Raw genomic sequence first — 115065 nt, 5'->3', positions numbered from 1 at the left:
CCGCCGCGGTGCTGCGTGTGAGCGCAATGCCGGCGCGACGGCCGGTCCCACCAGGAATCCGTCGGTACTGCCCGCATCGAGGGCTCGCCGGTACATCTCGGCGGCGCCCCGCACCGCCTCGAGCGTCAATTCGATGTCGACGGACGTGTGTGCGGCGGAGATCACAAAGGATTGCCCCAGCACGCCGCGACGCAGAAGTTCTTGCAACAGCAGCGCCCGATACGCCTGTGAGGGCTGCCGGTCTGGGTCGAGGCTCGTGAAGGTGAGGCATGACGACCGTCCCGCGGTCTGAATATGTTCGTCCACACCAAGTTCTGCGGTGATCTCGGCCACGCCTGACGCAAGGCTGCGGCCCGCGGCCTCCATCGCGTGAACGGGGGCGTCATCACGATAGGACTGCACCACGGCACGAAACGCTGCCAGCCCCACAGCTTCTGGCCCATTGGTGGTGGACAGGAGAAACGTCCGGGGGTCATCGGTCCGCAGGCCGCCGCGTTCCATGTAGTCCCGCTTTCCGGCGAGTGCGGCAATCGCAAATCCATTGCCCATGGCCTTGCCCCAACATGACAGGTCGGGGGTTACCCCGTAGACCGCCTGGGCGCCCTGGCGCGACCACCGGAATCCGGTGATGATCTCGTCAAAGACCAGCAGTGCACCGTGGTCGGTGCACAATGACCGCACCGATTCCAGGAAACCGGGTGCGGGCTCGGCTGCCGCGGTGGCCGCTTCCATGATGACGCACGCGATTTCCCCCGGGAAACGGTTGAAAAGCGTGACCAAAGAATCGACATCGTTGTAGCTGAATCTGGCGATGTCGTCGGTCGCCGACTTGGGTATGCCCGCGTTCATCTCGGTGGTGCCAATGAACCAATCGTCGGTCGAGAAGAACGGCTGTCGGCATGCCGCCACCTTGGTGCGCCCGGTGACGGCGCGGGCCAGGCGGATGGCGGCGGTGGTCACATCCGACCCGTTCTTGGCGAACTTGACCATCTCGGCGGTTGGCACGGTACGCAGAAAGTCTTCGGCGGCTTCGGCTTCCAGCACCGTGGGCCGGCTGAAACTCACACCCCGCGCCAGAGTTTCGCGGACCGCCTCGACCACGGGACCGTACGCATGGCCGAGCGTTATCGCGCGCAGTCCCATGCCGTATTCGACATAGGAGTTTCCATCTACATCCCATACCCGTGCAGCCGCCCCATGGGTGAGCACCGGCGCCATGCCCAGCGGGTACTGGTCGGCTCCGCGTGCATAGGTATGTGCGCCTCCCGGCACCGCGTCGTGGAGCCGGGCCTGCCATGCGTTCGACTGATCGAATCCCCGGTGTGTCATGTCTGGACTTTCTGATTGCGTTTTACCAGCGCCCATGCCGCACCCGCGAGCACGATCAGCAGCCATCGGACCATCGAAATTTGTTGGAAAGCAGATACATCCAACACCGAGGCGACGACGGTGAGCGCGACGAGCGCACCGAGCACACCGTTGATCAACTCCGTGGTGGGCACATCCTCGCAGTGGTTGCGCGCCCTGGCCGCGTACATGATGGCCGTGATCATCAGGACGATCAGGGTCAGCAAGCCCAAGATCCCGCCTTCGATGAGGCGGCTGAGGTATTCGTTGTCGAGGACCGGCTGTTCGGGTCCGAGGGGATAGGTGAAAGCTCCCTGGCCCAACCAGAAATGCTCTGTCCAATGGGCCATCACGTAATCGATTCCGCGGGCGCGTGATTGCAGCGACGGATCGTCGGCGCTACCCATGAAGGTACTGATGATCGCGTCGAAGACACCCAGGCCGCTCACCGCGGCAACTGCCGCCGCACCGAGGGCAGCCGCGACCAATCCCGCGAGCCGGCGCACCGGCCAGCGCCACGACATCACCAGAATGGCTGCCGCTAATCCGATGAAGGCAGATCGCGAAACCGTTACCACCGAGCCTGCGATCACCACGATGGTCAGCAGTGCCCAGGGCCAGGCTTTACGGCCGGCGGCCCGGGCGCTGTAGACCAGTGCAACCCCGATGGGGGCGATGGTGGTCAGCACCGCACTCAGCTCGAGGGCATGGGCGGCGGCACCCTGTGCACGGACGACGCCTTCACGGACAATTCCGTGTGCGACACCGGTATCCCCGAACTTCATAATGCCGGGGATGCGGATCATGGCCGCGATATCGACACCGGTGCCGAACTGCACCAGGGCGAAGGCCGCGGTGATGGCAGCGCCGATGACGAGCGCCTTCAACAACATCTCGATAGTGCGCGCGGAATTGTCGGGGTAGGCGGCGAAGAGAAAGACGAAACCGATGAGCGCGGTCACGGTTACCGCGAACGCCGCGATGCCCTGCCCAGCCTGAATCAACGCCACGTGTGGAAGAACGTGTGTGGTGACGACGTTGAAGGACACCACCGTTGCCAGTAGTGAGGCCAGGATCGCGATCGCGAGCCCGCGAGCACCAAGGGCAAGTCGGTGCCCTGATAACACCCAATAGACACCCAGGGCGCCAACGAGAATCAACGCGACCTGGGCGGGGCTCAGTCCCTTGAGCGCGTAGACCGCGTACACCTGTCGGGTGCTCAGGAGCACGATTAATGCCAGCGCCACGAACGTGACGGTGGCAGGCCCGCGGCCGGACACCACTGTGGCCGGGCTATCGGTCTGAGGAAGGCTTGTCGTCACGCCAGCTACGGAAATCGGTGAGTCGGGGTGGGGTCCAGTTCAAGACCGCTTGGGCAAGTGCCTCGTCGTCAATCTCGACGTTGTCCAAATCATCATCGATGATCGTTGCCTTCGAAGGGTTTGCCACATTCTGGCCGCTACCGTTCGTTTCAGCCCGGGCCGGTTCCGTGACGGGTTCGGCAGCGGTGGGACTCGTGTGCGCGTTCTCGTCGCCCTTCGTCTTCGCCCGGGCCTTGATCTTGGTTCTGCCATCAGTGAACTTTTCTTTGCGGCGACGGGCGGCAAGCGCGTCGTACACCAGCAGCCCGATGATGCCTGCCAGCAGCGCCGCGACCGCCATGGAGCCCGCCGATTTCATGGCGCTGGAGGACGTCACGACCGGTGCGGTGGGTTCCTGCAGCACGGTGAGGCTGGCCCAGTTCTCGGGGGAGACGGACGCACCCACCTGGAGTTTCACCAGGTTGTCGCGGGCAACATCCAGCAACGCCGAAGCGCCTGCCTGGCAGTCGGAAGTAGCGCTGCACAGCACCAGAATCGACACTTGCGGTGAGGGCTGTTGATTGCTCGGGCCCAGGTCGATGGTGTTCGAGACCTTGTAGTCCACACCCGGTGCCGCGGCAGCGATCACGGCCTGCGCGGGCTGGCTGGACATCGACGTGGCAAGGATGCCGGCGAGCTGGGCCTTCTCCGGCGAGAGGTTCAACATGGGGTTGGCACCGAGAGTGTCACCGGTCGACGAATACGTGGGCGGCGGTATCACCACGGCCGACGCGGTAGATGCCCGGACGGTGACGCCAGTGGTGTATCCGTAGGCGCCCGCACCGCACATCAGCAGGATCACCAGAAGTAGCGCAATTCGCCGGTTCAAGATCCGCTTGACCAGGTCGTTGACGTTCACGGGCGCTCCGACTCTCGCTATCGTCCGGACTATCCGCAGCAGGCGCGCCGTCCCATAACCAGCGTTATTGGTCACGAGCATAACCCACACTTGCCCGCTGTCCGGAATGGACGGCGCTAGGCTGTCCGCCGTGTGGACAGATCAGCTGGGCTCGCCGATAAGGGTGACGATCTCCGAGGTCACGGTGGATCTTTGCTCGGTGCGCGCCGTGCTCGACGCGGTGACACAACGTGCCTCAGCGTGTGGCGCGCGGCCGCTTGTTGTCGGCTCGGTGAACCTGGACCATTTCCATCATTTCGGTTCTGGTCGCGCGAACCCCGATTGCGCAGCATTGGGTCCCGCGCTGGATTGGTTGATGCTTGCCGACGGGGCGCCGATCGTGGCGCGCGTCCGCCTCAAGACTCGGCAGAATTGGCCACGGATTACCGGAGCAGACCTATTGCCGATGGTTCTGGCACAGGCGGCAGGCACAGGTCACCGCGTCGGATTCCTCGGCGGGCTACCGCAGGTGCACGACAGGTTGCGCGCTGTACTGCACGAGCGTTATCCGGGTCTTGCCGTATCCGGTCTCTGGGCACCCGATCGCGCAGATCTCATCGATCCGGATCGCAGCGATGCGCTGGCGGGGGACATCGCTGCCGCAGACACCGATGTGCTGGTCGTGGGGCTTGGAAAGCCCTTGCAGGAATTGTGGATTGCACGCCACGGTCTGACTGCGGGTGCGCGCGTCCTGCTGGCCTTCGGGGCATCGGCGGACTTCCTTGCCGGCGCCGCGACGCGCGCCCCGGAATGGATGCAGCGCTACGGACTCGAATGGTCCTACCGGTTGGGTCGGGAACCCCGCCGCATGGCCCGCCGGTATCTGATACAGGGACCGGCCGCGGTGGTGCGGTTACGAAAGGCCGCCGTCGGGCCCGCACTGCCTTGGCACGCGTAGTGGCTAAACCCCATGGATAATGCTCGCGAAATGCTCAGCCATCCGTTCGGAGCTGAACTCCGCCCGTGCACGCCGCGCCCCAGCCTCTCCCAGGGCGCGGGCGCGGTCAGGATCGCGCGCCAAATCTGCGATCGCACGGGCGAAGGCATCGGGGTCCCCAGGTGGCACCAATACACCGTCGACATCGTGGCGGACGTAATGCGCTATGCCCGGGTTGTCCGTCATCACCACCGGGCGCCCACTGGCCATGGCCTCGAGAGCGACGGTCAGACCAGAACCGGTGATCACGTTGGGCCGCACCGCGATCGCCACGAGTGTGGATCGCCGGTACAGATCGCGCATCCGTCCGTACAGCCGCTCGGTGTGCAGCGTGACAACCTCAGATGGTGCGGTGATCGGCAGGGCCGTGGCCAGCTCGAGCCCAAGGCCGGGACACTGTTCGCGGGCGATCAAAACCGCCTCGACAAGAAGTGCGTGATCGCGGTGGACATCTTCACCCGCGCTGACCACCAGGGGAGCGCCCGCGCTCTCCCACGGTTGCACTCGATAGAAATCGGTATCGATGCCCACCGGCGCGAAATGCAGCCGGGCATCATCGACACCCCAGGCCCGCGACAGCAGTTCGACCTGCGGGGGAGACTGCGAGAACACCGCAGCACTGCGGGCCAGCGCATGGCGCGCGAGTCCCCGATGAATCGGCGAAGAGTCCGCGGGCTCGGTGAGCCATCCGACTCCGGTTACCACCGGTGGGCTCATCCGCATCGCGGCGGCAGAGGCCGCGGGCACTCCGGTGCGTTCGTCGTAGCAGAAGACGACGTCGCTTTCGCGACGCGCAGCCCGGTCTGCGACGACTTCCAGGATCTCCAGATCTCCTGTTCGATAACGGATCTGACCGGCCACACGCTCGAAGCGGCGCCCGAAAGAGAACTCACTGAAGGTCGGCGTCACGCCATAGTTGGACAGCCGGTGCAGTCCATAGGGCGCCTGATCCGGCACCTCATCGGCGCGGTTCCGGGCCTCCCATCGCGAAGCCGAAACGCCGTGTGGCAAAGCCACATACGCGTGCAGTCGTCGTTGCATTGTTCCCATCCCGTATCGCCGCAAGGTAGCACATGACATCCGAACATGCCGATGGATCCCCGGTCGCCGAGCCGGCCTCGGGGCGCCGGATTGCCAGTGCCGTCGCATGGCAACTCGGTGGCCGGGTGCTGGGGACCATCGCTTCCATCGCCGGGATCGCACTCACAACCCGCGCTCTGGGGCCCGAGTCCTACGGGCATCTCAATGCCGCGATCTTCTTCATCGGTTTATGGACCAGCCTGACAGAGCTGGGTATCGGCGTCGTGATCGTCCGACGGGTCTCGGCTGGCACCGGCAGTCTGCAACGCTTGGTCGGTATCAATCTTGCTTTCTCGCTCAGCTATTGCCTTCCGCTTGCCGCAGTGGCGGCGCTCTCGGGCTGGCTCATCTACGCGGATCACCCCGAGGTGCAGTCGATGCTGCTCATCATCAGCGCGAGTCTGACCCTGACGACGCTGTCGAGCTGCCTGAACCCGATCTTCATGTCTTCCGTCCGGTTTTCGGCGGTGGCGCTGGCGGACACACTGTCCCGGGTAGCAATGCTGGCGGTCACGATTTTCCTGGTCACCGTTGACGCAGAACATGTTTGGTATGCGCTGCCGCAGGTGGTCGCCCCGGCCACACTATTGCTGATTCAAGGCATCGCGGCTCATCGGATCACGCCGTTGCGAATCATTCTGTCGGCGAGTGAGACGTGGGGCCTGGTGCGCGAAAGCCTGCCGCAGACGATGGTGCTCATCATCGGGGTGCTCTATTGGCGAATCGACGGTGTGATACTGAGTCTGTTGAGCACGCCTGCGGAGGTCGGCAGGTATGGGCTGGCCTACCAGACAGCGTTCACCTTGTCATTGGTAGGGAACTTCTTTCTGGGCGCGACCCTGTCCACGATGACGGGGCTATTCGCCGCCTCGCGCGAGCGTTTCGCCGCCTTCATCGAGCGATCCATGGGACTGATGTTCGCCATCGCGGTTCCGGTCGCGGTGGTCGGGTTTTTCGTGGGACGAGATCTGGTCGCACTTCTGGGGTCCGAGCAGTTCGTGGACAAATCAAACCTGGTGATGCCGTTGCTTCTGGTCGCGGTGGGACTGACCTTTCTCACTGGCACCGTCAGCCAGGCGCTGTTCGCGGCACATCATCAGACATTTCTGCTGCGCCTCAATGTGTTCAATCTTGCCGCCAACATCGTTCTCAATGTCGCGCTGATTCCGCACCTGGGTTCATTGGGCGCGGCGATCGCGCTGGTAACCAGCGAGGTGGTGGGCTTGGTTGCCGCCAGCGTCAGGTTGACGACCTGCACGGGCTATCACACACCGTGGATGTTTCTGTTGCGGTTGGGACTACCGACCGTGGCCGCGGTGGGTGCGCTACTCACTGCCGCACAGTGGATCCCCGAGTTGGTCGCCGCCGTCATCGCCGCCGGTGTCTATGTCGGCGTGAACCTGTGGGCGGGGCCCGTGCACCTGCGTGATGTTCGGGAAATCCTCCGTAAGGAGGCCACTGATGGGTGATCCACATGACTAGGACTAGGCACCGCGAACTCGATCGGGCCTACCTGCCGCCGCCTCGGGTGAGCGAAGTGCATGGGGGTACCGCAGTGTGCATCGTGGCGTATGGCAGGCCAGATCTTCTCGCGGCCTGTCTGACGTCCTGCCGCGAACATCTTGGCGATCTGCCGGTGTACGTATGGGACAACTCGGCGCCGGACTACCCGGGCATGCAGGCCGTGCGGGCGAGCTATCCCGCCGTGCAGTGGCACGGTACGGGTGAAAATCTTGGATTCGCGGCGGCCGTCAATCGATTGGCAGATCTCGCGCCGGGAGCGCATCTGCTGCTGTTGAATCCCGATGCCACTGTGCGGGGGGCGCTCACGCTGACCCGCGCCCAGATCGCGAACGAAACCAAGGTGGCGGCGGCAGCACCGCCGATAGAGGCGGCCACCCCGCACCCCGGTGAGCTTTCGTGGGATAACGCGCATCGCACTCCCAATCTGCTGCGGGCGTTGGTGTCACGCGTGGGCTACGCACCGGCCTTGCGCGGCCGGGTTGTCTCCGAGCTCTACCACAAACGCCCCACCGATGTGGACGGATATCTCACCGGGGCTTGCCTGTTGGTCAACCGGCAGGCCTGGAATGAAGTCGGCGGCTTCGACGAGGAGTTCTTCCTCTACGGCGAGGAGGCGGATTGGCAGCTGCGCGCCCGGTCCGCGGGCTGGCGCCTGGTTCTCGTCGATGAACCCGGTGTCATGCATAGCGCCAAGGGGACCGTCGCAGGAGATGAGCAGCGCAGCATCCGCTCCGACGATCTGCTGCGTGCGAACATCGCTTTGACACTGGAGCATTCGAGGGGAGTGCGCACCGCCGATCTTTACCTGGCAGGGACTTCCGTGTTGGACCGGGTACAGCCGGGAGCCCGGCGGGCACGCGCGGCGCGGATCGGAGCTGGCTCGGGACGCCCACAGATAATCCTCACCACGAATCGGTTGGTGTACGGGGGAGCCGAACGACAGCATGTATTGCTGGCCACCGAACTGGACAGACGTGGATACTCGGTCACCATCGCATGCATGCAGCGATTCGGCCCGTTGGTGGCCGAGGTCCCGCCGACGGTGCGCGTGGTACGCCAACCCTGGTGGTGCCCCGCCTTTGAGACCGCCGATGGTCCCACGATCCTGGTGTCGGGGGACACCAACACCGAGACCGGGTGTGCAACGCTGTGGCGCGCATCCGGACGGCACCGCAGATGGCTGGTGGCGGCGCATATCCCGCCCGAACTGAATACGGGCACCTATTCGGCACCGCTCGCGAGGGCGATGAGCCGGGCCGACGGGTTCATCGCGCTGTCGCAGCGGCACTGGGACGAGGTGTCGGCACACCAGCGGGTGGGTACCCGTTTCTTCACCGCTCCCAACGGGGTCGTCAGCCGTCGCGAACTTCCCGAGCAAGCACCCGAGCGCAGGGAACCGGACGGCCCGTTACGTTTTGTGATGCTGTCTCGCATAGTCGAACACAAGAACCCGCATCTGCTGGTGGAGGCGCTGAGCGGTTTGACCGAATACGACTGGCAACTCTCGATATTCGGTGACGGGCCCGATCGTCAACGATTGGAAGCCCTCACCCCTGAGTCCGTGCGCGATCGTGTGCACTGGCGGGGCTGGTCGCCAGGACCCGAGCATGCGTTGGCCGATTGCGACGTGCTCTGCGTGCCCAGCCGAAGCGAGGCCTTTCCCCTAGTCATTCTCGAAGCAATGGCGCGGGCCGTGCCGGTCATCGGTTCCGCGGTGTGCTCGGTGCCCGACATGCTCGACCACGGTAGCGGTGTGGTGGTCGACCCTATCGATGTGCCGGCGTGGCGGACCGCCCTCGAGAATGCCCTTACCGCGCCCGGCCACCTGACAGCGTTGGGGCGTAAGGGATTTGACCGGATGCGTGATCTGTACACCATCGAGACAATGGCGGACTCGTACGAGGAGGCCTTCACCGCGGTGTTCAAGGGTTGATGCCGGATGAGAATCCTGTGGTTGTCTCCGTGGATGCGTCCCTTGGCGCGTGTGCATGCCGAGGCGCTGCGAGCCCGGGGCGCCGCGGTGCTGTTGGTGACCTCCGATCAGCATCCGGAATCCGGTCCGGCGCGGGACTGCGAGCTGGTCCTGGAGCCGTCCCTCAAGGAACCGGCCGGCTGGGTGTCATGGGCACGCACGGTGCCGCAAGTCCGGGCCTTTCGGCCAGACGTGGTGATCGATGAGCTGGTCCGCGACCCGCGTTGGCAGGTGTTCGGCGCGGGGCTGCCGCGCGTGCGACTCATCCACGATGATCGGCCGCACGACGCCTCCGAAGAGGTGCCGCGGTGGAGAAGCGCCGCGTTCCGCCGGTGGGACAAGAACACGGCTCACCGGGTGGCGTTCAGTGATTACGTCGCACGGCGGATAAGCGCGCGTGAGTCATCTCCGGTCGGGGTGGTTCCGCTCACGAGTGATCTGGACCCGCAACGGGTCCCGCCCTTCGTTCCCGCGGGCGGGCGCCGGGATTTCGTACTGGTCGGGCGACTCAACGGCTACAAGAACGTCGGCCTCATCCTCGATGCGTGGCAGGCGCATGTCGATGGTCCGGCATGGCAAGGCGATAACCTGGTGCTGATCGGTGACGGCGATATCCGCAGGGCGTTACCCGACTCGGTGCGGTGGATTCGCGGACCGTACAGCTACGATTCTGTGCTGCAACCTCTTTCAGGGGCCAAGGCATCAGTCGTGCACTACCGTCAAGCATCGCAGAGCGGTGTGCAGACGTTGTCGATGCAACTCGGGGTGAACGTCATCGTCTCCACCGAGGGAGCATTGCCGGAATTCCAGCCGCCCGCGGAGGTGGCACTGCACCGCGACGACACCTCCGGACTCACCGCCGCGTTCGACCGTCATGCCGATCCTGCCGTCGCCGCTCGACTCGGCTGGGAGGCTCAAGCGCACTACACGCAAAACTTCACCGCGGATCACGCCGCCGCCAAGTTGTTAGCGATCTGCGAGCGACTTCCACGTCCGCACTAGCTGCGCCTCCCAGCCCGCGATATCGAGACCGCGCACCGTCTCGCGCGCGGCGGCCGCCAGCCGGCGCCGCTCCGTCTGGTCGGTGCTCAGCCGGGTCAGGGCCGCCGCCAACGCGTCGACATCGCCGGGCGCCACCAGTACGCCGTTCTCTCCGTTGCGCACCACCTCGGCAATCGACCCGACCGGTGAGGTGATCACAGCAACGGCGGCGCCCATGGCCTCCAGAAGCGCCATGGGCAGCCCCTCGGCATAGCTGGGCAGCACGAAGATATCTGCACCACTGAGCAATTCGGCACCGGCGGCCGCGTCCAGCCAGCCGTGCACGGTGATCACGTCCGCGACATCGGCTGCCGTGACCGCGGCACGCGCCTCCTCCACCTCGCCATCGCCGGCAAGGTGTATACGCAGTGACGCGCGAACCTCGGGCGCCAGTTCGGATGCGGCCCGGATGATGTCGTAGGTGCCCTTGCGCTGTCCGAGCCTGCCCAGACTCACTGCCGTCACCGTGCTGCCGCGCGAGGACGCAGGCTCGTCGGGGATGCGCACCGGATTCTGCAGCACGGACACTCGTGCGGGATCGAGCTGCAGGCAGGTCGCGTACTCGTCGGCGAGTTCGCGTCCCAGAATGATCCATCGATCAGCGGGTAGTGCTCGCCGCACACCGCATTGCACCGCAATGTGCTGACTCCGGTACCAGCCGCAGAAGTCGAAGCTATGCGCATGGATAAGTGCCGGCACTCCACGGATGCGCGCGGCCCACAGCGGCATTGCCTTGCGGGCGACGCTTCCACCATGGCCCAGGTGCACGTGCAGGACGTCAACGCGCCCGGTGAGGACCAACCACGATGACGCCATCATGCCGCGCACGCCGACCCACAACCAGCGCCACCGCGCGGCATCGACATAGGTGGGCACCACGCGCACGGTCACGGCAGGGTCAGTCAACGCCGCCATATGCGCCATGACGGTTGCCATACCTCCGCGGCTCTCAGGACTCGCGGGGGCAGGCCCGATGGCCAGGACGCGCACCGGCGCCGGCCCGGGGGCGGAGTTGGACACGGGCCAAGTGTAGAGGTCAACAGCTCGGTATCGTTCCCCGTTGTGACCCGTGCGCCCGCGGCCAGACACCGCCGCTCATCGGTGATGTGCGCCGCCGCGCTCGCGGTGTTGGCACTGGTAGCTGCGATGGTTCTGGCACGCGACTCCAGCAAGTTCCAGCACCCGGATGCCTCGGACACGACGGCTCGCCGGCTCGATACCGGCCCGTTGGTGCCGAACTCGCTCGATGTGCAGTGGTGGGTGCGCGATCACCCCAATGATCCGCGCGCCGAGGCAATCCGGGATCGGATCGCACGATACCCAATCGCGATGTGGGCCATCGGCAATGACGAGGACGACAGCCGCAACATCGGCGATATCGTCGAGCGTGCACGAGAGGCCGGCGGCACCGCGCAATTGACGCTGTACAACATTCCGGATCGCGATGACGGCTTCTCCGGGCCTCACCGCGCCGTCACGCCTCAGATCTATCGAGCCTGGATCGACCGAGTGTCCGCACTGGTGGGGGACACCCGGCTGGTGCTGATAGTGGAACCGGACGCGCTGTGGTTCGCCGATCGACAGTCTCTGGAGGGCACTGATTTTGACGATCGGATCCGTTCGTTGCGTTACGCGGTGCAGACCTTCTCGGCCCATAACGTCAACACCCGCGTCTACGTGGACGCGGGAACCTCATCCGGTTCGGTGACACCCGAGCGGATGGCGGCACTGCTGGCGAAGGTGGGCGTCTCCGACCGCGTAGGGTACGCCGTCAATGTGTCGTCCTTCGCGCCGACCGCCGAGATCACCGCCTATGCGCAACGCATCAGGGCGGCGTTGCAGCAGTGGTTCGGTGTCCGCGATCCACGCTATGTCGTCGACACATCGCAGAATGGCAACCCGGACTGGAACTTCGATTGGTGCAATCCTGCCGGCCGCATGCTCGGTGCATCGCCAGTGGTGCTGGGACAACCCGACGGTCTGGACATGAACCTCTGGATCCTCGCGCCGGGTAGCTCCAACGGCCCCTGCGGCATCGCCTCCGACGCACCCGGCGGACAGTTCAGCCCGGCGCTGGCGTCAGTATTGCTGCGCTAGCACAGTCCGGTCATCCAGCGGCCTTCCAGCTCCGGAAAGCGCAGGCGGACTTCCGCATACAAATCTGGCAGGGTGAGCAGCACCCGGTCGGGATCGGCAATCACCAGATCCTCGGGTGACACGATCGGGATATCCGTTCCGGGCATGCGTCGTCCCTGCTTGGCAGGAGATGCATCGGCGACCGCTATCACCGACTCCGTCGTCAGTCCGGCACGATGAAACAGCGCCACCGCCCGTGACGGTGCTCCGTACGCGTACACCCGCTCTCCGCATGCACGTCTTTCATCAAGCCACTGCGTGAGGCGCCGCACCTGCTGGTCCACCTCATGCTGCAGCTCGACGAAGCGATGCGGATCGACAGCTCCACGGGCTTCTTCCCGCGCAACGATCTGCTCTGCGGCAGGCGGCAGGGGATGGTCTCCGTAGCGCGCCGCCACCAACAGAGTGCCGCCGTATAGGTCGAACTCCCATACCGCCACCACGGACATACCAGTATCGGCAAGCATTCGGCGCAGCGCGGTGAGTGAGTAGTAGGCGAAATGTCCATGTCGTAGCGAATTCCACTGACCCAGTTCCAGGATCGTGGCTATCGAGTGGAATTGCAGAAGCAGCACACCCTCGGCAGCGGTCCGGCGGACGCGCGTGTGGATAGCTTCGGCCTGGTCTCTGTCGTGCATCATGCCGAAGCTATCCAGCACCAGGTCCGCGGGGCCGTCAGGGGCGAACTCAAAACCCCTGGAAAAGACGAGATCCAGCCAGCTGCCACCATGAGGGCTGGTGAATTCGTAGACGGTGCGCCCGCTCAGGAGCCCGGCGGCGTCAACTCGGGCAACAGCGTCGGCTGCCTGATCGCGCAGGGCTTGCGGCTCCACGGCACGCGGCTCCTCGGTGTCCGTGTCATCGACATCGAGCTGCGCGAGGCCACAGTCGTTGCACAACACCATCGCCAAGGGATGTACGGCGTCGGACTCGGGTGCGCTGGAAGCGGCGGGGAAGTGATCGGCGGCGGGTACGGCGCCCAGGTCCAGCACCCGGTGCAGTCCCCGGCCTCCGCAATACCGGCACGTGATCACCGTTGGCACCACAACGTTTCCTCAGTACGGCAGGATGGCGGAGTGCGCATCCACACCACCGAGATCGACGGCGTACTGCTGATGGAACCCACGCCGCACCTGGACGACCGTGGGTTCTTCACCCGAACATTCGACGCCGCCACATTCGACGAGTACCAGCTCGCCGCGGGTGCCGCGGTGCGGGCCGCCGATTTTTTGCAGGACTCCCAATCACGTTCGCGCCAAGGGGTATTGCGCGGTTTGCACGGACGCTCGGGCCTCGGCGAAAGCAAGCTGATCCGCTGTGCGCGCGGCGCCGTATTCGACGTGCTGGTCGACGCACGTCCCCAATCACCGACATTCGGACGTTGGCAGAGCTTCACTCTCGACGATTCCACCTTCGCGCACCTATTCGTCCCGTCCGGCATATTGCATGGCCATCAAGCGCTGACAGAGTGGGCCGACCTCTGCTATCGCATCGACCGGCCGCACGATCCCACCGAGGATGTCTCGGTCGCCCATGACGATCCCCAGCTCGGCATCGACTGGCCGCTCCCGGTTACCGTCATCAGCGCCAAGGATGCCGCGGCGGGCAGTTGGGCCGCGTTGACCGGGCGCTGACCGGGTCACCGCGCGACCGGGCGCAGCGTGTCGTCTACTGCTCCGGACTCACGCAGATTCTTCAAATGCGCCAGGCGGGTGAAGGATTGGCGAAACAGTGATTCGGTGAGATTGCCGGCCACGCACTCCTCGTAGAGCTCCTTGGCGCCGGCCGCGATCGACCATTGCGCCCGGTATCCGGGCAATGCGGCACGGATCGCAGAGAAGTCGACGCGGTACGAACGAGGATCCGCACCCGTCTCTCCGGTGATGGCCAACGTGGAGTTGGGCACGGCGGCGACGGCCGCCTCCGCGATCTGTGCAACCGTCTGGTTGTTCTCCTCGGTACCGACATTGAAGGCCGCACAGTGGATTACGTCCTGGGGGGCCGTGAGGCATTCCAGGAATGCCGATCCGATATCGCGGGCGTGTACCAGGGGCCGCCATGGCGTTCCGTCCGAGAGCACCCGGACCTCGCCGGTGAGAACCGCGTTGCCGACGAGGTTGTTCAGCACGATATCGGCGCGGAGGCGGGGCGAGTACCCAAAGGCTGTGGCGTTACGCAAGAACACCGGCGAGAAGGAGGAGTCGGCGATGGCGGCGACATCGTCCTCGACGCGGACCTTGCTCTCCGCGTACGGGGTCAAGGGTTTCAGCGGGGCGCTCTCGGTGACCAGGTCCTCACCCGCCGAGCCGTATACCGAACATGTCGATGCGTACAGGTAACGGCTGACCCCAGCGTCTTTGGCCAGCTGCGCCAGGCGCACGGAGGCGTGGTGGTTGATGTCGTAGGTGAGGTCCGGCGCCAGCGCGCCGAGCGGATCGTTCGAGAGTGCCGCCAGGTGGATCACCGCATCAAAGCCTGCCAGCTGGTCCACCGTCACGTCGCGAAGATCCACCGCGAGCGACGGCGGTTCGACGAGTTCCGGGCCCAGTACACAGTCGGCGAAAAGCCCCGAATCCAAACCAACCACATCGTGACCGGCCGCGGCGACCATCTGCGACATCACGGTGCCGAGATAGCCCTGATGTCCGGTGATGAGAACCTTCACAGCGCTGCTCCTAGTGGGGATGTCGCCGACGGTGCGGCTCCGAGTTCGATCGTTGCCTTTTCCAGTACGAACGCTTCGGCGTACCGGTGGCGGCACTGCACGCCGCGGACGCGCGCCACGGCAAGAAATGTCTCGTGGTCGAACCAGTCATGGGGGCGTTGCGACGGATAATGCGCGTAGATCAGATCTGCCTTGTTGCGGGCGATGTGGTCAGTCAATGGCTGAAATACGGTGGGTGTCGGGGTATCGGTTTCCCACTTGATGATCTCGTAACCGAGGATCAGATGGTCACGGAACTCGGTGGGCGCCAGTGTTGCCAGTAGCCGGTGGTCCTGGTGGGCGTCGCGGCGTTGCGGAGCGAAAACCAGCGAGGCGCCCGACTCACGGCGAAAAGCCGATAGCGCGTCCTTGATTTGATTCCAATGTGCGGGGGCTCGTCCGTCCGGAAAGTCGAGTACGTCGACGGTCACTTCGGCCCCGGGGCACAAGGCCGTCAGCGCGGCCCGCTCCTCAGATTCTCGTTCTGTGCCACCGCCCGTCAGCACGAGTGCCCGGACCCGCAACCCGGGGCGGCGAGTCGCCATCGTGAGCAGGGTGCCACCCATGCCGATCGCGATATCGTCGCAATGTGCTGCCAGCAAGGCGATTTCGTCGACGGTTCCGGTGTTGAGTTCGATCACGTGGTGGCGGGCTCCTGCTCCCAGACCATCCATGGGCGCACGCCCTTGCGGTAACCCTCGTCAAGCTCGGCGCGTTCCTTGAAGGTGTCGGCCGGCTTCCAGAATCCGTTGAACTTGTAGCCGAACATCCTGCCCTCTTTGGCCAGCGACCCGCAGGCATCCTCGACGAGGTCGCCGCCCGCGGGCAGATAGTCGAAGACATCCTGGGAGAGCACGAAATAGCCGCCGTTCTCCCACATGTCGAGCTTGGAGACGGCGGTGATATCGGTGATCGATCCACCGTCATTCACGTCCACGGTGTGGAACGACGATTGCGGCGGAACCAGGAGCATGGACGCGGCGGCTCCGGAATCGTGGAACTTGGCCACCAGATCGTCCAGGGGAGCGTTGGTGAGAACGTCCGCGTAATTGGCCAGGAAGTAGCGATCGTCGCCGAGGTGGTGACGTACTCGCCGCAGCCGCTCTCCGATGGGCGATTCGGCGCCGGTGTCGGCGAACGTGATGGTCCAATCGGCGATATCGGACTTCAACAGCCGCACCTGGCCCTCGGCCAAGACGAAATCGTTGGATTGCGCCTCGTTGTAGCCAAGGAAGAAGTCCTTGATGGCCTCAGCGCCGTAGCCTAAACACAGGATGAATTCCTTATGTCCATGGTACGCATAGTATTTCATCACATGCCAGATGAGGGGGCGCGGTCCGACCATCTGGAGCGGCTTAGGGATCACATCGCCGGCGCCGTTGCGCATGCGCATGCCGAAGCCTCCGCAGAAAAGCACGACCTTCATACCGATGCTCCTTCGGGCTCAATATGGGGTTCGACGACGTGTAGCTGCGGCAGGGGGTAGACGAGCCTTCCACCCCATTCGCCGATATGCCGCAACTGCTGGGTGATCTCGGCTTCCAGGTTCCATGGGAGCACCAGCACCACGCCGGGTTTGTCTTCATCGATTCGCTCGGGGGAGTGCACCGGGATGCGGGTACCGGGACTGAACATGCCTTGCTTATAGGGGTTTCGGTCAACCGTGTAGCTCAGAAGGTCGGAGCGGATGCCGCAGTAGTTCAACAGCGTGTTGCCCTTACCGGGCGCGCCGTAGCCGACGACGGTCTTGCCCTCTGCCTTGCAGGTAAGCAGGAATTGCAAGAGCTCCAGGCGGATTCGTTCGGTTGTCGCACGGAATCGCTCATATCCGGCCAATTCATGCAGACCTGCCCGCCGTTCCAGCTCCAAGACCTCGGCGACCGATGGCGCGATCTCGGGCCGGCATTCGCGAGGGCGCGCCCACACCCGTATCGAACCACCGTGTGTGTCAAGCAGTTCGACGTCGACCACTTCCAGATCGCCTACAGCGAGCGCTCTTTGAGCCGCTAATACGGTGTAGTACTGGAAGTGTTCATGGTAGATGGTGTCGAACTGGCCGAGCTCGATGAGGTTGAGCGCATGATGTACCTCGATGCTCACCCAGCCGTCATCGGCAACGAGCCCCCGCAGGGCTCGCGTGAATCCCCGCAAGTCAGGGATGTGCGCGTACACGTTGTTGGCCGCGACCAGGCGGGCCGGACCGTGTTCCGAACGGACGCGGGCCGCGGTGCCCTCGTCGAGGAAGGCCGTCAGGGTCGGAACGCCCTTGTCGCGCGCCGCCTGTCCGACGTTCACCGAGGGCTCAATGCCCAGGCAGCGGATTCCCTCGGCAACGGCGTGCTGTAGGAGGTAGCCGTCGTTGCTGGCCACCTCGATCATGAAGTCATCCGGGGCGTCGGGAGAAAGTCCCAGGCGCGCAATCGAGTTGGTGACGTATGCGCGGGCGTGATCGACCCAGCTGTCGGAGTACGACGAAAAGTATGCGTACTCGGTGAAGTTGTCCTCAGGGCTAATCAACGCAGGGATTTGCAGCAACATGCAGTCGCGGCAAAGCCGCAGGTGCAGGGGATAAGTGAGTTCCGGCAGATCCAGCTCATCGGCGTGCAGAAACTTCTGGCAGGGTGGGGTGGCACCCAGATCGACGACGCTGAGCAGCTCCGTCGAGTCGCAGAGGCGACAGCGCACCGGTTTCTCCTATGCCAGCTATGTGGAGTACGGATGTCTCCAAACCCGGCGATAGGTTACCCGGTTCTCGGCGCTACTGCGACCAGCGGTTCGCGATCAGGTTGAAGCCGATGTCCTTTGTGTTCTGCATGGCCTCGTAGAGGCGGTAGTACGAGATGTAGCTGATCCGCCACTTCCCATCGGCGTCGCGGCGGTAGCGGTCGGTGTAATACGAGGTCCCGGTGATGAGGACGCTGTGTGCCGGGACGATGACGACGTCGCTCATGGCCCAGCTGCCGGTAGCGGTGTCGCCGTCCACCGCGATCTCTGGATGGCTCATGGTGTGCACGCTGGTGATATCCGTGGTCAACGATGACCGCATGTAATCGACAACACCGGTGCGCGAGGTGAACTCGAGGGGCGCGCCATGCACTGCGGTGCCGTAGGTCGCCTCAACATCCTCGGTGAGTGTGTCGGCGAACTCGTCCCACAACTTGTTGTCGAGGGTGCGGGCGTAGCGGTACTTGAGTTCGGTGATCTCGTGGATGTCGACGAGGGTCTCGGGGGTCATGCTGGCCAGTCTTAGCACGCGGCGAGGCGTCGTGTGCGACATCGGCAGGGGTTAGACATGGTGTGCGGTTCCTACCAAGGTCATCTGCAAAAGCTGTGTGTGGGAGTACATTTGTCCTGTATTCGTCCACCCTTTGAAGAGGTGCCCATGAACTCATTCACCCGTTTTGTCGTGGCGCCCGCGGCCGGCGTCCTGGCAGCTGCGTTCGTCGGATTCGGAGCGGTGGCTTCGGCTGATCCGTCGCCGGCACCTCCGGTTCCGGGCGCACCCAACTCGCCGTCGCATGGATCACTGGTCGATCAGCCGAGCAACGACGGGAACAGCGGCTGGGGCTACCTCCCCGGCGGCGCCGGCGCTCAGTGCGAGAACGCCTGGGTGGTGTGCGGTTCCGACAACAACCCACCCGAGTCCAATATCGCTCCCGGACATGACGATGACGGCGGCTGGGTCAGTGCACCCGGCGAGACCGGCTCCGACTGCGAGAACCCCGGGGTCACCTGTACCGACGTCGGCTAGGCGCGGTCAATACATCTGGCCGTAGGCCATCGATACCCAGCTGTGCTGACCGGCGGCTCCTTGCACCTTGATGGTGTGGGGGGCCGCCGGATTTGCCTTCACGGCAAGAAGCATCACGATCACCCCGGGCTTGCTGGGGTCGTCGCCACATATGCCGCCGCCGGGTATCGGGGTGTTGTCCAGCGCGATGTTCACGGCCGGGCCGCCGGTGCAGAGGGCCGCGATGTAGGCCGCCGGGCCCGACGCTGATGGTTGGGGCGCTACCGGGATGTCATAGCTGCCGGTGCCGTCCTTCGTGGCGGCGATGACGGGGTTCTGCAGGCTCCGGAAGGTATCGCGGATGCGCTTGGCCGGGTCATCCGCGTCGGCCTTGGCAGTCGGCGCGAGGGAGGTGGACCGGGGGATGGTCGAGGCGGCGAAGGTCTTCGTGGTGGCCGTCGACGACGCCGTGTCCGATATGCGGGTAATACCGGGCGATGTTTGGCACGCTGCGACCGCAGAAGCGCACACCATAAGCGTCAGCACACCCACAGTTGCTCGGTTCATGCGGGGAATCAAAGCATGACGGCCGCGATTCGCGGCGCCCTTGGTCGAGTTTGGACTCCATATCGCGGAGCTATGGCGTGGTCTTTCTGGTGCCCTCGGTGAGATTCGAACTCACACTGCACGGGTTTTGAATCCGTTTCCTCTGCCAGTTGGGATACGAGGGCCTGGCGTTACTGCCGTTTTGGTGTCCAGCGGCCAGTCGCGCGATCTCCAACCTTAAGGGATGGGGAACATCACTTTCACCAGGGTATCGCCGTACATACGACCACATGCGTCACAATGGTCGCCATGACCGGCCCTCAGAACACCGAACCGGCGGCGCCCGCCCGCCGTGTGCTCGTCGCCGAAGACGAAGCCCTCATCCGCCTCGACCTGGTCGAGATGCTGCACGAGGAGGGCTATGACGTGGTAGGTCAGGCCGGGGACGGACAAGAAGCCGTCGACCTCGCCCAGGAACTCAAACCCGATCTGGTGATCATGGACGTGAAGATGCCACGTCGCGATGGCATCGATGCCGCCTCGGAGATCGCCGCCAAGCGCATCGCGCCGATTGTGATCCTCACCGCATTCAGCCAGCGCGACCTGGTGGAGAAGGCCCGCGATGCCGGCGCCATGGCCTACCTGGTGAAGCCGTTCTCCAAGACCGATCTGGTACCCGCCATCGAGGTCGCCGTGAGCCGTTTCGGCGAGCTGACCGCGCTGGAGAAGGAAGTTCAGACGCTCGCCGACAGGTTGGAGACCCGCAAGCTGGTCGAGCGCGCCAAGGGCGTTCTGCAGTCGACCCAGGGCCTGTCCGAGCCAGAGGCGTTCAAATGGATCCAGCGCGCCGCGATGGACCGCCGCACCACCATGAAGCGCGTTGCCGAAGTGGTGCTGGAAACACTCGATACCGACGCGCCGAGCTGAAACTCGGGTAAGCACTGCGCGTTGCCCCGCGGTTGGCTATGTTTTCTGATCAGCGATTTTGTTATGACCTGTCAGCCCCAGCCATCCGGAGGTAATCGTGCGTGCACGCGCGAGTGTGATCATGCTGGGCGCGGTGTCCCTCGCCCTGGTCGGTTGTCACGCCGGCACTCAGTCGGACGAGTCCAATCAGACCAACCTGAAGATCTCGCCGTTGGTGCAGATCGCTCAGGATGGGACCGAGGTGCCCGCGTCGAACGTGAAATCAGCGGCCGATCCTGCCGGTGACGGAAAAGCACAGTGCGCCAACGTTTCCCTGGCGATGGCCGGTGCGCTCAACGGTCCCGATGCCGCGCTCGGGATCAATATCCTCGACGGGGCGAAACTCGCCGTCGACAAGCACAACGCCGCAAATCCCGGATGCCAGATCAAACTCCGCGAGTTCGATACCGAGGGCCTGCCGCAGAACGCGAGCAACATTGCCCCGCAAATCATCGGCGACCCCACCATCGTCGGACTGATCGGGCCGGGGTTCTCGGGGGAGACGAAGTCGACGGGCCAGATCTTCAGCGAGGCAGGTCTGGTCTCCACGACCGCCTCGGCCACGAACGTGACGCTCACCCAGCAGGGCTGGAAGACGTTCTTCCGCGGGCTTGCCAATGACGGCGTGCAGGGTCCCGCTGTCGCCAACTACCTCAAGAAAACGCTCGGGTACAAGAAGATCTGCGTCATCGACGACAGCACCGACTACGGATCCGGGCTTGCCAACGCGGTTCGCGGGACGCTCGGGACCGACTGCAATGCCTCGGTGAAGAAGGGGGACAAGGACTTCTCCGCGGCGGTCACGCAGCTCAAGAACGCCGCACCGGACGCGGTGTTCTTCGGTGGCTACTACGCCGAGGCGGCTCCCTTGGTCCAGCAGCTGCGTAATGCCGGAGTGACCGCGACATTTGTGTCCGCGGACGGGGCAAAGGATATGGAGTTCGTCAAACAGGCCGGTGATTCCGCGAAGGACGCACTGCTGTCCTGCCCGTGCGGGCCGGCTTCGGACACCTTCTCCAAGGAGTACACCGCCAAGTTCCAGCAGGAACCGGGCACCTACAGCACCGAGGGATACGACCTGGCCACCATCCTGGTCAAGGGCATCGACGCCGGAAAGACCACCCGAGCGGGGTTGCTTGATTGGGTCAGGAATTACCAGGGGCAGGGTGTGGCGCGTGAATACAAGTGGAACGAGAACGGAGAGCTAACCTCGACACTTATCTGGGTGTATAAGGTCACGTAGGACATACGAGGGGACTAGGCTCAGCCGCAAATGATTTCGGGGTGGATGGCACAAACAGATGTGCAGGCCAGCACAATTTCATTCGATCTGCACGGACTGTGGAACAGCATCGGTCAGCTGACGATCGACGGTTTGGCGTGGGGCGCCATCTATGCGTTGGTCGCGGTGGGTTACACGCTCGTCTTCGGGGTGTTGCGTCTGATCAACTTCGCGCATTCCGAGGTGTTCATGCTGGGCATGTTCGGGGCGTACTTCGCCCTGGATGTCGTGCTCGGGTTCTCGCCCGGCGGCAATGCCTATAACAAGGGCGTCTCGCTGACCGTGCTGTACCTCGGTGTCGCCATGCTCATCGCCATGGCGGTATCGGCCACCACAGCGCTGGGGTTGGAAGCGGTCGCCTACCGCCCGCTGCGTCGCCGTGGCGCACGGCCCTTGACGTTCCTCATCACCGCCATCGGGATGTCTTTCGTTATCCAGGAATTCGTGCATTTCGTGCTGCCGAAGATCCTCAAGGGTTACGGCGGCAGCAACGCGCAACAGCCAATCCGGCTGGTGACGCCCAGGCCGGTATGGACCTTCGGCCCATTTGATGTGGGCGGCCGCCACATTCCGTTCCAGGCCACGATCACCAACGTCACCCTGGTCGTCGTGGCAGCGGCCTTGGTGCTGGCCTTCATCACCGATGTCGCGATCAATCACACCAAGTTTGGGCGCGGTATTCGGGCGGTCGCACAGGACCCCACGACGGCGACGCTGATGGGTGTCTCTCGCGAACGCATCATCATGACGACCTTCATCATCGGTGGTCTGCTGGCCGGGGCCGCCGCACTGCTGTACACGCTCAAAGTTCCGCAGGGCATCATCTACTCCGGCGGATTCCTGTTGGGCATCAAGGCATTCTCTGCCGCGGTGCTCGGCGGTATCGGCAATCTGCGCGGAGCGCTGCTCGGGGGCCTGCTGCTGGGCGTGATGGAGAACTACGGGCAAGCGGTGTTCGGCACCCAGTGGCGCGATGTGGTGGCCTTCGTCCTGCTGGTGCTCGTGCTCATGTTCCGGCCCACCGGCATTCTCGGTGAGAGCTTAGGGCGGGCGAAAGCATGACCACCGCAGCACGCGCCCTGGCGCCGGGAGACTCGATACGCCGATGGTGGTCCGAGCTGGCCCGTCCGGTCCAGTGGGTGTACGGGCTCATCGGATTCGCGCTCATGGCACTGCTTCCGGTGTGGAAGATTCCGTACCTGAACACTCCCAATACCAGCTTCGGCGGGGTAATGGCCCAGTTCGCTATGGTGGCGCTCATCGCGATAGGCCTGAATGTCGTTGTGGGACAAGCTGGATTGCTCGACCTGGGGTACGTCGGTTTCTACGCCATCGGTGCGTACACGGTCGCATTGCTGACCAGTCCCGACAGTCCCTGGAATCGCATGGGGACATCGGCCTTCTTCAGCTCGAGCTGGGCCTGGTTGTCGTGTCTGCCCATCGCGGTCGCGATCGCCGCCTTCTTCGGTCTGGTGCTGGGCACCCCCACGCTGCGCCTTCGGGGTGATTACCTGGCCATTGTCACGTTGGGATTCGGCGAGATCATCCGCCTGCTCGCCGATAACCTGGAGGTCACCAACGGACCCCGCGGCCTGCACAAGATCGCCTATCCGCACGTGGGGGAGCAGTACGTCCGTGGTGGCGTCTTCTCCAGCGGCAATTCAGGTGGTCACCTGAACTATGGGGTGTGGTGGTACTGGCTGGGACTCTGCCTGATCGCGGTGGTGCTGATACTGATGGGCAATCTGGAGCGCAGCCGGGTCGGCCGCTCGTGGGTGGCCATCCGGGAGGACGAGGACGCCGCCGAGATGATGGGGGTTCCCACGTTCCGGTTCAAGCTGTGGGCCTTCGTGATCGGCGCCAGCATCGGCGGACTGTCCGGCGCCCTCTACGCGGGCCAGGTCCAATACGTGGCATCGCCCACCTTCAACATCATCAACTCGATGCTTTTCCTGTGCGCCGTTGTCCTCGGCGGTCAGGGCAACAAGCTCGGCGTGATCTTCGGCGCGTTCATCATCGTTTACCTGCCCAATCGCCTTCTCGGCGTGCAGGTGCAGGGTGTCGACCTCGGCAATCTGAAGTACCTGTTCTTCGGGTTGGCGCTGGTTGTCCTGATGATCTTCCGGCCGCAGGGCCTGTTCCCGGCCCACCAAAAACTGATGGCCTACTGGCGCAAGGCAACTGAGCGGATTGGCGCCAAGAAGCCTGAGGAAGCCGAGGCCACGGCATGACCGAGCACGACGAGACCAGCACCGAAGCCGCGCCGGAAGTCGACGAACTCGGTGACTCCGGGAACGCGGTTGACCTCGCCGAGGAGGCCCCGGACGAGGCCGATTCCGCCGAGGCAGAAGTGCTGCTCGAGGTCAAGGAACTGACGCTCAAATTCGGTGGCCTGCAAGCCCTCGACGGGGTCAGCTTCGATATTCGGCGCGGGGAAATCCTTGGGCTGGTCGGCCCCAACGGTGCGGGCAAGACGACCTGCTTCAATGCCATCACCGGGGTGTACAAGCCGACATCGGGCGCCATCGTGTTCGACGGGAAGCCGCTGCGCCGCCTACGGCGCCACCAGATCACCCGGCGTGGGATCGCCCGGACCTTCCAGAACATCCGGCTGTTCGGCGAGATGACCGCCCTGGAGAACGTCGCGGTGGGCACCGACGCCCGGCACAAGACGTCGGTGCTGGGCGCGCTGCTACGGACCCCGCGGCATCGCCGCGAGGAGCACTACGCCGTCGATGTGGGGCTGGGGCTGCTCGACTTCGTCGGCATCGCCGATGTCGCCGACGTCAAAGCCAAGGAGCTGCCGTATGGCAGCCAGCGCAGGCTCGAGATAGCGCGGGCGCTGGCGACCGAACCCAAACTGCTCTGCCTGGACGAGCCGGCCGCCGGGTTCACCCCCAGCGAGAAGGAATCGCTGATCGAGCTGATCCAGCGCATCCGCGACTACGGGTACACGGTGTTGCTCATCGAACACGATATGAAGCTGGTCATGGGCGTCACGGATCGCATCGTGGTGCTCGAATTCGGCAGGAAGATCGCCGACGGCCTGCCCGCCGAGGTACGAAACGATCCGGCGGTCATCGAGGCGTACCTCGGAGTGGCCGATGAGGAGTTCCACGGACCCGATCCCGGTTGGCTCGATTCGGCCGCACCCGATACCGAAAGCGAGAGGTAGATGCCTCCCGTACAGCTGAAACTCAACAACGTCGGGGTCCACTACGGTCCGATCCAGGCGGTGAGCACGCTGTCCTTCGACGTCCGGGAGGGCGAGCTGGTCACCCTGCTCGGTTCCAACGGCGCCGGCAAATCGACCACCATGCGCGCCATCTCGGGTCTGGTGCCGCTGAGTTCGGGGACGATCTTCTTCGAGGGCCAGGACATCTCGAAGATGAAGGCGCACAAGCGCGTCAAAGCCGGGATCGTGCAGGCCCCCGAGGGGCGCGGAATCTTCCCCGGCATGACCGTCGCCGAGAACCTTGAAATGGGTTGTTACGGAAGAAAATTCAAGTCCCGGGCGGAGCGCCGGGAGCGTCTCGACTGGATCAACGCGTTGTTCCCGCGGCTGGCCGAGCGTCGGCACCAAGAGGGCGGCACGCTCTCCGGCGGCGAGCAGCAGATGCTCTCCATTGGACGTGCCCTGATGGCCAGGCCGAAGATCCTTCTGCTCGACGAGCCTTCCATGGGTCTGGCCCCGCTGCTGATCACGAAGATCTTCAACATCATCGAGGAGATCAACGCCTCGGGGACCACGGTGGTTCTGGTCGAGCAGAACGCACAGCAGGCACTGAGCCGTTCGGACCACGCCTATATTCTGGAGACCGGATCGGTCGTGCGATCCGGTGCCGGGCGAGAATTACTGCAGGACGACAGCATTCGCTCCGCCTATCTCGGCGTGGTCTGACGTTCGCCGGTTTCAGCCGCCGATCGCTGCCACGGCCAGGTCATCAGCGCCCAGACCGTCAGGACCAGTACGGTCGCGGTGACGACATACCACGGCCACGGACCCATCAGGTCGAAAAGACTTGCGGTCGAGGGTTTCTGATTGAGAAATCCATAGTTTGACCCGGCGGCAGCATTGAAGGCCATGGTGAAGACAGCCCAGGACAACGTGACTATGGCGGTCATGCGATAGCTGCGCCAGGTGGGGCGCATGCCCCGTCCCCAGGTGAGATAGATGGCCGCCCACACCACGAGCAGATGTATCGACCAGAACGCCAGGAACCCCCGCCCCGGGAAGTCGGGACCTGTCAGCACGGGGGAGATCAACGCCTGGCTGCTGAGCACCAGGCCCCAGTAGTAGGTCAACGCGTATGCCCAGGTGCGCTGGGACCACAGCGCATAGGCGGCGACAGCGGTCGCCAGGTCGGTCAGCCGCAGAGGCACCGAGGCCTCGATGCGCGGGGGGATACATCCCGCGATCAGTATGGCGGCATAGATGATCGCGGTCACGGCGCCGAGCACCCGCCCCAGAAGGCGGGCTGGGGTATCGGTGAGCCGACGCCCCTGCCACACCAAGAGCCCTGCGCCGAGCACGAATACGGCCAGAATCACCCAGTGCGACGGGCCGTACGCGTGGAACTGTCGCACCATCGCTTGAGGCTAACGCCCCGCGATCGTAGGTAAGCGCTGCTAGCGCGCCACAATCACCGACGAGCCGTTGCCGAACAAGCCCTGGTTTGCGGTAATCCCAACCCGGGCACCCTCGACCTGCCGGTCACCGGCCTGCCCGCGCAGCTGCCAGGTCAGCTCGCACACCTGCGCGATGGCCTGCGCCGGAATGGCCTCGCCAAAACAGGCCAGACCACCGGAGGCATTCACCGGGATCCGGCCGCCGACCGTCGTGGCGCCGCTGCGCAGCAGCTGCTCACCCTCACCCTTGGCGCACAGGCCCAGGTGCTCGTACCAGTCCAGCTCCAGGGCCGTCGAGAGGTCGTACACCTCGGCAAGGCTCACGTCCTCGGGGCCGATACCGGCCTCCGCGTACGCGGCGTCAACGATCTGGTCCTTGAAGACACGATCGGGCGCCGGCACCACCGCGGTGGAATCGGTTGCGATATCGGGGAGTTCGGGAAGATGCTGCGGATACTTGGGGGTGATGGTTGCGACGGCGCGCACCGAGGGCACGCCGTCGACCGAACCGAGATGCTTCTTCACGAAGTCGGCGCTGGCCACAATGAGGGCCGCTGCGCCGTCGCTGGTCGCGCAGATGTCCAGTAGCCGCAGCGGATCCGACACCACCGGGCTGGCCAGCACATCCTCCACCGAGGATTCCTTGCGGAAACGCGCGTTCGGGTTGTTCAGGCCGTGCCGGGAGTTCTTGACCTTCACCTGGGCGAAATCCTCTGCGGTCGCGCCGTAGAGGTCCATCCGCCGCCGGGCCAGCATCGCGAAGTACACCGGGTTGGTGGCTCCGATGAGGTGGAAACGCTGCCAGTCCGGGTCGGCCTTGCGTTCGCCGCCTACTGGTGCGAAGAAGCCCTTGGGGGTGGTGTCGGCCCCGATGACCAGCGCCACATCGCAGAATCCGGCCAGGATCTGAGCGCGCGCACTCTGCAACGCCTGTGAACCACTGGCGCAGGCCGCGTAGGTCGAACTGATGGGCACACCGTTCCATCCCAGCTTCTGGGCGAAGGTCGAACCGGCGATGAAGCCCGGGTAGCCGTTCCGGATGGTGTCCGCTCCGGCGACGAATTGAATTTGGCGCCAATCCAGTTCGGCGTCTTGAAGCGCGGTGCGGGCGGCCGCCACGCCGTACTCGGTGAAGTCGCGTCCCCACTTGCCCCATGGGTGCATGCCCGCGCCGAGGATGTAGACGGGATCCGGGGTGCGGCTCATGCGGAAACCTTCTTCCATGCGTAGACCAGCCGCTCGACACCCTCGTCGTCGGTGTACAGCGGCTCCAGGGCGAGTTCCATTGGCTGGCCCACCTTCAGATCGGCAGCACCGGTACCGGCGACGACCTTGCCCAGCACGATGATGCCCTCGGCCGCCAGCTCGACCGCAGCGATCGCGTACGGCTCGTACGGATCAGAGGGCGGATACGGGGGAGGTGGTGCGTACTGGTTCTCGGTGTAACTCCAGACCGTGCCGCGCGAGGACAGCGGCACCTGATCCAGCACATCGCTGTCACAGGCCGGGTTGGGGCAGTTGTTGGCGCGTGGCGGAAACACAATGGTGGCGCACTGTGTGCACTTGCCGCCAATCAAATGCGGTTGGCCGGATTCGTCGGTATCGAACCAGCCGTCGACGGCAGGGGCTTGATCTGTAGGCACCCGGTCAGATTACCCATGCTCGCGAACGAATTGAAACGTGTGTCAGTTTTGTGTCCCGCGCAGCGGGATCAGGGCCGGAAGGCCGAGTCCCGCGGCACGAAATTCTCGAACGTGCTGCGCACCGTTGACATACCCCACAGGTGCTCAGCCAGCGCCGCCGATTCGACCGTCGGAAACCCGTGGGCGCCCCCGGGTGTTATCGCCGCCATCTCACTGCCGAGAATGAGAGCCCCGATGGTCAGCAGCCCGACGTACACGCCGCGTGGCGCCATCTCAGAATGTAAGCCCTGCAGGTAGTTTCGTGCCGCGGCGGCAGCCGGACCGGGCCCACTCATCTCCGGCATCGCCCTGGCCCCGGTACCGCCGATGGTGGCCAGGATCGTTCCGCGTTTCCGGTCAATCATCCCCGGCAGCGCGGCGCTCACCGTGCGGATCAGCGGCCGCACGAACAGCGCCCAGTAATGGTCGGCCTCGGCGGCGGTGAGATCGCGCGCCGGGGTGAATGCCACCGGCGACGAGGGGCCGTAGTAAATCGCCTCGATTGGCGGCAATGTGGTGTCGACTGCTGTGAGAAGTTCCTCGACGCGGATGTCATCGGTGAGGTCCACGGAAAACGCGGTCGCGCTCACTCCTCCTCCCGCGAGGTCTGCCACCAAAGTATCGAGTGGTTCGCGTCGGCGGCCGACCACCGCAACGTGGAACCCTTCGCGCCCAAACCGCCGCGCCACCGCTGCTCCGGTGCCACTGCCGGCACCCAACACCAGCATTGTTCTGTCCATGACTAACCTCCAGGTCATATCATTTCTTCTGATATGTGCGTAGCACCATCATGGAGATGTTTTAGACCTCTTACAAAAGGCACACACGTGTGCGCCCGCGAACAAGGATGTGCGTGGTGACCGAGCTCGACATGACCTCCGTCGGCCCCGCGTTGCCGAGGATCTGTGCCGGGGTAGGACTCGCCGAAGGTGAATTCATTCGGGAGGTACTCGACCGCGTTGGCGACAAGTGGAGCGTGCTGATCATCGCGACCCTGCACGATGGCCCGCGCCGATACACCGAGCTGCACGAGGCCATTCCGGGCATCTCGCAGCGCATGCTCACCCGCACGTTGATGCTGTTACGCCGCGATGGCCTCGTCACGCGCACCGCGTTCGCCGAAGTGCCACCTCGAGTCGAATACGCGCTGACACCGCTGGGAATCGACCTGCACGGCATCTCCGCCGCGTTGGTGCTCTGGGCACGCACCCATCACGTGCAGATCCGTGGTCACCGAGCTGTGTTCGACGCTGCGCTGGATAAGGCATCGGGGTCATAGGTGCTGTCGCACCCGTTGCTTAGGGTAGGAGGGTGACTGCGCCTGCGACGAAGACCGGAACCAAACAGCCGACCCTCCTGCTGCTCGACGGTAACTCGCTGGCGTTCCGGGCGTTTTATGCACTCCCGGCCGAGAACTTCAAGACGCAGTCCGGGCTGACCACGAACGCGGTCTATGGATTCACCTCGATGTTGATCAACTTGCTGCGCGATGAGGCGCCCACACATGTGGCAGCAGCCTTCGACGTTTCCCGCAAGACGTTCCGCTCGGAGCGGTACCCCGAGTACAAAGCCACCCGCTCGGCCACGCCCGATGAGTTCCGCGGACAGATCGACATCACGAAGGAAGTCCTGCAGGCGCTCGGCATCACCGTGCTCGCCGAGGAGGGCTTCGAGGCAGACGACATCATCGCCACCCTGGCCACACAGGGACAGGCCGAGGGTTTCAAGGTCTATGTGGTCACCGGTGATCGCGACTCGCTGCAGCTGGTCAACGACGACGTGACGGTGCTGTATCCACGCAAGGGCGTCAGCGACCTCACCCGGTTCACGCCGGAGGCGGTGGTCGAGAAATACGGCCTGACGCCAACCCAGTACCCGGATTTCGCGGCACTGCGGGGCGACCCGAGCGATAACCTGCCCGGGATTCCCGGTGTCGGCGAGAAGACCGCGTCCAAGTGGATCCTCGAGTACGGCTCGTTGCAGGAATTGATCGACAAGGCCGACACCGTGCGCGGAAAGGTCGGCGACTCACTGCGCGCAAACCTGGCCTCGGTGGTCCTGAATCGTGAGCTCACCGATCTGGTTCGGACGGTGCCGCTTCCGTATGTCCCTGCCCAGCTGGCGCTGGCCCCCTGGGATCGTGATCAGATCCACCGGCTCTTCGACGATCTCGAGTTCCGGGTACTGCGTGACAGGCTGTTTGAGACCCTGGAGGCTGTCGAGCCTGAGGTAGACGAGGGATTCCAGCTGGTGGGCCAGGCACTCGAGCCGGGAACTGTCACCGACTGGCTGGCCACACACACCTCCGATGGTCGCCGTAGCGGACTAGCCATCGTCGGGGCGTACACGCCCTATGACGGCGACGCCACGGCGGTGGCCGTCGCTTCGGCCGACGGCGATGGTGCGTACATCGACACCACCACGGTCACGCCAGAGGACGAAGCAGCTCTCGCGGCGTGGCTGGCCGACGAAGCTCGCCCCAAGGCGCTACACGAAGCAAAACAGGCCATGCACGCACTGGCCGGGCGTGGGTGGCAGCTCAACGGTGTCACCTCCGATACCGCTCTCGCGGCCTACCTGGTGCGCCCGGGGCAGCGCAGCTTTGCCCTCGACGACCTGTCGTTGCGGTATCTGCGCCGCGAGCTGCGCGCCGAAGACGATGGAGAGCAACAGCTCTCACTACTCGATGACGACGGCGCCGGTGATGCCAAGGCAGCTCAGGCCCAGATGTTGCGTGCCCGTGCCGTCATCGACCTCGCCGATGCACTCGACATCGAGCTCGAACGTATCGAGTCGTCGGGTCTGCTGGCTGACATGGAGCTGCCGGTCCAGCGGGTGCTTGCGGGATTGGAATCCGTCGGTATCGCCGTCGACATCGACCACCTGACCTCTCTGCAGAACCAGTTCGCCACCGGTATCCGCGAGGCAGCCGACGCCGCCTACGCGGTGATCGGTAAGCAGATCAACCTGGGCTCTCCAAAACAGCTGCAGGTTGTGTTGTTCGACGAGCTCGGCATGCCCAAGACCAAGAAGACCAAGACCGGCTACACCACCGACGCAGATGCCCTGCAGACACTTTTCGACAAGACCGGACATCCATTCCTGGAGCATCTGCTCACACATCGCGACGTCACCAGGCTGAAGGTCACCGTCGATGGGCTACTGAAATCCGTTGCGGCCGATGGGCGTATCCACACCACCTTCAACCAGACGATCGCAGCGACGGGCCGGTTGTCATCAACCGAGCCGAACCTGCAGAACATCCCGGTGCGCACCGAGGCCGGTCGTGAGATCCGGGACGGATTTGTGGTCGGCGCGGGTTACGCCGAGTTGATGACGGTTGACTACAGCCAGATCGAGATGCGCATCATGGCGCATCTGTCGGCCGACGAGGGCCTGATCGAAGCGTTCAACACCGGCGAGGACCTGCACTCGTTTGTGGCCGCCCGCGCATTCGGGGTGCCGATCGACGAGGTCACCGGCGAGTTGCGCCGGCGGGTCAAGGCGATGTCCTATGGCCTGGCCTACGGATTGTCCGCCTATGGCCTTGCCACCCAGCTCAAGATCTCTAATGACGAGGCCAAAGAGCAGATGGACCAGTACTTTTCGCGATTCGGTGGCGTTCGCGAATACCTGCACGCCGTGGTGGATCAGGCGCGTAAGGACGGATACACCTCGACAGTGCTCGGCCGGCGCCGCTACCTGCCCGACTTGGACAGCGGCGATCGTCTGCGGCGCGAGGCGGCCGAACGTGCCGCTCTCAACGCACCGATCCAGGGGAGCGCTGCCGACATCATCAAGGTCGCGATGATTACCACCGACAACGCTTTGCGCGACAAGGGCTTACAGTCACGCATGCTCCTTCAGGTGCACGACGAGCTGCTGTTCGAGGTGGCCGACGGCGAGCGGGAGACGCTGGAAGCGCTGGTCCGCGAAACCATGGGTTCGGCATATCCGCTCGATGTGCCACTGGAGGTTTCGGTGGGGTACGGCCGCAGTTGGGATGCCGCGGCCCACTAGTCCGTCAGGCCCCGGCTCGCTAACCAGCCAGGCACCGTCATGGTGCTCGTTACCTCGTCGAGGTCCAGCACCACGCGGGTCTGATCGTTGATCAGCTGCACGGCGCGCTCGCAGACGGCAATGGACTCGCTACGCACAGCGGCATGGATTGCGTCGTTGATGTCCGAAGGCAGAGCCGCCGAATCGTGCGTGAGGCGTCCGGCCGTACGTGCGGCGCGGGCGCTGATTTCGCGCAATGTGCTCCCGGCGTGGCGGCGGATCGTCTCCACGGTGGTGATGGCGCGGGCGAGCGCGAGGTATTTCTCGCGGGTGTCGGCCTCGGGGGCATCAGGCTGGCCAAGTCGATTCGTGGCCTCACGAAGCCTGTCGGAATCGTCGACGGCCTCGAAAGCGAGGTAGAAGCCCGCGACGGCACGACCGATGGGTGTCGAGATATCGACTGCGGGGGAGGACGGCCGTGGTGGGCGCTGACGCGGAGCGGACTCCGATAACGGCGAGTCGACGGGCGACGGCAGGCCGCACCGTGGGACATCCATCTGTCCATACTGCCCGAAAAATAGACGAAGTGTGCAGAAGTTGACGAGGGAAAGATCACTAGCGACGCGGATCTCAGCGTTGCCCGAACCGCTCCCGCAGCTGCGGATCGTTCTCCCACCATAACGTCGAGGAGCCCTCGTCCTGCTCCGCCGCGTCGCCCACATCGGCTATGGCCTGGTCGGCCTGGTCGAGTTCCGCGTCGATCCGGGCTGCCTGCGCTTTGTCGTCGGCCGACAGCGCACGCATGAGCAGCAGGAGAAACGGAAGCCCAAGGACGTCGCCGAGTATCCAGAGAATCCCGGCACCATAGGTCTGATCGGTCCGCATATCCGGTCCCCAAGAGCGGTGCAGCGCCAGGTAATAGGCCGACGCCACAAGCGGCCCCTGCCACAGCACCAAACCCAGTATCCCGTCGCCGATCGTCTCGGCCACGCTGATCAGCAGTGAGATCAGCTGTGGGTACCTGCGGGGTACCTGGTCAACCTGAAGGCGGGCATAGAAGTACGAAAACCCTATGAACACCAACAGTGTTTTTGTCGCCGCACCGAGCACGCCGACTGTGAGGGAGGCCGTGTACCAGGGCGTGAGATAGAGCAACCATGGGGTGACCAGCATCGCCAGAGATGTGGTGAGCGGGTGAGTGACCACGCGCGCGGGCATCGACGACACTGCGCTATCGAATCTGTCCAGCATGCGCGGATGCAGTGCGCTGCGCACAACAGTGACCGGCCGCCCCAGGGCTAAGAAGAACGGGACGACCAGCAGTAGCAAGACAACCTGCAGTGCACGCATCCAGAACAGCGCCTGCGCATAGACACCGATGACGCTCATGCATGCCAGCGCCCAGCAGCCGATTCCAACGAAAAAGCAGCTCGCCGAGGCGGCACTGACCGTCACCTGATGGCGACACGCGCGAACCAGTGCCCAGCTATAGCCCGCGCCGAGCAAGACAGTGCACACGGCCGCGGCCGCATCGAAATGCCAGGCACACCAGAGCATCGTCCAGGTCGGTGGCTCAGCGGGTGCGAACATCTCAGGCCACGGCCCGGGGAGAGTGGGCGGTTGCGTCAGCCCGGTGAAGGACGGCCGCCGCAATGGTCACCACGGCCGTCGCCAACACGACTCCTGCCAAGACATCGACCATCCAATGGTCTCCGAGATAGAGACGACTGCCGGCCACCGACAGCACCGCAGCGATCGTCCCCAATAGCGCCGCATGCCGTCGCCAATCGCGGTACCGGTAAGCGACGACCACGGTCAGTATCCAAGCGAGAGCAGCTGTGCCCGTGACGTGGCCGGAGGGAAAGGACCAGCCGCTTTCGGCAACCAGCTGAGCGTCTCCAGGCGGGCGATGCTCTCCGACAGTCCATTTCGCCACCGCGGCAAGGAGGAATGCGGATCCGACCGCGACTGCGACGGTGGCAGCGGTTCTCACCGAGCGTGTGAAACGCCAGATCACCAGTGCCGCGATGACTGTCGCGATAGACACCGCCGTCGGGCTACCGAGGTGGGTGACGACGACTGCCACCGCGGTGAGCCAACCATGCCGATGAATCTCCAACCAGCCCAACGTGTGGTGATCGACAGCGCTGCCCGAGCCGTAGTGGTGCGCTGTTGCAGCCAATGTCGCGAAGACCACGAACAGCGCTGTTGCCAGAACCGCAGCGATCCGTGTGCTCGTTGTTTCGGGGCGAAGATTTCTCACGCTGAAAGCCATCGCGTCCTTCTCGTTGATTCCGGGACCGACGAATGAGGCTAGATCTCATACCTGAGAATCCGCTGTCAGCATCGGACCGGCCAATCAGGATTCGGGAGAACGCAGGCGCCCTTGGTGTCGCGCAGCCGTGGCTGTGGCGCGGGGCGAGGAGTGACGGGGCAGTAAGGCGAGCAGCCTGGTCACCCGGGACACCCCGGAGGGTATCCCACTCCCAGGTCTGGCGCTGACCAATTCCTTGGCGGCAGCGTTGCGGTGCACCCACTCGCCGTCCTCGGTGATCACGCCAAAGTTGCACTGGGGCTACTTCTTTAGTTGAGCTGTCCCTGTGTGCCTACATCGGATGAATATCAGGCGATCTCGGTCCGCCGGTCAGGTCAGGCCGCCGCCGTTCTTCTCGTCGATGGACTCAGTAATGCAGAGCTCCCTATCGCCGGTTTGGCAGGGCAGCCGTTACGGAGTGGGGCTGGGCGGTGTCGAGGCTTGGTGGCGAGGTGAGTTTCGTCAGTTGAACGCTGAGGTGAAGAACATCGCGACCAGTCTGGTTGACAGTGTGGGGTAATCGTAGTTCGCGCAGCATGACCAGTAGCGCGTGGTTTTCGGCGAGGACGTCTGCGGTGAAGCGCGTGATGCCGTTTCGGAGCGCCAATTCAGCGAGGCGCTTGAGGAGCATGGTGCCAATACCGCGATGTTGATCGGCATGTGCAACCACAAGTGCCACTTCAGCGCTACTTCCACGGGAGATCGCATAGTTCGCGATACCGATCAATCGTTGCCCTTCGAATGCCCCCACTGACAGCTGGTTCTTCGACTGGGTCGTGAGTGAATCGGTGAGATCGCTTAGGGCCGATGAGTGCGTCGTGAAGAACCGCAGGTAGCGCTCTTTTATGGTGAGTTTCGAGTGAACCTCGGCGACAGCGGCGGCATCCTGGGTAGTCAACTGCCTCAAGAGGATTGGCAACCCGTCGAGACTTCGGACAGTTATCGGTGGCGCCATTTCGGGTGACGGCTTGGCGCCGCTCATGATGGGCGCGCGACGACGACGGGAACCCGCGAGGCTTGCGCGACCGCCGAAGCGACCGAGCCGAGCATCATGCCGGTGAATCCGCCCCGCCCGTGACTGCCAACCACGACCAGCTGATTGTGAGCGGACTCCTCGACAAGATAGTGCCTCGCGAGATCGCAGACCACGCGGCGCTCAACGGTTACGTCGGGATACCGCTCCTGCCAACCCGCGAGTCTCTCTGCCAGAGTCTGTTTTTCCTCATTCACTGTGACATCGAGGTCGATCTCCGGCCCGACAACATTCCAGTCGTGCCAGGCATGTACCGCCACGAGAGGGACTTTTCGATGGGATGCCTCGGCGAATGCGATGGCGGTGGCCCGCTCGGAAGCCGGCGATCCATCGATGCCGAGCAACACCGGCAAGCTTTTGTCGGGCACAGCCTCTTGATGAACGACCGCCACCGGGCACGGCGTGTGATGGAGAAGCGCCGTGCTGACTGATCCCAACAAAAGCCTATCCATGGGCCGCAGTCCGCGGCAACCGACCACGAGAATACGTGCGTCTCGCGCCGCCTCCATGAGCACCTGCACTGGGTGTCCAAAGGCAACGTGGCAATGGACCGCGTTGTTGGAGACTGCGTTGACGATTCGCTGCGCCCGCTCCAGCGCCAACTGTGCTTGGCGTTCGCGTGATTGGTAGATCCGTTCACGGCGCTGCTGCTCATGGACGTGGGTTCGCTCGATATCGAACGCGCCCACGAGATGCACGGGTACGCGATACATGGCCGATTCCTGTGCAGCCCAACGTACTGCCGCATCCGAAGAGGGCGACCCGTCGACCCCAACGATAATTGCGGCATTGCTACTTGATGACATTGCCTACCTCCGTCTCGTCAGCTGTGTCACTAATGACGGACTATCAGGATCGTTCGCTCGCCCCGCTCGGGCGATGGACGCATGTGAATGACGTGAGGCACATCGGCGGGTCCGATGACTGCCAGGGATACAGGTTCATCGCATTCGTTCAGGAACCGTCCGATGTCAGCTCGTGTCGCAACCGGATACATCCGTACATCTGGGTGGCGTTCGCGAAGTCCGTCCACCGTGCGATCGAGCTCATCGTGGGGCGAGTCAGCCACATCTTCTTGCCAGGTGCCAACTGCAAGGACCGGGAGATCACGTATGCGTGCCTCATTCATGGCAGCCTCGATGACCTCGTCTGCATCGTGAGGTCCGTTGACTGGCATGGCAATCCACTTCGGGCGCTTATCGACAGACAACTCCGGACGGTGAACGATCGCAACGGGACAATGTGCGCGTATGGCGACGTCAGTTGCTGTTGAGCCAAAGAAGGCGCTTGCCACTCGGCCGATGCCTTCGGAGCCGACGCACATCAGGCTGGCGCCACGTGATTCATCTGCTAGGGCGTCCGAAGCTAAGCCATGACGGATGAAGCATTCGACTTTGACTGCTTTCTCGGTCGCTTGGACTGCGGCAGCGGCCTCGCGCAGCGCGGTCTCCGCGTACTCTTTGTCGATCTGATAGTCATCGACGAAAGATTTGGTGGTGACTGCTATTCGGGTCGCATGGACGAGATGCAACGGGACATCGCGATCGATTGCTTCATCAATCGCCCACGTTGCGGCGTGTACGCCCGCCCGTGAGCCGTCGATGCCGACCACTACTGGGCCGTGCTGATCGATATCAGACATCGCAATCCTCCTTAGGGTGACAGTTCTCGGCGGGGTGTTTCGGCTGACCTGAAGTTAGAACCCGGGCCGGCAGTCCTAACGGAGTCCTAAGTCCCTGATTCCGAGCCAGTTGTATGCGCGTCAGTGAGTCGAAATGCCGACGGAGAACGCGACCAATGACCTGGTGGAATGGAGGCTCCGGGCTCTCGGCCGTAAACGACGGACTTGCCACTATCGGATGGTCCTGATTAATCGTCGGCGTAGGAGTGGGCATGACCGCGTTGATATTTCGGTACTACCGGAACTTGGCGACCCGACTTTTCCGGCGACATCCGTTGATTCGTGGATCCGATCGCCTAGACGCCGCAGTCCAGGTGTTGGGTTGGCTTACGGCAATAGCGATGATCTCAGTAGCGGGCGCCTTCGGAACGGCGATGTACGACGCCGAACGTCGCAACATCTCCGATCAACAGCTTTCACGTCACCAGGTGCAAGCAATAGCGGTCGGTGTGGACAGCGTCGTTGAACACCGCTACAACACCGTCGTGCTGATCCCTGCTGCGTGGGATCACGCGGGAGTGCGGCATCGCGACACCGTGCGGTATGGAAAGGAACTCAACGTTGGAGATCGTTTCTCTATCTGGGTGGACCAATCAGGGCGACATGTGCAGGCACCCATGGCGCCGGAGAGCGCAGTCACGGATGGTGCAGGTTTCGCAACCATGCTCTGGCTGATCTCGGTAGGGCTCATTCTGGGTGTCGTCAGGCAAGTACGGTGGCTCATCGATCGGCATCGATATGCCCGCTGGGATTCAGATTTCGATGCCCTTGTGCATGGCAATGGGTCCAGGAAGAGTGATCATTGATCTCAGAGCATCTCCTGCACGGGAAAGGAAATAGCCGTGGCTCACACGGACATGCTTGCCTGGCAGGTACATCGGCCGGGACCCATCGTCAACGGTCCGCTACGACAAGTGCGTTCCGCGCTTCCCCAGCCGTCACCCGGTGACCTGCTCGTCCGCGTCCTAGCCTGCGGCGTATGTCGCACCGATCTACACGTCGCCGAGGGGGACCTCACCCCACATCGGCCAGATGTTGTGCCGGGACATGAAGTTGTCGCCGAGGTGATTGGAATGGGCGCCGGACTTGGGGACGAATTCTCGATCGGCGACCGCGTCGGTATCGCATGGCTAAGGCATACCTGCGGCGTGTGTCGATACTGCCTGCGAGGCGATGAGAACCTTTGTTCAGAAACGCAATTCACCGGTTGGGACGCTGACGGTGGATATGCCGAATACGCCACCGCGCCGGCCGCGTACGCCTTGGCGCTGCCTCCGGGGTACTCCGATACTGAGCTTGCCCCGCTGCTGTGCGCCGGAATCATCGGATATCGTGCGCTCCTGCGTGCACAACTGCCGCCCGGTGGTCGCCTGGGCATCTACGGATTCGGCGGAAGCGCACACATCACAGCGCAAGTGGCGCTCGCTCAGGGGGCGGAGGTCCACGTCATGACCCGAGGTGTCGGGGCGCGGGCACTCGCTCGCGAGCTCGGGGTCAACTCGGCACAAGGACCGGCCGATAGGCCACCCGTGTCATTGGACGCCGCCATACTGTTCGCGCCGGTGGGTGAACTCGTCATCCCCGCTCTGGAAGCGCTGGATCGCGGCGGTACGTTGGCGATCGCGGGCATACACCTGTCAGATATCCCCGTGCTGAATTATCAGAAACACCTGTTTCAAGAGAAGCAGATCCGATCGGTGACAGCGAACACGCGGGCCGACTCGCGCGCCTTTCTCGATTTCGCCGCATCACATCGCTTACACCTGTCCGGACCTCGTTACGACCTGTGCCATGCCGACCAGGCATTGGCCGATCTCGCCGCTGGCCGGTTCAGCGGCGCCGCCGTGCTCGTCCCATAATTTGGCGGCTACTTGCCGCCGAAATGCAGTACCGCCGATAACGGAAGTCGGGGGGTAGGCGCGGGCACCGGATCCAGCGCGGGCACTGTACCCACCCGAACCACTGCCTGCGGGTAGTCCCGCTGACTTAATTCGCCGACGATTTTCCGGCTTGCCTCCAATTCGGTGACGTGCGTCAGCGTGCAGGTCGCCAGGCCCGCCATGGTCGCCTCCAGTAGTAACGCCGACAGCGCTTCGCCGCAGCGCAGGTAATCGTCAGGAGAGTCCGCGGCGGTCGACAACACGAGAAGAGTCGCCTCATCCTCCTTCACACTGGAGCGCCGCTCGCGGTGTAGCGCCAGAGGAAACGTTCGACCGACATCAACGCGTTCGCTTTCTTCAGCGGATAACAATGAGCTATTGGGGATTCCTTCCGATAACTTGAATGGTGCCGTCCACCAATCAATTTCGGCCCTATATGTCGAATCGTACTGGCGCAGGCCTTCGCTTAACTGAGCGGCTTCGACGACGCGGGGACGGGCGTGAACATCAAGAACATCGAGAAAGGCGCGGTTCCCGACCGCTTGGCGCATCAATTGCTCCGTCACCGCCCAACGTTGCGGTCCTAAAAATGGAAGGCGGTCGGTGTGCCGCCGTTCCAGAGCTCTCAACCGATCGCGATGCGCATCGGTGACATAATGCATCTTCGCGAAATTCATTGTCGCCAAATGTGTTCCGTCGTTGGGGTTGGGAAAATACTCCGGATGCACTATCCACCCTGAAGCTGCAGCGGCCACCCTGAAATGGTCCAGGACCGCGCCACAGCTCATCAACGCTTCTCGCCGCGCAGGATCGATAGTCAGCACACGGGTGAGATCAAGAAAGAGTTTGAGTTCGTCGTCTAACACCCATTTCCACGGTTGGCTGTTGTGGACCGACGGCGCCCGGCACGCCACCTGGACCGCCCTGACCACCACGTCACGATCGAGCAGTACTTGTGCCATCTCGATACCTCCAAGTCTTCGTATGAAGAGGATTCGCCCCAACCGGACACGCAGGTCAGGGCAATTAGTCCCGCGGTTGTGGGCATTCGGACCGCGCCGGAATTACAGGTCCGGGGTCCTGTCCGGAGGGGACTTTCGACCGTAGGGGCATCCGGCCGACCGCAATAGCGTCGTGATCAACAGTTACCGCCACCTACCTCGGAGGACAACATGAACACCACTACACCGCGTCCTTACATCTTGGTAGGGATCGACGGCTCGGCGTCCGCGCTCCATGCGCTCACCTGGGCTGGAGCCGAGGCAGAGCGACGTAACTTACCGCTTCGCCTGGTTCACGTCGTTGACTACGCCAGTTTCGGGTACGGCTTCAACCTTGGTGCGGCGGCAAGTTTTTATGACCATCTGGATTCGGATGGGGCCGCCTTCCTGAGCCAGGCAAAGGACCATGCATATGCCCTGTACCCCAAGCTTGAGGTCTCCACCAGTCAAGTGACAGCGCGGCCCGTACCCACGCTTATCGATCTCTCCGAGGAGGCGCTGCTCACCGTCGTCGGTTCCAGCGGGCTGGGCCGGTTCACGGGAATGCTGGCCGGGTCGGTATCGGTGTCACTGACAGCCAAGGCGCACAGCCCGGTGGTGGTCGTGCGTGAATCAGGCATTCAGGCGGCAGGCCCGATAGTGGTGGGTGTCAGTGAATCAGCATCAAGTGAAGATGCCATCGCCTGGGCCTTTGAGGAGGCATCGATGCGGGGTGCCGAGCTGACGGCGGTGCACGTGTGGAACGAGGTTCCGCCGGGATACGTTTACGCCTACACCGCATGGAGCAAGATGGACTGGATCGCCATCGAGCAGGAACAGGAGCTAATCCTCGCCGAGCGCCTCGCCGGTTGGCAGGAGAAATTCCCCGACGTAACGGTCCACCGCGTACATAGCAAGGGTAATCCAGCAGATGTGCTGCTGCGCTGGGCACAGCACGCCCAATTGATCGTGGTCGGTAGTCGTGGTCGTGGCGATGTAGGGGGCTTCTTCCTCGGCTCAACCAGCCATGCCCTGATCCATCAGTCTGTGTGCCCAGTACTGATCGCACGCGCACATGCATCGGAAGACAAATGATGGTGACTGCGACACGCGGCGCGACCCGCCCTCGGTCGGGTCCGCTATCTGGCGATCAACTCCGGGCAGTCGACGCGCAGTGGCGCGCCGCGAATTACCTCACCGCCGCGCAGATCTATCTGATGGATAACCCGCTGTTGACGCAACCCCTACTGGCAGAACACATCAAGCCCCGACTGCTCGGGCATTGGGGAACTTCACCAGGGCTGAACTTCATCTACGCCCATATGAACCGTGCCATCATCACCCACGACCTGAACGCCATGTATGTCATCGGCCCCGGACACGGCGGCCCGGCACTGTACGCCAACACATGGCTGGAGGGCAGCTACAGCGATGTGCGCCCCGACATCGCCCAGGACGCCGAAGGAATGCGAAAACTTTTCCGGGAGTTCTCGTTTCCCGGCGGCGTGCCCAGCCACGTGGCGCCGCAGATCCCCGGTTCCATCCACGAAGGCGGAGAGCTTGGCTACAGCCTGGCGCATGCCTACGGTGCTGTTCTGGACAACCCAGACCTCATCGCCGTCTGTGTAGTCGGAGACGGCGAAGCCGAAACCGGGCCCTTGGCGACAAGCTGGCATTCCAACAAGTTCCTAAGCCCGGCCACAGACGGCGCGGTTCTGCCAATCCTTCATCTCAACGGCTACAAGATTGCCAACCCGACGGTGCTCGCGAGAATCACCGGTGAAGAACTTGAGGATCTGTTCCGCGGATACGGGTACAGCCCTATCTATGTCAACGGTGACCAACCCGAGGACATGCATCAACAAATGGCTGCTGCCCTGGACAGGGCCGTTATGGAAATCCATGATTTCCAAGTACTTTCGCGCTCCGGCACCTTACATCGGGCGCTCTGGCCGATGATCGTGCTCCGCACTCCCAAGGGCTGGACCGGCCCGGCAATGGTCGACGGTCATCAGGTTGAAGGCACCTGGCGGGCACATCAGGTGCCCCTGCCCAATGTGCGCGAGGACCCGTCACATCTGGAGCAGCTGGACAAGTGGTTGCGGACATACAGGCCAGAAGAGCTCTTCGACAGTCAGGGGCGTCCTTCACGTGTTGTTACCCAAATGATTCCGCAGGGCGACCGCCGCATGGGATCGAATCCGCATGCCAACGGTGGCGCGCTCCTGGCTTCGCTGGCCCTCCCGGATCCAGCGACCTTCGGGGTCGTCACCGGTCAGCCAGGTGCAGTAACCGCATCACCGACTAGGGTACTGGGCCGATACTTGCGCGAACTCATGGTGCGCAACGCCGGCCACAGAAACTTCCGCCTGTTCGGGCCGGACGAAACCGAATCGAACAAACTCGGGGATGTCTATGACGTCACCGACAAGCAGTGGAGCGCGACGATTCTGCCCGGCGATCAGCACCTGGGCCCCGACGGGCGCGTCATGGAAGTACTGTCCGAACATCTGTGCCAAGGCTGGCTGGAAGGCTACTTGCTCACCGGGCGGCACGGTTTGTTCTCCTGCTACGAGGCCTTCACACATATCGTGGATTCGATGGTCAACCAACACGCAAAATGGCTTAAGGTCAGCCGAGAACTGCCGTGGCGCAAACCGATCGCGTCGCTGAACTACTTGCTGACATCGCATGTGTGGCGCCAGGACCATAACGGCTTCTCCCACCAAGACCCAGGTTTCATTGACCATATCGCCAATAAACGCGCCGAGGTGGCCAGGATTTATCTGCCGCCGGATGCCAACACCCTGCTATCGGTTGCCGCCCATTGTCTGGCTAGCCGCGACTACATCAATGTCATCGTGGCCGGCAAGAACTACACGCCGGTATGGCTCAATCCCGAACAGGCAGCCCTGCATTGCGCGCGGGGCGCGGATATCTTCGAGTGGGCGAGCAGTGACGCCGGGGACACACCCGATGTCGTTCTCGCCTGCGCCGGCGATGTCCCGACCATCGAAGTGCTTGCGGCAGTGTCGATATTGCGGAAGCGCCTGTCTGGGTTGAAAATTCGGGTAGTGAATGTTGTTGACCTGTTCCGGCTGCAGTCCGATAGCCAACATCCACACGGCATGAGCGACACCGAATACAACACCCTATTCACCGCGGACCGGCCGGTGATCTTCGCGTTTCATGGATACCCTTCACTGATTCACCGCTTGACGTATCGCCGCGGCGGACATGCGAATCTGCATGTGCGGGGTTACCTGGAAGAAGGCACCACCACGACACCGTTCGACATGTTGGTGCTGAACAAGATGGACCGGTTTCAGTTGGTGATCGATGTCTTGGAGAGGACCCCGGGGCTACTTGAAGATGCAGCTGCCCAACGTCTACGAGACGAAATGGATCAAATCCACGATCGCCATCGTGCGTGGATCCGCACACACGGAGACGACCTCCCCGAAGTGCAGAACTGGCGCTGGGAAGGAGAACGAGAATGATCAGCGTGTTCTTGGTCGATGACCACGAGATCGTGCGATGCGGTGTGGCCGATCTCATCGACGATGAAGAGGACCTGGTTGTGGTGGGGCAGGCCGGAACGGTGGCCGAAGCGATGGTGCGGATTCCTGCCACCAAACCCGATATCGCCGTACTCGACATCCGATTACCGGACGGCAACGGGGTCGAACTATGCCGAGATCTCCGCGCGCTTTGCCCCGAGCTGAACTGTCTGATGCTGACATCATTTACCGACGAGCAGGCGATGCTGGATGCCATCATGGCTGGCGCCGGGGGATACGTCATCAAAGACATCAGAGGCATGGAGCTGCTGTCCGCGATACGCACTGTGGGCTCAGGCCGATCACTTCTCGATAACCGAGCAGCATCAGCCTTGATGGACCGACTACGCGCTGCCGGCGAGGCATCACCGATCGCCGCGCTCACAGAGCAGGAGCAGACGCTGCTGGAACTGATCGGTGAGGGCCTCACCAACCGGCAGATTTCCGGGAGGATGTTCCTTTCGGAAAAGACGATCAAGAATTACGTGTCGAGATTGCTTGCCAAGCTCGGTGTGGAACGACGCACTCAAGCCGCGGTGCTTGCGACCAAACTCGCCGAACGACGCATCTCTGCGGAACGTTTCTCAAGGCATTAAAAATGTGCCGTCGGCTGGTGCGTGTGCACAGGTTCTGTCACAGTTGATACGTGGCCGGCAGGTCGGGTGCCCAGGAATCGGTGACTAAGCAGCTTGCGCATATCCAGCTTAGTGAACTACTGGCCGAGGTGCAGGGGCGCATAGAGCACATCATCACCGAGACCAGGGCTCGTGTCGATGCGCTCCTTGATGCCGTCATGGCAGTCAGCGCCGGTCTGGATCTGGACGTGACTCTTCGCCAGATCGTCAAAGTGGCAACTGAACTCGTGGACGCACAGTATGGCGCACTTGGCGTCCTGGGATCCGAGGGCATGCTCGCTCAGTTCATTTACGAGGGCATCGACGAGCCGACTCGAGAACGTATCGGGCCACTGCCTACCGGACACGGGGTCCTGGGCGTAGTGATTGAAGGAGGTAAGCCGCTGCGGCTCTCTGAGCTTGCCCACCATCCTTCATCGGTGGGATTCCCGCCCAACCACCCACCGATGCACTCGTTTCTTGGCGTACCGGTACAGCTGCGTGGCGAGGTATTCGGCCGCCTGTACCTGACCGAAAAGAACAACGGCGAGGAATTCACAGCTGATGACGAAGTCATCGTGCGGGCCCTGGCCGGCGCTGCGGGGATCGCCATCGAGAATGCCCGCTTGTACGAGGAAGCCCGTCAACGTCAGCAGTGGCTGCAGGCCGTCGGCGAAGTGACCTCTAGGCTGCTCGCGGGGGTCGACCCGGGCCAGGCGCTGCAGCTGATAGCCACACACGCGGCCACCTTGACTGGCGCCGACTACGCGTTGATCGCACTGCCCGCCGGAGCCGGTACCGACGTCGGCGTTGAGGAGCTCGTCGTTGCGGTGTCCGCAGGGGCGGAAGCACAGCACCTCACCGGAATGCGGATTCCTGTCGCCGCGTCGACGTCGGGAGCAGCTTTCCGTGAGCGCGCCCCGCGTACGGTCCCACAGCTTGAATTCGATGTCGCGGCGAGCACCGATATTGAGTTTGGGCCGGCGATGGTGCTCCCGTTGCGGGGGCACGAGTCCACCGCCGGAGTTCTGCTGTTGGTACGTACCGTCAAACGAACGGCATTCGACACCGAGCAGCTCGATATGGCCGCTTCCTTCGCCGACCAGGCAGCGCTGGCGCTGGAGCAGGCCGAGATCCGAACAACCATGAATGAAATGGAGATGCTGTCCGATCGCGACCGCATCGCGCGTGATCTTCATGACCACGTGATCCAACGCCTGTTTGCCATCGGGTTGGCGATGCAGGGCACACACCGCCGGGCGGCTAAGTCGCCCTTAGTGGCCTCGCGCTTGTCGGAGCATATTGATCAGCTGCACAACGTCATCCAGGACATTCGTACGGCAATTTTTGATCTGCATAGTGTTGCCAGAGAAGGTCCGTCACTGCGATCGGCGTTACGCGAGATCATCGCCGAACTGACTGACGAAACCCCATTGAAAGTTGCGGTCCGGTTGACCGGACCGCTCGACGTCATACCTGCCGACATCGCCGAACATGCGTGCGCTGTCGTCCGTGAGGCCGTGAGCAATGCCGTGCGGCATTCGCAAGCGTCAGAGGTTGACGTACTGGTCGCCGTCGGCGACAACGTGACCGTCGACGTGACCGATGATGGAGTCGGCATACCGGCAACCGCTCAGCGGCGGGGATTGCGAAACCTTGAGGCGCGGGCGGCCGCGAGCGGGGGAGCGCTGACCATCAATTCACCGTCTCGCGGCGGCACCAATATCCATTGGTCAGTGCCGTTGCCCTGAGTGCGTGGGCGAATAGGGAACCAGGAGATTCAACCAGTGTGGTGGCAGTGGGTGCCGGCCCAGTGCGCCGTTCAGCCCCATGATGAACGCTGACGCACCATGATCTTCACCATGCGATGGCGGGATTGCGCACCGGGCTTGGCGCAGCTGCAGATCTACCCAAAAAGCTGGCTACGGGGCGATATCCTCGCCGGCATCACGGTTGCGGCCTACCTCATTCCTCAGGTCATGGCGTATGCGACCCTCGCTGGCCTGCAACCGGTCTCGGGTCTCTGGGCTGCGCTGGCCCCCTTGGCCCTCTACGCGGTGATGGGCTCGTCCCGGCAGCTGTCTGTAGGCCCTGAATCCACCACGGCGTTGATGACTGCGGTAGTACTGGCTCCGCTGGCATCCGGAGATATGGCGGCTTACGGTGCCCTGGCGGCCGGGCTCGCATTGCTGGTCGGGGCAGTGTGCTTCCTTGCCGGGATCGCGGGACTCGGTGTACTAGCCAACTTGCTGTCGCATCCAGTCCTGGTCGGATACATGGGTGGAGTCGGAATCACCATGGTAGGCAGCCAGATTGGGATAATCACCGGCACCAGGAACCTTGGTGATCAATTCATCGACCAACTACGATCCTTCGCCGCAGAGATAGGAAAGATCAACTGGCCCACGCTCGTACTCGCCGCCACGGTGCTCATATTGCTCTTTGCGATCGCACGATTAGCACCCCTGGCACCCGGTCCGCTGATCGCAGTGGTGCTGGCGGCAGCTGCCGTAGGGGTCATACCCTCTGCGCGTTCGCACATCGAACTCGTCGGTCAAGTTCCAGCAGGGCTCCCGCATCCGCAGCTACCGCAGATCGGATTCGGCAGCCTGGGCAGTCTCATCATGCCTGCGCTGGCCGTCGCGATCGTCGCCTTCTCCGACAACATCTTGACCGCACGCGCGTTCGGCAACCGTAGGAACGAAGATATCGATGCCAATGCAGAACTACGCGCGCTCGGCCTGTGCAACATCGGATCTGGCTTGACGCAGGGCTTCCCGATTAGTTCCAGCGGGAGTCGCACGGCGTTAGGTGACTCCGCGGGGAGTCGCAGTCAACTGTATTCCTTGGTGACACTCGCGCTTGTGCTGACTGTTCTGCTACTCGCGCACGGCGCATTGGCGCATTTTCCACGCGCAGCACTCGGAGCGCTGATCATTTTTGCTGCCGTCAAACTGATCGACGTATCCGAGTACCGTAGATTCGCCCGCTTTCGGCGCAGCGAGTTGATCATCGCTCTGGCTACAACTCTTGCGGTGCTTGGCGTCGGGGTGCTCTATGGGATTCTGGCGGCGGTGGCGCTCTCGATTCTCGATCTGCTTCGTCGAGTCGCTCATCCACACGACAGCGTGCTCGGGTTCGTCCCGGGCGTGCCCGGAATGCATGATGTCGACGACTATCCGGGTGCACACGCAGTGCCTGGGCTTGTGGTCTACCGATATGACGCGCCACTGTGTTTTGCCAACGCCGAGGACTTTCGCCGGCGTGCGATGGCCGCAGTGGACGCGAACGCGCAACCCGTTGAATGGTTCGTCCTGAACGCGGAAGCGAACGTCGACGTAGACCTCACCGCGTTGGATGCACTGGACCGACTCCGGGAAGACTTGACGAACAAAGGAACGGTATTCGCGATGGCGCGGGTAAAACAGGACCTGCGGGATGCGCTGGCAGCAGCAGGCATGTTGACTCGGATAGGCGAGAACCGAATCTACCTCACGTTGCCTACAGCAATCGAGGCGTTCAACGCGCGCTAGTAAAACTACGAGATTGCTTGTCCTACAATCGTTCCTATGAGGTAGGTGACACCCATAGCAGTTAGGCCGCCGATAGTTACCCGCAGGATTGCACGTGGCCGGCTTGCTTGGCCAATGGTGGCACTGACCCACCCGGTGAGAAGTAGAGCGATGCAGACTGCGACCACTGTCACCGGAATTCGCCAAGCTGGTGACGGCGCAAGGATGGCAATCATGGGAAGAACAGCGCCGGTCAAGAACGATATGGCCGACGACAACGCAGCATGCCAGGGGTTCGTCAGCTCGTGCGGATCGATCCCCAATTCCGCATCGGCGTGTGCAGCGAACGCATCGTGTGCGGTCAGCTCCGCAGCCACCTGTCGGGCGGTGACAGGGGAGAGGCCTTTTGATTCATAGATCGACGCAAGCTCTGTGAGCTCCTGGGCAGGCAGATCCCGTAGTTCTTTTCGTTCCTTGTCGAGAAGTGCCCGCTCGGTATCGCGTTGCGTGCTGACGGATACATATTCGCCTAATGCCATAGAGACGGCACCAGCGGCGACACCCGCCAGGCCGGCGGTCAAGATTGGAGCACGCTCGATGGTCGCGGCGGCGACCCCGACCACCATGCCGGCCGTCGATACGATGCCGTCGTTGGCACCCAAAACACCCGCGCGTAACCAGTTCAGCCGACTCCCTGTGCTCGCCTGATGCGGTTCGCCAGAATGCTCCATCGTCCTGTCAATCACAGCTCACCTAAACAATTCTGAACTTTCTTGTCTAGCAAGCCAGTACACACTTACCTGTGCGCTGGACTCTAGGTTGCTAACTGCTGCTCATTCTCGGAACGGGCTAAGAAGGCCTCATACATCGCACTGCCGGCAAGCAGGCCGTTCGTATAAAGCTCCAGCGCGGGCATGATCATGTCCCGGCCGTAGTCCCGCAGAACGGCTGTCATGTCGTCAGGGGTCTGGTGCATGTGCAGGTACAGGAGAAACCCGCCGCCCCCGTTGAGCGCCAAGAAGCGGGCTCGCGCCTTCGGATCGCGGCTGGGCAGGACGGTGCCCATGTGGACGGCATCTTCGAGATATGCCTCGGCGTTGTCGATCATCTGTTGCATCAAAGTGCGGCCGAGCTGTCCACCCGAGATCATGCTGCGGGCCAGGTAACGCATCATCGGGGCATATGAGTCGATATGGGCGAGTCGCCGGAACCAGTCGTCCGGCGACATGGACTGCAAGGCTTCTGATTTCGATTCCTTGATGGATTCCAAGACGTGGGCGTCGCATGCACTGCGAAGATCTCCGGCCGTGCCTACCAACTCGATTGTTAGCTCTAGACCGACGCCGGCCTCTTGTGCGATCGACACCAAATCGGTGTCGAATCCCTTCCTGCCGAACTGCTCGATGGCTACATCGCGGATTCGCGTGAGTAGGGCCTGTTGATAGTCCGGATCGGCTGGTGTGAGAGTGTCCATGATGCGCTTCCTTTCATATATTGTGTTGTGCGCCAGTGCGTATCGCCGCGATCGCAGCAATCGTCAACTCAGCAAGAATCCCCAATGTCAGCTCCGCGAGTGCCGAGACTCGTGCTGAAAAACTGATGTCGGGATCGCGTCCGCAAACCCGAGCGGCCAGGTACCGATAGAACTCGAGAATCAGCATGTCCACGACGACCTCCAGCTGCTAATGGCCTCTGGTCACGATCACCGGGGCGTGCGATGCGTGTAGAACATTTCGGCTCACAGACCCCAGCAACATACCTGCGAATCCACCGCGTCCGTGACTGCCGACGACAACGAGTTGCGCATTCCGTGAATGCTCGATCAGCCAACGGCCCGGGTGCGCTTTCACCAGCTTGCGAATCACCTTCACGTCCGGATAGCGCTCCTGCCAGCCCGCTAATCGCTCACCCAGTAGCTCGTTTGCTTGCTCGCGCTCCAGACGCCAGTCGAACTCTGGGGCCGTGTCCAAAACGTCCACCCATGCGTGCATCGCCACCAAGGGCACGCCCCGATGCGACGCTTCATCGAACGCTAAGGCAATGGCCGACTCAGAGATTGGCGACCCATCGATACCGACAATGACCGGACCATCCTGATTGCGGTCGGGTTCCTCCTGGACGACCGCTACCGGGCAGTGTGCGTAGCGCGCCAACCCCGAACTCACCGAGCCAGCCATGAGGCGATCGAACGTACCCAGACCGCGTCGGCCGACGACCAATACACGCGAGTCTTTCGAGATATCCGCGATCGCAGGAACGGGCTTGCCGAAGATCAGATCGGTTCGTATCTCCGGCAGTGCAGCGCCCACCGCATCCTCCGCAATAGTCTGAGCACGCCTCAACACCTCCTCGCAGTGATGGCGCTGCCACCGGTAAACGCGGTCTTGGGTGGCGGGGTCACGAATGTACAGATAGTCGCGACTGACAACTGAGACGATCGTCAGATGGTCGCGGCGCAGCGCCGCCTCGTGGGCGGCCCAACGGACCGCCGCCGCAGCCTCTGCAGAGCCATCCACGGCAACGACAACACCAGCTTTTTGCGTGAATTCGTACATGACAAGCACTTCCTTTCACCGGTATCTTCTACGCAGGTTAGGGGTCATTCCGTGCCGAGTACTGGGGTCTGCGGTCCCTCCCACGTCGCCATTGGTCACCCGGTGTGAGCTATGCGTCGCGGACTTTTGTCCTCACGGGAACGGACGCTTGGCACTAATTACTATTTGCGAATCCGTAGATGCTTATTACTAACGCAGCAATGTATTGCGAATTAAGCGCACCGCGGAAGGCTAATGTGATGCGAGACAATGGAACCGCGAACAAGGGTCGACAGCACCCGGTCGATCATGAGGACCATAAACCCGCAGCGGCAGTGGTCGTGGGCGTCGACGGATCGCATCGGGCCATAGCGGCCGCGCTGTGGGCGGTAGACGAAGCAGTAAATCGGGACATCCCTTTGCGTCTCGTATTCGCTATCGAGCCTCGACCCCCGTCAAGCGAGGATATCTACGCGGCCTACGACATCGCGACCGCCGAGATTGCCACCCAGGGCGCGGTACTCGCTGTGCAGTCATGCGACAAGCCTGTCAAGCTGGAAGTGGAGATTCTTCAAGGCACGGCATTAGACGTGCTGATTCGGCAGTCTCATTCTGCAGCCTTGGTATGTGTTGGGGCACTGAGTCGTGAACGCGCGGCAGACCACAGAACAACGTCCACCGCCGCCGCGTTGTCAAGACTGGCGCAGTGTCCCGTTGTGGTTGTGCGAGGACAGGAGTATGCCTCCGGAAGGCAGGGCAGCGTCATCATCGAGTTCGAAGATTCACTGGATTTCGATGATGTGCTGATGCAGGGTCTGAGCGCCGCGACGCTACGAAACGCCGGTGTCCGCGTCATCGCGTGCCGAGCGCGTCAAGGCAACGGTACCTTCCGCGCTGATGCCGACGTCCTGCGGGCACACCTAGAAAAGCTCCTCGAACCATGGCGCAATAAACACCCCGACGCCGCCATCGACGTCGTCATATCGTCAAGTAAAATAACCGAATATATTGCGCACGAGCGTGATTCAGTACAGCTGCTGGTAGTTGGACGTCACCGCAAACAGGGACTGTCCGAGCTGATTGCCCCCTTACCATCTGCCACACACCACAGTGCCTACTCTGTGATGATCGGCGGTCTCCAGCGGGCACTGTAGGCCTCGCACTCGATGCCACATATGTCTGAGTAGGTGGAGACCTCACCTGTGCAAGGTGTGAACCAACCGGTTTCAACTTCTGGGGTTCCAGGAATGCGCAACACTGAAGCGTGTTGCGCGACGCGTGACGTGGTACTGCTCATCCTGCTGTTTAGTTATACGGATCGTAGTTTGTGCGGTGCTGTAGAAGAGCTTCTTTCCTGCCTCGATGAGAACGAGGTAGCAGACGACCATGAGCGCTAATGCCGCGAAGAAGCCAAGCGGCAGTGGGTGAAAACCGAGGCTGTTGGCCAGGGGAGTTGCTGGTATCAGTACCCCGACGGCAACAACCCCGAGCGCCGAAAGTACCAGCGGCATACTGGGGGTGCTGCGAAAGAACGGTATTCGTCTGGTGCGTATTGCGAAGATCACCAGGATCTGAGTAGCGAGAGATTCAATAAACCAGCCGGAGCGGAATTGTGTAGGCCCGGAATGGAATACCCACAGCATGACCCCAAAGGTGACGAAGTCAAACAGCGAGCTGATCGGGCCGAAGTACATCATGAACCGTCGGATGAAACCGATGTTCCATCGCGACGGCCGGGCGAGTTGCTCGATATCCACCTCGTCGGTCGGGATTGCCAACTGACTGGTGTCGTACAGCAAGTTGTTCAACAGAATCTGCGAAGGAAGCATGGGCAGAAAGTTGAGGAACAATGAGGCCCCAGCCGCGCTGAACATATTTCCGAAGTTGCTAGAAGTGCCCATCAGGATGTACTTGATGGTGTTGGCGAAGATTCGCCGGCCTTCGACCACACCGTCTGCGAGGACATCGAGGTTCTTTTCCAGCAAAATGACATCTGCGGCGTCCTTGGCGACATCGCTCGCCGAGTCAACGGAGATTCCAATATCGGCGGCGTGCAACGCGAGCGCGTCGTTGACGCCATCGCCGAGGAACCCGACGTCAACACCAGTCAGGCGCTGCACGCGTACAACACGGGCCTTATCTTCAGGACTGACTCGGGCGAAGATTGTGGTGTTCTGGATGACGTCTCCGAGGTGCTGATCGTCGATGGCTTCCAGATCAGCGCCAGTGAGGGTGCCCGCTACGGGCAGTCCAAGTTCCTGACAGATCTTGAGAGCAACCGCCGGACTATCGCCGGTGACAATCTTGACCGATATGTGTAGGTCTGCCAACCGCTGTAGGGCTGCGGACGCACCGGGTTTCGGTGCATCCAAGAAGACCAATAACCCGGCGAATCGTAAGTCGCGCTCGTCTTGAGGGCTTGGTGTCGCTAGATCCGCACCAGAGCGAGTGGCCACCGCCACGACCCGGTTTCCCGCGGCGAACTCAGCAGCGAGCGCCGCGTGCGCCTGCGGCGGGACATCGTGGCACCTGCCAAGAACCGCTTCGGGTGCGCCCTTGGTTACTAGGGTCCGTCGGCCAGCTGTATCGGCGACCAACACCGAAGTCATCCGACGCTCGTGATCGAAAGGAACTACTGCGAGCACCTGATGACCCGTGACCTCGTCTCGATGCCTGGCTGATTGAGATGACTCCCATAACGCCAGATCCAGCGCGTTTCCGCCGAGCACCGCAGAGCCTTCTAAATGTACCTCGGTACAGATTAGGCCCCATTTCAGTGCCTCATCAGATAGGCCGCCATCGGGGCCAAGCGACCGCATGAAGCTGATCCGCCCCTCGGTCAATGTGCCGGTCTTATCGGTGAACAGGACGCCCACATTGCCCAGATCCTCAATGCACACGAGCCGTTTCACCAGGACCTTGAGTCGAGCCATTCGCCGGGATCCGGCAGCCAAGCACGTGGCGACAATTGCAGGTAGCAGCTGCGGGGTGATCCCGACCGCAATCGCTAATGAGAACAGCAGCGCATCGATTACTGGCCTGTGCAGCGTGAGATTGACACAGAAGGTAAAGGTCGCCAATACACCGGCGACCCGAACCAAAAGCATCGAGAAACTGCGCAGACCCGCCTGGAATTGCGTTTCGGGGTAACGGGTGTCCAATCCCGATGCGATACGGCCAAATTCCGCGCGCCGACCTGTCGAGACCACAACGCCTCGTCCGCTACCCGCATGCACCACGGTGCCCATCAATGCGCAGTTAGACAACTCCGCCAGAGGCAGCTTCGCGCGGCATTGGCCTGCTGCCTTCTCTGCCGGTAAAGATTCACCAGTGAGCACCGACTCGTCGCACTCCAATTCCGTGGCCGACAACAACCTCAGGTCGGCGGGTACAAGGTCGCCTAGACGCAGCTCCAGCACGTCGCCGAGTGCTAGCTCAGTTACATCCACCAAAACTTGATGACCGTCCCGCGCAACCAATGCACGGTGGTGGATCTGCGACTGCAGCGACTCAGCGGTTTTCGCCGCCCGGTACTCATTGCCGAATCCCAGGCCGACCGAGAGCGCCACGATCACCCCGATCACCAACGCGTCGGCACCTTCCCCCAAGAAGAACGACATGGTTGCCGCAGCGATGAGCAGGCCCAACAACGGGGATCGGAGCTGACGCCACAACACCGTCGCTATCCGCGCCCGATGCGAATACACGGCATTTGGCCCGTATGCGAGGATCCGGTGGCGCGCCTCCTCATGCGATAACCCGTGTTCGCTGGACGCTAGACGCGACAGCACCTGATCTGCCGACAACGCACTCGCGAGACGAATATCTAACGGTTCCGTCCCGGTAGTCAGTGGGGCACTAGTCCTGGTGCTCATTCGCACAGATCAAAAGCGAAGCAAGCGATCTCGTCGAAATACACGACGGACAGGGACGATCAAGGACCTTCGGTGTTCTTAGCATCGGCTGCTCCCGTTTAGATGGGTCAACTCGTACTATCACCGCGGCATCACATCAACAGAAGGGGCTTTCGTCCCGAGTCAGGCGACTGGGACCGACAGTTTCATGCCAAGGGGTGCCTCTACTCAGTTCGGCGGAAACAAGCATCAATGAAAGAGTCCCAAGGCCTCGATATCGTAGCCACCGCGGACGATCATGGGAGCTGTGAACGCTAGTCGACCACGCACTGATCAGACTCCCGAAATATTGGCGCCCAGCGACACCGCCGGCGCGCAAATCCATGAAACACACACGGGGATCGTGATCTTAATCGGGGACTTCGCTTACAAGGTGAAAAAGTCGTTGACGACTGATTTCCTTGACTTCAGTACCGTGAAATTACGTGAAAGTGCTTGCAAACGAGAGGTTTTCCTGAATCGCCGGATGGCGCCGGAAAGCTACCTAGGCGTCGCCTACCTGTCCGGCCCGCCGTCCGGTAACAGCGAGCCCGTGATAGTGATGCGTCGCTATCCAGACTCTGCGCGATTAGCCACGATGGTGAGAACGGGAGTAGATGTCGAACTACATCTTGTAGCAATCGCTGAGTTGCTGGCACGCTTTCACGTAACAGCTGAACGTGGTGCCCCAATCAGCGAATCCGGAACAGTTGACGCCATCACGGCCCGCTGGCAAGAGAACCTCACCGTCCTGGCTGACGTCGCCGGATCCATGGTGGCGGATGATGCCCTTGATGAAATGCGCAAATTATCAATAGAATTCATCAATGGTCGACATCTGCTGTTCGACGAGCGCATCGAAAGTGGTCTGATCGTCGATGGCCACGGTGACCTGCTGGCTGAGGACATCTTCTACACATCCACCGGCCCTGTTCCATTGGACTGCCTAGAGTTCGACGACACTCTGCGCTACGTCGATTGTGTCGACGACGCCGCGTTCCTAGCGATGGATCTGGAGTTTCTCGGGCGCACCGATTTAGCCGACTACTTCATCGAACAGTACATGCGCGCCTGCGGAATCGATACTCCACAATCACTGTGGCATTTCTATATCGCTTACCGCGCGACGGTGCGCGCGAAGGTGGACTGTATCCGGTTCACGCAGGGGCGTACCGAGTCGGCGCGGGACGCGACCTCTCACCTGGAGTTGGCACTTGAGCACCTTCGCGCCGGCGCAGTCCGCCTGATCCGAATCGGCGGCGGGCCGGGCACCGGAAAAACAACGCTCGCTAAAGCCCTTTCGCAAGAAAATGGGGCACAGATAATTTCAACTGACACAGTGCGCCGACAGCTACAGGAGCAAGGTGTCATCACCGGTGATCCGGGCACCCTTGATAGCGGCCTGTACTCCGCACAGAACGTTTCAACGGTGTACGAGACGGTGTTGCAGCGTGCGCGGATGCTGCTGATGCGAGGCGAGTCGGTGATCCTCGACGGGACATGGCGCAATCCTTATCAACAGGAGCAAACCCGCCACCTCGCCAGCGAAACACATTCCGTGCTATACGAATTCGAATGCCACCTGCCGGTATCGATTGCCCAGGAGAGAATTGCTCATCGCGGACGCACCATCTCGGACGCCACACCCGCAATCGCTGCGGCCCTTAACGCCGACGAGGAAAGATCGCACATGGCATATCGCATCGACACCAGCCAGCCCATCGGGGAGTCAATAGCTCAGATCGCAGCCGTATGCAATGCCGCCCCCAAAAACCAATAGGGATGCCCAAACATGCGCAACAACACGCATTGGGGATAACGGAGTCAAACAGGTTGCCGGGCAGGCAGATTCATGATATTTTCGTCACTGTGACGTAACGATAGGCCGTACTTACTTCGCCCAGCGGTAGGGTAGGCAACGGCGCATCGGCGGCCCGACCGATCGCGCCCGGCCCATGGAGGAGTTCAGCGGTTAGCGGACGGATCGTTCGAAGGGGTTTCGATCACGAAAAATCTGCGTATGCCATTTCTTGATGGGGCATCCATCCTCTAGCAGCCAAACGGGTTCAAGTGTCCGTTCTCAAATGATCTGTCGCAGATTATTCGACAAAAGCCGCTACTGAACAGGGTTGCGACAGATTAAGCGAGAACTCATTTCACCGTTGATGACCCAGTGGTTCTCATTTGATCTGTCACAAGTCCACTCGAGCGGGCTCGCGTCGCCAACGTCACTGGCTTGATGCCAGAACGGTTCCGCGCAATCCGGTGGTGTTGCGGTGGAGCGCACCTGAGGCGAGGGTGTTGCGTCGGGTGTTTGAAACCAGCGGTGACCTCGGATTGACGTTCAACCAGTCAGTTTCCTGCCAAGGCTACGGCCGAGGCAGGTGCTGTCGGTACTTGACCTGCGGTACCGCAGATCGATTGAAGATATTGGCGCTTGGTTCCTTGATCAGTTTGATCTAAGGCAGCTTGACTTGATCTGTTGTCCGTTTGCCATTCGTGTACGAATAATCTTGCATACTCGATTTTGAACTAATTGTTGTGTCCTGGGCTGTCGTCGGTGGAAAACAAGCAACCGTCCACGCATCGCAGCCCATACAGGCCAGCCGAGACGCACCCGACCGGGTCAGCGGGGCCCTGACCGTAAATTGTCAGCGGCACAAGGTGCAATCCGCAAGTGCTGCCCGAAACTAGTCCGCTGCTTATGTGCTCCTTCCAGAGGAATGGGGGTAGGGTGAGGGTACGGCGAGATATTTGGTGCCCGCTCATCCATGGGTGTGACCGTGCCGACGATTCGGCCCCGTGCGCGGAGCCAAAGCAAGGAGCGTCCGATGACGCGTCAGCTGTTTTCAAAACCACGATGCGGGCCTGCCGTGCGTCTTCGGTTAAAGCCAAAAGCGTCACCTAGTGGATATGTCGACGGCGCCTGGTGGCCTTACTCGAAAGACTTGATGATCGAGCTGCCATCGCTGCTCCGGGTACTTACTGTTCGCTTGGGCACCATTGACCGCGTGGTTTACCGAGTGTCAGAGTGGACATCGAGCTCGCGGCGCATGCTGTTTCGGGATCGCCGCGCACATTTGAACTGGTCACTCATTCAGCCACCTAACACAATCAGTATCCAAGGTGCTCATGGGATCCATCTGAACCTCTTGGTAATAGCCCCAGATGCCCAGGCAAGTGGTGCTCACAGCGCCATGATGGCTGCGGCAGCACCGGGCAGCTGCGCAACTGTCGCTCAGCTGCTACCAGCCCACGACATGCCCGTCTGTACCGACATGTTTGAGGCGCAAGACCGATGGGACACCGAAGGTGGGACGTTAGGCGCTGAACATCGAACCAATCGCTCTGTGAGCACCAGGCGCCGGTAATGCGCGGCAGTCACAACAACCGCACCATCGCGGTACTTGAAACCGTTCCGACTGAACAGGACAAAGGTCATGGACTCTACGATCACGTTCCAGACTCCCTACGAGAAGCGCGTTGAATTGGTGGTCCAGGCGCTGATGGCATCGTCAACGCTTGACAACGATGTTGCCCAGATCGCTGCAGTCCAGGTGTTGCACGCGCTGGACTCGGTTCCGGAGAAGATCCGATGACCCGCGCTGTGATTTGAATCTGTTGAAAGTGTCAACCATTCACCAACCGTGCCGTTAGCGATCCTATCGCGGTGCGGTGCGTTTGAGGTCCGTTGTCTGAGTCCCGTTGAGCGACAGGGAAGTACGTATGACGCAGGCTGAATATGCTGGTTCACCGGTTCGCTTCACGTTAGGGCCGAGCAGGACCGGCAGAATGGACGGGGCTTGGTGGCCCCAGGACGATGGACTGATTGCCCGGGAGTTGTCGCCCCTGATCGACGAGCTATTCGAGCACATTGGCACTGTCAGTCAGGTCTCACTGAACTGGAAGCCGGGCTCGTCGCGTTCCTGCATGAGGTCGGTTGCGATGCCTCAGTACCTCGCAAATCGGCCGTTCCATTGGGTGGTCACGCTCCGGGGCGAGTATCGAACGGTCCGCATGCTCATGGTGCCGGCACGCACCAACAAGCTCCTCGCTCGAAGGATCATGCGTCTGACTGCACAGATGCCCCTACTTGATTCCTCGAGTCAGGACCAGGTGACTGCGGCCCTACGAATAATCTTGGCTGCTTGAGGGATTCAACCCTCGTGACGGTTACTCAATGCCAGAGTCTTAGTTAGTCCCGGACGCAACGACTATCGATAGGTGCCGCCAAGCTCAGATGGGACCAGCTGGCATATGCGTTTGACCACAACGAAGTTCGCCAACTGTGCCAATTTCATGATGGGATTCGCGCGGCGGGGCCGCGCCCAAAGGGTCGCGATCGGGCAACGGTATTAACGATGCTCCGCGATCAAGCTGGCTGCCACTGTCAGGGAGTGATGAACCCGAATCCCTTTCGGCGTTGAACCACTCCACGGTGCCTTGTGCCATGCGATAACTACTCAAAGCCGGGGTCGACTTTCGATCCCGGGTCTGCGATCCAGGCAGCCCGTGAAGGTCATCACCCTGTTCTGCGTGCTGCCGCCAATGGTTCGATTGACAGCAATGCTGTTGGGCTACATGTGCTGCCCGGTTCGGCAGCTCTAGTCATCACGTCGTGGGCATGATGCGGGTCGGTCATCGGAGGGACAACCAGCAGTACTAGTCGACGATGGTCTAGATCGCTGATGTAGATGGTGTCTGGCCTCTGGTAACGGTACCCGTCTAACGACACCATACGACCCCAGTAGCACAGTTGTTTCGGCGCTGTGTCCCATTCGGTGATGCGGTAGATCACGCGCTTGATGGTCCCTAACCGGGAAGCTACAGCATCCAAAACTGCTGGTAAGTCTTGATTTAGGTCCTGTGAGCGCGGCCACCATGCGCCGTCGATATGTCCGCTCCAGTCACCATCGGGCTTTAGTCGAAGACGAATCGAGTCGTCGCAGTCGAGTGTCTCTACCGCCGATGTGACCGCGCTGATCATGATGTTGTCGGTCCGGCTGATTGCGACTTAGGCACCCGGTCGGATCTACCGCCAAAATCGCATTGATCCTCTGCTTCCGAATGCGATTTCCTGGAAGGGGGGACAATCAGCAGGGTCAAATGTGCGCCGTTCGTCCCTCGAACGCTAATAGTGCTGGCGGGCTGCAGAAGTGACCAACCCAGGTGAACCAGACGGTTGAGGAAAAGCACCCTCCGCGAGGAGGGTGCCCATTCCCCAGCTCGATAGGTAATCCGATCAATGGGACCCAAATCGAGGCTAAGTCGCGTAAGCAACGGCAGAACCTCGACCGATAGATCCTTCGATCGTGGGCACCAAGCTCCATCGGCGTATCCAGTTTTCGGATCCAGATGAAGGCACAGAGCCGACTGGAGTGGTTGTGGACAAAATATCTGATGCGCCATGAGACGCTCCTAGCCTCGGCCCGTAATCGGTGCCGAATAGTTCGACGGTGCCGCGCCCATAAGTAGGCAGGTACTAGATATCCGTCTACGTCCAGGATACTCCGGCTTGGACAGCCCAGGTCGGGTAGCGCGGTTTCAGGCGCTCTCACCGTGCACGAATCGCGGCGACAACATCACTTGGGTGATTGAGAGTCCTTGGAACGATTTTGCGCATGCCACGCACTACTGGCGGACCTCCCTAACCGGACACACTCAACAGCGTCAACAGCTACAGAAACAGCCTCACGAGAACCTCAGAAGCATCCCGGCACACTGAAAAGAACCCGATCGATCCCACCGATCTGGCATCAGCGGCGACCCGATGCGGCTCAAATGAGAACGACACGCGGTTGCGACAGATTAGATGAGAATGCGACAGGTCATTTGAGAACGGACACCAAAGTGTGTGAAAAGGATTGTCGTGCTGCGTGATTCGTGAGCAATTCGTCACAGTGACGTAATGTGCATGACTAGCGGGGGAGGGCAAGGCCGGTGGGGTAGCGTTGTTTTGTGACGGTTTAACGCGATCGCGCAGCTTCTGTTTACGAATCGAGACGCAAGTGCGGCGGAGCACTGTTGGCGGTCAACGAGTCGCCGCGGATTTTCGGAGGTGACGGGGATCGCGAATAGGTCGTCTTGATGCCTTTTGTTGATAAGCCATCGTTTCGTGCGTGGTCTGAATCGGATGAGTGTCAGGCGATCTCGGCTGACCGTCGGGGATTCGGGTGCGCGTCCGCAGGTTGAGCCAAGCAGAGCCCCACACCATCATATCGTCACTGTGACGATATGATGGTGTGGGGCTGGATGGCTAGAAGGGGTATCATAGTCGTCAAATATACTGCGCCCGAGCGGTTTTAGATGTTGATGCAGAGCGTGCTTGGCGGATAGCCGACACGGCGTTGCCGTACGTACACGCGCCGAGCGGCGCGGGCATATGTGGGGACGTGAAGGTTGGCAGCCGGGGGTGAGATCGAGCGTCGGCACGGGAGGCGCACGTCGCAAAAGGTGCAGGTGGTGCCGCCCTTCGCATCCGCCCTGCGTATATCAAACGCCGATAAGACACATTATGTCAGATAGAATACTGATTATTGCAACGGATGCATGATCGTGCGCCCTCCCCGGTTGTCCTGTCTCGATATATCTGGCGGCTTTCGCAATAGACCTGGCGGAGTTCGGAGTGTCGCCGGTTTCTCAGTGGAACTGGCGGTTACTGTCAGACCTCAGCGGTTACCGTCCGTAGCAGGTGGTTGAAGGGGGTCTTAGGTGGCAGCTCCACGCCTGCGCTCACTACCGCGGAACGTGACCGAGGTGACGCGGTTGTTGGCCTGCGTCGACGGCGACATCCAAAACCACCCCTTGTCGCCGGACGCGGGATCGGTACTTCTGGAGCGCACGACCCCGATCCGCGAGTTCTTCTCCTGGCCGGGCAAGCGCAACTACGAAGGCATGTACTGGTCCAGCACAAACCGTGCGCACGTAGAGTTCGAGTCGCTCCTCGAGCGCGAGTATCTGCTGGCAGCCGACAACGCGTCCGACATTGTCGCCATAGCAGCGCAGCCGCTGGCATTGCTATGGCCACGAGCCACGCGGGGTAACCGGGACCACGTCCCGGATTTCTTCGTTCGGCTTGCCAGCGGTGCTGGCCGCTTAATCGACGTACGCTGCTCGAAGGCAGCAGAGAAGCACGCCGAGCAGTCCACGTTGACGCGCAAAGTCTGTGATGAAATCGGCTGGGAATACGAGGTCTTCACGGGTCTGCAGCGCGAGCTCGCCCACAACCTGCGCTGGCTTGCCGGATATCGGCAGGACCGCAATGCTCCCCCGGCGGTGGTCCAAGAGTCGATCAAGCACTGTTTCGCGACTCCGGTGCCACTTGGGGTTGGTCTTGGCGTAGCCAGCGCGCGCACAGGCCGGAGCGTCGAACTCACCACCGCAAATGTGCTGCACCTGATATGGCGTAGAAAGCTGTCCGCGGATCTGACCCGACCGCTCTCGATGTCCAGCGAGGTGTGGGCATGAAGGCGGTTCGGCTCTTCGACCTGCTGAGTTACGACGGACAGACATGGCAGGTCGTCGCGCAGAATGGGCCGCAACTGGCGCTGAAAGAACTTGTTTCAGGGCGGATCCGGAAGATCGGCGTGGCGGAACTCCTCGGTGACGAGAGCTTCCTTCCCGACGTCCCCGACCGCCTACCTCGACTTGATTCGGTCGCAGTGCTAGATACGTTGGATTTTGCTGCCCGCGAACGCGTACTGTTCCTTCGCCGCCACATTGTTGAGGTGCTAACCGGTAGGGCCCCCGCGGAGCTCGACGGGCTCGATGAACATTCGTCGATGCCGATACGCCGTGAGTACGACCCAAAACTTCCACTGAAGGACCGCATTGCCGCGAAGGTATCCGAGTTGGCGGCAGCCAAAACCCCTGTCGGACACCGGAGTCTGGAACGGTATATCAGGGCATACCGACAGGACGGTGTGGCCGGGTTGGTCGACGGACGGATGCAACGCCAGTCCTCACCTACCGGACGGATCGACCCGGCAGTGGTTTCCCTGCTCGAAGACGCGGTAAAGGGGCAAACAAATGCCTCGACGGGAACCCGCTCCCGCGTCATAAAGCAGGTCAGCTTGGAAGCCGCCCAGCTCGGCCTCCCGCTGCCCTCACGGTCCACCCTGTATCGCGCGGTGGAGAACCTCGAAAAGTCTCGGCATCCATTCGGAAACGCGACAACTCGGCGCACACAAGCAAACCGTCCGGACCGCACATGGGGTCGTCAAGCTCCGTCACGGCCAGGCGAACTGACCGAAGTCGACAGCACGCCGATGGACCTGATGGTCATATATCCGGACGGGTCGGCGGGACGCGTGGATCTCACGCTGATGCTCGACGTCGCCACCCGGACATTGTGCTCGGCGATTCTGAGGCCGGTGGCCACCAAAAGCGTTGACGCGGCAGTGCTTCTCGCGCGAGCGCTGACTCCCCTCCCGATGCAACCCGGCTGGAGCCGATCGGTGAGTTTCTCGCGTTCAATTCTCCCCGCCGGGATGATCGAAGGCGACGAAGAGATTCGGGCCAGCGTGGCCGCCAAGCCTGTTATCGTCCCCGACTCGATCACCGTCGACCGAGGTAAGGTGTACGTCGGATCGACGTTTCTCAATGCGTGTGAACGCCTGCAGATCAGCGTCACCAAGGCCGCTCCCCGCACTCCCACCGACAAGCCCCACGTGGAGCGAGTTTTCGCCGCTATAAACAGCGGCTTCACCCAATATCTCGCAGGCTACGTCGGACCGAACGTCGTCAAGCGCGGCACGGCTCCCGATTCGGAAGCGATGTGGACACTGGCCGAGCTGCAGAATCTACTTGACCTCTGGATCGTCGCAGTCTGGCAGAACAAGCCACACCCCGGATTACGTCATCCGGCGATGCCGAAGAAGGATCTCACGCCCAACGAGGCCTACTCGGCATTGGCCTCAGTCGCGCCGACCGTCAACGTTGCCCTTGATCGAGACGATTACATCGGCTTGCTGCCCGTGACCTACCGGACGATCCAGGGCTACGGCATCAACTTCGAGAGCTTGCACTACGACCATCCCGCCCTACATCCATACCGTGGGGTGAAGAGCGGTTTACCGCTACCGGCAAACGGCGGATGGGAAGTTCGGTACGACCCGTATCGGCTCCAGTCCATCTTCGTTCGTGACAATTTCCGGGGCGAGTGGATCGAGGCTGAGTGGAGCCTCGCGAAACAGGCGCTGGCGCCGTTCTCCCTCGACGTCCTTCGAGCTGCGCGCAAGGCAGTGCAGAAGCGTGGCGAGAACCCCACCGGTGTTGATGTTCTTGCCGAGATCAGCCGTATCCAAACCGGTGGTGCCCGGACGGTCAAGGAACAACGAGCCGCCAAGCGTGACAGCGTGAACAGACCCGTGGTGCCGCCGCTATCCCCCACGGCCGAGCTGACTGATCCAGACCCGGCGGAAGAAGTGCCCTTAGCGAGCGTCTCCGCGATCAACGCGGCCAGTGACACCCCGCGGCGTCGGGCAGCTCGCCGCATCGACGACGAGGACGAGGATTAGCCGTGGCCGTACCTGATTCCCTGACTGCATGGCGGGAGTTCGTCAACCGCCGAAATGTCGAGCCCGAACACCTCGATATGAAGCAGATCAGCGCCTTCTCCCCTGCCGAGAAAGAGTCCTTCGATCAGCAACGATTTGCCTGGTTAGGGGCAGATGTCGTACTGGAAACCCCTGATACAGAGGCGCTTACACACCAGACTCGCGTACTGATGGCGAGGAACTCCGCGGAGTCGGCCACCGCGCGGCGTGGTCTCGCTATCTCCGGGTCTGCCGGCCGCGGGAAGTCAACCGCAGCTTTGCTGATTGGTCGGCGGCATGAGCGAGTAATGCGTGCGAAGTTGAACCGCTACGACGACGGCTTCGCCCCAGTGGTCTATACCGTCGTCCCGCCCGGGACGACCCCGAAGATGATGATGCTGGCGTTCGCCAACTTCCTCGGCCTATTGGTGCCGAATAAGTCGACCGCGCAAGACCTGACTGAGCAGATCGTGGGAGTGATGCGGAGCCTCTCAGTATCGTTGGTGCTCGTCGACGAGGTCCACAACCTGAAGACCAATCATCAGGCTGGCAGCGAAGCCGCATCAGCATTGAAGGTGTTCTCTGAGAGACTCGACGCGACCTTCATCTACGCCGGCATCGACCTACTTCAGGCCGACCTGTTCGCCGGGCATATGGGTCGCCAACTCAAGGGCCGGATGGCCGTCCACCAGATGCGGAAGTACGAGTACGGGACAAGGGCACAGCGGGACGCGTGGGCAGAACTTGTCCTCGGTGTCGAAGCCCTACTACCACTCGGACGACATGCCACCGGAGCCCTCGAAACTGAGGCGACCTACCTCTACGACCGCACCGGAGGTTCCATCGGATCACTTCGAGCCTTGCTGAACGACGCAGCAATCGCGGCGATTATCAGCGGCGAGGAGCTGGTCAATAGAAAGCTGCTCGATATGACGTCTACCGATTTCGCGGCTGAGGAGGCTGCTGCGCGGACGGTTGCCGAGGAGAGGGCGGCCCCAATGCCATTGAAGAGGGCCGAATGAGAATCGCTCCCCTCCCCGTTCGCACGCGCTTGTATCACGGCGAGAGCCTGGACTCTTACATCCGGCGGCACGCCGAGCGGAACTACTGCATGCCCTCTGATGTCGACCGCGCACTGCGGGAGCGAGGCGTCGTGAAGTCGAAGAATCGGCGCGATCCCGCTCGCCTCCAGGCGTGGCTGGATCTTGCGGACATGCCGGTCGAGCGCTTCACGGCTCCTGAGTACGTCCTCGATCAGGAGGTCACCGAGCGGGGTTTGTGCCTCCGCTGCACCAGAGGTGAGCCCGCCAGAGGGAGACTCACCGGCATCGGGCTCGTGTGCGTCCGGCACAGGCGATGGCTCGGCTCTCCGCAGACCGAGCTGCATGGCTACTTCCCCGCTCTCGCTGCGGAACGGCACTTCCGGCGGCATCTTGCTGCTCGGGATGTTCTGCACGATTCCCTGCCCATGCTGATTGGCCAGGAATGTGCCAGTCCGGCCATCATCGGCGCTAGCGAGATCGACCGCCGCAGAAATGAGTTCGGTATCGAGGCGATTGATGTACTGACATATCCCGAGCAAGTCAAGATCGCTCGACTGCTCTGCTTGCCCGGATTTCTTTGCGCTGCAACCGATCCTGATGCTGACTCGGCTCTGTGCAGCTCGCTGGTCGCCAGAGAAGTGGAGAAGATCATCCCCGCTCGCGACGATGCAGACCCGTGGCGAGCAACCAATCGGGTGTGGACGGCGATCGCGCATGTGACTGCACGCCGGCGAGACGCACGAATCTACGGCGTCCCGATGCGTGATACGTACTACAACATCTTGCGGTTCGTAGAGGAAGTCGGAGAGGTGCAGCCGTGAATGCATTGTTCGGGCGACGGAGCCTTGAGTGGGCTATAGCAAGTGAGCACGCGACACGACGCACGGGTAGCGACCGCCCGCTCGATACTGCCGGTTTGACGATCGGTGCGCCGGGTGCGGCCCTATCGAACCGCGCAAGCAGGGTGCGCCGTGCTTCCTGAGCCCAAACTCCTTTTTCAACGGCTGCAGATCATCGCTGGGACCGAGGGTGGCGCACGCGAGTACTTTCAGCTGCTGATCACGGATTTAGTGAAGCTTGAGCACCCGACTGCAGGCGAAGTCGAGGCACCCGGCGGCCACGACTGGGGCATCGACACCTATTTCGGCAGCTTCGACGATTCGATGGTCGTGTGGCAGTGCAAGTTCTTCCTCGAATGGACGGGCGAAACGCAACGGAAGCAGGTCCGCGATTCGTTCAAACAAATCGTGTCGAAGGCGAAAGACCACGGCATACGCCTTGACGCGTGGATTCTCTGTATCCCGATCAACTTGCCCCCTGAGGAGCAGAAGTGGTTCGACACTTGGAGCGCAAAGCAGCGCCGCGACCACGGCGTGAGTCCAGCTCTCTGGAGCGGATCAGACCTGCGCCACAAATTGCTGCGCCCCGATGCTGATCACGTATACCACCAGTACTTCGAGGCGGCTAAACCCATCGAATCGGTTGAAGATCTTGCCATTGTGGATGATCTGTCAGAGTTCGACGATGCGCTGTTCGTGAGACAGATGCACGAAGCGGGTCATCTGGAGACCGACGCCGCACGAGGACTCTTTTTCGCGGCTGATGCACTTTTTCGAGACATATCTGCGCGCGGTGACGCGGCAGCAAATCAGGGGATGAAAGAGCTTCACCTTGAAGTGCATCACATTTGGGAACAACGATTCAACGGTGCGCTTGCCACAGCCGACACGGAGGGTCGAATGGCTGGATTGATTGACCAAGTAGTTAGGGAGGCTGGCGAAATGACCGATCCTGTCGGTATCCGCCTACGCTCCGCACATCGCCGCGGAGTTGCCCACCGACTAGTAGAGGATGCCCGCGCCGGTTGGGTTACGCATTGGCGCAACGTCGCTGCTGAGCACAAGGCAGGCCGATCGGAAACTTCCGGAGATCCCATCGAGCCCGAGCTTGCCGGCAGCGGAAGTGTCGAGCCGTGAGAAGTGAATACGCCGACGCGCACGATGGTGTGACGGGCTCGCTTGCCGCACCCATCTCGTGGCAACCGGAGGATCATGATGTCTTTCGCCTCGCGCAACTAGTTTTATTGCTATCTGTGGCTGCCGAGCTCGAAAAGCCGATCGCCACTGTTGATCGGTTGGGCTATTACGATTTCTTCTCGGCGAGTCCCTTCGTCGTGGTGGGCGGCCGAACGCAGAGCGATGCCGACGAGCGACTGGCACTGAAGCTTGCCGGATTTGTCGAGCGCCAACTCTCCTATGCGTCAACGGGACAACGATGGGTATCACGACGTAGGCGCCTTCAGCATGACCTTGCGCAACTGATGTCGTACAACCTCATGACACTCCAGAATGGGGCATTCGATCTCACGCCCTCGGGCCAAACTCTCGCGACGCAACTTTCAACCATCTACGCAGACGCGTACCGCGTTTCCGCCAGGGTGATAATTCGCCGTCTCTCCAGGCTGAGCGATCGAGCGCTGCTACAAGCCGTTCAAGGCTGGCTTGGTATCTCTTGGCTGGCACTCGATTTACTCGATGATGTGACGCTTGACGCGGCCATCGTAGGTGGTGACTTCGATGCCTGAATTTGGACTGCGCATTCGTGAACTTCTGTTGGCGGGCGTGCCCGGGAAAACATCTACGTACGGCGTCTCTTTCAAGGACGATGGCGGAGATTGGCGCCCGCTGTCCGTTATCGCAGGCCCAAGTCAAACCGGGAAAACAAGCGTCGCTGACTTCATTCGATACTGCCTTGGAGACGACGAACATCCTCAGCACCCCGAAATAATCGGCGCCGTGCGTTCGGCGCTGCTCGAGATCGAACTAGCTGGAGCTCTCACGACAATCGAACGAGCCGCGGCTGGGCCTCCGTCGAGCTTTGCTTCAGTATGGCGAAGTGCGCTCGGCGACATTGAAGGAAAACACGAACAGCGCATCGCAACTGAGCCGCCATCGGACCCAGAGGGACTCTCCCAGTTCGTATTGAGTGGGCTGTCTCTTGATGGAATCTTGTTGCCCCAAGCGCCAACTAAGGAAGAATCGGCCAGCCATCTTCTTAGCATTCGTGACGTCTTTCGTGTCATGTTCTTGCCGAACGAACGACTCGACAACAAAGACTTGGCGTACGAGCGCTCGAACTTCATGGTGCGACAGAAGTTCAAGCAGCTGATTGATGTCATGTTTGGAGTCCACGACCCCGAAGGCGCGCAACTAGCTGCAAGCATCAGAGCAGCCACTGAAGCCGTCAACGAAGCGCGTCGAGTCGAAGCCGCCCTGATCCAGCTTGCACAGGACGAATATCCAGCCGGGCCTATTGGTCTGCAGGCGGCGCTAGAACAGACGGAGGCAGATATTGAAGTCGCGGAAACAGAGATCCAACGACTCGACGATCAACAGCGCGGGAACGATGGCGCCCTGACCGATCTCCGAGCACGCCTCGGAATCGCACAAGATGCCGCTACGGCGGCGACGGTTAGGCTCCGCGATAGGACTAGTTTGCTCTCGCGGTTGGCCGCTCTGCGGGCGCAGTACGCAGATGATAAGAAGAAACTGACGTTCCTCACGGAAGCTGAGAAGCTCTTCGACCCGCTGAATGTAGTCACTTGCCCGGCCTGTATGTCGGCGCTTGCCAGTCCGCCGTCGGTTGATAACGGCCAGTGCACTTTGTGCGGAACCGACCTGGAGGCGGGCGCGGGTGCGGCAGGAAACGGTGCGGAATCAGAGTCTGAGCGTAGTCCCAGCGACGAGCGTCGCTTGGTCGAGGCGGAACTCCGCGCGGTCACCCGTCGACTTGCCGAGCTCAACGACTATTGGGAGCGGCTTGACACTGACCGAGCACGGCTGGAACGTTCCCGTGCTGACGCGGTTGACGAGGCCGCAAGTGCCGCTGAGGCACTCAATCGGGTTGTAGTAGCACCAGCGCCCTGGTTGGCCGCACGCGACGCGATAAGTGAACGGCAAGCTGAATCACGACTGGTAGCGCAGGATGCACGTGCCGGACTCCGAGTTTGGCAACGGGTATCGGACGCACAGGAGTCCCGCGAAAGACTTGAGATCGCTGCTAGCCGCCTGCGGGAGCAGCGTCGAGCAGCATCTACTCGGCCTGATCGAAGTGCTGTGATCCACTCACTGTCAAGACGTTTCGCCGATATTCTGGCTGACTTTCAGTATCCAAAGCTGACGGGCGCTTTAATCGACGACAACCTCATGCCGCAGGTCCGTGAGCTGAACTATTCCGCCGCGAGCAGTGGCGGACTTGTGCTCATTAGCTTGGCCTACCACCTGGCTATCTGGGAGCTAGCATTCGAACAGGGCGCCGCGGCGCCTGGGGTGTTGGTTATCGACAGCCCGCAGAAGAACCTCGGCCATGCGGCGGACGAGAGCGATCCTGATTTCGCCGACACGCGCCTAGTAGCGAACTTCTATAGGCACGTGCTGAACTGGCTCGCCACGGATGGAGCCGGCGCCCAACTGATCGTGATCGACAACAGCCCGCCGGACTTAGTGAGGGAGCACGTGGTTGTCCACTACACCCGCAACGCGGCGATCCCGCCGTATGGCTTGATCACAGATGCTGTTGACTAAATTGATTCTGCTTCAACCCATCTCAGCTACTCGAGGGCGCCCTCTCGAGACTTCTGACGTTCGGGCTCGATAGAGGCGTCTCAGTGCCGCATCTGGATTCGCACGGAAGGACGGTTACTCCGTTCCGGCATCCAGAAAAGCGGTCAGCTTCTGTGTAGCAATATCAAAGCCGAACATTCCATGGACGGAAGCTTCCTTTTCAGATCGGTCAATTATCTGCCGGAGTGCTTGTCTCAGTTGATCATCGGATACGTCACCGAGGAGTTCGGCTCGCATCGACTCGTCGGTGAGCAGTCTCTCCGCGAAAACGCTGAGCCGCCGACCGTAGTAGAGTGCAAAACTAGGATAGAACTGTCTGATATCACCAGTCTCACTATTGAGGACGGCGAGCAGGCACCAGGAAAAATCGAACTGCAGGATCGAATCGAGAATGGCATCCTCGTTCGGTGGGTCCCCACGGCCCACTCGGCCGCCCAGCGCAGCATCAGGCAAGTCTGGCCTCAAGGCAGGAACGTTGTTGACAAGGTCGTACGCGAAGCTGACAAAGCTCACCGCGACCTTTCGGTCGCCAGCTTGCTGGGTAAGCAGCTGACCCCGAGATGCTTCTGTTACTGCATGGCGCAGCCAGCTCGTGTAGTAGCCATCCCAGCTGGGCTGCAGGATGATTCGACGCGCGGCATCCCATTGTTCGAGGCGAATTGCCAGTGCTCCTACGGCCTCGACGCGCGCGGAAACTGCTAGTAGTAACTCGGCGGTCGGAACGGCAACATTCCCGCGCGGGTAGCCTCCGCGCTCATCACCAAGTTGATAGATTCGCCGCAATATGGACTGCGCGCGGTCGCGCAGAAGTGCGTTGTCGAACGCGATCGCGATGCCCAGAACTGATATCAAGCGGTCGAGCAGGGCGTACAGGTCGCTGCGGTTGCCGACGTTCGATAGTAACGCGTTTGCGGCGCCTACTAGCTGAATCAGCATGGCCTGCAGCATCATTGAGTCGCCGTCCCGAAGCGCCTGGATAACGCCGCCGTCGAACTCTTCCTGAGATAGCCGCCAATTTAGGGCCCCTACCGCGCTTTGGGCTATCTTCGATCCACTCTCAGCTTGTCGGAGACCGCCGACTAGCTGGGTGTATTCAGATTGAGCGTCTCGCTTGATGGCGTCGATGTCGGGGGCGAAGATCCGCGGAATGTCGGTCGCACTGAGTGTGGCGACTTGGGTGCCATGCCGAACGAAAACGTCTCCGCGCTTAAATCGTGAACGCTTGGCGCCGCCCTGGTCGTCATAGTCACCGTTGGCTTCCATTGGGCTCAACCCGAAGGGCGCGCGGGCAACGTAGACCACGGCGATGTCCCGACCGTCTTTGTCGTGGACAGTCGCGGACAAGTCGAAAGCCTTACCTAGGAACTTCTCGACTTTCTGCCGGATCTCGGCTTCGTCAAACTGTGACCGAATGATCGGGTCTTTGGAGTGTGCAGGTTGTCCAGTGTTGTCCACGCCGTAGACGAGGTATCCCCCGCGTGGATTGGACCGCATGGCCGCCAGATCGCGCGCCATTTCGACGACGTCGTATGTCTTGCGGAGATCGATGGTGGCCTTGTAATCCAACGCGGTCTGCTCGGTGCCGATTTCAAGTAGTTCGGCAAGCTTCTCGCGGGTTGTGCGCCCATCGCAGACCGGGATGTCGATCGATTCATACACCGCCGGACCGTCCTGCATCAACATCTCCTGCCTGGCTCCAACTGAGGGTCGCCTTCCGATGCACGAACGCTATCAACGCCGGCAACTACTCTGGGTACCTAACCAGAAGGAGCGGAACCGCCAACTATATTGCAACAGGATGCTGGCCGAATCCGCCACTTATTTTGGCGGTTCCCAGTTCATGACCGCCAGCTAGAGTGAGAACGAACACCGGTTGGTCGGTGGGTGTCCGATGGAATGGGCTGCTGATCTGCACGTACCAGCGGTGACGTATGCGGATCGCGGCGCCGGAGGTGGTGTTCACCTGGTAGACGTCCAATGTTGAACCTGATTGAGCCGCAACGGTATTGCGATCTTGATTGCATCAGATGCAGGATACGTGCAGTTGATGAACGCCTGATTCGGGAGGTTCGGTGGCCGTTGATCGCGCTGGCCGGGTGATCGAGCTTGCGGGTGTCCGGTATCTCAATCCTGCTGATCAGGTCTTTGAGGAGATGCTGGAGGGCTGGCGCAATCAGCAGTTGAGCCGCAACTTGGCCTTCTCCACTATCGAGCAGCGGCTCGCGCTGGTGCGCCGCTTTCAGGCGTCGGTGAACGAGTTTCCCTGGCAGTGGTCCGCGGCGCATGTTGACGAGTTTTTCGGTGACCAGCGCGCTGAACGTGGATCGGCGCATTCGACATTGCGCTGCTATCAGAACGCGTTGCGCATGTTCTGCAGCTATATCTGCCACCCCGACTATGGCTGGGATGGGCTGTGCGAGAAGTTATTTAATGCTTTTCCGGCGCAGGTATGCTTTGAATGGAACACCGCCCGCCATGTCCAGGACAGCGAACGCCGCCCAAAGAAACGGGCCTTCACCCGACGCGAGCTGCAGGACTTCTTCGACCGTGCCGACGATGAGGTGACGCGGATCGCAGAATCGGATCGTAAGGGCTGGGTAGCCGCGATGCGGGATTCGGTGATGTTCAAGACCACCTATGCCTGGGGCTTACGCATGAACGAGACCAGCCACTTGCAGACCGTGGACTTTTCCCGCAACCCCCACGCCCGTGAGTTCGGACGCTTCGGCGTCGCGCACGTACGGTTCGGCAAGGCGATGCGCGGCTCGCCGGCCAAACCGCGCAGTGTCCTGACGGTGTTCGACTGGTCCGGCGACATCGTCGAGGAATGGCTCGACCGCGGTCATGACGCCGGCGGGCTAGATCTGTTCAACGCCTGATTCGGGAGGTTCGGTGGCCGTTGATCGCGCTGGCCGGGTGATCGAGCTTGCGGGTGTCCGGTATCTCAATCCTGCTGATCAGGTCTTTGAGGAGATGCTGGAGGGCTGGCGCAATCAGCAGTTGAGCCGCAACTTGGCCTTCTCCACTATCGAGCAGCGGCTCGCGCTGGTGCGCCGCTTTCAGGCGTCGGTGAACGAGTTTCCCTGGCAGTGGTCCGCGGCGCATGTTGACGAGTTTTTCGGTGACCAGCGCGCTGAACGTGGATCGGCGCATTCGACATTGCGCTGCTATCAGAACGCGTTGCGCATGTTCTGCAGCTATATCTGCCACCCCGACTATGGCTGGGATGGGCTGTGCGAGAAGTTATTTAATGCTTTTCCGGCGCAGGTATGCTTTGAATGGAACACCGCCCGCCATGTCCAGGACAGCGAACGCCGCCCAAAGAAACGGGCCTTCACCCGACGCGAGCTGCAGGACTTCTTCGACCGTGCCGACGATGAGGTGACGCGGATCGCAGAATCGGATCGTAAGGGCTGGGTAGCCGCGATGCGGGATTCGGTGATGTTCAAGACCACCTATGCCTGGGGCTTACGCATGAACGAGACCAGCCACTTGCAGACCGTGGACTTTTCCCGCAACCCCCACGCCCGTGAGTTCGGACGCTTCGGCGTCGCGCACGTACGGTTCGGCAAGGCGATGCGCGGCTCGCCGGCCAAACCGCGCAGTGTCCTGACGGTGTTCGACTGGTCCGGCGACATCGTCGAGGAATGGCTCGACCGCGGTCATGACGCCGGCGGGCTAGATCTGTTCACCACCGAAAGGGGAACACTCGTGTCCGAGCCAACGCTGCTGCGCCGCTTCCGGCGCTATTGCCAAGATCTTTCCCTCTCAGCGGGATTAGACTTGCATTCACTGCGTCGCTCCTATGCGACGCACCTGATCGAGTCCGGTATGGATCCGCTGTTCGTGCAGCACCAACTGGGCCACGAGTACGCCTCCACGACCGCCCTGTACACCTGCGTGTCGAGCGATTTCCGGACCAGCACGCTACGGCGGGCGCTGGACTCGACGCTCCACGAGGCCTTGAACCGCGGTGAATAGCAATGCGACGCGAGATCGACTACCGCTGGCGCCTCCCGGAGCTGATGGCCGTCCGCGGCATGCACAACAGCACTGACTTAATCCCCTACTTACGTGAACGCGATATCGACCTGTCCGCTTCGCAGGTCTATCGGCTGGTGACCAGCAAGCCCGAACGCGTCTCGCTCAAACTCGTCAGCGCCATCTGCGACATATTCGGGTGCGGCCCAGACGATCTGATCACGGTAACAGCCACCGATGCGCAGCGCCGCAAGGCCGCGTCCTCCCCCAACGTTGTCGAGATCAACAAGTCCGCGCGGCCACGCCGCGCCCGAGTGATCAGCGACGATGCCTAGACCGGCGCGGTCGCGGGTGCGGGGACGCCCCAAAGTCACCGACGGTGGGTGCGTTTGCGACCGCTGCGGCCGATCGGCGAGCAAGTATCGCGTGCAATGGCCCGGCGACTGGCTATGCCACAGTTGCTTTTACACCGCGATGCGCACCTATGGCATCTGTCCGCGCTGTGGTCATGACGGGGTGCTGCCGGGGCGTGCCAACCGTACTGACGAGCGGCCCGTCTGTCTGGGTTGCGCCGGCATCCCGGGCAACTACCAATGCCGCACCTGCGGCATTGAAGGCGAGATCATGCGCGGCGGCCAATGCGCCCGCTGCGTACTGCGCGGTGATCTTGACGAACTGCTACGTGGCGGCGACGCAGATCAGGCGTTCATAGCGCAGCTCATCGATATCCTCTGCGGCGTTGATCGACCTGAAAGCATCATGACGTGGAAACGATCAGAGAAGGTCCAAGAACTCTTCGCCGGGCTGCGCTGCGGTGAAATCACATGCAGCCACGAGAGTTTCGATGCGTTAGAGCCCGGACGGCACGTCTCGCACCTGCGCGGCATCTTGGTTCATCACGGCCTGCTCCCCCGCCGCGATGAACGACTCATGGTCTTCGAGGGCTGGATCGAGATGAAACTTGCCGCTATCTGTGCCAAGTCGATACGCGGCCCGGTTGAGCAGTTCGCCCGATGGCATCACCTGTCCAGGATTAGGACCAACTCCACACCCGAAGGCAATTCCGATGCTCCCGTGCGTTCGGCCAAACAAGAAATTACTGAAACCATCAAATTCCTTACCTGGCTGCACAAAACACACAAGCGCACCGCCGCGACCTGTCGACAACAAGACGTCGACGAATACCTGGCATCGGGACCCACCACCCGACACCTGATCCGCACCTTCTTTATCTGGGCTAGGAAGAGCCGCATCAACCGCACCGTTGTCATCGGCCACCGAGTCGCCAAGACAACATCCACATTGACCCAGGAACAACGTCTGCACTGGCTCCAAGAGCTACTGACAGGGGAATCGGAGTCTCTTCCCTACCGCGTCGCCGGGACGCTGCTGCTTCTCTACGGTCAGCTCCCGACGCGGATCGCCGCGCTCACCATGGAATCGATCGTGGTTGCTCCCGAAGAGCTGCGCATCAGTCTCGGTACCGAACCAGCCCCGGTGCCAGAGCCGTTCGCCTCGCTGATCCGTGAACACCTGGCCAATCGACCTAACCTGCGCACCGCCGGCGGCACCGTGGAAACACCGTGGCTGTTCCCCAGTCATCGGGCCGGAAATCACATCGACCCGCAAAGCATCATGCACCGTCTGCGCACTCTTGGCATCAACTTGCACGGTGCCCGAAACTCGGCCCTGCAGAACCTGGTCAAGGAAGCACCACCGCCCATCGTGGCCGAGCTCATCGGCTACAGCTACCAAGTCGCTCACCTACACGCACAAAAGGCAGCGCAAACCTGGTCGCAATACGCTGCAGGAACGGCCAATAGCAAACGAACAATACAGGTCAGGCGATTACCCGAGATCCATTGAGAATGAACAATGTTGGCGCTGCCGGACTGCTGGACCCGCCTCTGATCATCGAGCGGCGACACCGCCATTTAGTCGGCGAGGAACTCGGCGGCGGCGGGGGCGAATTCCTTGTGGTACTGGAAGATTCCGCCGTGACCGGAGTTGGGGTAGATGAGCAGTTGGCTGCCCTGGATGCGGTTGTGCAGGTCCTCTGACAGGACGGTGGGGACCATGCGGTCGTGGTCTCCGTTGGCGATCAGCGTCGGCTGGATGAACGTCGACAGGTCCGAGGGAGCCGAGCGGCCGAACTTCTGGATCGCCTTCAACTGAGTCAGCAGCGCCTTAATACTGATCTCTTGATCCCGGTCGGTGGTGCGTTCCTGGAGCCGCTTGACGAATGCCTTCCCCGCGGCCTTTCCCGCGGCATCGCGGTTGAAGAAGAGGAATTCCTTCGGGTCCGATCTCGTCAATGTCGCGCGCAGGATGTCCCAGTAGGTCACGCCGACGACCTTGTCGATGTCCTTGCCGCCACGTGGTCCGGTCCCGGTCAGGACGAGTTTGCGGACCAGGTCGGGATGTTTGACGATCAGGTCCTGGGCGATCATGCCACCCATCGAGAAGGAGAAGACGTCGATGGTCTCGTATCCGAGTGCCGCGATGAATTCGTAGGCGTGATCGGCGGCTTCTTCGAGGGTGTTGGGCACATGGCCGGTGGAGGCGCCGACGCCGCGCTGGTCGAACGCGATGACGTGTCGATTCTGTGCGATGGGGTCGATGATGCGGGGGTCCCAGTTGTCGAGGGTCGCCGCGAGGTGGACGAAGAAGATAACGGGAATACCTCCCTTGGGGCCTAGTTCGCGGTATGCGTACCTTGTATCGCCGACGGCGATGGTGCGCGTAGGGGCCCGCGCGTACGAGGTGATGACGGCGTCGTTGCTGTTGTTGCTCATGGAGAACTCCTTAGGATGTGGTGGCGCTTGCGAACAATGCATCGGTGACGGCTGTCAGGGTTACTGATACGTCGCTTCAGGTGTCGAGCGGTGAGAGCGTGATGACGGCCTTCACGACCTTTTGGGGATCGCCGGTGCGTTTCGACGCGCGGCGAGAAGCCCGATTCCTCGGCCGGCGCCAGTCACCAGGACGGCCGATCGGCGATCTGCCGAAATCGTCATCGGCTCACCACAATCTTGCCGTTAGCTTTGCCCTGCTCGACGTAGGCCATAGCGTCGAGCATCTCTGCGAACGGGAAGGTCCGGTCCAAGACGGGGCGCAGAGTGCCCGCGTCGTAGAGCGCCGCGAGTATCGCGAGCTGCGGACCGCTAGCCCGCATGAAAAAGAACGAGTAACGCACACCCAGCTTGCGTGCTTGACGCCGGATCTTGCGGCTGAGAACGGCCATAACGGGCCTAAGGAGAGGCTGTCGGAGTTGGACTGCGAAGGCCGGGTCCGGTGGACCGACGACGCTGATCGCAAGACCACCTGGCCGCAGCACGGTCAATGACTTCTCAAGACTCGCCAGACCTAGGGAGTCCAGCACGACGTCATACCCAGACAGGACGCGGGCGAAGTCCCGGGCCCTGAAGTCGATGACCTCGTCCGCACCCAGCCCCCGGACCTTGTCGACGTCCTTGGCGCTCGCAGTAGTCGCGACATACGCGCCGAGGTGCTTGGCGACCTGGATGGCTGTGGAGCCCAGTCCCCCGCCGCCGGCGTGGACCAGTACCTTCTGCGCGGGTTGGACATCGGCTAGCTCGACCAGGGCCTGCCAAGCGGCGAGCGCGACGAGGGGCACTGCGGCCGCTTCCTCGAACGACAGGGAGGCGGGTTTGAGGGCGATGTCGTCAGCGTGGACGGCGATCTGCTCGGCGAAGGCGCCGATGCGCAGGTCTCGCGGTCGGGCGTAGACCTCGTCACCAGCCTTGAAGCCGCGGACCTCCGCGCCGACCTTGGTGATCACGCCGGACAGATCATGGCCGAGGATGAAGGGCCGCTTGTACCTGATGAGCTGCTTGAACTCCCCGTTGCGGACCATCTTGTCGAGCGGATTGATACTGGCCGCCCGGACGTCGATCAGAACGTCGCGAGGTCCGACGCTCGGCGTCGGGACTTCAGCCGCTCGGAGCCCTTCGGGGCCGTAGTGCGTGACGATGAATGCCTTCATTGCGTTTCCTGTCGGATCGTTGGGGGTGCGGGCTTTCGTGAAGCGCCCGCAAGGGTCATGGCATTGCTGAAAGCGGCGGCAAGGATGCGGTCGGACAGCGCGGTATCGGTGACCGCGCGGGCGGCCTGGAGCGAGCCGACGAGCAAGGAGAACAGGCCGATCGCACGTTCGCTCGTCCGCTGCGGATCGCCGTCATCAAGGTGGCGGGCGATCGCCTCGATCATCGAGCTGGCGCCGACGGTGTAGGCCTTCCGGACCACGACGTCGCACCTCCCGATCTCATCCAGCAGTGCTGCGGAGGGGCAGCCACCAGCGAGATCCTCACGGTGTGCCGCAGAGAGGTACTCCCGGAGGAAGGCCTCGACCGACTCAAGCCCGGCGGGCAGCGAGTTCACGACGGCGACCTGGTCCTCGAGCTGTTGGGCAACGACCGTAGCGACTAAGTCGTCCTTCGAGGAGAAGTGGCCGTAGAAGGCGCCGTTGGTCAGACCGGCGTCAGCGACCAGCGTCGCGATGCCCGAGCCGTCGATTCCGTCGCTCTTGAACCGTTGCCCGGCGGTCTCGATCATCCGACGCCTAGTCGCCTCCTTGTGTTCCGGGTGGTATCTCGCCATGACCTGAATCTCCTTCCGAGGCTTGCCAACACCATAGCATTATGGTCATAATATTACAACCGTACTGCAACTCGCGAATAGGAGCACGTCGCGTTCCGCGTGCCGATCCGCGCGATATGCCGACCGGCGCACGCCCCCCCCGCAGCACTCCCACGAAGGAAGAAGTCATGACCACTTGGAAGACCACGCCAACCAAGACGATCGCCGTTGGCGGCACTTCGTTCGCCTACCGCGAGCTGGGTAAACCCGGCGGCGTACCAGTGGTGTTCTTGCACCACCTGACCGCCGTCCTCGACGACTGGGACCCGCGCGTCCTAGACGGCGTCGCCGCCCGTCACCACGTGATCGCCTTCGACAACCGGGGGGTGGGGGCAACCGGTGGACGTGTGCCGGCCGACATCGAGCAGATGGGTGCCGATGCGATCGCGTTCATCCGTGCGCTGGGGCACGAGCGTGTCGACCTGATCGGCTTCTCACTCGGTGGCGGCGTAGCCCAGATGGTCGCCCTCCAAGCTCCCCGCCTGGTACGCCGCATGGTGCTCGCGGGCACTGGCCCGCGCGGTGGTGGCGGCATCTGGAAGATGCCGTTCATCGTCGGTGGCGCCTACGCCAAGGCGTTCTTAGCCCGAAAGGACCCGCGTCACTTCCTGTTCTTCCCTCGAACCCCGAAGGGTAAGAATGCGGCCGACGCCTACTTTGAGCGGCTCGCGGAGCGCACGTCGGATCTGGACAAGCCGATCTCCTTGCAGGCGGGCCTCGCGCAGGTGCGCGCAATCACCAGCGCGGGACTGCATTCCGGCGACGACCTGTCACTGATCAAGATCCCGGTCTTCGTCGCCAACGGTGACAACGACCTGATGGTCGCCAGCGAGCACTCCAAGGACATGGCCGCGCGGCTGCCGGAATCGCGTCTTCGGATCTACCCCGACTCCGGCCACGGTGGTGTCTTCCAGTACCACCACGATTTCGTAACGGAGGTGGTCGACTTCCTGGATTCCTCGCCTGCAACGTCCTGAGGTCGCGGCGATGAATGAACTGGATCTTCCGCGGTCAGCGAAAACTCATCTGCCGCATGGGGTGTCTGATGAGCCGACGGCGGGCTGGCACGCAGCTGCACTGCCGCCGGCTCCCGCACTCGACTATCAGGCCCGAGAACGAACTCACCGATCGCGCACAGCGCAGAGACGGTGTCCTCGGGGCTCAGTCCGAGTTCAGCAGCCAAGTCACTAACGGTTGTTTGCCATGGGCTTCCCCTTCGGCGGAAAGTCAATACTCTGCCACCAATTCTGTCGGGGCAGCGTGACAACACCGGGGTCTACCGAGACGCTCTCAAACCGACGCTGTAGCCCTCACGCCAAATAGTGCGAAATCGAATATGCAGGGTTACCAGTAATATCCTGGTGTTGCAGCGCATGCACGATCTGCCCCTGCCCTTTGTTGGTGGCTGACCGGACCTGTAACGCAATGCTTTTTGTCGTAGCGCCTGATCGGCAAGCATCGTGTCGATACAGGTTGCCCCTTCAACTGGATCCGGGTGTCCGCAATGACGGTCATGGAGTGATTAGGGTGGCGAGCATGACTGTGCACGACCGGCTCGACGAGCTTTCTCAGCGGATCACCGCGCTGACAGGGCAAACCATCAGCCGCGACCAGGTGATGGCATTAGCCGACCAGGCCTTCAAACAGCAGATCGATCTCGATGACGATGGCCAGCTGGGCACGCTGGTGGCAGAACTCTCTGCACCGCTGGCTGCCGGTGGGCCCGCATTGCGGGGCATACAGTCTGGCCAGTCTGCTGAATCGGGGAACGCTGCCTCGACCTTGCCGGCACCCACGCCTTCGGTCGCGGCGTCCGGGAACCGCCGGATGCGACGGGCGGTAGTCGCAGCTGTTGCAGTACTAGTGATTGCGGTGGGCACCACCGCCTACTTCGTGATCCGACGCGCCTCGAACCACTGCGCCACTACGGTCGCCGCCGCCGCGGAGGTTGCCCACCTGAGCTTCGAGTTCACCGGTCTCGCAGATCAGAACCTGCCCGCGCTCAAAGAGCGTCTATCCCCTGAGGTTTACACACAGTCCGAACAGGCATTCCGCTCCGTCAGCACGATTCCGGGCGCAGATCGATACGTCTCGCATATCGCCGAGCTGACCAGCAAGCAGATCGAGTGCTCCGGTACCAACGCCCGCGTTCAGTCAGAGATCGCCTGGTCGGTAACCACACCGAGAAACCCTGCGCCGCAGACCGCGCACGGGACCTGGGCCACCACTCTCGAGTACCAGAAGAGTCGGTGGATCGTTACCAAGGTTGAGTACGCGTCTAAGCACTGATTGTGGGCCGGTCCTAAGCGATTTCGCCGCCGGTAGGCCATTCTGCCCGTGTCCAGGCCGTTGTCCTGGTTTCGGCTTATCCGGTTACGGAAGTGGCTGGCCACCGGAGTTGGTTCGCCGGTTGCCCGCTCTCAATCGCTCCGGCCGCCTCGATAGAAATCCAGGGGACGTCCGCATTTTGCTCAGCGGAAGAAAGGTTCAACCGTGCCACTGAGCTTGACGACCATCGGATTTCCGCGGCGATCCTTCGCGGTCGGGACTTCAACACGCACCCAACCCTCGGCCACGTTGTATTCGTGAACATTGGTTTTCTCGACACCGTTAAAGCGAATACCCACGTCGCGGCGAAGCACCTCTTCGCTATAAAAGGCGCTACGCGGATCGATGGAGAGGTGATTCGGTGGAACGTCTGTGTTCTGATCCTCGGACATGATGGCCTTCGTTGAATGCTGCGTTGGTGCTCGGATTGTTCTCGAAGAATCTACGCGACCCTGCCGTAGTGGGTTGCGCGTAGGTCTAGGAGGGCCGCTCTCCCCTGCCGCTTCTGATGAATTCCGCACGTTCGTATCGGGAGGAACTGAATGCGGCCCGACTGCTCAGTGGGCGCCACTTGGGTGGACACTATGACGTGGCCCTTTCTGCAACAGTCTTCAAAGTCGAACTTGGCGTCTCCGATGTCGATCACGGTTACTACGCCGATCACTCGCTGACCGTGGCCCGTCACCCCAGTGAGACCGACGAGCGGATGGTGGTGCGGTTGTTGGCTTTTGGGCTTCGCGCACACAGACTCAGCGACGTCGACGGGGAGTTGACGTTCGGGCCAGGCCTGTCCACTCCTGCTGTGCCGGACTTGCGGCTCGTCGACTACACCGGCCGGATCCTGGAGTGGATCAACGTCGGCCAGCCCGATGAACGCGCATTGGGCAAGGCGGCCAGCCAGGCCGATCGGGTGCTGCTCTTCCCATTCGCCGCCGGCACGGCCACCTGGTGGCGCACCGTCGGCCCCAAAGTGGCGGGGCTGTCGAACCTGTCGGTAGTGCAGATTCCGCATGCAGCGGTGCAGCAACTGGCCCAGACTGTCGATCGACGGGTCTCGGCGCAGGTGATGGTGATCGAAGGTCAGGTGACGATGACTGTAAGCGGGGTCGACGTCACCTTCACGCCCGAGCCATTGGAGTGAACGTTTGAGCCCGAGGTGCTAGTCGATGGCGTTAGCGTCACCGATGCTGATGTCATCATCATCATCGTCCGGGCCGGGCCGGGCCGGTCGCCGCCTGCGAGCTCGACGCGCGGCGGCAAGACTGCCCGTGTCTGGGCCCTTGTCCTGGATTCGGCTTATCCGATCCTGGAAGTCGTCGGCAGGTCGTGGCCACTTCCCTACTGCCGAGAATGGATTCGACCCGCACGGTCGTTTTGTCACAGTGCCGGGCGCATTCGTGGGAGTTCTGCTAAGCACAAGTTCGCCGGCACAGGCCGTACCCGTGCAAGTCGCCCGTACAGGCGCTCGGTTGCTCGAGTGATCTAGCTAAGCGAAGTCAAGGTTGGGAAGCGGCCGCTTGCAGATCTGACGCGCCTCCTCGGCGGACAATCCGAACAGTCGTAATAGGTCTTCGGCGACCCGATCTGCCGCCACCGCATCATCGCGTTCGGGCTCTTGCTGTAAGAGCTTGCCAAGCCCGAGGAGCGCCCCTGCAGCGACGGCCATGGCCAACTTGGGATCGTCAACGGTGAATCGGCCGCCAGCGACCGCGGCGGCGATGTCCCGCAATGCGCGTGGACCCAGACCCCGGTCTGAACCCATGAGGCTGAGGCCACTGGCGAGCAGGATTTGACTCTCCTGCGGGCGGCGCCGAAATAGTCGGCCGGTGAGCCGAAAGCTGCAGGCAAATGCTTCGGCCGGGTCGTCAATCGACGCGGTGAGTTGATCGAGCAGTGCGCCGTGGCTGTCGAGCACATCGGCCACAGCGGCCTCGAACAGCGCGTCCTTGCTGTCGAAGTGGTTGTAGAACGAACCCATTCCGACGTCTGCCGCCTGCGTGATTTCCAGGACCGGCACGTTGAGCTTGCCCGCGGCGATCAGCGCCTGCGCCGCCTGGATCAGCGCTGCGCGGGTGCGTTGTTTCCGACGTTCCAGGCGGTTAACCGGCTCGTCTAGCGGTGCACTCACCAGCCCAGAATAGCAGCATCAATCAGTTTTGATGATTTCATCAGAACCTCTTGACTGAGCATCACGTCGTATGTGACGATTTCGTCAGTATGAAAGGGGTGCGGATGACCGAGCTGTTCGGCGCACACAATGAGCTCCACAGCGCGCAGGGAGCCCTCAAAGGCGAGCATTGCGGGCGGTCGCGCAACCCCGTGATCAAGGTGGCCGATATCGCCTGGCTCGAATTCGAGAAACCAGACCTTCAGCGGGCCGAGGCCTTCGCCAGCGCGTTCGGTTTCGACACCTCGTTACGAACCAACGAGGAACTCCATCTGCGTGGCAGCGATTCGACGGCGCCGTGCGTGATCGTGCACCGCGGAAACCGGAGCAGGTTCCTCGGGGTCGCGTTCGCCGCTGCCGACAAAGCGGACCTGTCGCGACTGTCCACTGCGGCCGGCGCACGGACCAGGCCACTGCCGACGACCATCGGCGGCAAGGCGGTCGATCTGGTCGACCCAAGCGGTGTGCCGGTGCACGTGGTGGCTGGAATGCACTCCCTCGACGCGTTCCCGTCTCAGCCTCCGCACCGCTACAACATGGGACACGAGGTTCACCGGATCAATGCCGCCCAGCGCCCGCGTCGGGAACCCACCACAGTGCAACGGCTCGGCCACCTCGTCATGCAGTCGACGAAGTACCTCGAGACGCTGAACTGGTATCTCGACACCCTCGGCATGATCGTCAGCGACTTCCTGTACTTCCCGGGACAACGCGGCCGTGGGCCCACCATGAGCTTCATCCGATGCGACAGAGGGTCGATCCCCGCCGATCACCACACCCTGGCGCTGGCCCTCGGACCACAGAACCGCTATGTGCACTCGGCCTATCAGGTATGCGATCTCGATGCGCTGGCCGCCGGCGGCGAATATCTCACGGAGCAAGGCTATTTCCGGTCCTGGGGAATCGGGCGCCACATCCAGGGTAGTCAGCTCTTCGACTACTGGCGCGACCCTGATGGCTTCATGGTCGAGCACTTCACCGATGGGGACCTTTTCGACTCGACCCTGCAACCGGGTTGGGCACCTTTCACCGCCTCGGGCCTGGCCCAATGGGGACCACCGGCCAGCAAGGACTTCCTCGGCACCAATCCGAAATCCCTACCGCACGAAGCACAGTCGATCTTCGCAGCCCTGCGAGGCGACAACGAATTCGATATCAACCGCCTCATCGGCCTGCTGAAAGTAGCGAACTCATGACCATCTCCGTTCTGCGCACCGCCGACGCCTGGTGGGCGCACACCGCCACCGGTGCCGCAAAGATCGCCACCAACGCGACCACGACCGGCGCACTGCTCGCCGACCGCGCCGCCATCGAAGCCGCCGCCTCAGATATCACCACGGTGCCTGTCGACGGCCTCGATCTGCTCTCCCCCGTGACCGCACCCTGCCGGGTGGTCGCCCAGATGACCAACTTCGCCTCGCATGTCAAAGACGCCGGTATGGACCCAAAGACCATCCCGCTGACCTTTTTTCGCAAGTCCTCCGGCTCGATCAGCGGACCTTTCGATGACATCGTCAAACCCGTCCACGTGCAGTTCCTGGACTACGAAGTGGAGATCGGCGTAGTCATCGGACGCGAGCTTCCCGTCGGCACCGAGGTCAGCGAGGAGAACCTCGCGGACTACATCGCGGCCTGGGTGGTAACCAATGATGTGTCGGCCCGCGACGTCCAACTGACGAAAACCCAATTCTACGAAGCCAAGTCGTATCCATCGTTCACACCGGTTGGCCCCTCACTGGTACTGATCGATCCTGCTGAATTGCAACGATTTAAGGAACTCCGGCTCCAGTTAAAGGTCAACGGGCAACTCCGCCAGAACATGCTTGTCGGCGCCGACATGATCTTCTCACCGCTGCAAGCGCTGCAAGCTCTGACCCGATTCCAACGTCTTGATGCTGGAGATCTGCTGTTGACCGGCACACCGATCGGTACCGCACTAAGCGCCCCACCCAAACCGATCGAGAAGATCGGTGCGCTGCTGCCGCCCGCACTCAAATGGCGCCTGTTCTTTGCCTCTCAAGGCAAAAATCTCAAGTACCTGCGGGACGGCGACGTGGTGGAGACCTCGGTGGCCACCGATGACGGCAGCATCTGCCTGGGAACCCAGCGCAACACGGTGAGGTTCTCGTGACGACCGGAACCGAGGACCTGATCATTCGCGGCGGCCACAACATCGATCCAGCCACCACCGAAGATGCGCTGCTATCACATCCGGCGGTCGCCGCGCAGATCCGATGCCCGTCGTGAACGCCTCGGCGCAGCCGTCATTTCCGGTTGTCATCGTCGGCGCGGGCCCAACCGGTGTCACCGCCGCGACGCTGTTGGCTCAGCACGGCGTGCAGTGTCTGCTTCTTGACCGGTGGGCCACGGTGTACCCGCAACCGCGCGCAGTGCATCTGGACGACGAGGTCTACCGCATTCTCGCTCAGCTGGGCGTCGCCGAGCAGTTCGCCGCCATCTCCCGCCCCGGTGCCGGCATGCGGCTGCTCGATCACCGCAGGCAGGTGCTGGCCCAGATCGCGCGCGCCCCCATCGGTGTACATGGATACCCGCAAGCCAACATGTTCGACCAGCCCGAACTAGAGCAGCTGCTGCGCGCCAACCTCACCAACTATCCTCAGGTCACGTTACGCGGCGGCGTGGAAGTCACGGCCATCGCACATATCAGCGCCAGTCAGGTGCAGGTTACGTTCACTGACCGTGACAGCGGCAACGAGCACACGGTCACAGCAACCTACGTGCTCGGCTGCGACGGCGCCAACAGCGTGGTCAGGACCACGATCGGCGCCAGCATGACGGCGCGCCGATTCGCGCAACGATGGCTCGTGGCCGACCTCACCACCGAAGCCGACCTAGGCCACTGGGACGGCGTGCATCACCTGTGCGACCCATACCGACCGACCACATTCATGCGGATCGGGACACGCCGCTACCGCTGGGAATTCAAACTGCACCACGACGAGGCCGTAGCAGATTACGACACCGTCGAGAAACTGCAGCCGCTGATCGCTGCCTGGACGGGCGCGACCTCGACCGGCGAGCTGAACCTGGTTCGGGTCACTGAATACACCTTCCGCGCCCATGTCGCCAACCATTGGCGTGACCGCAACGTGTTCATTCTCGGCGATGCCGCCCACCTGACACCGCCGTTCGTGGGACAAGGCATGGGCGCTGGACTCAGAGACGCGGCGAACCTCACCTGGAAACTGGCCGGAGTACTCACCGGCCAGCTGCCTGCAGACATGTTGGACACCTACCAACAAGAACGAAAACCCCACGCCTGGAAAATGATCGCCCTCGCCCTGACTGTCGGAGCGGCTATGACCGCCCGCGGCACAGCAGCTACCGCGATACGGAACTTGCTTGCTCCGCGCCTGCAGCACATACCGGGGCTACGGTCGCGGATACAGCACTCAGGCACCCCACCCCTCACACGGTCTGCGCTCGTGATCAAGGCTCCCCGCCGACGGCAACTGGCGGGGACACAGATCCCCAATCTCGTTCTCAGCCAGGGCCACCGGATCGACACCGTCCTGGGCAACGGGTTCGCGCTCGCCACCTCCGAAACCGTCGACGCTGATCAGCGAACACAACTGCATCGGCGCGGCGCCATCACCATCATCGAACCTCGCGGATCCGAGCTCGACCGATGGCTGCGCCGCGGCGGCGCCTGCGCAGCCCTGATTCGCCCCGACCGCACCGTCATGAAAACGGCTCGTTACCCCAGCGAAATAGCTTTCACCACAACACTATTTACCCCACACAACCAGCCCACCTCTACTCACCGGGAGACCCCATGAAGCGCCGCACCGACACAGTCTCGACGATGAGCCGACGCAAACAATCAAAAGGCCAAGCCGGCCGAATCCTGGGCGCGTTGTGGATGCCGTTGGTGGCAGTTCTCGTCATCGTGGTCGTCGGTTTTGGGGTGAATCGCATTCGGGAGAAATCACGTGCGATCAGCCACCCACCGACTACCCGTCCGATCCCGGCCACGGTGGTGCAGATCAATCCCAAGAATGTCACCTACGAGGTGTTCGGTGATCTCGGCAATAGCGGAAAAGTGTCCTATGCCAACCTCAACAGCGAACCTGTCGACGTCGTGCTGACCTCGCTGCCGTGGTCGGTTTCGGAAACCACCATGGCCTCGGCGGCCTCGCTGAGCCTGGTCGCGCAGGTGGACGGCAACTCGTTGGGATGCCGGATCCGGGTCAATGGCGAGGTTCGTGAGGAACAGGTCGTCAACCACACCGGTGCCGCGGTCGCATGCACGGTGACGGCAGCATGACGTCGGGTCAGCAGCCGCCGCCGCCTGGTGACGACGCCGACACGGTGCCGACCCAGCGCGCGATGAAGCAAGTGGCGCAGAAGCACCCCGCACCCGCGCGCTGGCTTCGGGTGCTGGCGATTCCGGTGGTGCTGTTCTGGGTCATTGCCGCCGCAGTCCTGAACATCTTTGTGCCCTCCCTCGAAGAAACGACCGCCGCCAACGCCAAGGCGATGATTCCGCGTGATGCACCGTCCTCGGCGGCCGCGATCACCCAGGGCCAGGACTTCCAGGAGTCCGACTACACCAGCGCTGCGGTCATCGTGCTCGAGACCCAGGGCCGCACACTCAGCGACCAGGACCACCAGTACTACAACACATTGGTCCGCGAACTGCGCGAGGACAAGGAGCATGTGCAGTCGCTGATGGATCTATGGGGCGATCCGGTTACCCGGTCGGGTCAGCAGAGCGCGGACGCACAGGCCGCAACCTTGACCGTGCGGCCGGCCGGAGATTTGGCTGACGCCGACTCTAACAGGTCGATCAAGGCCATCCGCGGCATCATCGACAAGCTCGACAAGGACAAACCCGAGGGACTCACGGTCTACGTCAGTGGGCCGGCGCCGCTGGCTTCGGACACCCTCACCGCCGCTGACGAGAGCATGCTCATGCTGACGATCGTCACCATCGTGGTGATCGTCATCATGCTGTTGATCGCCTATCGGTCATTCACCCGGGCGATCATTCCTCTTGTTGGCGTGTTGATTACGTTGGCCACAGCCCGTGGCGTGGTCTCGCTTCTGGTCGAAAATCACATCATCGGAATCTCGTCGTTCGCGATGAACATGGCGGTGTCTCTGGTCCTGGGTGTGGCCACCGATTACGGCATCTTCTATCTCGGCCGATTCCAGGAAGCGCGGCGCGCGGGCGAGGATCGCGAGTCGGCGTACTACACCTCGGTGCGCAGTGTCGCGCACGTCGTCATCGGCTCGGGCGTGGCGATCTCGGGTGCGTGCCTGTGCTTGAGCCTGACCACGCTCGACTACTTCCGTACCCTGGGCCCACCGTGTTTCGCGGCGATGGTGGTAGCCGTTATCTCGGCCCTCACGCTGGGGCCGGCCCTGTTGACACTGGGCAGCAAGGTGCCATGGCTTTCCGAGCCGGCCAAAACCAGCCCGGCCTGGCGCAAGCTGGGCACGGCGATCGCCAAGTGGCCTGCCGCGATGATCGCCGTTGCGGCGCTGGTGATTCCGCTGTGCATCGCAAACCTGGCGAACTACACGGTGAGCTATAACGACCGCGATTACGCGCCCAAGAGCGTCGAATCATCGCAGGGCTACACGGCCGCCGATCGGCATTTCCAGCCGAGTCAGCTCTCCATCGACACCCTATACATCAAGGCAGATCACGACATGCGCAACACCACCGACATGATCAGCCTGGACCGGATTGCCAAGAATATTGTTCGCACGCCGGGTATTTCGATGGTGCAGAGCATCACCCGTCCCAACGGCCGACCGCTAGAACACGCCTCGTTGCCCTATTCCATGGGTTCGATGGGAACCAAGATCGGCCAAAACCTCGGATTCTTGAAAGACCGCGTCGCCGATATCGACACCATCGCCGCCCGCATGGGCGACATGATTGCCTCGACCGAAAAGATGGCGGGCCTCACACGGCAGTTGGCTGAAGGCGCGCAGATCTCCACAGAGGCCGCTAAGGGGCTCAAGGACGTAATGGAGAAGATGCGCGACAACATAGCCAATTTCGATGACTCATTTCGCCCAATACGCAACTATCTGTATTGGGAACCGCACTGTTTCGACATCCCGATGTGTTGGGCCATGCGCTCGCTGAACGAGTCGCTCGACAGTATCGACGAAACGACGCAGTACCTCGGGCCGATGGTCGATGGTCTGACAAAGATCTCCACCGCCACCCCGCAGATGATCACCCAGCTCAACGCGATGGTGCAGAACATGACCATCATGCAACGGCTAACGCTGACCACGCAGAGTCTGGTCCATGCCACCGTCACTCAGATGGAGCCGATGGTCAACCCGATGGTCGACATGGCGCAGGCGTTCGACAACGCCAAGAACGACGACTTCTTCTTCCTGCCACCGGATTCCTTCAAAACAAAGGAATTCCAGTCTGGGTTGAAGTTCATGATGACCCCCGATGGCAAGGGTGCCCGGATCATGATCTACCACCAAGGTGAAGCAATGAGCCCCGAGGGAATCGACCAGATCCGGCGTGCCGATGCCGCAGCTCACGAAGCCATCAAGGGCACCTCTCTGTCGGACGTGGAGCTTCTCATGGCCGGCTCATCCGCCAATTTCCGTGATGTACAGGCGTTTTCCCGCAACGACATTCTGACGATGATGCTGGCCACGTTCGGATTGGTGTTCCTCATCGTCATGGCCATTACCCGAACCCTAGCCGGATCGGTGATCGTATTGATCACCGTGGTGCTGTCCTTCCTCGGCTCGCTGGGACTGGCAGTCTTCATCTGGGAAACCCTGATCGGCATCGAATTACATTGGCTGACACTGCCTATTGCGTTCATCGTGCTTGTAGGGGTGGGTTGCGACTACAACTTGCTGCTGCTCTCTCGATACCGCGAAGAGCTGTCGGCGGGTATCCGCACGGGCCTGATTCGCACTATTGCCGGTTCCGGCAACGTCGCCGTCACCGCCGCATTCGTGCTCGCCGGCACCATGCTCGCCATGCTCTCCAGCGACGTGGTCAACATCGGCCAAGCCGGAGCAACCATCTGCATCGGACTGATCTTCGACATGATGATCGTGCGCCTCTTCCTTGTCATGCCACTGGCCCGCCTGCTCGGCCCGTGGTTCTGGTGGCCGCAGAAACTGCCCGTCCGTCGTAACGCCCAATTCAGCGAGGCGCCGGGCCCCGGACCACAATCCATCAGCGAGGCCGGACCCCACGTGTAGATGCGCGGTCATGAGCAAAGGCACCGGTACCAACCCCGACGGGCAAGCAAGCTAAACCTAAGCGGGAACAGCAATCCACGGATAAATCAAAACCCAGATAAATAGGAAGTGGCTAACCGAACAACGCGGTTGGCAACCGTGAGGAGTCGTGTTCACTCTCCAGTACATCTACAACATCATCCGCCGCCATGAACGCCTGCCACTCAGGCTGATTGCCGATTAGGCGCGCGTAGACGGTCGAAACTCGATGACGACGGAAATCTGCACCACCACTTCGGGGGGCGGGCAGTCCCGACCGGCAGCGAAACTGAGATGTTGTCAATGAGGCGTGATCGTTGTTGACGTCGGAGACTTGTTGCTGTGAGTAGCACGCAGCTTGTTCTTGGTCCGGTACTGGTGTCGGTGTGTGTGGTGATGGTGCTGGCGTCGGCCGTGGTGTACCGGGTGGCCGCTATCGGATCGGTGTGGACGGTGCCGTGGGTGTCGCTGCGGGGTGTGGTGCAGTTGGCGGTCGTCGCTGGAGTTTTGGTGGCGGCGATGGCCCGGCTGTGGTCCTCGGCGCTGGTGCTGGTGGGCATGTTTGTGGTAGCCGGTGTGACTGCCGCCAAACGTATTCGGGCGAGTCGGGGTGCGGCATGGACGGCCGGCGCGCTAGCTGTGGGGTGGGTTTCGGTGCTGCCACTGCTACTGGTGTCGGGCGCGGTGCCGCTGACCGGTGTTGCGGTGGTTCCGATCGCCGCCATTGTGCTGGGCAATGCGATGACCGGTATCTCGGTAGCGGCGCGGCTGGCGCTGGACGCTATCGCGGCGCGTGTGGGCGAGGTAGAGGCCGCGTTGAGTTTGGGCATGAGTGAGCGCGATTCGCGGATGGGGGTGATCGACCGGGTGGCGGCCACTTCCCTGCTGCCGACGGTCGATTCGACCCGCACCGTCGGATTGGTCACCTTACCGGGCGCGTTCGTGGGTGTGCTGCTGAGCACCGGTTCGGCGGCGCAGGCCGCGGCCGTGCAGATTCTGATTCTGATTGCGCTGCTGCTGTCCCAGACATGCGCTGTCGCGGTGACTATCGAGCTGATCGCCCGCGGCATCATCTGCCGCGGGCCCCGCACGGCAAGCTAACAGAGATAGATGTTCGGGAGCAGGGCGCCGAAGCATGGCCAGCAGTGCCACGGCTGTGAGGGACTGTTCACCGGAACTCGTACCGGCCGCAGCATCGTCTACACCCTCTACGACACGCACGTTGCCCAACTGCTCAACGAAGCGATCTACACATCGAGCACTGGTGCCTGGGCGTGCGCGACACCACCGCTTAGCCCGGTTCGTCGGCCGGCATCAGGTCGGCATCCTGGGTCTACGACTGGCTCGCGCTCGCGGCAGCACGTAATGCATGGTTAGCGTCTTCTAGGTCCAGGATGCGGCCAATGCCGGCGATGTTGACCCCGGCAGCGACCAGGATGACGATGCGTTCGATACGCGCTAGATCGTCGGTGCTGTAACGGCGAGTGCCTCCGCCGGTCCGCGCCGGGGCAAGCAGGCCGTGGCGTTCCCACAAGCGCAGTGATTGTGTTGGCGCCCCAGATAATTCGGCAGCCACCGTGATCCCATATACCCCTCGGGCCGGTGCGGGAAGCCCATAGCCGGGGGTTGAGCCTAGCGAGGACGCACCGTCGTCGATCACGTTCAAATTTTTCCCGTTTCCCTACTTGCACTCAACGTGGGTGAGTGCTAAATAGAATCTATACCAACTGGCATAGATAAGCTAGTTGGAAACGCACAGATGGCACAGGAGAAAGGACAGATGGAGGTGGCTACCATGCTGCTGCGTACAGACCCATTCCGGGAGTTGGACCGTCTCACCCAGCAGGTGCCGGGCACGGCGGCCCGGCCAGCGACGATGCTGATGGATGCGTGGCGCGACGGGGACGAGTTCCACGTGGAGTTCGACTTGCCGGGCATCGCGGCAGATTCGCTGGATCTGGATATCGAGAACAATGTCGTGACGGTGCGCGCCAACCGCGCTCCAGTGGATTCGTCCCGTGAAATGCTCGCCGCCGAGCGGCCCCGTGGCGTGTTTTCTCGCCAGCTGGTGCTGGGCAACAACCTGGACACCGGCCGGATCACCGCCGACTACCGTGACGGGGTACTACGGCTGGTAATCCCTGTGGCAGAGAAGGCCAAGCCCCGCAAGATCACCGTCGACCGGCGCGAATCCGCCAGGGCGATCGATGACAACACGGTGATCACCGAGGACGGCGAGCGGGTGCACGGCAACGCTGCCGCCAAAGAACCGGTCAGCGCCTGATCTGGGAGTGGTCGCCCTGAAGGGGTGTCCCGGGGTGACCGGGCAGGTTGCTTCGCTTGCCCGGTCACTCCCCCGGGCGCCGCGCCAACGGCGGCTGTGCGCTCTGGGATCCTCATTGGCCGGTCCGATGCTGACAGCGGAAGGAGATAGCGATGACGCAGTGCACCACGATGGCAGCGCCCAGTTCCATCGAGCCGTACACCCTGGCCACGTCCCTGACCGTGGACGACCCGCCGGTGGTGCTGGCGCTAATCGACGAAATCGATGCCATCTTCGAGTCCGCTGCGCCCGCCCCTGTCAGCCAGCGGCCGGCGCCACCAGCGGTTGGGTGTGCCCTGTGTGGGCCCCGGCGCGCTGGTCGGTCTTACCCACATCGACAGGCCGCGCATAGTGAACCGGTCCAGCGGATCGACCCGACACAACGCAGCCCTCCGCGTCAGCTGAAGCACCCTTGAGACCCGACGACCGTATTGACTGACACGTGAAAGCGAGGTGGTGGCATCACAACCGCGGCGGCCGGCCGCCCGCCATCTGGACCACACCCTCGGCGCCCATGCATCAAGCGCGCCAACGCCTAGCCTAGGCAACACTTCCCATGGCTGGGGCGGCCCCGCCACCACAAACTTGAAGTCCTGCAATCGTCACCGAACGACCGCATTGTTGTCATCCTCCCGACACAGGAGAGGCCGAACCATGCTCAAACACGACGACATACCCACCGGCAACACCCGCGTCCTCATCGTGGAAGCAGACCTGACCGACTGGTCCGAACAACACCACGCCGTGGTGCTACCCGACGACGAATACCCCCATACCGCCCATCGACACATTGCAGCAGTTGACGAGCCGTATGCGAAAGGCTGTTAGACGGCAGCACTCACACCTACGACGGGCCTGGTGAACCGTTACGTCAAGCAGTCGTCCTACCTTCGTACATATCCCGGTGCTCAGTCTCAGGTGAATGTGAGTCCGGTGAGTTCCTCGGAAACTGTCCAGATCTGTCTCTCTCGGGACGAGCGCGACCACCTGTTCCGGCTTGCCGGACACCAACCACCAGTTCGTAACTCGTGCAACGAGCACGTCAGTCCCGGCATCCTGCGTATCTTCGATAGGCTCACTGACACCTCTGCTGAGATCGTTACTGAGCTCGGTGAGACCCTGCGTCAGACGCCACTCAGCGTCGCGCTCCTGGGCGACCTGTGCAGGCACAGCGGAGCGTCGCGAAGCAGTGGGTACCGGTGGTTCACCGACCCGACTGCACGTGACCTCTATCTACGCGAGGATCACGAGTTCTACTCTCGCATGTACGTTTCGGGGCTCAGAGGTGTACTCACTCTACGGGGCTCCGAGTCGAAGGCGGCCCGGTTTGTGGAGTTACTCATGGCCGAGAGCGCGGAGTTCCGCAGCCTGTGGAAGCAGCACGAGGTCGGCGTCACGCCACGAGAGGTCAAGCGCTACCAGCACCCGGAGGTCGGGCTTCTCGAACTCCACTGCCAGATCCTGATGGACCCCTACGAGTCGCACTCGCTCTTGGTCTATACGGCAGTGCCGGGGAGCGAAAGCTACGAGAAGCTCGAACTGCTCTCGTTTATCGGCGCGATCCCCTCCGGCTGACTAACAGCGCCTACTTCGTGATCGATGGGCCGCTGCACTAGATCAACAAGCCGGGCATTAGAGGAGGGTGAGCGGCCTTACCGCGGTGGGCCGATGGCAATGTGTCCTAATCGACGCCCCTGTCGAGGCTGCAATGAACGCATATGGCGCCGTGATCGATCCTGAGTTGGCGCTCTTATTAGATCGACTTGCTCTCGGTGCCGACCCTGCGGTACCGCATCCCGTTGCGGCCAATTTCTTCCGCCAAAGGTTCTAGAATGTCGAGCTGTCGTCTGGGCCGAGCACGAAACCGTGTGGGGCCCTTGAGGTTGACTCGCCAGGTCCCGGGACCGTGTCGACAACGCAGGCGGTCATCGCCTGGTCAACCGCGCACGTACCGGTCCACACCCCGCGGGTGAACACGACCTTGCTACCAGCCGGCAACAGTTTCGCCTGCCCAGGACCGGGCGGAGAGTTGCCGAACTTACCGGCTTCCATATAGCTCGCGGTCACGCTGCTATAGCTACTCCCCGGAATCGGCCCGGTGCACGTCGCGATGTCCCACATTCCTCGAACGTTGATCACCACACTGCAGTTCTGGCCGGCGGGAGTGCTGAACTGCACGCTGCTCACGGCACCGTTGTATCCGCTGGTCGGGATCGCGACCGTGTAGTCGGACGTATTCACCGCGGTGTACCGATCCAGGTCCGGCAATAGCGGTTCAGCGACGGCAGGCGGCGCCCATGACAAGCCGCTAACTGCCAGTGCTCCGATACATCCCAAAGCCCGAGCGGACGCCATTCCGCCAGGTTAACAGCATGCGCCCGCCGTTCGAGCTCGGCGACGATATTGCCACAGCTAAGGAGTGAAGAAGGTTTGGTACGTCGCGCGTGATGCCGAATGCGAAGGCGGCTTCCGGGATGATTGGAACGGCGACTGCTGATGCCTGACAAGCGAACTCAGGGTACGGGGACGCCGTCCTTAAGGAAGTACAGACCCGCGACGGATCCGTCCGGGTGGACGGTCAGCCGGAACTGGCCGGGTGCACGCTCCATCTGGAGAGGCACGTTCACCACGGTCAGCTCGCCGCGCTGGACGTCGTGGGGATCACCGTGTGATTGATACGCACCCAACAGTTCCTGGTAGGTGATCCATGCTTGCCCCAGAGCCGGAGCCGACAACATATCTGCCATCGTCCGGTCGAAATGGGTGGTGGCGGCTGCGTTGTCACCCTGCACGATGTGATCCAGCGTTGCCAGCGCCAGTTGGTCCGGACTGTCGGCAGGGCTTGCTGTTCGAGTCTCCGCCCGGCCACAGGCAACCGCACTTACGGCAACAGCACCCACCGTCGCCAGTGTCACCACAGCGCGAAGCCGGGAGCTTCTGAGCGCTCGTGCGTACCCCATAGGCCTGAAGATACTCCCATCGACTGTCCGTCTCAGCCCTCCCAAGCAACCTTCAGCCACAGAACATCGATTTGGTTGGGACCGAAACCATGGCACTGCACTACCCCACTGTTGCATCGTGCAGACGCAAAGAACGCGGACGGCTGCCTGGACTCCGCATGCTCTAGTGCGAGGAGCAGATATCTGATGCAGATCGATAATGAACTTTCCAACGAGTCAACAGAATCCCTCGAAGACTATGTGGGCAAATACGGCACACTCCGCAAGACAGATACCGTTGTCAGAGTCGAAGAACTCGAACGAAACGCGTCAGACCTGGCCCAAAAATTCCATACCGCTCAACCATTTCCGCATCTGGTGGTCGACGATTTCCTCCGCCTGCCCTCCGAGACCGCCGCCGACTTCCCCGGCATCGATTGGCCCTGGTGGAACAACTGGGAAGACGGATACATTCGGAACAAGCGATTCTGCGCCGAGATAGACCTCATCCCGGAACCGTTCAAAACTGTCATCAGAGAACTTAACGAACCCCGCTTCCTGAGCGCGCTCGAAAAGATCACCGGCATCGGGCAGTTGCTCCCCGATCCCTATCTGTTCGGGGGCGGTATTCACCTCAGCGGCGCGGGCGGCGTCCTGACTCCCCACACCGACTTCCACTATCTTCGCGCGCTAAATCTCTACCGCCGCATCAACGTTATCGTCTACTTGAATGACAGCTGGTCGCTCGATAACGGAGGTTGCCTGTCGCTCTACGACGCGGAGGGCCGGGCCGTTCGGACGGTCATTCCTGTCTGGGGCAGGGCCCTCATCTTTCGCACCGATGACCAGTCGGTGCACGGATTCCCCCATCCCGTCGCCGAAGGCTCATGGCGGCAATCGCTGGCGCTGTTCTACTACACCGCCGCGCCGGCCGACAGCTTCGGTGGCGACGAGACGACGTACTACAGGGAGCACGGAGCGCAGGACGGCATCGCCCGAAAGGCCCGACTACTCGTCTTCAAACGTCTTCTGAACCTCAGCCGCAACATCAGCATGTGCGCGTATGTCGTGAACCCCAATCTCGGCGTCCCCGCAGTCAAAGCGCATTTCGCTTATCTTCGCAAGGCCAAAGCCCGCGACATAGCCAGAAAGTTGCAGCATTAGAAACCGGACCCACATCAGGAGGCAGGAGTGGAAGGCTATAGCGGCAAGGTGGCCGTGGTGACCGGCGCAGGCTCGGGCATCGGGCGCGCTCTAGCGCTCGAGCTGGCTCGCTCGGGCGCCAAAGTTGCCATCAGCGATGTGAACATCGAGGGACTCTCCGAGACCGAACGACAGGTGCAAGCCCTCGGGGCCGAGGTACGCGCCGACCTTCTCAATGTCGTTGAGCGTGAGGCTTTCCTGCTCTACGCCGACTCCATAACAAGGCAGTTCAGCAAGGTCAACCAGATATTCAACAATGCCGGCATCGCCTATGCCGGTGATGTCGGGGTGAGCCCGTTCAAGGACATGGAGCGCATCTTCGATGTCGACTTCTGGGGTGTCGTCAACGGCACCAAAGCATTCCTGCCCCACCTGATCGCCTCCGGCGACGGCCACGTCATCAACGTCTCCAGCCTGTTCGGCTTGTTGTCCCTGCCTGGCCAGAGTGCCTACAACGCCCCGAAGTTCGCAGTGCGCGGCTTCACCGAGTCACTGCGCCAGGAGATGATCATCGGCAAGAAACCGGTCGCCGTCACCTGCGTGCACCCGGGCGGTATCAAGACTGCCATCGCCCGTAACGCCACCGTCGCGGAAGGTATCGATGTGCGGGCGGCGGCCGCCGCGTTCGACAAGTATCTGGCGATCACCAGCCCAGAGGCCGCCGCCCGCATCATCCTTACCGCCGTGCGCAAGAAGAAACCCCGCGTGCTCGTCGGACCCGATGCCAAGCTGCTCGATGTGCTCGTCCGGGTAATGGGAGCGCGCTACCAAGACCTCTTCTCTGTGTTTACCGGTCTCGCAGTGTCCACGCCAAACTAGTTCGCGGCTGCGATCCGCCGCTGGCATGGGCCGTCCAGATTGCAGTGACTCTCAAGGACGTCAACTCGTATGCGACGGCGACCTTGTGCCGAGTATCGCGTACGCCGCGCCAGCGCTGGCCGCGGAGAAAACGCTGTAGCTGAACGGTGCCTCCAGTCCGATAGATACCGCCATGCTGGCCCCAAACATAATGAGCAACAGGCATGTTGCCGCACCGACAAGCGCGGGCCTCCATGCGATGAGAAGCAAGACCGCCAGGATCACTTCGGCGGCAGTGGAAGCCCACACGATGACGGACAGTAACCATCCGGAGGCCAACGGAATCAGCTGATGGGTGTACGCGGTGAAGGCACCCATGCTCCCCCAACTGCCCTGCCCGAGCGGTGCCCACCACCCGAATCGGTCAGCAACTGCGGACAGAAAGGCCGTCGCGAGCGACACGCGCAGCGCTAGCTCGACGACCTTGACTCGGTCAAGCGTGTACACAAATCCTCCTACTGCGTGGTCGCGTCATCGGTAGTCAACGGTCCATCTCCGGTATCGACCAGGAAGACTGCGAGTAACTCGGCTGGCTCTGTGGCGCTGGCATTTTCGCCGATCGTGTGGTGCGCGCCGGGGTCTTCGTACCAGGTTTCGCCGGCGTGATACACCCGTGATGGCTGGCCCTCGACTTGGCTGCGAATCGCACCTAAGATCACGTACGCCATGATGAATGCTGACTTCGCATGACGGTGAGCCATACTTTTTGTGCCCGGCGGATAACTCACGGTCACTGATATCAAGGACTTTCCAGGCACATTGGTCGGCCGATCGAATACTTCTCGGACTACCGGGTTTTCGCCCACATTTTGCGGCGAACGTCCGGCGCAGGCCACGGGCACCAGCATCACGGCGGCGCCCATGGCGACAAGCAGAACTTTCGGAACCATGTGGGCTCATCCCCTTTCGGATTGACGCGACTTGTCGCCTCGAGCGGCGGCGAGCAACTGGATAATCGTCTTGCCGGGAGTCTTATGGTCGGGGTCGAAAGCCCTCACCGCGTTCTCGAGGGGAAGAATGCACCCGATGTCTTGGCGTATTCTGCCGTCGCGCAATCTTTCTTCCAGAAAAGTCAACTGTGCACGGTCTGGTTCGACGACAAAGAAGACCGCACGCGCTCCCCGGGGAATGATCCGTGGGGGCTCGGCAATGGTGACCAGCGTGCCACCGGCACGCACCAATTGCGCTGAACGATCAAGGGTCTCACCGCCAAGGACATCGAACACCACATCAACCGCACCGACATCTTCAATCGAATCGCTACCCAGGTCAACGAATTCATCCGCCTTAAGCCCCAAAATCTGCTCGCGCTGAACCGCGCGTCCGCTGCCGATGACGTAGGCGCCGGCCTCGTGCGCGAGTTGTACGGCGACGGAGCCGACTGCACCTGCCGCACCGTGTATCAGCACGCACTGGCCGGCGGTGATCTGCGCATGGACGAACATCGCCTGCCAGGCTGTCAGGCCAGAGACAGGCAGGGCCGCCGCAGCTGCGTGATCGACATCAGCCGCGAGTGGCGCAAGATTACGCGCTTCCACTGCGACGTACTCTGCCAACGTTCCATTCCGCGCCCAGTCTGTGATGCCAAAGACTCGTTGTCCTACCGTCAGCCCGGTTGTTCCATAGCCCAATTCGGCTATCACACCGGATACTTCGTGCCCCGGAATGCTAGGAGCCCGGTCCCGTCCCGAGCGGTCGGCCCAGGTTCCGGGCCAGTCGAGTTCACCGGGAGTGAATCCGGCGGCATGTACCCGGACGATGACGTCGTTCTCCGCGGCATGCGGGTAAGGCATGTCCATCAACGACAGCCCGACACCCTCGGTGCCTTGCTGCGCGACGATCGCCTTCATCGTCACTGCTGCTTTCGAAGACATATCCATGGCAGGCATCCTCATCCTTTCGTCCGTGTCCCTCTCCATCACAGTCGCCGCAACCCATCTAGTCCAACGCATACTTTTGATAGATTTCATCTACTAAATAGATGAGGTGGCAGATGGAACTTCGACAGTTGGAACATTTTGTTGCCGTTGCCAGTGAGATGAGCTTCTCCCGGGCGGTTCAGCGTGCCCACGTTGTCCAGTCCGCGCTGTCTACTTCGGTGAGCAAGTTAGAGAAGGAACTTGGGGTGGAACTGTTCGACCGTACGCGGCAACAGATCCGTTTGACCCCGGCCGGAGAGTTGTTCCACACGCATGCCATTCGCGTCATCCAGACCGCCCGGCATGCCAAAGATTCCGTCGGAGATTTCCGTGGCGCGCTGACCGGGAGGGTCGATCTCGGCGCACTCATCTCCTGTGGGCCGCTCGACGTACCCGAGGTGCTGGGGCAGTTCCACCGCGACTATCCGCTGGTCCAAATCCGCTTGCGGCAAAGCCAAACCGGATCGAGCGCATACTTGTCGGCCATCGCCAACGGAACCCTCGACCTAGCCCTTGTCTCAGCGCCCGATCGGTTTCCGGCAGATGTTCAGATGCGGCTCCTCTGTGCAGAGCCCATGATGTTTGTCTGCCGACCCGATCACCGACTCGCCGAACGAAGCCACGTCAGCATCACCGAACTTGTCGACGAACACCTCATCGGCTTTCCCAGCCAGTTTGGCTTGCGACGCTTGGTCGACGACGCCTTTGCCGCCGCGGGTGTCACCGCGTTCACGCCGCATGAAGTCGCCCTTGAGTATTCGATCGCTGCGAGCCTCGTCCAGCATGGGCTCGGCACCATCTTCATGCCTGCCAGCGAGGCCACACAGTTCGCGCACTTGCGCGCGCTCGCCGTCCGCCCTGCCATCACGTGGAAGATCTACCTCGCGTCGGCCGAACAATCTCAACTCGGACCGGCGAGCGCACAACTGGCGGAACGTCTCATCGCCTCCGCACACCCTCCACCCACGTGCGATCTTTCTAAACCATCCCGTAAATAGTCCGTAATACGTTTCCAATTTGTTATCGGTTTTCAGCAGATTGACAACTTTCGCGTAGCCTCTATTCAGCAATGGAGAGTAATTTACCCTTTGAAAAATGGTCGGCTTGAGCAAAACAATTTGTTGCCGGCCGTCGGTATCGCACCTAATATCGGCAATATGCCAACATTTGATGTGAATGCCGTGGACTGGGACGAGTTGTACAGGGGCGAAGCGGTTTATGCGCCTGGTGATCCGGGGTGGAATATCGGCGAGATGCAACCCGAAATAGCAGCTCTACACCGGCAAGGTCGATTTGAGAGCCCGATCCTCGATTCTGGGTGCGGGGTGGGGTTGACCTCGCTAAAGCTGGCCGATCATGGGTACCAAGTCGTGGGTCTCGATCTATCTGGCAGTGCGATAGACAAAGCGCAGAGAGCGGCCGCCCAGCTTGGCTTGGATGCTATTTTCAATACAGCTGACCTGACCGCAGACACCGGCTACCACAATTATTTTAATACCGTCATTGATGGCCTTGTATTTCACTGCCTACCCGATGAGCTCAGAGAAAGCTATGTGCGATCACTGGCGCGAGCGCTCAGGCCCGGCGGCAAGTTCTTTGCACTTGTTTTTGCGACCGAGGCCTTTCCGCCAGATGCCGAATTCGGGCCCCGGCCGTTCACCGAACAGCAGCTGCACAGCATCGTGGGGCGGCACTTGGTCATCGACGAGATCCGGCGCGCACGAGCATGGGTGAATGTTCCCAGCCAGTTGCCCGAAGGCTTCGAGTATCGCGGTGTGACGATCGGCTCCGACGGACGCGCCCAGTTACCGGCCTGGTTGGTTTCTGCGCACCGCAGCCTCTAGCTGCATGGAACTTGCCCGTTGAGCACACAGTTCAACGGTGGTGTGTAGGAACCGCTCAGCACGCCCCGTAGACCGCCGGTGGCCGAACCTCCTGGCGCGATGATGCGATTCCAGTTCGCGGGACTCAGAACGTAGTGGGTACCAGATTGCGTCACACTGCTGCTCCACGTGTGCCGGATGGACTCTCCGATCGGCAGGTCGAACTCGAGCCGCCAATCGGAGAGCGGCACCGTGCTCAAGTTGGTGATCGTGAAACTAGCGATGAAACCGGTCTGCCACGTCGATGTCACCGACAACGTCGCCGCGGCCGCGGCCGCGTGAGCTACCGGCACAATGGGGAGTGCGAGGCCAGCAAGTATCGATGCCGACACGGTTACGTGAAGGGCTGTGCGCCAGCGCTTCACGTAACCGACAAGTCCCGCCATAACAGCCAACACTAAAGCCACGCGGCGGAGATAGGCCCCCGCATCGCGGGTAAGACGCAGTACCTTTGCCCAACTGAGACCGTCGCGACATCACTGGATGGGCCAGGCAGTGGGCCGGTAGTAACTGATCCGGGGCACGTCGCGGGTGTCGCTGTAGAAGAAGGGCTGAGTGCCGGGGGCCGGTACGGCCTCGGTATAGCAGTCGATCCGGATCTCCCCTGAGATCCAGTCGATCTCGTCTGCCGTGTCTTCAAGAACGGGGACTACCCAGTCGGCAAGCGTGCCGGTCACGAGGGACTTGTTCGGCACCTGATGGAGCGGACCGGAGTGGAGCGGCTTCCAGCCAGGGTTCCGGTCTTCGCTGTACATCACCTGGTACCAATACGACTGCCAGTAGCGGCTCATCGGCGTCGCTTCTTCCGGTTCAGTTTAAGTCTCGGCGATCAGCGTAGCGTCGAGCTCCGTTCGGCACCTGATGGAGCGAAGGATCGCTCCACTCCCCAATGTTCCGAATCCGGTTGCTGATTCATATGCTGCTGCGCCGAACTACTGTCAGCCATTGGTTATCGGGCTCGACCTCTGGTAAGGTCAAAACGGTTGATTTTCTTAGTGACACGCTCGCGAAGATTTTCCGCGGCGGACACATACCCAATCTCCGTGACTTTTGCCAGTTGCTTTGATTTCGCGTACCTCCGCAAGACCCAGGGTCGAATGTCGGCCCCGCAATTAGACACTCAGGAGAGTAATCGCATGGCTCAAGGCATCGTGAAATGGTTTAACGCCGAAAAGGGATTCGGATTCATCACCCCGGACAACGGCAACAAGGACCTGTTCGTTCACTTCTCGGCCATCATCGACAAGGGCGGATACCGCAGCCTCAACGAGAACGATCGCGTCAGCTTCGAAGAAGAAGCCGGCGATCGCGGCCCTCAGGCTGTCTCAGTGCAGACCGTCTAAAGTTCCTACAGCGCGAGAAAAATGCGCCCGGCTGGCCGTCCAGATACCCTGGCCGGCCAGCCTTTCTACTTGCTGCCCAGGCTATCTCACCTGCCGACTCAACGCTCGTGCGGCGCTCGATGAGATTGTCCCCTTGCGACGGCATCTTCGACCGCCCGCGAGAAGCCTCACGTGAAGGTGCGGCGCCCAAGCTCGGTGAAATCGACCTCGACCTCGTCGCCGTCCCGCTCGACCTCGCAGTAACCCGTACTACGCAGCTCGTGCAACGCCTCCCAAGGCGGCTCTTCGTCAGGCAGATGCCAGCCGATCGCCGTGGGCCACTCACGATCGTGATGGTGATCAACGAGCTGGTCAACCACAGAGGCGGCCTCAGCGCTGAGCTGAACGGGCTCGCGGTCTTCGCTTCGCCTCCGTGAGAACCATTTCATGGCAGCAGTTTACGAGTCGCTTCGGCTAACGCGATACGCCCTTGGCGGATAGCGCCGTCGAGCGGTAGCTCCAATCTGAAAATTACTCGCGGGCCGACGGAGGAACGCACGATTGAGCGAGTTCGCCGGGCCGTGCTGATCCCCGGACAGTGCCACTTCCCCCACCGCGTGAACGCCATTGACTTGGCACTCGCAGGCGGTCGCCGCGCAGCTGTTAGCGTGGCGACCGTGAACTCCTTGCGCGTGTACCCGTCCGTCGCACTTGCCGCCTGCGCCGCCTCATTCGTTGTGACGCTGGCCGCGTGCGGCTCCGACACGGAGGCCAAGTCAGCACCCGCCGACCCGCCCGCCGCCACCACCGGGTGCCCCACGGCGGCGCCACAGAACTCCGGCACACCTGAATGGACGCTGTCGGGAAGCACCGGGAACGTCGCCGTCTCCGGCTCCACGGACACCGCGGCGCCGAGTGTCAACGTGACCGCGCCATTCAGCGTGGCCGAGACCCAGGTGCACACGCTCCAGGCTGGATCCGGACCGATCGTCGGAGATCTGGCCACGGTTTCGGTCTGCTACATGGGCGTTAACGGGCGCGACGGCTCCGTGTTCGATAGCGCCTATACGCGTGGCACGCCTGCCCAATTCCCGCTTAATGGGGTGGTACCGGGATTCAAGAAGGCCATCGCGGGGCAACATGTCGGGTCGACCGTCGCCGTCGCGATGGTCCCCGCTGACGGCTATCCCTCCGGGCAGCCCAGCGCCGGTATCCGGCCGGGAGACACACTCGTCTTCGCGATCAAGATTCTCAACGCATCAAACTGACTTAGCGCGCCGGATCCGGTGCCGTCGACTGCGTGTTCTCGACGGCACCGAACGCGGCCACACTCACCGCCGAGACGACCGCAACCACGAACGCCACGGCCACAAGCCAGCCCAATCCCGGGCGCGCGCCGTCGCCCAACAGCAGTACACCGGTAACACCGGGTACGACCGTCTCCCCCACAACCAATGCCGCGGCCGCGCCGTTCACCGAACCCACTTGCAGCGCAACGGTAAACAGGTAGAAGCCGCCCACCCCCGCGAGAATCACCGCGTAGGCGACGGGATCGGACAACAGGACCTTCACCCGTAGCGGATCGAGCCCGTCAAGCACTCTGACCGCAACAGACATTGCGCCATAAAGAATCCCGGCCAACAACCCCGCAGGAATCGCGGCGCGTGAGCCCAAGACACGAATGAGGCCCAGGCCGGTGAGCAGCACTGCCACCGATGCGATCAACACACCCCAGTGAACCGATGGCGTCGCGAAATCCTCGCCACGAGGACCGGCAGTCAACGCCAGCACACATAGCGACAGCAATACGGCCGAGATGGCCAGCCAGTCCCGTCGTTGTAACCGCACACCGAGTACTGCGATACCGAGCACCGCGGTGACCGCCAGGTTCGCACTCATGATCGTCTGGGAGAGAAACAGTGGAATCAACCGCGCCGACACCAGGGTGCCCGCGAATCCGACGAGATCGAGAACCATCCCGGCGATGAATGCCGGCGTCAGCATCGCGGCGATTGTGGAGCTTAGCGACGGTGCACCATTACCGGAGCGCCCGTGAACATTCGTCGCGGATTGGCGGGCACCGTATCCCTGGAGGACGGACGCGGTTCCGTACCCCAGGCATGCCAGCACGGCCGCCGCGATACCGATCAGCATGAACGAGCGCTGTCACTGCGGGCTGTCGTCGACATCGGTCGATTCTATTGGCAGCAGCCGGGATCCAGGACCGTGCACAACGCGGTCAGCGCATCCGGAACCGGCCGGTGATAGACGTTCATTCCGCGGCGGTCCGATTCCACCAACCCGGCTTTTCGCAACTGATTCATGTGGTGACTGACGGTTGACTCGGTGAGTCTGAGGATGCCCGCGAGGTCACCGCTGATGATCTCTCGCATGGGCGCGCCAAAGAGCTGGGACATGATCTTGACCCGCACCGGGTCCGCGAGCGCCTTGAGCCGCAGCGCGACTTCCAGGGCCTGTTCGTCGCTCATCGGACCGGCCGCCACAGGTTGGCAGCACACGGGAGCGGTGGTATCTACCACGGGAAGAGCCTTGGGCATGCTTCCAGCATCCCGAATGCTTTGACATATGTCAAAGACATGGCACACTGGGCGCATCCGATAAGTTCGATAAATATCTCATTAGTTCCGGAGGTGAACCGGTGTCCCGCGTACAGCTGGCTCTCAATGTCGACGACCTCGATGCGTCAATCGACTTCTATTCAAAGCTTTTTGGCGTACAACCGGCCAAACGTAAGCCCGGATATGCCAACTTTGCGATCGATTCCCCACCGCTGAAGCTGGTGTTGTTGGAGAACCCGGGCCACGGCGGCACGATCAACCATCTCGGGGTACAGGTCGAATCCAGCGAGCAGGTCCACGCCGAGATCGGCCGATTGACCGATGCAGGCATGTTCACCGAAGAAGAGATCGGCACCACGTGTTGTTTCGCAACACAAGACAAGGTGTGGGTCACCGCACCTGATCGGGAAAAGTGGGAAATCTACGCAATTTTGGCGGATTCGGACACATTCGGCACCAGTCCCGAACTCCTCCCCGAAGGCGACGGCTGCACATGCGGGCGTCCTGAGTGAGTACGCCACAGAGATTATCGATGTTGGACCGGTTTCTGCCGGCATGGATCGGACTCGCGATGGCAGCCGGACTGCTGCTGGGTCGCTGGATCCCTGGGCTGAACAGTGTGCTGGAAAGAGTTCAGGTCGAAGGGATCTCGCTGCCGATCGCCGTTGGGCTACTCATCATGATGTACCCGGTATTGGCCAAGGTGCGCTATGACCGCCTCGGTGCCGTCACCGCTGACCGCAAGCTGCTGATCGGCTCGCTGGTCTTGAACTGGGCACTCGGCCCGGCGTTGATGTTCGCGCTGGCCTGGCTGCTGTTACCAGATCTGCCCGAGTATCGCACCGGGCTTATCGTCGTCGGACTGGCACGGTGCATCGCCATGGTGATCATCTGGAACGACCTTGCGTGCGGCGATCGGGATGCGGCGGCCGTCCTTGTCGCCCTGAATTCGATGTTTCAGGTGCTCATGTTCGCGGTCCTGGGTTGGTTCTATCTATCCGTCCTGCCCGGTTGGCTGCATCTGCCGCAAACCGTCATCGCCACGTCGCCGTGGCAGATCGCCAAATCTGTACTCCTGTTCCTGGGGATCCCGCTCGCGGCTGGATATCTCTCCCGCCGTATCGGCGAACAGGTCAAGGGGCGCACGTGGTATGAAACACGATTCCTGCCGATCATCGGCCCCTGGGCACTGTGGGGACTGTTGTTCACCATCGTGATCTTGTTCGCGCTCCAAGGCGATCAGATCTCTTCTCGGCCTTGGGATGTTGCACGTATCGCGGTGCCTTTACTCGCCTACTTCGCGATCATGTGGGGTGGCGGATACCTCCTCGGCGCTGCCCTCAGGCTGGGCTACCCACGCACCACCACGCTCGCATTCACCGCCGCCGGCAACAACTTCGAACTGGCCATCGCTGTCGCGATCGCCACCTGGGGCGCCACCTCCGGCCAAGCCCTAGCCGGTGTCGTCGGCCCGCTGATCGAGGTACCCGTGCTGGTCGCCCTCGTATACGTGTCCTTGGCACTGCGGCGCCGCATTACACGTGCCCCTCAACCGGATTCGATCGACACTGCAGGCCAGAAGGTGACCCAATGACCCAAGACAAGCCCACTGTGCTCTTTCTGTGCACGCACAACGCGGGCCGCTCTCAGATGGCACTTGGGTTCTTCACGCATCTAGCCGGCGACCGGGCGGTTGCCTGGTCGGGCGGCTCAGAGCCCGGAAAGGAAATCAACCCCGCCGCAGTCGCAGTCATGGCCGAACTCGGCATCGATATCACCGGCGAGTACCCGAAACCGTGGACCGAAGAGATCGTGCGAGGAGCCGACGTCGTCGTCACCATGGGCTGCGGTGACACCTGCCCGTACTTCCCCGGGAAACGTTACGAAAACTGGGAGCTGCCCGACCCTGCCGGCCAGCCCCTCGAAGCGGTGCGCCCCATCCGGGACGACATCGAACAACGCGTCCGCCATCTGCTCGCCGAGCTCAACGCCGACCGCTAGGCGGCCATAATGATCCGGAGCGCCGCGGAGACTTCCTCCTCCTTCGGAGAATCAAGTAGAGGCATCTGCGCCGCCAGACGCATGATCAACCGCGCCAGACTCCTGTTCGTACGAGCCGGCACCATAAGAATCCGCACCGTCCGATGCTCACCTCGAAGCGTGACCACCCAATGGAACGGACGATTGGTGAGCGACGGAGGCATAGCCGCCGACCTCATGCTCGACCGAGGCGACCCCGCCTTCCAGTTCAGCGACACCTCGCTGACCCCGCCGATGTGCCCGGACAGCTCTTCCACCAAAGGGGAGAGTTCCCGCGCGATGAATCCGTCGTCTTGCGGCCACCACGCTCCGTTCATCCTGCCGGTCTTGCGTGGGCCTAGCGTGAAGCGAATGGGAGGGCCGGGGTACTCAGCCTGTGTCATGCGTACTTCCTTGTTGCTCAGTGGGACTCAAACAAACGGAATCCGTATGAGCCAAACCAGTCGGCGCTCGGACATGCCACGGCGATAGTTACGTCACGGACACTACTCGCCTTTTCATGGACTCGGAGGAGGTGACTTGTAAATATCTGGTGCTCAACGACTTTCGATCCAACGGGATGGCAATCGATCGCCATCGTCGGCGAATACGCGCCATGGTCGGCCGCACGCGGAGGGACGGTCACGGAATGCTCTCAATTAGACGAGTAATCGCTGTACATGCCTGCGAGGCATCCAGGCATGCTAGATTTCTGTAACTGCTGGATACGGGTACTGCTAGTTGCGGTTTCTGTCTGGCCCCCACTACGAGGAAGTATTCATGCAGAAGGCCTTCACCGACCTGGAGCTGCTCCATGAGCTTGAGCCTGTGGTCGAGGAGAATGTCCATCGCCACCTCGGCGTCACCAAGGACTGGAACCCGCATGACTATGTCCCCTGGTCTGAGGGCAAGAACTACAAGGCTCTAGGTGGTCAGGACTGGGATCCTGAGCAGTCCAAGCTCTCCGAGCTGGCCAAGATCGCCATGATCACGAACCTGCTGACCGAGGACAACCTGCCCTCGTATCACCGCGAGATCGCCATGAACTTCACCATGGATGGGCCGTGGGGCACCTGGGTGAACCGCTGGACCGCCGAGGAAAACCGGCACGGTATCGCCATCCGCGACTACCTGGTGGTGACCCGTTCGGTGGACCCGTTCGAACTCGAGAAGCTGCGCATTGCGCAGATGACCAGCGGGTTCTCCCCCGGCCAGAACCGCCAGAACATACCGTTCTCCGAGAGCCTGTTCGACTCGGTGGTGTACGTGACGTTCCAGGAGCTGGCCACCCGCGTCTCGCACCGCAACACCGGTAAGGCCTGCGCCGAGCCCATCGCCGATGAGCTGCTCAAGCGCATCTCCACCGACGAGAACCTGCACATGATCTTCTACCGCAACATGGTGACAGCCGGCCTGGAAATCGCCCCGAACCAAGCAGTCAAGGCTGTCCACAAGGTGCTCGACAACTTCACGATGCCCGGCTACACAATTCCGGGATTCCGCCGCAACGCGGTCACCATCGCCACCGGCGGCGTCTACGACCCGCAGTCACACCTCGACGAGGTCGTGCTGCCGGTGCTGCGCAAGTGGCGCATCTTCGATCGTGACGACATCAACGGCGAGGCCGAGTGGTACCGCGAGGACCTGGCCCGCATCGTCAGTGACCTCAAGAAGACCTCCGAGGACTTCGAGGAAGTCAAGGCCAAGTACCTGGAGCGCCAGGCCAAACGCGCCGAACGCCAAGCCGCCAAAGTGCTGGTGTAGACGGGCGGATTACGCGTTACAGCTCGGGCGGTTTCACGTACGTCAACGGTGGCACCTTTGTGTCAAGTCGGGTCTAGTAGACGTCTCGCAAATACCGCTTACTGGCGACCAGTTCGCGCTTGTAATCGTGGGCACCCTCGGCCGAGAGCCTGCCATGTTTTTCAATGATTGATGTCAGTGCGGTGTCGACGTCTTTGGCCATCCGGGATGCGTCGCCGCACACATAGAGGTGGGCGCCGTCTTGCAGCCATGCCCAGAGCTCGGCGCCGTTGTCCACCATCTTGTGCTGCACGTAGACCCTGTCCTTCTGGTCGCGAGAGAAGGCGACGTCAAGCTTGGACAGAAAGCCGTCATCGGCCATGGTGGACAGATCGTCTCGATAGTAAAAGTGTTGGGCCGCATGCTGGTCGCCGAAGAAGAGCCAGTTACGGCCGGTGTGGCCGAGCGCGCGGCGCTCGTGCAGGAATCCGCGAAACGGTGCGATCCCGGTTCCCGGGCCAATCATGATCATCGGAGTCCGCGACTCCTCCGGGGGCCGGAAATGCGGGGACTTCTGCAGAAACACGGGAACTGGTGTGTCATCGGCGCGGTCGGCAAGGAACGTCGAGCACACACCCCCTCGTTCGGCGCCGCCAGTCCCCCGGTACCGGACCACGGAGACCGTCAACTGAACCTCATGCGGGCTGACCAGAGGGCTGGACGAAATCGAATAGCAGCGGGGGGTCAACCGCACCAATACGTCCTGCCACTGCTCGGCGGAGGCGCGTACCGGAAATTCTTGCACGGCGTCCACGCCGCTGCGGCCAATCACCCATGATGCAAGGTTCTTTCGTGCTTCATGGAGATCCTTGACCGCTGCCGTGTTGGTGGTGTTGTCGGCGAGGAAGCTCAGCAGATTCGGGGTTATCCGCACGATGTCGTAGGAGTATGTCAGCGCATCGCGCAGGGTCTGTTCTACACCGTCGACCTCGACGATTTCGTCGGCACGCAGCCCTGTGCCGGAGAGCCACGCGTCGACGGCGCCGTCGCAGTTGGTCGGGCAGACCCCGAGTGCGTCGCCAACACTGTAGGCGACGCCATGCTCGGAGATGTCGAACCCGAAATGTCGCACCTCTTTTGAGGAGGAACGCGGTGTCAGCACGGTGTTACGGGTCAAACGGGCCGCGACGGGACTGTTGCGGGTGAACGGTTCGGGGGCGCCAGTGCTCGACGGTCGAGGGCTCGCGGCGGGGACCGCCGCCGGGGTGACCGGCCCCTCCTGGGTCGTGATCATATCCGTCACCTGACGTGCCCATTGCGTTAGAGGCTCGTCATCGTAGATCTCGCAGTCCATCCGGTCCATCAGACGGACCGCGCCCAGACTTGCCAGGCGGTCGTCGATGGATTTGGCGTGCCCGCAGAAGTTCTCGTAAGCACGATCACCAATTCCCAAGACCGCGAAGCGGATCCCAGACAACTGCGCATCCGATGCATGCAGGCGGTCCCAGAAGTCGGCGCCGTTATCAGGAGGGCCGCCGTCTCCGAACGTGCTCGTGACGACCAGGACGTCGGTGGCCGCGGCGAGATCAGCCATCCCACAGTCGTCCATGTTCACGATCCGCGGCGGCGCACCCGTGGAACTAAGCTGCGCGGCAAGGTTGGTGGCATAGTCCTCGGCGTTGCCCGTCTGGGATGCCCACAGCACCAACGGCATGGGCCGTGCGGCAGGTAGCGGTGCGGCGAGCGGGCCAGGCGCCGAGTCGCCGGTACGGGAGTACATTCCCGCCAACGCTCCGTCGACCCAGAGCCGGACCAGATCACTAACGGGCGCCCCCGCGGGCAAGACGGGAACTCCCTCTCCTCCCCGCTCCAGAGTGGTGAAAAACCCAGCCAGGTAGACCTGTTCGCTCTCGACCAGATTGGGCACGGACTGCGGTGCCAGGTCGAGCGCTTCTGCGACGGGGTGCATGGATGTTGCCTCCGGTCGATCGGGTTGCTGGACGACCGCGATGGGCCGCATCCTGACCGCACACACTTTCAGCTCAGGCTGCAGCGAGTCGGGGTCCACGGCATCGCTCGTCAGTGCGTTGATAGCGAGGTACTCGCCATGCTCGTCGTTCCAATGGAAAGGTACGAAGCAATTGCCTGGCCGCACACGGTCGGTGATGAGGGCGGGCAGCACAGCGCGCCCGCGCCGCGAGTGCAATTCGACCGGTTGTCCGTCAGCGATGCCCAGTTCGGCGGCGTCCTCGGGATGGACTTCGACGAAGGGGTCACTGTTGAGCTTATTGAGCTTGGCCACCTGCCCCGTCTTGGTCATGGTGTGCCATTGATGTTGCAGGCGGCCCGTATTCAAGATGAACGGATAGTCGTCATCGGGCAGCTCGCGCGCATCCATGTGCGGGCGTGGGTGAAAGACCGCACGGCGCGACGGGGTCGCGAACGCCAACCGCGGTTGATGTCCGGCAGCGTCGACAAAAAGACTCTGGCTGACACCGTCGTTCAGGTAGCGAATCGGGTGCCGATCGTTCGCATCGTCTGGGGGGCACGGCCATTGCAATGGAGTCTCGCGCAGGCGCTCGTAGCTGGCACCGCGAAGGTCGTAGCCCGTCTTTGGATTCCAGAACCGGCGAATCTCATCGAACACTTCCTCACTGGACGCATAGCTGAACTGCTCTCCGAATCCCATGGCCGTGGCGACTTGGCAGATCAACTGCCAATCGGGTCGGGATTCACCCATCGGGCCGATCGACTGCTGGAGCAAGGTGAGGTTGCGTTCCGAATTGATCATCACCGCGTCGGCTTCTGCCCACAAGGTGGCGGGCAGGACGATATCCGCGTAGCGGTTTGTGGCCGTGGCCGCATAGGTGTCCTGGGTAATGACCAGTTCCGCGGTCTCCAGCCCGGTGATCGTGGTGCCCCGATTTGCCACTGTTGCAACAGGATTAGTGCAGATGATCCAGCACGCCTTGATATTTCCTGCCGCCATGCTGTCGAACATCGCGATGGTTCCCGGGCCCACCTCGGTTCGGATGGTCTGCGGCGCCAGGCTCCACTGCTGTTCCACGAACGCTCGGTCGTCGGCGCTGACCACGGATCGCTGGCCGGGCAGGCCCGGACCCATGTAGCCCATCTCCCGCCCACCCATGGCGTTCGGTTGACCGGTCAGCGACATGGGGCCACTTCCCGGACGGCAAATCGCGCCGGTCGCGAGATGAAGATTGCAGATCGCGTTGGTGTTCCAGGTGCCGTGCGTGCTCTGGTTCAAACCCATGGTCCAGCACGTCATCCACTCGCCGGCCTGCCCGATCATGGCGGCGGCAGCACGGATATCGGCTTCGGGGATACCGGTGATCTCGGCTACCACCCCGGGCGGATAGTCGGCCAGGAACTCGGGCATTGCCGCCCAGCCCTCGGTGTGTTCGGCGATGAACTCCTCATCGATATCGCCGGACTTCACCAGAAGATGAAGCAATCCATTGAGAAGCGCCAGATCAGTACCGGGGTTGATCTGCAGGAACAAGTCGGCTTTGTCGGCGGTCGCGGTGCGCCGCGGGTCCACGACGATCAATTTCGCGCCGGCCTTCAACCGGTCGGCCATCCGAAGAAACAGAATAGGGTGGCAATCAGCCATGTTTGCGCCGATGACGAAAAACACATCAGCGCTGTCGAAGTCGGTGTACGAACCCGGTGGGCCGTCCGCTCCGAGCGACTGTTTGTACCCGGTGCCGGCGCTCGCCATGCAAAGTCGTGAATTGGACTCGATGTGCACGGTACGGATGAATCCCTTGGCCAGCTTGTTGGCCAGGTACTGTGCTTCGATCGACATCTGACCTGATACGTACAGCGCGATCGCATCGGGCCCGTGCTCGTCGAGTATCGAACGCAGCCGCTGACCAGCTTCGGTCACTGCGACATCCACCGGCGTCTCGACAAGCTCCGCACCACGGGAGGGCCGGACCAGCGCGGTCTTCAGACGACCGTCGACCGCCTCCATCAACTCGGCATGGGTAGCCCCCTTGGTGCACAGGCGGCCGAAATTGGTCGGGTGAAGCTTGTCGCCCGACACCCGTGCGATAACCGGGCCCCCAGGACCGGGCTTCGTCTGGACCTCGATACCGCAGCCCACACCGCAGTACGAGCACGCGGTACGCGTCGTACCCATCTCCCCTGGAGTGGCCATGTCACCACAGTGACCCGGATGTGTTTCCCCATCGTTTCCGTGGACATTATGGAAAAGAAAAACCCACCTCACAGTGCGGCCAACGCTCCTGTAAGCCTCGGCCGACCGCTCGGGACCGGACGCGCCCAGTGCGATCGGGCGCCGTCTACGACAGAATCGGGTGGACTGGCCGATGAGAGGACAACGAATGACGGATTGGGATGTGGTCGGCCGGGCGAACTATGTGTCGTTGACGAGCTACCGCAAAGACGGTGCGGCGGTATCCACGCCGGTCTGGATTGCTCCCGCCGATGGCAAGCTCTACTTCTTCTCGGAGGTCGCGGCGTACAAGATCAGACGTATTCGGCGCAACCCAGCGGTGACGTTGCAGCCCTGCGGTATTCGAGGGCAGCTCATCCCCGATGCACCGGTGGTGGCGGGCATCGCGCGCGTCCTGGACTTCGATGACACTCGCAGGGTCCGCAAGATCGTCAATCAGAAGTACTGGCTGTTGGGGCCGTTGAGTGAATTTGGAGTCTGGATTACCCGTCGTCAGCAGGCATCGGTGGCCATCGAGATCTCCCCGGGCCCCGAGGCCCCGTAGCTGAGCTACGCGTTTATCTGAGCTCCGGTTTCTACTCGAGTGGCAGAAGAGCCGTATCCAAAATCCATCTGTCCGCAGCGTACGGATAAGCAATGCAAAGCAGCTTCGCCGAGCAAATCTGTTTCAGGAATAGTTATTGCCACGGGACCCGCACGGAATCACATTCGGTCGCCGCGACGCATCCCTATGCGTCTCAGCCCCTCCGGATACTGCTTTGCAATAGCTCGACAGCAATGAATCAATGCGTACCGCGAGATTCTTGCCGCTTGCCCTCACCGTGGTGAGCCCAAACAGACATATCCGCTGCTATCGGCCATTGTGCACCGCCGCGGACGCAAGCAGGTAAAGCGTGATGGGGAACCAATGGAATTCGCTCGTTCGATCTCAGAGAAGCCGGAACAATTCGCAAACAACTTGAGCACTTGCGGTCTGAAGATTCGTCCCGCGAGGTAAGCCGGGTGCCACCCGGGATTGTGCAGTATGTTCATTCGCAAAAGTAAACACACAGCATCGGCGCCTCGGGGAATTTATGAAGCTTGAGCAGGTATTTGATCGACAACACAATGCGCTGACGCTGTGGCGTCTCATTCTCGCGATCGGCGTGGTCTTCTACCATTCCTGGCCCCTTACCGGCCGCGAGATTGCCTACGAGCCGATCGTGCGGCTGCTCAGTAATATTTTTGCCGACGGATTCTTTGCCATCTCAGGTTTCCTCATCACTGCCGCATGGATGCGTCGCCCGTACCTGAAGGAGTATTGGGCCTCACGCGTTTTGCGTATTTTCCCCGCGCTATGGGTGTGTCTGCTCGTAATCGCCTTCGTGATCGCTCCGATCACGGCCAAGGTCCAGAACACGCCGATTTCGTTGTCGGCAGAGCTCGGATACGTCATCAACAACGCGCTGCTCAACGTGGCGTACATCGGCATCGACGGCACTCCCGCCGATGTGCCGTTTCCGGGGGTCTGGAACGGATCTATCTGGACCCTTTTCTTCGTTCTGCTCTGTGACGTAATGGTCTCCGTCCTTGGCTTCCTGGGACTTCTGAAGCGCCGTTGGGTTATTCCCACTCTGTTCGTCTTGGCGACAGTCTGGGCGGCTTACGTCTCCTACACCCCGCCGATGTTCAGCTGGCCACAGATGTTGGCCCGGTTCTTCGTCGTTTTCCTCGCAGGCGCGATGTTCTACCAGTACCAGGACCGGATACCGGCCCGCTGGTCCTTGGTCGTGCTCAGCGCCGCCATTGTCATGGCGTCCGGATTTACCCAGAACTATCGAGTCATCGGTGCCCTACCCCTGGCGTACGCCATCATCGTTTCGGGTGCGCTGATCCGTAGAGCTCGGCTGCGCAACGATCTTTCGTATGGCGTGTACATCTACGCATTCCCTATCCAACAGATGCTTGCCAGCTTCTGGCTTGTCCGCTTGAACCCTGTTGTGTTCTTCGTCATCGCCACAGCGGCCACCTTGCCGGTAGCCGCATCGAGTTGGTTCGTGGTGGAAAAGCGGGCCACCGAGCTCAAAACCCGGATCTTCCGCAGGTCCCCCACACCGGCCGCGGCGCAACGGCCGGTGACGCCGTAACGGCGCCACCAGTTGCATTGGGGTTCAATGAGGTTGCCAGCCGGATCGAAGTGTTCATGTGAATGGCAGACCACTGCGCGATCTTGGTGCTAGCTTCTGCTCTTGTGTTCCCCTTCGCGCCTCGCCTCATCGTCGAGCCGGACGACGGCCTGGAACCGGTTCGTCAGTTCATTGAGAGCGCAGAAACATCGCTTCTCATCAAACAATTCACCTTCACCGAGGAAGGCTTGATCGACGCCGTCATCGCGCGGCGTCAGGCGGGTGTCGACATTCGAGTGATGCTCAACCCGCAGCGATCCGGGGGCGATCGCGCCAACGACGACACCTTCGGCAGGCTCACCACGGCCGGGGTGAACGTCGCCTGGTCTAGTCCGAAATTCTATGTGACGCACGAGAAATCGATAGTCGTCGATGGCAAGGCCGCACTGGTGGCCACCTTCAACCTATGCGAGAAATACTTCACACGGACACGCGACTACGGCGTCATCACGGTCGTGCCCAGTCATGTCAAACAGA

The 115065-nt window shown here is 61.9% G+C and carries 109 protein-coding genes, 1 tRNA gene and 4 pseudogenes (2 of these 114 running past the window's edge); 65 read left to right on the top strand and 49 right to left on the bottom strand.

Translation table 11 applies throughout. The annotated features are described in order from the left end of the window. The 3 genes in view from HBA99_RS13220 to HBA99_RS13210 are tightly spaced (each overlapping or abutting the next) and all read right to left on the bottom strand, a layout consistent with a single transcriptional unit that may run on beyond the window. Positions 1-1329, bottom strand: the 5' portion of a protein-coding gene (locus tag HBA99_RS13220; protein WP_070952539.1) for a glutamate-1-semialdehyde 2,1-aminomutase. It extends 9 nt beyond the left edge of the window; only the first 1329 of its 1338 coding nucleotides appear in the window; its start codon is at positions 1327-1329; its stop codon lies off the left edge, out of view. Further along, positions 1326-2669, bottom strand: coding sequence for an O-antigen ligase family protein (locus HBA99_RS13215; protein WP_131822833.1), 1344 nt, complete (start codon positions 2667-2669; stop codon positions 1326-1328). The genes HBA99_RS13220 and HBA99_RS13215 overlap by 4 nt, the downstream gene beginning before the upstream one ends. Then, a complete protein-coding gene (locus HBA99_RS13210; protein WP_030097739.1) occupies positions 2641-3567 on the bottom strand; it encodes a hypothetical protein in 927 nt (308 codons plus the stop codon). The genes HBA99_RS13215 and HBA99_RS13210 overlap by 29 nt, the downstream gene beginning before the upstream one ends. 130 nt (positions 3568-3697) lie before the next feature. On the opposite strand from HBA99_RS13210, the gene HBA99_RS13205 reads away from it, so the two are divergent. Beyond that, a complete protein-coding gene (locus tag HBA99_RS13205) occupies positions 3698-4504 on the top strand; it encodes a WecB/TagA/CpsF family glycosyltransferase (RefSeq protein WP_165615257.1) in 807 nt (268 codons plus the stop codon). 3 nt (positions 4505-4507) lie between these two features. Here HBA99_RS13205 and HBA99_RS13200 read toward each other — a convergent pair whose 3' ends face one another. Further along, positions 4508-5584, bottom strand: coding sequence for a glycosyltransferase family 4 protein (locus HBA99_RS13200; protein WP_057969096.1), 1077 nt, complete (start codon positions 5582-5584; stop codon positions 4508-4510). Between the two features lie 32 nt (positions 5585-5616). On the opposite strand from HBA99_RS13200, the gene HBA99_RS13195 reads away from it, so the two are divergent. Genes HBA99_RS13195 through HBA99_RS13185 form a run of 3 tightly spaced genes read left to right on the top strand, consistent with a single transcriptional unit; the run spans position 5617 to position 10121 of the window. Then, a complete protein-coding gene (locus HBA99_RS13195; RefSeq protein WP_070930752.1) occupies positions 5617-7092 on the top strand; it encodes a flippase in 1476 nt (491 codons plus the stop codon). A gap of 5 nt (positions 7093-7097) precedes the next feature. Further along, complete coding sequence (locus HBA99_RS13190) at positions 7098-9080, top strand: glycosyltransferase (RefSeq protein WP_070930912.1); 1983 nt, start codon at positions 7098-7100, stop codon at positions 9078-9080. Between the two features lie 12 nt (positions 9081-9092). Further along, the gene (locus HBA99_RS13185) at positions 9093-10121 is read left to right on the top strand and encodes a glycosyltransferase family 4 protein (RefSeq protein ID WP_081347760.1); all 1029 of its coding nucleotides are present in this window, start codon (positions 9093-9095) and stop codon (positions 10119-10121) included. On the opposite strand, the gene HBA99_RS13180 is transcribed toward HBA99_RS13185, so the two are convergent. Beyond that, positions 10086-11180: a glycosyltransferase family 4 protein gene (locus HBA99_RS13180; protein WP_070952535.1), complete on the bottom strand. Its 1095-nt coding sequence runs from the start codon at positions 11178-11180 to the stop codon at positions 10086-10088. The genes HBA99_RS13185 and HBA99_RS13180 overlap by 36 nt on opposite strands. 42 nt (positions 11181-11222) lie before the next feature. Between HBA99_RS13180 and HBA99_RS13175 the strand changes: the two genes are divergently transcribed. Then, positions 11223-12257, top strand: a complete 1035-nt coding sequence (locus HBA99_RS13175) for a glycoside hydrolase family 6 protein (RefSeq protein ID WP_157859007.1) — start codon at positions 11223-11225, stop codon at positions 12255-12257. Here the strand turns inward: HBA99_RS13175 and HBA99_RS13170 are convergent. Next, complete coding sequence (locus HBA99_RS13170) at positions 12254-13330, bottom strand: class I SAM-dependent methyltransferase (RefSeq protein ID WP_070952635.1); 1077 nt, start codon at positions 13328-13330, stop codon at positions 12254-12256. The genes HBA99_RS13175 and HBA99_RS13170 overlap by 4 nt on opposite strands. Positions 13331-13372: 42 nt before the next feature. Between HBA99_RS13170 and HBA99_RS13165 the strand changes: the two genes are divergently transcribed. Beyond that, the gene (locus tag HBA99_RS13165) at positions 13373-13930 is read left to right on the top strand and encodes a dTDP-4-dehydrorhamnose 3,5-epimerase family protein (protein ID WP_070952534.1); all 558 of its coding nucleotides are present in this window, start codon (positions 13373-13375) and stop codon (positions 13928-13930) included. Positions 13931-13935: 5 nt separating this feature from the next. Here the strand turns inward: HBA99_RS13165 and HBA99_RS13160 are convergent, their stop codons facing one another. The 5 genes from HBA99_RS13160 to HBA99_RS13140 all read right to left on the bottom strand — a co-directional run bounded on the left by HBA99_RS13160 (position 13936) and on the right by HBA99_RS13140 (position 18235). Continuing rightward, on the bottom strand, positions 13936-14961 hold the full coding sequence (locus HBA99_RS13160) for an NAD-dependent epimerase/dehydratase family protein (protein ID WP_070952533.1): 1026 nt from the start codon (positions 14959-14961) through the stop codon (positions 13936-13938). Beyond that, entirely contained in the window at positions 14958-15641 is a 684-nt protein-coding gene (locus HBA99_RS13155) for a PIG-L deacetylase family protein (protein ID WP_070952634.1), read from the bottom strand. Before HBA99_RS13155 ends, HBA99_RS13160 begins: the two co-directional genes overlap by 4 nt. After that, positions 15638-16426, bottom strand: coding sequence for a glycosyltransferase family protein (locus tag HBA99_RS13150; protein WP_030097751.1), 789 nt, complete (start codon positions 16424-16426; stop codon positions 15638-15640). The genes HBA99_RS13155 and HBA99_RS13150 overlap by 4 nt, the downstream gene beginning before the upstream one ends. Then, positions 16423-17685 carry a class I SAM-dependent methyltransferase gene (locus HBA99_RS13145; protein ID WP_030097752.1) on the bottom strand — a complete coding sequence of 421 codons (1263 nt, stop codon included), beginning with the start codon at positions 17683-17685 and terminating at the stop codon, positions 16423-16425. The genes HBA99_RS13150 and HBA99_RS13145 overlap by 4 nt, the downstream gene beginning before the upstream one ends. Before the next feature lie 73 nt (positions 17686-17758). Then, entirely contained in the window at positions 17759-18235 is a 477-nt protein-coding gene (locus tag HBA99_RS13140) for a nuclear transport factor 2 family protein (protein ID WP_046253741.1), read from the bottom strand. Between the two features lie 147 nt (positions 18236-18382). Here HBA99_RS13140 and HBA99_RS13135 point away from each other — a divergent pair, with 147 nt between their 5' ends. Then, entirely contained in the window at positions 18383-18751 is a 369-nt protein-coding gene (locus HBA99_RS13135) for a hypothetical protein (protein ID WP_030097754.1), read from the top strand. A 6-nt stretch (positions 18752-18757) separates the two neighbouring features. Here the strand turns inward: HBA99_RS13135 and HBA99_RS13130 are convergent, their stop codons facing one another. Both HBA99_RS13130 and HBA99_RS13125 read right to left on the bottom strand, forming a co-directional pair. Then, positions 18758-19297, bottom strand: a complete 540-nt coding sequence (locus tag HBA99_RS13130) for a hypothetical protein (protein ID WP_070947524.1) — start codon at positions 19295-19297, stop codon at positions 18758-18760. Positions 19298-19384: 87 nt separating this feature from the next. Continuing rightward, positions 19385-19461, bottom strand: a tRNA-Leu gene (locus HBA99_RS13125). Positions 19462-19585: 124 nt separating this feature from the next. Between HBA99_RS13125 and HBA99_RS13120 the strand changes: the two genes are divergently transcribed. The 6 genes from HBA99_RS13120 to HBA99_RS13095 all read left to right on the top strand — a co-directional run bounded on the left by HBA99_RS13120 (position 19586) and on the right by HBA99_RS13095 (position 25425). Further along, positions 19586-20203: an ANTAR domain-containing response regulator gene (locus tag HBA99_RS13120; RefSeq protein ID WP_057969092.1), complete on the top strand. Its 618-nt coding sequence runs from the start codon at positions 19586-19588 to the stop codon at positions 20201-20203. Positions 20204-20300: 97 nt separating this feature from the next. Next, a complete protein-coding gene (locus HBA99_RS13115; protein ID WP_030097757.1) occupies positions 20301-21485 on the top strand; it encodes a branched-chain amino acid ABC transporter substrate-binding protein in 1185 nt (394 codons plus the stop codon). A gap of 30 nt (positions 21486-21515) precedes the next feature. Then, entirely contained in the window at positions 21516-22586 is a 1071-nt protein-coding gene (locus tag HBA99_RS13110; protein WP_030097758.1) for a branched-chain amino acid ABC transporter permease, read from the top strand. Next, positions 22583-23755, top strand: a complete 1173-nt coding sequence (locus HBA99_RS13105; RefSeq protein ID WP_057965808.1) for a branched-chain amino acid ABC transporter permease — start codon at positions 22583-22585, stop codon at positions 23753-23755. The genes HBA99_RS13110 and HBA99_RS13105 overlap by 4 nt, the downstream gene beginning before the upstream one ends. After that, positions 23752-24699, top strand: a complete 948-nt coding sequence (locus tag HBA99_RS13100; protein WP_070952532.1) for an ABC transporter ATP-binding protein — start codon at positions 23752-23754, stop codon at positions 24697-24699. The genes HBA99_RS13105 and HBA99_RS13100 overlap by 4 nt, the downstream gene beginning before the upstream one ends. After that, on the top strand, positions 24700-25425 hold the full coding sequence (locus tag HBA99_RS13095; RefSeq protein WP_030097761.1) for an ABC transporter ATP-binding protein: 726 nt from the start codon (positions 24700-24702) through the stop codon (positions 25423-25425). Here the strand turns inward: HBA99_RS13095 and HBA99_RS13090 are convergent. The 4 genes from HBA99_RS13090 to HBA99_RS13075 form a co-directional block, all read right to left on the bottom strand. Beyond that, positions 25407-26114 carry a YwaF family protein gene (locus HBA99_RS13090; protein WP_030097762.1) on the bottom strand — a complete coding sequence of 236 codons (708 nt, stop codon included), beginning with the start codon at positions 26112-26114 and terminating at the stop codon, positions 25407-25409. The genes HBA99_RS13095 and HBA99_RS13090 overlap by 19 nt on opposite strands. A gap of 39 nt (positions 26115-26153) precedes the next feature. Further along, positions 26154-27359, bottom strand: a complete 1206-nt coding sequence (locus tag HBA99_RS13085; protein ID WP_030097763.1) for a lipid-transfer protein — start codon at positions 27357-27359, stop codon at positions 26154-26156. Beyond that, positions 27356-27796, bottom strand: coding sequence for a Zn-ribbon domain-containing OB-fold protein (locus HBA99_RS13080; RefSeq protein ID WP_030097764.1), 441 nt, complete (start codon positions 27794-27796; stop codon positions 27356-27358). Before HBA99_RS13080 ends, HBA99_RS13085 begins: the two co-directional genes overlap by 4 nt. 68 nt (positions 27797-27864) lie before the next feature. Then, entirely contained in the window at positions 27865-28575 is a 711-nt protein-coding gene (locus HBA99_RS13075; protein ID WP_070952531.1) for an SDR family NAD(P)-dependent oxidoreductase, read from the bottom strand. A gap of 131 nt (positions 28576-28706) precedes the next feature. On the opposite strand from HBA99_RS13075, the gene HBA99_RS13070 reads away from it, so the two are divergent. Beyond that, positions 28707-29114: a winged helix-turn-helix transcriptional regulator gene (locus HBA99_RS13070; RefSeq protein ID WP_070952633.1), complete on the top strand. Its 408-nt coding sequence runs from the start codon at positions 28707-28709 to the stop codon at positions 29112-29114. 32 nt (positions 29115-29146) lie between these two features. After that, a complete protein-coding gene (gene polA / locus HBA99_RS13065; protein WP_070952530.1) occupies positions 29147-31855 on the top strand; it encodes a DNA polymerase I in 2709 nt (902 codons plus the stop codon). On the opposite strand, the gene HBA99_RS13060 is transcribed toward polA, so the two are convergent. The 6 genes from HBA99_RS13060 to HBA99_RS13035 all read right to left on the bottom strand — a co-directional run bounded on the left by HBA99_RS13060 (position 31852) and on the right by HBA99_RS13035 (position 36823). Then, complete coding sequence (locus tag HBA99_RS13060) at positions 31852-32391, bottom strand: hypothetical protein (protein WP_109494430.1); 540 nt, start codon at positions 32389-32391, stop codon at positions 31852-31854. The two genes, polA and HBA99_RS13060, sit on opposite strands and share 4 nt — an antisense overlap. Positions 32392-32464: 73 nt before the next feature. Continuing rightward, complete coding sequence (locus HBA99_RS13055; RefSeq protein ID WP_070952529.1) at positions 32465-33424, bottom strand: cytochrome c oxidase assembly protein; 960 nt, start codon at positions 33422-33424, stop codon at positions 32465-32467. Position 33425: 1 nt separating this feature from the next. Beyond that, positions 33426-34109, bottom strand: coding sequence for a phosphatase PAP2 family protein (locus HBA99_RS13050; RefSeq protein ID WP_070952528.1), 684 nt, complete (start codon positions 34107-34109; stop codon positions 33426-33428). Positions 34110-34533: 424 nt separating this feature from the next. Further along, entirely contained in the window at positions 34534-35103 is a 570-nt protein-coding gene (locus HBA99_RS13045; RefSeq protein WP_268968093.1) for a GNAT family N-acetyltransferase, read from the bottom strand. Positions 35104-35126: 23 nt separating this feature from the next. Beyond that, a complete protein-coding gene (locus HBA99_RS13040) occupies positions 35127-35987 on the bottom strand; it encodes a universal stress protein (RefSeq protein ID WP_070952526.1) in 861 nt (286 codons plus the stop codon). A 29-nt stretch (positions 35988-36016) separates the two neighbouring features. Beyond that, on the bottom strand, positions 36017-36823 hold the full coding sequence (locus tag HBA99_RS13035; RefSeq protein WP_057969717.1) for a universal stress protein: 807 nt from the start codon (positions 36821-36823) through the stop codon (positions 36017-36019). A gap of 251 nt (positions 36824-37074) precedes the next feature. Here HBA99_RS13035 and HBA99_RS13030 point away from each other — a divergent pair, with 251 nt between their 5' ends. Beyond that, entirely contained in the window at positions 37075-37668 is a 594-nt protein-coding gene (locus tag HBA99_RS13030) for an Rv1733c family protein (RefSeq protein WP_081347747.1), read from the top strand. 51 nt (positions 37669-37719) lie between these two features. Then, positions 37720-38721: a zinc-binding alcohol dehydrogenase family protein gene (locus HBA99_RS13025; RefSeq protein WP_057969719.1), complete on the top strand. Its 1002-nt coding sequence runs from the start codon at positions 37720-37722 to the stop codon at positions 38719-38721. 8 nt (positions 38722-38729) lie between these two features. On the opposite strand, the gene HBA99_RS13020 is transcribed toward HBA99_RS13025, so the two are convergent. Next, positions 38730-39704: an Acg family FMN-binding oxidoreductase gene (locus tag HBA99_RS13020; protein ID WP_057969720.1), complete on the bottom strand. Its 975-nt coding sequence runs from the start codon at positions 39702-39704 to the stop codon at positions 38730-38732. A gap of 210 nt (positions 39705-39914) precedes the next feature. Here HBA99_RS13020 and HBA99_RS13015 point away from each other — a divergent pair, with 210 nt between their 5' ends. The 5 genes from HBA99_RS13015 to HBA99_RS12995 all read left to right on the top strand — a co-directional run bounded on the left by HBA99_RS13015 (position 39915) and on the right by HBA99_RS12995 (position 47429). Next, the gene (locus HBA99_RS13015) at positions 39915-40817 is read left to right on the top strand and encodes a universal stress protein (protein ID WP_070952525.1); all 903 of its coding nucleotides are present in this window, start codon (positions 39915-39917) and stop codon (positions 40815-40817) included. Next, a complete protein-coding gene (locus tag HBA99_RS13010; protein ID WP_070952524.1) occupies positions 40817-43222 on the top strand; it encodes a phosphoketolase family protein in 2406 nt (801 codons plus the stop codon). The genes HBA99_RS13015 and HBA99_RS13010 overlap by 1 nt, the downstream gene beginning before the upstream one ends. Next, positions 43219-43878: a response regulator gene (locus HBA99_RS13005; protein ID WP_057969723.1), complete on the top strand. Its 660-nt coding sequence runs from the start codon at positions 43219-43221 to the stop codon at positions 43876-43878. Before HBA99_RS13010 ends, HBA99_RS13005 begins: the two co-directional genes overlap by 4 nt. A 50-nt stretch (positions 43879-43928) precedes the next feature. Beyond that, the gene (locus HBA99_RS13000; protein WP_057969724.1) at positions 43929-45647 is read left to right on the top strand and encodes a sensor histidine kinase; all 1719 of its coding nucleotides are present in this window, start codon (positions 43929-43931) and stop codon (positions 45645-45647) included. Positions 45648-45746: 99 nt separating this feature from the next. Further along, positions 45747-47429 (top strand): SulP family inorganic anion transporter, encoded by a 1683-nt coding sequence (locus HBA99_RS12995; RefSeq protein ID WP_070952523.1) that lies wholly within the window; start codon positions 45747-45749, stop codon positions 47427-47429. Positions 47430-47434: 5 nt separating this feature from the next. On the opposite strand, the gene HBA99_RS12990 is transcribed toward HBA99_RS12995, so the two are convergent. The 3 genes from HBA99_RS12990 to HBA99_RS12980 all read right to left on the bottom strand — a co-directional run bounded on the left by HBA99_RS12990 (position 47435) and on the right by HBA99_RS12980 (position 49963). Next, positions 47435-48139: a VIT1/CCC1 transporter family protein gene (locus tag HBA99_RS12990; protein ID WP_070952522.1), complete on the bottom strand. Its 705-nt coding sequence runs from the start codon at positions 48137-48139 to the stop codon at positions 47435-47437. 83 nt (positions 48140-48222) lie between these two features. After that, positions 48223-48882: a TetR/AcrR family transcriptional regulator gene (locus tag HBA99_RS12985; protein ID WP_070952521.1), complete on the bottom strand. Its 660-nt coding sequence runs from the start codon at positions 48880-48882 to the stop codon at positions 48223-48225. Between the two features lie 208 nt (positions 48883-49090). After that, on the bottom strand, positions 49091-49963 hold the full coding sequence (locus tag HBA99_RS12980) for a universal stress protein (RefSeq protein WP_057969738.1): 873 nt from the start codon (positions 49961-49963) through the stop codon (positions 49091-49093). Between the two features lie 239 nt (positions 49964-50202). Here HBA99_RS12980 and HBA99_RS12975 point away from each other — a divergent pair, with 239 nt between their 5' ends. Beyond that, positions 50203-51096 carry a universal stress protein gene (locus tag HBA99_RS12975; protein ID WP_070952519.1) on the top strand — a complete coding sequence of 298 codons (894 nt, stop codon included), beginning with the start codon at positions 50203-50205 and terminating at the stop codon, positions 51094-51096. A gap of 72 nt (positions 51097-51168) precedes the next feature. Here the strand turns inward: HBA99_RS12975 and mgtA are convergent, their stop codons facing one another. Then, positions 51169-53817 carry a magnesium-translocating P-type ATPase gene (mgtA, locus tag HBA99_RS12970; RefSeq protein ID WP_070952518.1) on the bottom strand — a complete coding sequence of 883 codons (2649 nt, stop codon included), beginning with the start codon at positions 53815-53817 and terminating at the stop codon, positions 51169-51171. Positions 53818-54145: 328 nt separating this feature from the next. Here mgtA and HBA99_RS12965 point away from each other — a divergent pair, with 328 nt between their 5' ends. The 4 genes from HBA99_RS12965 to HBA99_RS12955 all read left to right on the top strand — a co-directional run bounded on the left by HBA99_RS12965 (position 54146) and on the right by HBA99_RS12955 (position 57987). Beyond that, a complete protein-coding gene (locus HBA99_RS12965; protein ID WP_337251458.1) occupies positions 54146-55615 on the top strand; it encodes a bifunctional aminoglycoside phosphotransferase/ATP-binding protein in 1470 nt (489 codons plus the stop codon). 991 nt (positions 55616-56606) lie between these two features. Then, positions 56607-57206: a DUF5994 family protein gene (locus HBA99_RS24715; RefSeq protein ID WP_324612955.1), complete on the top strand. Its 600-nt coding sequence runs from the start codon at positions 56607-56609 to the stop codon at positions 57204-57206. Positions 57207-57275: 69 nt separating this feature from the next. Then, positions 57276-57434: a DUF6307 family protein gene (locus HBA99_RS12960; protein ID WP_005068407.1), complete on the top strand. Its 159-nt coding sequence runs from the start codon at positions 57276-57278 to the stop codon at positions 57432-57434. Positions 57435-57627: 193 nt separating this feature from the next. Further along, on the top strand, positions 57628-57987 hold the full coding sequence (locus tag HBA99_RS12955) for a DUF5994 family protein (RefSeq protein ID WP_005093428.1): 360 nt from the start codon (positions 57628-57630) through the stop codon (positions 57985-57987). A 370-nt stretch (positions 57988-58357) separates the two neighbouring features. Here the strand turns inward: HBA99_RS12955 and HBA99_RS25125 are convergent, their stop codons facing one another. Continuing rightward, complete coding sequence (locus HBA99_RS25125) at positions 58358-58822, bottom strand: DUF5994 family protein (protein ID WP_074245360.1); 465 nt, start codon at positions 58820-58822, stop codon at positions 58358-58360. Then, positions 58819-59244 carry a DUF5994 family protein gene (locus HBA99_RS25120; RefSeq protein WP_220096903.1) on the bottom strand — a complete coding sequence of 142 codons (426 nt, stop codon included), beginning with the start codon at positions 59242-59244 and terminating at the stop codon, positions 58819-58821. The genes HBA99_RS25125 and HBA99_RS25120 overlap by 4 nt, the downstream gene beginning before the upstream one ends. Before the next feature lie 1302 nt (positions 59245-60546). On the opposite strand from HBA99_RS25120, the gene HBA99_RS12950 reads away from it, so the two are divergent. The 7 genes from HBA99_RS12950 (at position 60547) to HBA99_RS12920 (ending at position 68997) form a co-directional block, all read left to right on the top strand. Beyond that, a complete protein-coding gene (locus HBA99_RS12950; protein WP_070952516.1) occupies positions 60547-61302 on the top strand; it encodes a TnsA-like heteromeric transposase endonuclease subunit in 756 nt (251 codons plus the stop codon). After that, entirely contained in the window at positions 61299-63353 is a 2055-nt protein-coding gene (locus tag HBA99_RS12945; RefSeq protein ID WP_070952515.1) for a Mu transposase C-terminal domain-containing protein, read from the top strand. Before HBA99_RS12950 ends, HBA99_RS12945 begins: the two co-directional genes overlap by 4 nt. A gap of 2 nt (positions 63354-63355) precedes the next feature. Further along, complete coding sequence (locus HBA99_RS12940; protein ID WP_070952514.1) at positions 63356-64393, top strand: ATP-binding protein; 1038 nt, start codon at positions 63356-63358, stop codon at positions 64391-64393. Then, the gene (locus HBA99_RS24845; protein ID WP_234798109.1) at positions 64390-65235 is read left to right on the top strand and encodes a hypothetical protein; all 846 of its coding nucleotides are present in this window, start codon (positions 64390-64392) and stop codon (positions 65233-65235) included. Before HBA99_RS12940 ends, HBA99_RS24845 begins: the two co-directional genes overlap by 4 nt. A gap of 150 nt (positions 65236-65385) precedes the next feature. Beyond that, positions 65386-66390 (top strand): hypothetical protein, encoded by a 1005-nt coding sequence (locus HBA99_RS12930; protein WP_070952513.1) that lies wholly within the window; start codon positions 65386-65388, stop codon positions 66388-66390. Beyond that, positions 66387-66998: a hypothetical protein gene (locus HBA99_RS12925; protein WP_070952512.1), complete on the top strand. Its 612-nt coding sequence runs from the start codon at positions 66387-66389 to the stop codon at positions 66996-66998. The genes HBA99_RS12930 and HBA99_RS12925 overlap by 4 nt, the downstream gene beginning before the upstream one ends. Further along, positions 66991-68997 carry a hypothetical protein gene (locus tag HBA99_RS12920; RefSeq protein ID WP_070952511.1) on the top strand — a complete coding sequence of 669 codons (2007 nt, stop codon included), beginning with the start codon at positions 66991-66993 and terminating at the stop codon, positions 68995-68997. The genes HBA99_RS12925 and HBA99_RS12920 overlap by 8 nt, the downstream gene beginning before the upstream one ends. Before the next feature lie 114 nt (positions 68998-69111). On the opposite strand, the gene HBA99_RS12915 is transcribed toward HBA99_RS12920, so the two are convergent. Then, positions 69112-70713, bottom strand: coding sequence for an AlbA family DNA-binding domain-containing protein (locus HBA99_RS12915; protein ID WP_131822832.1), 1602 nt, complete (start codon positions 70711-70713; stop codon positions 69112-69114). 395 nt (positions 70714-71108) lie between these two features. On the opposite strand from HBA99_RS12915, the pseudogene HBA99_RS12910 reads away from it, so the two are divergent. From HBA99_RS12910 to HBA99_RS12895, 4 genes and pseudogenes are all read left to right on the top strand, one after another. Beyond that, positions 71109-71906, top strand: a pseudogene (locus tag HBA99_RS12910) (site-specific integrase); the annotation flags it as partial. Positions 71907-71928: 22 nt separating this feature from the next. Then, positions 71929-73017, top strand: a complete 1089-nt coding sequence (locus tag HBA99_RS12905; RefSeq protein ID WP_070952509.1) for a tyrosine-type recombinase/integrase — start codon at positions 71929-71931, stop codon at positions 73015-73017. Between the two features lie 2 nt (positions 73018-73019). Then, on the top strand, positions 73020-73352 hold the full coding sequence (locus HBA99_RS12900) for a helix-turn-helix domain-containing protein (RefSeq protein WP_070952508.1): 333 nt from the start codon (positions 73020-73022) through the stop codon (positions 73350-73352). Positions 73353-73641: 289 nt separating this feature from the next. Continuing rightward, positions 73642-74883 (top strand): recombinase XerD, encoded by a 1242-nt coding sequence (locus HBA99_RS12895; RefSeq protein WP_070952629.1) that lies wholly within the window; start codon positions 73642-73644, stop codon positions 74881-74883. A gap of 68 nt (positions 74884-74951) precedes the next feature. Here the strand turns inward: HBA99_RS12895 and HBA99_RS12890 are convergent, their stop codons facing one another. From HBA99_RS12890 to HBA99_RS12880, 3 genes are all read right to left on the bottom strand, one after another. Continuing rightward, positions 74952-75812: an alpha/beta fold hydrolase gene (locus tag HBA99_RS12890; protein WP_070952507.1), complete on the bottom strand. Its 861-nt coding sequence runs from the start codon at positions 75810-75812 to the stop codon at positions 74952-74954. Between the two features lie 218 nt (positions 75813-76030). Then, positions 76031-77023, bottom strand: coding sequence for an NADP-dependent oxidoreductase (locus HBA99_RS12885; RefSeq protein WP_070952506.1), 993 nt, complete (start codon positions 77021-77023; stop codon positions 76031-76033). Beyond that, the gene (locus tag HBA99_RS12880; RefSeq protein ID WP_070952505.1) at positions 77020-77637 is read right to left on the bottom strand and encodes a TetR/AcrR family transcriptional regulator; all 618 of its coding nucleotides are present in this window, start codon (positions 77635-77637) and stop codon (positions 77020-77022) included. The genes HBA99_RS12885 and HBA99_RS12880 overlap by 4 nt, the downstream gene beginning before the upstream one ends. A gap of 167 nt (positions 77638-77804) precedes the next feature. Between HBA99_RS12880 and HBA99_RS12875 the strand changes: the two genes are divergently transcribed. Together HBA99_RS12875 and HBA99_RS12870 are read left to right on the top strand one after the other, a co-directional pair. Then, positions 77805-78653: an alpha/beta fold hydrolase gene (locus HBA99_RS12875; RefSeq protein WP_070952628.1), complete on the top strand. Its 849-nt coding sequence runs from the start codon at positions 77805-77807 to the stop codon at positions 78651-78653. Between the two features lie 559 nt (positions 78654-79212). Then, positions 79213-79965 carry a hypothetical protein gene (locus tag HBA99_RS12870; protein ID WP_070952504.1) on the top strand — a complete coding sequence of 251 codons (753 nt, stop codon included), beginning with the start codon at positions 79213-79215 and terminating at the stop codon, positions 79963-79965. Positions 79966-80147: 182 nt separating this feature from the next. Here HBA99_RS12870 and HBA99_RS12865 read toward each other — a convergent pair whose 3' ends face one another. Beyond that, on the bottom strand, positions 80148-80396 hold the full coding sequence (locus tag HBA99_RS12865) for a DUF3297 family protein (protein ID WP_005058085.1): 249 nt from the start codon (positions 80394-80396) through the stop codon (positions 80148-80150). A 197-nt stretch (positions 80397-80593) separates the two neighbouring features. Between HBA99_RS12865 and HBA99_RS12860 the strand changes: the two genes are divergently transcribed. After that, positions 80594-81145, top strand: a complete 552-nt coding sequence (locus HBA99_RS12860) for a YaeQ family protein (RefSeq protein ID WP_070952627.1) — start codon at positions 80594-80596, stop codon at positions 81143-81145. 345 nt (positions 81146-81490) lie between these two features. Here HBA99_RS12860 and HBA99_RS12855 read toward each other — a convergent pair whose 3' ends face one another. After that, positions 81491-82132 carry a TetR/AcrR family transcriptional regulator gene (locus HBA99_RS12855; RefSeq protein WP_070952503.1) on the bottom strand — a complete coding sequence of 214 codons (642 nt, stop codon included), beginning with the start codon at positions 82130-82132 and terminating at the stop codon, positions 81491-81493. Between the two features lie 104 nt (positions 82133-82236). Between HBA99_RS12855 and HBA99_RS12850 the strand changes: the two genes are divergently transcribed. The 7 genes and pseudogenes from HBA99_RS12850 to HBA99_RS24840 form a co-directional block, all read left to right on the top strand. Further along, positions 82237-83367, top strand: a complete 1131-nt coding sequence (locus HBA99_RS12850; protein ID WP_070930831.1) for a VOC family protein — start codon at positions 82237-82239, stop codon at positions 83365-83367. Continuing rightward, positions 83364-84302 (top strand): fumarylacetoacetate hydrolase family protein, encoded by a 939-nt coding sequence (locus tag HBA99_RS12845; protein WP_046253713.1) that lies wholly within the window; start codon positions 83364-83366, stop codon positions 84300-84302. The genes HBA99_RS12850 and HBA99_RS12845 overlap by 4 nt, the downstream gene beginning before the upstream one ends. A 112-nt stretch (positions 84303-84414) precedes the next feature. Then, positions 84415-85971 (top strand): bifunctional 3-(3-hydroxy-phenyl)propionate/3-hydroxycinnamic acid hydroxylase MhpA, encoded by a 1557-nt coding sequence (gene mhpA, locus HBA99_RS12840; RefSeq protein WP_070952502.1) that lies wholly within the window; start codon positions 84415-84417, stop codon positions 85969-85971. Positions 85972-85997: 26 nt separating this feature from the next. Then, positions 85998-86459 carry an MmpS family transport accessory protein gene (locus tag HBA99_RS12835; protein WP_070952625.1) on the top strand — a complete coding sequence of 154 codons (462 nt, stop codon included), beginning with the start codon at positions 85998-86000 and terminating at the stop codon, positions 86457-86459. Beyond that, a complete protein-coding gene (locus HBA99_RS12830) occupies positions 86456-89395 on the top strand; it encodes an MMPL/RND family transporter (RefSeq protein ID WP_070952626.1) in 2940 nt (979 codons plus the stop codon). Before HBA99_RS12835 ends, HBA99_RS12830 begins: the two co-directional genes overlap by 4 nt. Before the next feature lie 360 nt (positions 89396-89755). Continuing rightward, positions 89756-90514: an ABC transporter permease gene (locus HBA99_RS12825; RefSeq protein WP_070952501.1), complete on the top strand. Its 759-nt coding sequence runs from the start codon at positions 89756-89758 to the stop codon at positions 90512-90514. A 60-nt stretch (positions 90515-90574) separates the two neighbouring features. After that, positions 90575-90790 (top strand): annotated as a pseudogene (locus HBA99_RS24840) (hypothetical protein); the annotation flags it as partial. Here HBA99_RS24840 and HBA99_RS12815 read toward each other — a convergent pair. Continuing rightward, entirely contained in the window at positions 90747-91073 is a 327-nt protein-coding gene (locus HBA99_RS12815) for a MerR family transcriptional regulator (protein ID WP_420063469.1), read from the bottom strand. The pseudogene HBA99_RS24840 and the gene HBA99_RS12815 overlap by 44 nt on opposite strands. Positions 91074-91208: 135 nt before the next feature. Here HBA99_RS12815 and HBA99_RS12810 point away from each other — a divergent pair, with 135 nt between their 5' ends. The 4 genes and pseudogenes from HBA99_RS12810 to HBA99_RS12795 form a co-directional block, all read left to right on the top strand. Continuing rightward, positions 91209-91697: an Hsp20/alpha crystallin family protein gene (locus HBA99_RS12810; protein WP_081342913.1), complete on the top strand. Its 489-nt coding sequence runs from the start codon at positions 91209-91211 to the stop codon at positions 91695-91697. A 152-nt stretch (positions 91698-91849) separates the two neighbouring features. Continuing rightward, positions 91850-92152: a hypothetical protein gene (locus tag HBA99_RS12805; protein ID WP_131822831.1), complete on the top strand. Its 303-nt coding sequence runs from the start codon at positions 91850-91852 to the stop codon at positions 92150-92152. 238 nt (positions 92153-92390) lie between these two features. Further along, positions 92391-92564 carry a hypothetical protein gene (locus HBA99_RS12800; RefSeq protein WP_165610938.1) on the top strand — a complete coding sequence of 58 codons (174 nt, stop codon included), beginning with the start codon at positions 92391-92393 and terminating at the stop codon, positions 92562-92564. Between the two features lie 135 nt (positions 92565-92699). Further along, positions 92700-93311 (top strand): annotated as a pseudogene (locus HBA99_RS12795) (MmyB family transcriptional regulator); the annotation flags it as partial. A gap of 252 nt (positions 93312-93563) precedes the next feature. Here the strand turns inward: HBA99_RS12795 and HBA99_RS12790 are convergent. After that, on the bottom strand, positions 93564-94091 hold the full coding sequence (locus tag HBA99_RS12790) for a hypothetical protein (RefSeq protein WP_070930833.1): 528 nt from the start codon (positions 94089-94091) through the stop codon (positions 93564-93566). Between the two features lie 158 nt (positions 94092-94249). After that, on the bottom strand, positions 94250-94696 hold the full coding sequence (locus HBA99_RS12785) for a DUF3887 domain-containing protein (protein WP_070930834.1): 447 nt from the start codon (positions 94694-94696) through the stop codon (positions 94250-94252). 186 nt (positions 94697-94882) lie between these two features. Between HBA99_RS12785 and HBA99_RS12780 the strand changes: the two genes are divergently transcribed. Continuing rightward, a complete protein-coding gene (locus tag HBA99_RS12780) occupies positions 94883-95839 on the top strand; it encodes a 2OG-Fe(II) oxygenase (RefSeq protein ID WP_070930835.1) in 957 nt (318 codons plus the stop codon). Between the two features lie 27 nt (positions 95840-95866). Further along, positions 95867-96697, top strand: coding sequence for an SDR family NAD(P)-dependent oxidoreductase (locus HBA99_RS12775; protein ID WP_070924212.1), 831 nt, complete (start codon positions 95867-95869; stop codon positions 96695-96697). 60 nt (positions 96698-96757) lie between these two features. Here the strand turns inward: HBA99_RS12775 and HBA99_RS12770 are convergent, their stop codons facing one another. Genes HBA99_RS12770 through HBA99_RS12760 form a run of 3 tightly spaced genes read right to left on the bottom strand, consistent with a single transcriptional unit; the run spans position 96758 to position 98586 of the window. Continuing rightward, positions 96758-97183, bottom strand: coding sequence for a hypothetical protein (locus tag HBA99_RS12770; protein ID WP_070930836.1), 426 nt, complete (start codon positions 97181-97183; stop codon positions 96758-96760). 8 nt (positions 97184-97191) lie between these two features. Beyond that, positions 97192-97626: a cupin domain-containing protein gene (locus tag HBA99_RS12765; RefSeq protein WP_070924210.1), complete on the bottom strand. Its 435-nt coding sequence runs from the start codon at positions 97624-97626 to the stop codon at positions 97192-97194. A gap of 6 nt (positions 97627-97632) precedes the next feature. Continuing rightward, positions 97633-98586, bottom strand: a complete 954-nt coding sequence (locus tag HBA99_RS12760) for an NADP-dependent oxidoreductase (protein ID WP_070930837.1) — start codon at positions 98584-98586, stop codon at positions 97633-97635. A 143-nt stretch (positions 98587-98729) separates the two neighbouring features. On the opposite strand from HBA99_RS12760, the gene HBA99_RS12755 reads away from it, so the two are divergent. Both HBA99_RS12755 and HBA99_RS12750 read left to right on the top strand, forming a co-directional pair. Continuing rightward, on the top strand, positions 98730-99653 hold the full coding sequence (locus tag HBA99_RS12755; protein ID WP_070952500.1) for a LysR family transcriptional regulator: 924 nt from the start codon (positions 98730-98732) through the stop codon (positions 99651-99653). Positions 99654-99812: 159 nt separating this feature from the next. Continuing rightward, on the top strand, positions 99813-100499 hold the full coding sequence (locus HBA99_RS12750; RefSeq protein ID WP_057969105.1) for a class I SAM-dependent methyltransferase: 687 nt from the start codon (positions 99813-99815) through the stop codon (positions 100497-100499). Here the strand turns inward: HBA99_RS12750 and HBA99_RS12745 are convergent. Both HBA99_RS12745 and HBA99_RS12740 read right to left on the bottom strand, forming a co-directional pair. Then, positions 100496-100924, bottom strand: coding sequence for a cellulose-binding domain-containing protein (locus tag HBA99_RS12745; protein WP_046253706.1), 429 nt, complete (start codon positions 100922-100924; stop codon positions 100496-100498). The two genes, HBA99_RS12750 and HBA99_RS12745, sit on opposite strands and share 4 nt — an antisense overlap. A gap of 90 nt (positions 100925-101014) precedes the next feature. Continuing rightward, positions 101015-101329 (bottom strand): hypothetical protein, encoded by a 315-nt coding sequence (locus HBA99_RS12740; RefSeq protein ID WP_070952499.1) that lies wholly within the window; start codon positions 101327-101329, stop codon positions 101015-101017. Between the two features lie 345 nt (positions 101330-101674). Between HBA99_RS12740 and HBA99_RS12735 the strand changes: the two genes are divergently transcribed. Beyond that, positions 101675-101881, top strand: coding sequence for a cold-shock protein (locus tag HBA99_RS12735; RefSeq protein ID WP_046255780.1), 207 nt, complete (start codon positions 101675-101677; stop codon positions 101879-101881). Between the two features lie 167 nt (positions 101882-102048). Here the strand turns inward: HBA99_RS12735 and HBA99_RS12730 are convergent, their stop codons facing one another. Next, positions 102049-102240, bottom strand: a complete 192-nt coding sequence (locus HBA99_RS12730; protein WP_046255779.1) for a hypothetical protein — start codon at positions 102238-102240, stop codon at positions 102049-102051. A gap of 357 nt (positions 102241-102597) precedes the next feature. On the opposite strand from HBA99_RS12730, the gene HBA99_RS12725 reads away from it, so the two are divergent. Beyond that, positions 102598-103128 (top strand): FKBP-type peptidyl-prolyl cis-trans isomerase, encoded by a 531-nt coding sequence (locus tag HBA99_RS12725; protein ID WP_078284713.1) that lies wholly within the window; start codon positions 102598-102600, stop codon positions 103126-103128. Between the two features lies 1 nt (position 103129). Here the strand turns inward: HBA99_RS12725 and HBA99_RS12720 are convergent, their stop codons facing one another. Both HBA99_RS12720 and HBA99_RS12715 read right to left on the bottom strand, forming a co-directional pair. Further along, a complete protein-coding gene (locus HBA99_RS12720; RefSeq protein ID WP_070952498.1) occupies positions 103130-104014 on the bottom strand; it encodes a hypothetical protein in 885 nt (294 codons plus the stop codon). Between the two features lie 44 nt (positions 104015-104058). Then, complete coding sequence (locus HBA99_RS12715; RefSeq protein ID WP_070952497.1) at positions 104059-104418, bottom strand: Rv2640c family ArsR-like transcriptional regulator; 360 nt, start codon at positions 104416-104418, stop codon at positions 104059-104061. A gap of 101 nt (positions 104419-104519) precedes the next feature. On the opposite strand from HBA99_RS12715, the gene HBA99_RS12710 reads away from it, so the two are divergent. The 3 genes and pseudogenes from HBA99_RS12710 to HBA99_RS12700 form a co-directional block, all read left to right on the top strand. Beyond that, positions 104520-104951, top strand: a complete 432-nt coding sequence (locus HBA99_RS12710) for an ArsI/CadI family heavy metal resistance metalloenzyme (RefSeq protein WP_070930840.1) — start codon at positions 104520-104522, stop codon at positions 104949-104951. Between the two features lie 20 nt (positions 104952-104971). Then, on the top strand, positions 104972-106033 hold the full coding sequence (gene arsB / locus HBA99_RS12705) for an ACR3 family arsenite efflux transporter (protein WP_070930841.1): 1062 nt from the start codon (positions 104972-104974) through the stop codon (positions 106031-106033). 5 nt (positions 106034-106038) lie between these two features. Further along, a pseudogene (locus tag HBA99_RS12700) lies at positions 106039-106440 on the top strand (arsenate reductase ArsC); the annotation flags it as partial. Here HBA99_RS12700 and HBA99_RS12695 read toward each other — a convergent pair. Continuing rightward, positions 106437-106796 carry a DUF5994 family protein gene (locus HBA99_RS12695; RefSeq protein ID WP_070924387.1) on the bottom strand — a complete coding sequence of 120 codons (360 nt, stop codon included), beginning with the start codon at positions 106794-106796 and terminating at the stop codon, positions 106437-106439. The pseudogene HBA99_RS12700 and the gene HBA99_RS12695 sit on opposite strands and share 4 nt — an antisense overlap. 442 nt (positions 106797-107238) lie before the next feature. Here HBA99_RS12695 and HBA99_RS12690 point away from each other — a divergent pair, with 442 nt between their 5' ends. Further along, positions 107239-108222, top strand: coding sequence for an acyl-ACP desaturase (locus HBA99_RS12690; RefSeq protein WP_070924201.1), 984 nt, complete (start codon positions 107239-107241; stop codon positions 108220-108222). A 73-nt stretch (positions 108223-108295) separates the two neighbouring features. Here HBA99_RS12690 and HBA99_RS12685 read toward each other — a convergent pair whose 3' ends face one another. After that, on the bottom strand, positions 108296-112384 hold the full coding sequence (locus HBA99_RS12685) for a bifunctional nitrate reductase/sulfite reductase flavoprotein subunit alpha (protein WP_081347746.1): 4089 nt from the start codon (positions 112382-112384) through the stop codon (positions 108296-108298). 187 nt (positions 112385-112571) lie between these two features. On the opposite strand from HBA99_RS12685, the gene HBA99_RS12680 reads away from it, so the two are divergent. From HBA99_RS12680 to HBA99_RS12670, 3 genes are all read left to right on the top strand, one after another. Then, positions 112572-112967 carry a PPOX class F420-dependent oxidoreductase gene (locus HBA99_RS12680; protein ID WP_046253697.1) on the top strand — a complete coding sequence of 132 codons (396 nt, stop codon included), beginning with the start codon at positions 112572-112574 and terminating at the stop codon, positions 112965-112967. Positions 112968-113496: 529 nt separating this feature from the next. Then, positions 113497-114549 (top strand): acyltransferase family protein, encoded by a 1053-nt coding sequence (locus HBA99_RS12675; RefSeq protein ID WP_057966358.1) that lies wholly within the window; start codon positions 113497-113499, stop codon positions 114547-114549. Between the two features lie 104 nt (positions 114550-114653). Continuing rightward, positions 114654-115065: the beginning of a phospholipase D-like domain-containing protein gene (locus HBA99_RS12670; protein ID WP_070952621.1), read on the top strand. It continues 578 nt past the right edge of the window; only the first 412 of its 990 coding nucleotides appear in the window; the start codon lies at positions 114654-114656; its stop codon lies off the right edge, out of view.

It is taken from the genome of Mycobacteroides chelonae, from assembly GCF_016767715.1.
In the GTDB taxonomy this organism is placed as follows: Bacteria; Actinomycetota; Actinomycetes; order Mycobacteriales; family Mycobacteriaceae; genus Mycobacterium; species Mycobacterium gwanakae.
Note: the sequence above shows the minus strand (reverse complement) of the source record. Positions and strands in the feature narration are given on the sequence as shown.

Coding starts and splice junctions, on each gene's coding strand:
- HBA99_RS13200 (WP_057969096.1), bottom strand. CDS start 5,584: ATGCAACGACGACTGCACGCGTATGTGGCTTTGCCACACGGCGTTTCG.
- HBA99_RS13195 (WP_070930752.1), top strand. CDS start 5,617: ATGACATCCGAACATGCCGATGGATCCCCGGTCGCCGAGCCGGCCTCG.
- HBA99_RS13190 (WP_070930912.1), top strand. CDS start 7,098: ATGACTAGGACTAGGCACCGCGAACTCGATCGGGCCTACCTGCCGCCG.
- HBA99_RS13150 (WP_030097751.1), bottom strand. CDS start 16,426: ATGAAGGTCGTGCTTTTCTGCGGAGGCTTCGGCATGCGCATGCGCAAC.
- HBA99_RS13140 (WP_046253741.1), bottom strand. CDS start 18,235: ATGACCCCCGAGACCCTCGTCGACATCCACGAGATCACCGAACTCAAG.
- HBA99_RS13135 (WP_030097754.1), top strand. CDS start 18,383: ATGAACTCATTCACCCGTTTTGTCGTGGCGCCCGCGGCCGGCGTCCTG.
- HBA99_RS13130 (WP_070947524.1), bottom strand. CDS start 19,297: ATGAACCGAGCAACTGTGGGTGTGCTGACGCTTATGGTGTGCGCTTCT.
- HBA99_RS13120 (WP_057969092.1), top strand. CDS start 19,586: ATGACCGGCCCTCAGAACACCGAACCGGCGGCGCCCGCCCGCCGTGTG.
- HBA99_RS13110 (WP_030097758.1), top strand. CDS start 21,516: ATGATTTCGGGGTGGATGGCACAAACAGATGTGCAGGCCAGCACAATT.
- HBA99_RS13105 (WP_057965808.1), top strand. CDS start 22,583: ATGACCACCGCAGCACGCGCCCTGGCGCCGGGAGACTCGATACGCCGA.
- HBA99_RS13100 (WP_070952532.1), top strand. CDS start 23,752: ATGACCGAGCACGACGAGACCAGCACCGAAGCCGCGCCGGAAGTCGAC.
- HBA99_RS13095 (WP_030097761.1), top strand. CDS start 24,700: ATGCCTCCCGTACAGCTGAAACTCAACAACGTCGGGGTCCACTACGGT.
- HBA99_RS13090 (WP_030097762.1), bottom strand. CDS start 26,114: ATGGTGCGACAGTTCCACGCGTACGGCCCGTCGCACTGGGTGATTCTG.
- HBA99_RS13085 (WP_030097763.1), bottom strand. CDS start 27,359: ATGAGCCGCACCCCGGATCCCGTCTACATCCTCGGCGCGGGCATGCAC.
- HBA99_RS13075 (WP_070952531.1), bottom strand. CDS start 28,575: ATGGACAGAACAATGCTGGTGTTGGGTGCCGGCAGTGGCACCGGAGCA.
- HBA99_RS13070 (WP_070952633.1), top strand. CDS start 28,707: ATGACCTCCGTCGGCCCCGCGTTGCCGAGGATCTGTGCCGGGGTAGGA.
- HBA99_RS13060 (WP_109494430.1), bottom strand. CDS start 32,391: ATGGATGTCCCACGGTGCGGCCTGCCGTCGCCCGTCGACTCGCCGTTA.
- HBA99_RS13055 (WP_070952529.1), bottom strand. CDS start 33,424: ATGTTCGCACCCGCTGAGCCACCGACCTGGACGATGCTCTGGTGTGCC.
- HBA99_RS13050 (WP_070952528.1), bottom strand. CDS start 34,109: ATGGCTTTCAGCGTGAGAAATCTTCGCCCCGAAACAACGAGCACACGG.
- HBA99_RS13045 (WP_268968093.1), bottom strand. CDS start 35,103: ATGGCGCCACCGATAACTGTCCGAAGTCTCGACGGGTTGCCAATCCTC.
- HBA99_RS13040 (WP_070952526.1), bottom strand. CDS start 35,987: ATGTCATCAAGTAGCAATGCCGCAATTATCGTTGGGGTCGACGGGTCG.
- HBA99_RS13035 (WP_057969717.1), bottom strand. CDS start 36,823: ATGTCTGATATCGATCAGCACGGCCCAGTAGTGGTCGGCATCGACGGC.
- HBA99_RS13030 (WP_081347747.1), top strand. CDS start 37,075: ATGACCGCGTTGATATTTCGGTACTACCGGAACTTGGCGACCCGACTT.
- HBA99_RS13025 (WP_057969719.1), top strand. CDS start 37,720: ATGCTTGCCTGGCAGGTACATCGGCCGGGACCCATCGTCAACGGTCCG.
- HBA99_RS13020 (WP_057969720.1), bottom strand. CDS start 39,704: ATGGCACAAGTACTGCTCGATCGTGACGTGGTGGTCAGGGCGGTCCAG.
- HBA99_RS13015 (WP_070952525.1), top strand. CDS start 39,915: ATGAACACCACTACACCGCGTCCTTACATCTTGGTAGGGATCGACGGC.
- HBA99_RS13010 (WP_070952524.1), top strand. CDS start 40,817: ATGGTGACTGCGACACGCGGCGCGACCCGCCCTCGGTCGGGTCCGCTA.
- HBA99_RS13005 (WP_057969723.1), top strand. CDS start 43,219: ATGATCAGCGTGTTCTTGGTCGATGACCACGAGATCGTGCGATGCGGT.
- HBA99_RS12995 (WP_070952523.1), top strand. CDS start 45,747: ATGATCTTCACCATGCGATGGCGGGATTGCGCACCGGGCTTGGCGCAG.
- HBA99_RS12990 (WP_070952522.1), bottom strand. CDS start 48,139: ATGGAGCATTCTGGCGAACCGCATCAGGCGAGCACAGGGAGTCGGCTG.
- HBA99_RS12985 (WP_070952521.1), bottom strand. CDS start 48,882: ATGGACACTCTCACACCAGCCGATCCGGACTATCAACAGGCCCTACTC.
- HBA99_RS12980 (WP_057969738.1), bottom strand. CDS start 49,963: ATGTACGAATTCACGCAAAAAGCTGGTGTTGTCGTTGCCGTGGATGGC.
- HBA99_RS12975 (WP_070952519.1), top strand. CDS start 50,203: ATGCGAGACAATGGAACCGCGAACAAGGGTCGACAGCACCCGGTCGAT.
- mgtA (WP_070952518.1), bottom strand. CDS start 53,817: ATGAGCACCAGGACTAGTGCCCCACTGACTACCGGGACGGAACCGTTA.
- HBA99_RS24715 (WP_324612955.1), top strand. CDS start 56,607: ATGGGTGTGACCGTGCCGACGATTCGGCCCCGTGCGCGGAGCCAAAGC.
- HBA99_RS12960 (WP_005068407.1), top strand. CDS start 57,276: ATGGACTCTACGATCACGTTCCAGACTCCCTACGAGAAGCGCGTTGAA.
- HBA99_RS12955 (WP_005093428.1), top strand. CDS start 57,628: ATGGACGGGGCTTGGTGGCCCCAGGACGATGGACTGATTGCCCGGGAG.
- HBA99_RS25125 (WP_074245360.1), bottom strand. CDS start 58,822: ATGATCAGCGCGGTCACATCGGCGGTAGAGACACTCGACTGCGACGAC.
- HBA99_RS25120 (WP_220096903.1), bottom strand. CDS start 59,244: ATGGCGCATCAGATATTTTGTCCACAACCACTCCAGTCGGCTCTGTGC.
- HBA99_RS12945 (WP_070952515.1), top strand. CDS start 61,299: ATGAAGGCGGTTCGGCTCTTCGACCTGCTGAGTTACGACGGACAGACA.
- HBA99_RS24845 (WP_234798109.1), top strand. CDS start 64,390: ATGAGAATCGCTCCCCTCCCCGTTCGCACGCGCTTGTATCACGGCGAG.
- HBA99_RS12920 (WP_070952511.1), top strand. CDS start 66,991: ATGCCTGAATTTGGACTGCGCATTCGTGAACTTCTGTTGGCGGGCGTG.
- HBA99_RS12915 (WP_131822832.1), bottom strand. CDS start 70,713: ATGCAGGACGGTCCGGCGGTGTATGAATCGATCGACATCCCGGTCTGC.
- HBA99_RS12900 (WP_070952508.1), top strand. CDS start 73,020: ATGCGACGCGAGATCGACTACCGCTGGCGCCTCCCGGAGCTGATGGCC.
- HBA99_RS12895 (WP_070952629.1), top strand. CDS start 73,642: ATGCGCGGCGGCCAATGCGCCCGCTGCGTACTGCGCGGTGATCTTGAC.
- HBA99_RS12890 (WP_070952507.1), bottom strand. CDS start 75,812: ATGAGCAACAACAGCAACGACGCCGTCATCACCTCGTACGCGCGGGCC.
- HBA99_RS12885 (WP_070952506.1), bottom strand. CDS start 77,023: ATGAAGGCATTCATCGTCACGCACTACGGCCCCGAAGGGCTCCGAGCG.
- HBA99_RS12880 (WP_070952505.1), bottom strand. CDS start 77,637: ATGGCGAGATACCACCCGGAACACAAGGAGGCGACTAGGCGTCGGATG.
- HBA99_RS12875 (WP_070952628.1), top strand. CDS start 77,805: ATGACCACTTGGAAGACCACGCCAACCAAGACGATCGCCGTTGGCGGC.
- HBA99_RS12870 (WP_070952504.1), top strand. CDS start 79,213: ATGACTGTGCACGACCGGCTCGACGAGCTTTCTCAGCGGATCACCGCG.
- HBA99_RS12865 (WP_005058085.1), bottom strand. CDS start 80,396: ATGTCCGAGGATCAGAACACAGACGTTCCACCGAATCACCTCTCCATC.
- HBA99_RS12850 (WP_070930831.1), top strand. CDS start 82,237: ATGACCGAGCTGTTCGGCGCACACAATGAGCTCCACAGCGCGCAGGGA.
- HBA99_RS12845 (WP_046253713.1), top strand. CDS start 83,364: ATGACCATCTCCGTTCTGCGCACCGCCGACGCCTGGTGGGCGCACACC.
- HBA99_RS12835 (WP_070952625.1), top strand. CDS start 85,998: ATGAGCCGACGCAAACAATCAAAAGGCCAAGCCGGCCGAATCCTGGGC.
- HBA99_RS12830 (WP_070952626.1), top strand. CDS start 86,456: ATGACGTCGGGTCAGCAGCCGCCGCCGCCTGGTGACGACGCCGACACG.
- HBA99_RS12810 (WP_081342913.1), top strand. CDS start 91,209: ATGCTGCTGCGTACAGACCCATTCCGGGAGTTGGACCGTCTCACCCAG.
- HBA99_RS12805 (WP_131822831.1), top strand. CDS start 91,850: ATGACGCAGTGCACCACGATGGCAGCGCCCAGTTCCATCGAGCCGTAC.
- HBA99_RS12800 (WP_165610938.1), top strand. CDS start 92,391: ATGCTCAAACACGACGACATACCCACCGGCAACACCCGCGTCCTCATC.
- HBA99_RS12790 (WP_070930833.1), bottom strand. CDS start 94,091: ATGGCGTCCGCTCGGGCTTTGGGATGTATCGGAGCACTGGCAGTTAGC.
- HBA99_RS12785 (WP_070930834.1), bottom strand. CDS start 94,696: ATGGGGTACGCACGAGCGCTCAGAAGCTCCCGGCTTCGCGCTGTGGTG.
- HBA99_RS12780 (WP_070930835.1), top strand. CDS start 94,883: ATGCAGATCGATAATGAACTTTCCAACGAGTCAACAGAATCCCTCGAA.
- HBA99_RS12765 (WP_070924210.1), bottom strand. CDS start 97,626: ATGGTTCCGAAAGTTCTGCTTGTCGCCATGGGCGCCGCCGTGATGCTG.
- HBA99_RS12760 (WP_070930837.1), bottom strand. CDS start 98,586: ATGAAGGCGATCGTCGCGCAGCAAGGCACCGAGGGTGTCGGGCTGTCG.
- HBA99_RS12755 (WP_070952500.1), top strand. CDS start 98,730: ATGGAACTTCGACAGTTGGAACATTTTGTTGCCGTTGCCAGTGAGATG.
- HBA99_RS12750 (WP_057969105.1), top strand. CDS start 99,813: ATGCCAACATTTGATGTGAATGCCGTGGACTGGGACGAGTTGTACAGG.
- HBA99_RS12745 (WP_046253706.1), bottom strand. CDS start 100,924: ATGGCGGGACTTGTCGGTTACGTGAAGCGCTGGCGCACAGCCCTTCAC.
- HBA99_RS12740 (WP_070952499.1), bottom strand. CDS start 101,329: ATGAGCCGCTACTGGCAGTCGTATTGGTACCAGGTGATGTACAGCGAA.
- HBA99_RS12735 (WP_046255780.1), top strand. CDS start 101,675: ATGGCTCAAGGCATCGTGAAATGGTTTAACGCCGAAAAGGGATTCGGA.
- HBA99_RS12720 (WP_070952498.1), bottom strand. CDS start 104,014: ATGCTGATCGGTATCGCGGCGGCCGTGCTGGCATGCCTGGGGTACGGA.
- HBA99_RS12715 (WP_070952497.1), bottom strand. CDS start 104,418: ATGCCCAAGGCTCTTCCCGTGGTAGATACCACCGCTCCCGTGTGCTGC.
- arsB (WP_070930841.1), top strand. CDS start 104,972: ATGTTGGACCGGTTTCTGCCGGCATGGATCGGACTCGCGATGGCAGCC.
- HBA99_RS12695 (WP_070924387.1), bottom strand. CDS start 106,796: ATGAACGGAGCGTGGTGGCCGCAAGACGACGGATTCATCGCGCGGGAA.
- HBA99_RS12690 (WP_070924201.1), top strand. CDS start 107,239: ATGCAGAAGGCCTTCACCGACCTGGAGCTGCTCCATGAGCTTGAGCCT.
- HBA99_RS12685 (WP_081347746.1), bottom strand. CDS start 112,384: ATGGCCACTCCAGGGGAGATGGGTACGACGCGTACCGCGTGCTCGTAC.
- HBA99_RS12680 (WP_046253697.1), top strand. CDS start 112,572: ATGACGGATTGGGATGTGGTCGGCCGGGCGAACTATGTGTCGTTGACG.
- HBA99_RS12675 (WP_057966358.1), top strand. CDS start 113,497: ATGAAGCTTGAGCAGGTATTTGATCGACAACACAATGCGCTGACGCTG.